96 protein-coding genes (2 of these 96 running past the window's edge) are annotated in these 115343 nt (G+C 61.5%); 50 read left to right on the top strand and 46 right to left on the bottom strand.

The features are described from left to right. A protein-coding gene (locus BLP82_RS07525) for a Dps family protein (protein WP_060740897.1) crosses the window boundary here: on the bottom strand, positions 1 to 227 show its 5' end (the start). 244 nt of this gene lie to the left of the window's left edge; 227 of the gene's 471 nt are visible here — the first part of the coding sequence; the start codon lies at positions 225 to 227; the stop codon falls past the left edge of the window. A 396-nt stretch (positions 228 to 623) separates the two neighbouring features. Here BLP82_RS07525 and BLP82_RS31845 point away from each other — a divergent pair, with 396 nt between their 5' ends. After that, positions 624 to 1229: a cold-shock protein gene (locus BLP82_RS31845; RefSeq protein WP_003205048.1), complete on the top strand. Its 606-nt coding sequence runs from the start codon at positions 624 to 626 to the stop codon at positions 1227 to 1229. A gap of 77 nt (positions 1230 to 1306) precedes the next feature. Here the strand turns inward: BLP82_RS31845 and BLP82_RS07515 are convergent, their stop codons facing one another. Next, a complete protein-coding gene (locus BLP82_RS07515; RefSeq protein ID WP_060740896.1) occupies positions 1307 to 1513 on the bottom strand; it encodes a SlyX family protein in 207 nt (68 codons plus the stop codon). A gap of 3 nt (positions 1514 to 1516) precedes the next feature. Next, positions 1517 to 1942 carry an HIT domain-containing protein gene (locus BLP82_RS07510; protein ID WP_092166407.1) on the bottom strand — a complete coding sequence of 142 codons (426 nt, stop codon included), beginning with the start codon at positions 1940 to 1942 and terminating at the stop codon, positions 1517 to 1519. 883 nt (positions 1943 to 2825) lie between these two features. Here BLP82_RS07510 and BLP82_RS07505 point away from each other — a divergent pair. Then, positions 2826 to 4118 (top strand): OprD family porin, encoded by a 1293-nt coding sequence (locus tag BLP82_RS07505; protein ID WP_092166405.1) that lies wholly within the window; start codon positions 2826 to 2828, stop codon positions 4116 to 4118. A gap of 161 nt (positions 4119 to 4279) precedes the next feature. Here BLP82_RS07505 and BLP82_RS07500 read toward each other — a convergent pair whose 3' ends face one another. Both BLP82_RS07500 and BLP82_RS07495 read right to left on the bottom strand, forming a co-directional pair. Then, positions 4280 to 5122: a mechanosensitive ion channel family protein gene (locus BLP82_RS07500; protein WP_092166400.1), complete on the bottom strand. Its 843-nt coding sequence runs from the start codon at positions 5120 to 5122 to the stop codon at positions 4280 to 4282. Positions 5123 to 5317: 195 nt separating this feature from the next. Then, complete coding sequence (locus tag BLP82_RS07495; protein ID WP_092166399.1) at positions 5318 to 5803, bottom strand: YajQ family cyclic di-GMP-binding protein; 486 nt, start codon at positions 5801 to 5803, stop codon at positions 5318 to 5320. Positions 5804 to 5945: 142 nt separating this feature from the next. Between BLP82_RS07495 and BLP82_RS07490 the strand changes: the two genes are divergently transcribed. The 3 genes from BLP82_RS07490 to BLP82_RS07480 are packed head-to-tail and all read left to right on the top strand — an operon-like array spanning position 5946 to position 9530. Beyond that, positions 5946 to 6863, top strand: coding sequence for a putative 2-dehydropantoate 2-reductase (locus BLP82_RS07490; RefSeq protein ID WP_092166398.1), 918 nt, complete (start codon positions 5946 to 5948; stop codon positions 6861 to 6863). Positions 6864 to 6909: 46 nt separating this feature from the next. Further along, on the top strand, positions 6910 to 8946 hold the full coding sequence (locus tag BLP82_RS07485) for a sensor histidine kinase (RefSeq protein ID WP_092166397.1): 2037 nt from the start codon (positions 6910 to 6912) through the stop codon (positions 8944 to 8946). Between the two features lie 2 nt (positions 8947 to 8948). Beyond that, complete coding sequence (locus BLP82_RS07480; protein ID WP_092166396.1) at positions 8949 to 9530, top strand: cob(I)yrinic acid a,c-diamide adenosyltransferase; 582 nt, start codon at positions 8949 to 8951, stop codon at positions 9528 to 9530. A gap of 149 nt (positions 9531 to 9679) precedes the next feature. Here BLP82_RS07480 and BLP82_RS07475 read toward each other — a convergent pair whose 3' ends face one another. The 4 genes from BLP82_RS07475 to secA all read right to left on the bottom strand — a co-directional run bounded on the left by BLP82_RS07475 (position 9680) and on the right by secA (position 15493). Beyond that, positions 9680 to 10624 (bottom strand): Nudix family hydrolase, encoded by a 945-nt coding sequence (locus tag BLP82_RS07475; RefSeq protein WP_092166395.1) that lies wholly within the window; start codon positions 10622 to 10624, stop codon positions 9680 to 9682. Beyond that, positions 10621 to 11253, bottom strand: a complete 633-nt coding sequence (locus BLP82_RS07470) for a glutathione S-transferase family protein (protein ID WP_092166394.1) — start codon at positions 11251 to 11253, stop codon at positions 10621 to 10623. Before BLP82_RS07470 ends, BLP82_RS07475 begins: the two co-directional genes overlap by 4 nt. Before the next feature lie 163 nt (positions 11254 to 11416). Then, positions 11417 to 12634: a bifunctional glutamate N-acetyltransferase/amino-acid acetyltransferase ArgJ gene (gene argJ / locus BLP82_RS07465; protein ID WP_092166393.1), complete on the bottom strand. Its 1218-nt coding sequence runs from the start codon at positions 12632 to 12634 to the stop codon at positions 11417 to 11419. A gap of 123 nt (positions 12635 to 12757) precedes the next feature. Further along, positions 12758 to 15493 (bottom strand): preprotein translocase subunit SecA, encoded by a 2736-nt coding sequence (gene secA / locus BLP82_RS07460; protein WP_092166392.1) that lies wholly within the window; start codon positions 15491 to 15493, stop codon positions 12758 to 12760. A gap of 307 nt (positions 15494 to 15800) precedes the next feature. Between secA and BLP82_RS07455 the strand changes: the two genes are divergently transcribed. Further along, a complete protein-coding gene (locus tag BLP82_RS07455; protein ID WP_003205074.1) occupies positions 15801 to 16256 on the top strand; it encodes a DUF721 domain-containing protein in 456 nt (151 codons plus the stop codon). Between the two features lie 137 nt (positions 16257 to 16393). Here BLP82_RS07455 and BLP82_RS07450 read toward each other — a convergent pair whose 3' ends face one another. After that, positions 16394 to 17884 (bottom strand): helicase HerA-like domain-containing protein, encoded by a 1491-nt coding sequence (locus BLP82_RS07450; protein WP_092166391.1) that lies wholly within the window; start codon positions 17882 to 17884, stop codon positions 16394 to 16396. Positions 17885 to 18214: 330 nt separating this feature from the next. Between BLP82_RS07450 and BLP82_RS07445 the strand changes: the two genes are divergently transcribed. Genes BLP82_RS07445 through BLP82_RS07435 form a run of 3 tightly spaced genes read left to right on the top strand, consistent with a single transcriptional unit; the run spans position 18215 to position 21082 of the window. After that, positions 18215 to 19306: an N-acetylglucosaminyl phosphatidylglycerol synthase gene (locus tag BLP82_RS07445; protein ID WP_092166390.1), complete on the top strand. Its 1092-nt coding sequence runs from the start codon at positions 18215 to 18217 to the stop codon at positions 19304 to 19306. A gap of 16 nt (positions 19307 to 19322) precedes the next feature. Continuing rightward, entirely contained in the window at positions 19323 to 20090 is a 768-nt protein-coding gene (locus tag BLP82_RS07440) for an N-acetylglucosaminyl phosphatidylglycerol deacetylase (RefSeq protein ID WP_092166388.1), read from the top strand. Then, entirely contained in the window at positions 20087 to 21082 is a 996-nt protein-coding gene (locus BLP82_RS07435) for a glucosaminyl phosphatidylglycerol flippase (protein WP_092166386.1), read from the top strand. The genes BLP82_RS07440 and BLP82_RS07435 overlap by 4 nt, the downstream gene beginning before the upstream one ends. A gap of 4 nt (positions 21083 to 21086) precedes the next feature. Here BLP82_RS07435 and BLP82_RS31160 read toward each other — a convergent pair whose 3' ends face one another. Together BLP82_RS31160 and purU are read right to left on the bottom strand one after the other, a co-directional pair. Further along, positions 21087 to 21260: a hypothetical protein gene (locus tag BLP82_RS31160; protein WP_170842278.1), complete on the bottom strand. Its 174-nt coding sequence runs from the start codon at positions 21258 to 21260 to the stop codon at positions 21087 to 21089. 188 nt (positions 21261 to 21448) lie between these two features. Further along, a complete protein-coding gene (purU, locus tag BLP82_RS07430) occupies positions 21449 to 22297 on the bottom strand; it encodes a formyltetrahydrofolate deformylase (protein ID WP_060740880.1) in 849 nt (282 codons plus the stop codon). 304 nt (positions 22298 to 22601) lie between these two features. Here purU and mvaT point away from each other — a divergent pair, with 304 nt between their 5' ends. Beyond that, a complete protein-coding gene (gene mvaT, locus BLP82_RS07425; RefSeq protein WP_003205091.1) occupies positions 22602 to 22979 on the top strand; it encodes a histone-like nucleoid-structuring protein MvaT in 378 nt (125 codons plus the stop codon). Positions 22980 to 23061: 82 nt separating this feature from the next. On the opposite strand, the gene sbcB is transcribed toward mvaT, so the two are convergent. Then, positions 23062 to 24498, bottom strand: a complete 1437-nt coding sequence (gene sbcB / locus BLP82_RS07420) for an exodeoxyribonuclease I (RefSeq protein ID WP_092166384.1) — start codon at positions 24496 to 24498, stop codon at positions 23062 to 23064. Positions 24499 to 24886: 388 nt separating this feature from the next. On the opposite strand from sbcB, the gene BLP82_RS07415 reads away from it, so the two are divergent. The 8 genes from BLP82_RS07415 (at position 24887) to BLP82_RS07380 (ending at position 33957) form a co-directional block, all read left to right on the top strand. Beyond that, positions 24887 to 25612 (top strand): RDD family protein, encoded by a 726-nt coding sequence (locus tag BLP82_RS07415; RefSeq protein ID WP_092166382.1) that lies wholly within the window; start codon positions 24887 to 24889, stop codon positions 25610 to 25612. After that, complete coding sequence (locus tag BLP82_RS07410; protein WP_092166380.1) at positions 25609 to 26583, top strand: stage II sporulation protein M; 975 nt, start codon at positions 25609 to 25611, stop codon at positions 26581 to 26583. Before BLP82_RS07415 ends, BLP82_RS07410 begins: the two co-directional genes overlap by 4 nt. Continuing rightward, on the top strand, positions 26570 to 28111 hold the full coding sequence (locus BLP82_RS07405; RefSeq protein WP_092166378.1) for a DUF4129 domain-containing protein: 1542 nt from the start codon (positions 26570 to 26572) through the stop codon (positions 28109 to 28111). The genes BLP82_RS07410 and BLP82_RS07405 overlap by 14 nt, the downstream gene beginning before the upstream one ends. Then, a complete protein-coding gene (locus BLP82_RS07400) occupies positions 28108 to 29271 on the top strand; it encodes a DUF4350 domain-containing protein (protein ID WP_092166376.1) in 1164 nt (387 codons plus the stop codon). Before BLP82_RS07405 ends, BLP82_RS07400 begins: the two co-directional genes overlap by 4 nt. 158 nt (positions 29272 to 29429) lie before the next feature. Then, positions 29430 to 30617, top strand: a complete 1188-nt coding sequence (locus BLP82_RS07395; protein ID WP_092166369.1) for a Fic family protein — start codon at positions 29430 to 29432, stop codon at positions 30615 to 30617. 119 nt (positions 30618 to 30736) lie between these two features. Beyond that, positions 30737 to 31744: an AAA family ATPase gene (locus BLP82_RS07390; protein WP_092166368.1), complete on the top strand. Its 1008-nt coding sequence runs from the start codon at positions 30737 to 30739 to the stop codon at positions 31742 to 31744. Between the two features lie 175 nt (positions 31745 to 31919). After that, the gene (locus tag BLP82_RS07385) at positions 31920 to 33251 is read left to right on the top strand and encodes a DUF58 domain-containing protein (protein ID WP_092166367.1); all 1332 of its coding nucleotides are present in this window, start codon (positions 31920 to 31922) and stop codon (positions 33249 to 33251) included. 337 nt (positions 33252 to 33588) lie between these two features. After that, positions 33589 to 33957, top strand: a complete 369-nt coding sequence (locus tag BLP82_RS07380; protein WP_092166366.1) for a DUF6124 family protein — start codon at positions 33589 to 33591, stop codon at positions 33955 to 33957. Between the two features lie 158 nt (positions 33958 to 34115). On the opposite strand, the gene BLP82_RS07375 is transcribed toward BLP82_RS07380, so the two are convergent. Together BLP82_RS07375 and BLP82_RS07370 are read right to left on the bottom strand one after the other, a co-directional pair. Then, entirely contained in the window at positions 34116 to 34475 is a 360-nt protein-coding gene (locus BLP82_RS07375; protein WP_092166365.1) for a PilZ domain-containing protein, read from the bottom strand. A 284-nt stretch (positions 34476 to 34759) separates the two neighbouring features. Further along, positions 34760 to 35131: a tetratricopeptide repeat protein gene (locus BLP82_RS07370; RefSeq protein ID WP_060740870.1), complete on the bottom strand. Its 372-nt coding sequence runs from the start codon at positions 35129 to 35131 to the stop codon at positions 34760 to 34762. A gap of 372 nt (positions 35132 to 35503) precedes the next feature. Between BLP82_RS07370 and pyk the strand changes: the two genes are divergently transcribed. Further along, positions 35504 to 36955 carry a pyruvate kinase gene (gene pyk, locus BLP82_RS07365; protein WP_092166364.1) on the top strand — a complete coding sequence of 484 codons (1452 nt, stop codon included), beginning with the start codon at positions 35504 to 35506 and terminating at the stop codon, positions 36953 to 36955. 115 nt (positions 36956 to 37070) lie between these two features. On the opposite strand, the gene BLP82_RS07360 is transcribed toward pyk, so the two are convergent. The 3 genes from BLP82_RS07360 to BLP82_RS07350 are packed head-to-tail and all read right to left on the bottom strand — an operon-like array spanning position 37071 to position 39883. Continuing rightward, positions 37071 to 37820, bottom strand: a complete 750-nt coding sequence (locus BLP82_RS07360; RefSeq protein WP_092166360.1) for an enoyl-CoA hydratase — start codon at positions 37818 to 37820, stop codon at positions 37071 to 37073. A 28-nt stretch (positions 37821 to 37848) separates the two neighbouring features. After that, positions 37849 to 38784 (bottom strand): iron-sulfur-binding ferredoxin reductase, encoded by a 936-nt coding sequence (locus BLP82_RS07355; protein WP_092166358.1) that lies wholly within the window; start codon positions 38782 to 38784, stop codon positions 37849 to 37851. Then, positions 38777 to 39883 (bottom strand): GGDEF domain-containing protein, encoded by a 1107-nt coding sequence (locus BLP82_RS07350; protein ID WP_092166479.1) that lies wholly within the window; start codon positions 39881 to 39883, stop codon positions 38777 to 38779. Before BLP82_RS07350 ends, BLP82_RS07355 begins: the two co-directional genes overlap by 8 nt. A gap of 540 nt (positions 39884 to 40423) precedes the next feature. Here BLP82_RS07350 and BLP82_RS07345 point away from each other — a divergent pair. The 6 genes from BLP82_RS07345 to BLP82_RS07320 all read left to right on the top strand — a co-directional run bounded on the left by BLP82_RS07345 (position 40424) and on the right by BLP82_RS07320 (position 48513). Further along, complete coding sequence (locus tag BLP82_RS07345; protein ID WP_060740866.1) at positions 40424 to 41947, top strand: fumarate hydratase; 1524 nt, start codon at positions 40424 to 40426, stop codon at positions 41945 to 41947. A 266-nt stretch (positions 41948 to 42213) separates the two neighbouring features. Then, positions 42214 to 43980, top strand: a complete 1767-nt coding sequence (locus BLP82_RS07340; RefSeq protein ID WP_092166478.1) for a sensor histidine kinase — start codon at positions 42214 to 42216, stop codon at positions 43978 to 43980. Next, positions 43973 to 45298, top strand: a complete 1326-nt coding sequence (locus tag BLP82_RS07335; protein WP_092166356.1) for a sigma-54-dependent transcriptional regulator — start codon at positions 43973 to 43975, stop codon at positions 45296 to 45298. Before BLP82_RS07340 ends, BLP82_RS07335 begins: the two co-directional genes overlap by 8 nt. 290 nt (positions 45299 to 45588) lie before the next feature. Beyond that, positions 45589 to 46908, top strand: coding sequence for an MFS transporter (locus tag BLP82_RS07330; protein ID WP_060740863.1), 1320 nt, complete (start codon positions 45589 to 45591; stop codon positions 46906 to 46908). Between the two features lie 339 nt (positions 46909 to 47247). After that, complete coding sequence (locus tag BLP82_RS07325; RefSeq protein WP_092166354.1) at positions 47248 to 47658, top strand: heme utilization protein; 411 nt, start codon at positions 47248 to 47250, stop codon at positions 47656 to 47658. A gap of 234 nt (positions 47659 to 47892) precedes the next feature. After that, entirely contained in the window at positions 47893 to 48513 is a 621-nt protein-coding gene (locus BLP82_RS07320) for a flavin reductase family protein (protein ID WP_092166352.1), read from the top strand. A 174-nt stretch (positions 48514 to 48687) separates the two neighbouring features. On the opposite strand, the gene BLP82_RS07315 is transcribed toward BLP82_RS07320, so the two are convergent. Both BLP82_RS07315 and BLP82_RS07310 read right to left on the bottom strand, forming a co-directional pair. Beyond that, positions 48688 to 48921 (bottom strand): hypothetical protein, encoded by a 234-nt coding sequence (locus tag BLP82_RS07315; protein WP_092166477.1) that lies wholly within the window; start codon positions 48919 to 48921, stop codon positions 48688 to 48690. Positions 48922 to 48964: 43 nt separating this feature from the next. Beyond that, the gene (locus tag BLP82_RS07310) at positions 48965 to 49318 is read right to left on the bottom strand and encodes a putative quinol monooxygenase (RefSeq protein ID WP_092166351.1); all 354 of its coding nucleotides are present in this window, start codon (positions 49316 to 49318) and stop codon (positions 48965 to 48967) included. Positions 49319 to 49645: 327 nt separating this feature from the next. On the opposite strand from BLP82_RS07310, the gene BLP82_RS07305 reads away from it, so the two are divergent. Further along, complete coding sequence (locus BLP82_RS07305; RefSeq protein WP_092166350.1) at positions 49646 to 50575, top strand: AraC family transcriptional regulator; 930 nt, start codon at positions 49646 to 49648, stop codon at positions 50573 to 50575. A 141-nt stretch (positions 50576 to 50716) separates the two neighbouring features. On the opposite strand, the gene BLP82_RS07300 is transcribed toward BLP82_RS07305, so the two are convergent. Next, positions 50717 to 52348 carry a 5-guanidino-2-oxopentanoate decarboxylase gene (locus tag BLP82_RS07300; RefSeq protein ID WP_092166349.1) on the bottom strand — a complete coding sequence of 544 codons (1632 nt, stop codon included), beginning with the start codon at positions 52346 to 52348 and terminating at the stop codon, positions 50717 to 50719. Between the two features lie 157 nt (positions 52349 to 52505). On the opposite strand from BLP82_RS07300, the gene BLP82_RS07295 reads away from it, so the two are divergent. Further along, on the top strand, positions 52506 to 53387 hold the full coding sequence (locus tag BLP82_RS07295; protein ID WP_092166476.1) for a LysR substrate-binding domain-containing protein: 882 nt from the start codon (positions 52506 to 52508) through the stop codon (positions 53385 to 53387). A 43-nt stretch (positions 53388 to 53430) separates the two neighbouring features. On the opposite strand, the gene BLP82_RS07290 is transcribed toward BLP82_RS07295, so the two are convergent. Both BLP82_RS07290 and metE read right to left on the bottom strand, forming a co-directional pair. Next, complete coding sequence (locus BLP82_RS07290) at positions 53431 to 54450, bottom strand: alpha/beta fold hydrolase (protein ID WP_092166348.1); 1020 nt, start codon at positions 54448 to 54450, stop codon at positions 53431 to 53433. Between the two features lie 323 nt (positions 54451 to 54773). After that, positions 54774 to 57086 carry a 5-methyltetrahydropteroyltriglutamate--homocysteine S-methyltransferase gene (metE, locus tag BLP82_RS07285; RefSeq protein WP_092166347.1) on the bottom strand — a complete coding sequence of 771 codons (2313 nt, stop codon included), beginning with the start codon at positions 57084 to 57086 and terminating at the stop codon, positions 54774 to 54776. Positions 57087 to 57195: 109 nt separating this feature from the next. Here metE and metR point away from each other — a divergent pair, with 109 nt between their 5' ends. Continuing rightward, positions 57196 to 58113, top strand: coding sequence for a transcriptional regulator MetR (metR, locus tag BLP82_RS07280; protein WP_060740854.1), 918 nt, complete (start codon positions 57196 to 57198; stop codon positions 58111 to 58113). Positions 58114 to 58286: 173 nt separating this feature from the next. Here metR and BLP82_RS07275 read toward each other — a convergent pair whose 3' ends face one another. The 4 genes from BLP82_RS07275 to BLP82_RS07255 all read right to left on the bottom strand — a co-directional run bounded on the left by BLP82_RS07275 (position 58287) and on the right by BLP82_RS07255 (position 61447). After that, entirely contained in the window at positions 58287 to 58784 is a 498-nt protein-coding gene (locus tag BLP82_RS07275; protein WP_092166346.1) for a GNAT family N-acetyltransferase, read from the bottom strand. After that, positions 58781 to 59419 (bottom strand): LysE family translocator, encoded by a 639-nt coding sequence (locus BLP82_RS07270; RefSeq protein WP_053124734.1) that lies wholly within the window; start codon positions 59417 to 59419, stop codon positions 58781 to 58783. Before BLP82_RS07270 ends, BLP82_RS07275 begins: the two co-directional genes overlap by 4 nt. Before the next feature lie 24 nt (positions 59420 to 59443). Further along, on the bottom strand, positions 59444 to 59860 hold the full coding sequence (locus BLP82_RS07265; RefSeq protein ID WP_092166345.1) for an NUDIX hydrolase: 417 nt from the start codon (positions 59858 to 59860) through the stop codon (positions 59444 to 59446). A gap of 219 nt (positions 59861 to 60079) precedes the next feature. Then, entirely contained in the window at positions 60080 to 61447 is a 1368-nt protein-coding gene (locus BLP82_RS07255) for a response regulator c-di-GMP phosphodiesterase, NosR family (protein WP_092166342.1), read from the bottom strand. Between the two features lie 224 nt (positions 61448 to 61671). Between BLP82_RS07255 and BLP82_RS07250 the strand changes: the two genes are divergently transcribed. The 6 genes from BLP82_RS07250 (at position 61672) to BLP82_RS07225 (ending at position 71883) form a co-directional block, all read left to right on the top strand. Then, the gene (locus BLP82_RS07250) at positions 61672 to 63963 is read left to right on the top strand and encodes a GGDEF/EAL domain-containing response regulator (protein ID WP_092166341.1); all 2292 of its coding nucleotides are present in this window, start codon (positions 61672 to 61674) and stop codon (positions 63961 to 63963) included. Further along, entirely contained in the window at positions 63960 to 65834 is a 1875-nt protein-coding gene (locus BLP82_RS07245; RefSeq protein WP_092166340.1) for a two-component system response regulator, read from the top strand. The genes BLP82_RS07250 and BLP82_RS07245 overlap by 4 nt, the downstream gene beginning before the upstream one ends. A 40-nt stretch (positions 65835 to 65874) precedes the next feature. Beyond that, the gene (locus BLP82_RS07240; protein ID WP_092166339.1) at positions 65875 to 66834 is read left to right on the top strand and encodes a cytochrome-c peroxidase; all 960 of its coding nucleotides are present in this window, start codon (positions 65875 to 65877) and stop codon (positions 66832 to 66834) included. Beyond that, positions 66831 to 68633 (top strand): DAHL domain-containing protein, encoded by a 1803-nt coding sequence (locus BLP82_RS07235; RefSeq protein ID WP_092166338.1) that lies wholly within the window; start codon positions 66831 to 66833, stop codon positions 68631 to 68633. The genes BLP82_RS07240 and BLP82_RS07235 overlap by 4 nt, the downstream gene beginning before the upstream one ends. Then, the gene (locus tag BLP82_RS07230; RefSeq protein ID WP_092166337.1) at positions 68630 to 70036 is read left to right on the top strand and encodes an ATP-binding protein; all 1407 of its coding nucleotides are present in this window, start codon (positions 68630 to 68632) and stop codon (positions 70034 to 70036) included. The genes BLP82_RS07235 and BLP82_RS07230 overlap by 4 nt, the downstream gene beginning before the upstream one ends. A 227-nt stretch (positions 70037 to 70263) precedes the next feature. Further along, entirely contained in the window at positions 70264 to 71883 is a 1620-nt protein-coding gene (locus BLP82_RS07225) for an FMN-binding glutamate synthase family protein (protein ID WP_092166335.1), read from the top strand. On the opposite strand, the gene BLP82_RS07220 is transcribed toward BLP82_RS07225, so the two are convergent. The 3 genes from BLP82_RS07220 to BLP82_RS07210 form a co-directional block, all read right to left on the bottom strand. After that, on the bottom strand, positions 71884 to 73401 hold the full coding sequence (locus BLP82_RS07220; RefSeq protein ID WP_092166333.1) for a glucosyltransferase domain-containing protein: 1518 nt from the start codon (positions 73399 to 73401) through the stop codon (positions 71884 to 71886). Between the two features lie 214 nt (positions 73402 to 73615). After that, positions 73616 to 75037 carry an amino acid permease gene (locus BLP82_RS07215; protein WP_092166331.1) on the bottom strand — a complete coding sequence of 474 codons (1422 nt, stop codon included), beginning with the start codon at positions 75035 to 75037 and terminating at the stop codon, positions 73616 to 73618. Positions 75038 to 75633: 596 nt separating this feature from the next. After that, the gene (locus tag BLP82_RS07210) at positions 75634 to 76092 is read right to left on the bottom strand and encodes an REP-associated tyrosine transposase (RefSeq protein ID WP_092166329.1); all 459 of its coding nucleotides are present in this window, start codon (positions 76090 to 76092) and stop codon (positions 75634 to 75636) included. A 361-nt stretch (positions 76093 to 76453) separates the two neighbouring features. On the opposite strand from BLP82_RS07210, the gene BLP82_RS07205 reads away from it, so the two are divergent. Further along, the gene (locus BLP82_RS07205; protein ID WP_092166328.1) at positions 76454 to 79561 is read left to right on the top strand and encodes a transglycosylase domain-containing protein; all 3108 of its coding nucleotides are present in this window, start codon (positions 76454 to 76456) and stop codon (positions 79559 to 79561) included. Positions 79562 to 79848: 287 nt separating this feature from the next. On the opposite strand, the gene BLP82_RS07200 is transcribed toward BLP82_RS07205, so the two are convergent. The 8 genes from BLP82_RS07200 to BLP82_RS07165 all read right to left on the bottom strand — a co-directional run bounded on the left by BLP82_RS07200 (position 79849) and on the right by BLP82_RS07165 (position 88276). Continuing rightward, on the bottom strand, positions 79849 to 80340 hold the full coding sequence (locus BLP82_RS07200; protein ID WP_092166327.1) for an adhesin: 492 nt from the start codon (positions 80338 to 80340) through the stop codon (positions 79849 to 79851). 80 nt (positions 80341 to 80420) lie between these two features. Further along, complete coding sequence (locus BLP82_RS07195) at positions 80421 to 80930, bottom strand: CS1 type fimbrial major subunit (protein ID WP_092166326.1); 510 nt, start codon at positions 80928 to 80930, stop codon at positions 80421 to 80423. A gap of 241 nt (positions 80931 to 81171) precedes the next feature. Next, on the bottom strand, positions 81172 to 81654 hold the full coding sequence (locus tag BLP82_RS07190) for a CS1 type fimbrial major subunit (RefSeq protein ID WP_092166325.1): 483 nt from the start codon (positions 81652 to 81654) through the stop codon (positions 81172 to 81174). Positions 81655 to 81699: 45 nt separating this feature from the next. Further along, the gene (locus BLP82_RS07185) at positions 81700 to 82443 is read right to left on the bottom strand and encodes a molecular chaperone (RefSeq protein ID WP_170842277.1); all 744 of its coding nucleotides are present in this window, start codon (positions 82441 to 82443) and stop codon (positions 81700 to 81702) included. Positions 82444 to 82502: 59 nt separating this feature from the next. Next, positions 82503 to 83747, bottom strand: coding sequence for a hypothetical protein (locus BLP82_RS07180; RefSeq protein ID WP_092166323.1), 1245 nt, complete (start codon positions 83745 to 83747; stop codon positions 82503 to 82505). A gap of 46 nt (positions 83748 to 83793) precedes the next feature. After that, complete coding sequence (locus tag BLP82_RS07175) at positions 83794 to 85041, bottom strand: hypothetical protein (RefSeq protein ID WP_092166322.1); 1248 nt, start codon at positions 85039 to 85041, stop codon at positions 83794 to 83796. An 89-nt stretch (positions 85042 to 85130) separates the two neighbouring features. Beyond that, positions 85131 to 87665 (bottom strand): CS1-pili formation C-terminal domain-containing protein, encoded by a 2535-nt coding sequence (locus BLP82_RS07170; RefSeq protein ID WP_092166313.1) that lies wholly within the window; start codon positions 87663 to 87665, stop codon positions 85131 to 85133. 125 nt (positions 87666 to 87790) lie between these two features. Next, the gene (locus tag BLP82_RS07165) at positions 87791 to 88276 is read right to left on the bottom strand and encodes a CS1 type fimbrial major subunit (RefSeq protein WP_092166312.1); all 486 of its coding nucleotides are present in this window, start codon (positions 88274 to 88276) and stop codon (positions 87791 to 87793) included. A 422-nt stretch (positions 88277 to 88698) separates the two neighbouring features. Between BLP82_RS07165 and BLP82_RS07160 the strand changes: the two genes are divergently transcribed. The 4 genes from BLP82_RS07160 (at position 88699) to purT (ending at position 92078) form a co-directional block, all read left to right on the top strand. After that, positions 88699 to 89280, top strand: a complete 582-nt coding sequence (locus BLP82_RS07160) for a PadR family transcriptional regulator (protein ID WP_092166311.1) — start codon at positions 88699 to 88701, stop codon at positions 89278 to 89280. After that, positions 89273 to 90055 (top strand): siderophore-interacting protein, encoded by a 783-nt coding sequence (locus tag BLP82_RS07155; protein ID WP_092166310.1) that lies wholly within the window; start codon positions 89273 to 89275, stop codon positions 90053 to 90055. The genes BLP82_RS07160 and BLP82_RS07155 overlap by 8 nt, the downstream gene beginning before the upstream one ends. Before the next feature lie 274 nt (positions 90056 to 90329). Continuing rightward, a complete protein-coding gene (locus BLP82_RS07150; RefSeq protein ID WP_092166309.1) occupies positions 90330 to 90797 on the top strand; it encodes a preQ0 transporter in 468 nt (155 codons plus the stop codon). Positions 90798 to 90896: 99 nt separating this feature from the next. Continuing rightward, positions 90897 to 92078, top strand: a complete 1182-nt coding sequence (purT, locus tag BLP82_RS07145) for a formate-dependent phosphoribosylglycinamide formyltransferase (protein WP_092166308.1) — start codon at positions 90897 to 90899, stop codon at positions 92076 to 92078. A gap of 268 nt (positions 92079 to 92346) precedes the next feature. Here purT and BLP82_RS07140 read toward each other — a convergent pair whose 3' ends face one another. Continuing rightward, positions 92347 to 94761 carry a glucose/quinate/shikimate family membrane-bound PQQ-dependent dehydrogenase gene (locus BLP82_RS07140; protein WP_092166307.1) on the bottom strand — a complete coding sequence of 805 codons (2415 nt, stop codon included), beginning with the start codon at positions 94759 to 94761 and terminating at the stop codon, positions 92347 to 92349. Between the two features lie 486 nt (positions 94762 to 95247). Here BLP82_RS07140 and BLP82_RS07135 point away from each other — a divergent pair, with 486 nt between their 5' ends. Beyond that, complete coding sequence (locus tag BLP82_RS07135) at positions 95248 to 95478, top strand: VF530 family protein (RefSeq protein ID WP_042730938.1); 231 nt, start codon at positions 95248 to 95250, stop codon at positions 95476 to 95478. A gap of 12 nt (positions 95479 to 95490) precedes the next feature. Beyond that, positions 95491 to 96144: a Pr6Pr family membrane protein gene (locus tag BLP82_RS07130; protein ID WP_092166475.1), complete on the top strand. Its 654-nt coding sequence runs from the start codon at positions 95491 to 95493 to the stop codon at positions 96142 to 96144. Between the two features lie 175 nt (positions 96145 to 96319). Here BLP82_RS07130 and BLP82_RS07125 read toward each other — a convergent pair whose 3' ends face one another. Genes BLP82_RS07125 through BLP82_RS07115 form a run of 3 tightly spaced genes read right to left on the bottom strand, consistent with a single transcriptional unit; the run spans position 96320 to position 97666 of the window. Further along, on the bottom strand, positions 96320 to 96529 hold the full coding sequence (locus tag BLP82_RS07125; protein ID WP_092166306.1) for a DUF1289 domain-containing protein: 210 nt from the start codon (positions 96527 to 96529) through the stop codon (positions 96320 to 96322). Then, positions 96526 to 97050: a gamma carbonic anhydrase family protein gene (locus BLP82_RS07120; protein WP_092166304.1), complete on the bottom strand. Its 525-nt coding sequence runs from the start codon at positions 97048 to 97050 to the stop codon at positions 96526 to 96528. The genes BLP82_RS07125 and BLP82_RS07120 overlap by 4 nt, the downstream gene beginning before the upstream one ends. 16 nt (positions 97051 to 97066) lie before the next feature. Next, positions 97067 to 97666 carry a CoA pyrophosphatase gene (locus tag BLP82_RS07115; protein WP_092166302.1) on the bottom strand — a complete coding sequence of 200 codons (600 nt, stop codon included), beginning with the start codon at positions 97664 to 97666 and terminating at the stop codon, positions 97067 to 97069. Positions 97667 to 97811: 145 nt separating this feature from the next. Here BLP82_RS07115 and BLP82_RS07110 point away from each other — a divergent pair, with 145 nt between their 5' ends. Continuing rightward, positions 97812 to 98363, top strand: a complete 552-nt coding sequence (locus BLP82_RS07110; protein WP_092166299.1) for an NUDIX hydrolase — start codon at positions 97812 to 97814, stop codon at positions 98361 to 98363. 40 nt (positions 98364 to 98403) lie between these two features. Next, positions 98404 to 98910: a L,D-transpeptidase family protein gene (locus BLP82_RS07105; RefSeq protein WP_053124801.1), complete on the top strand. Its 507-nt coding sequence runs from the start codon at positions 98404 to 98406 to the stop codon at positions 98908 to 98910. A 56-nt stretch (positions 98911 to 98966) separates the two neighbouring features. Here the strand turns inward: BLP82_RS07105 and BLP82_RS07100 are convergent, their stop codons facing one another. Together BLP82_RS07100 and BLP82_RS07095 are read right to left on the bottom strand one after the other, a co-directional pair. Next, positions 98967 to 99272, bottom strand: a complete 306-nt coding sequence (locus BLP82_RS07100; RefSeq protein WP_092166297.1) for a hypothetical protein — start codon at positions 99270 to 99272, stop codon at positions 98967 to 98969. A gap of 265 nt (positions 99273 to 99537) precedes the next feature. After that, positions 99538 to 99897: a DUF6124 family protein gene (locus BLP82_RS07095; protein WP_092166296.1), complete on the bottom strand. Its 360-nt coding sequence runs from the start codon at positions 99895 to 99897 to the stop codon at positions 99538 to 99540. Between the two features lie 740 nt (positions 99898 to 100637). Between BLP82_RS07095 and BLP82_RS07090 the strand changes: the two genes are divergently transcribed. From BLP82_RS07090 to BLP82_RS07060, 7 genes are all read left to right on the top strand, one after another. Continuing rightward, on the top strand, positions 100638 to 101369 hold the full coding sequence (locus BLP82_RS07090; protein WP_060740822.1) for a GntR family transcriptional regulator: 732 nt from the start codon (positions 100638 to 100640) through the stop codon (positions 101367 to 101369). A gap of 17 nt (positions 101370 to 101386) precedes the next feature. Continuing rightward, positions 101387 to 102493: an N-acetylglucosamine-6-phosphate deacetylase gene (gene nagA, locus BLP82_RS07085; protein ID WP_092166295.1), complete on the top strand. Its 1107-nt coding sequence runs from the start codon at positions 101387 to 101389 to the stop codon at positions 102491 to 102493. Further along, positions 102474 to 103496, top strand: a complete 1023-nt coding sequence (locus tag BLP82_RS07080) for an SIS domain-containing protein (RefSeq protein ID WP_092166294.1) — start codon at positions 102474 to 102476, stop codon at positions 103494 to 103496. Before nagA ends, BLP82_RS07080 begins: the two co-directional genes overlap by 20 nt. Before the next feature lie 41 nt (positions 103497 to 103537). Further along, on the top strand, positions 103538 to 106051 hold the full coding sequence (gene ptsP / locus BLP82_RS07075) for a phosphoenolpyruvate--protein phosphotransferase (RefSeq protein WP_092166293.1): 2514 nt from the start codon (positions 103538 to 103540) through the stop codon (positions 106049 to 106051). 33 nt (positions 106052 to 106084) lie between these two features. Next, entirely contained in the window at positions 106085 to 107800 is a 1716-nt protein-coding gene (nagE, locus tag BLP82_RS07070; RefSeq protein WP_092166292.1) for an N-acetylglucosamine-specific PTS transporter subunit IIBC, read from the top strand. 555 nt (positions 107801 to 108355) lie between these two features. Beyond that, complete coding sequence (locus BLP82_RS07065) at positions 108356 to 109438, top strand: scabin-related ADP-ribosyltransferase (protein WP_139197821.1); 1083 nt, start codon at positions 108356 to 108358, stop codon at positions 109436 to 109438. A 570-nt stretch (positions 109439 to 110008) separates the two neighbouring features. Continuing rightward, positions 110009 to 111091, top strand: coding sequence for a scabin-related ADP-ribosyltransferase (locus BLP82_RS07060; RefSeq protein ID WP_092166290.1), 1083 nt, complete (start codon positions 110009 to 110011; stop codon positions 111089 to 111091). Positions 111092 to 111371: 280 nt separating this feature from the next. Here BLP82_RS07060 and BLP82_RS07055 read toward each other — a convergent pair whose 3' ends face one another. Both BLP82_RS07055 and purL read right to left on the bottom strand, forming a co-directional pair. Then, positions 111372 to 111683 carry a YqfO family protein gene (locus tag BLP82_RS07055; protein ID WP_092166288.1) on the bottom strand — a complete coding sequence of 104 codons (312 nt, stop codon included), beginning with the start codon at positions 111681 to 111683 and terminating at the stop codon, positions 111372 to 111374. A gap of 4 nt (positions 111684 to 111687) precedes the next feature. After that, positions 111688 to 115343, bottom strand: the 3' portion of a protein-coding gene (gene purL, locus BLP82_RS07050) for a phosphoribosylformylglycinamidine synthase (RefSeq protein ID WP_092166286.1). It continues 241 nt past the right edge of the window; only the last 3656 of its 3897 coding nucleotides appear in the window; its start codon lies off the right edge, out of view — the gene reads right to left on this strand; it ends in the stop codon at positions 111688 to 111690.

The following is a 115343-nucleotide window of genomic DNA, read 5'->3' as shown; positions in this document are numbered from 1 at the left end:
GGGAAGCCAAGGGCGCGGATTCGCTCGGCAATCAGGTCCACCGCCAGGGCCAGCTCGTTGTATTGCTCCTCGAACATCAGGTGCAGGGTCCGAAACATCGGCCCTGTGACGTTCCAGTGGAAATTGTGGGTCTTGAGATACAACACGTAGGTATCCGACAGCAGGCGCGAAAGCCCGTCGACGATGGACTTGCGGTCTTCTTCACTGATACCGATATCAATTGCCATGGGGGTTGATCTCCTTAGGGTGATGAATTCGACAACGACCCTAACCACTCTAGTGGTTCTGGCCGCCTACGGCCTGCGACAGATTGCCAGCCCTGCAGAACCGACAAGCCAGGACGACCGACGGTTCCGACACCTGGAAAACTCAACGCCGCTTGCCTGGTGCATTCAAGCAGCCGCGGGGCTTTTCTGGCCGACGAACAGCGCGGTGCGCGCCCGTAACGGGTTTGAGAAGGCCCGAGCTTTGCTGTTAAATAGGCAGTGTGTCGCTACGCCTATTTTCCCGGGCGTAACGCATAGGCTGATTCGGGTACGTGTCCAACGCCTCTCATTGTTTCGAAGCGAACCGTGCCCGACCCGCTCTTCCTTGTGATCTGTCTTAACCGTGAGCCAATCAAAATGTTGAAAATCGTCCACTTGCTAATGGGCGCAGCTGCCCTGCTGCTGTCCTTCATCCCTAGCCTGGGTTCCGAAGCCACACCTTACCTGCAACACCCCGATGCACTGTACCTGGCCTTTTTCGGCCTGCTCAACCTGACCCTTGCCCCCGTCATCCCTTACTGGAACAAGGGTCCACGTCACCAACTGCAAAACCTTGTCAGCGCCCTGCTGGTGCTGGCCGTTGCCCTGCAAACCCTGGCCCTGCTGGCACCCATGCCGGAAATCGGCGGTCAACCGGCCATTCTGTTCAGCCTGGGCGCGGCACTGCTCGCCGTGGCACTGCACCTGGCCGTCAGCTTCTACAAGAAGTCGTCGCCGGCCGCCGCTGCGCAGAACTACGACATGTCCAACCGCGATACCGGCACGGTGAAGTGGTTCAACACGTCCAAAGGGTTCGGCTTCATTTCCCGCGACTCCGGCGATGACATTTTCGTGCATTTCCGGGCCATTCGTGGCGAAGGTCATCGCGTCCTGGTGGAAGGCCAGCGCGTGGAATTCTCCGTGATGAACCGCGACAAGGGCCTGCAGGCCGAAGACGTGATCGCCGCGCTGCCGCGCCGCTGATCCAAGCGTAAAAAAACCGCGATGCAGCCTGGCTGCTCGCGGTTTTTTATTGCCCGTCAAACGGCAATCGGGCCCTATCAGTAGTGAGGGGGCGGCGCCTCTTCTTCGAACGATTCGAATTGACCTGCCATTTCTTCCTGGCGCTTGAGCAACGCCGCCATCTGCAGCTGCAGGCGCTCGACCACCCGCTGCTGCGCTACCAGCACATCATTCAATGCCTGGATGGTGTCATCCTGAAACGCCAGGCGGCTTTCCAGATCGGTTACGCGCTCTTCAAGGTTCATGGTTCAGCCCTCCAGAAACTTGAAATCATCGGCCAGGGCCACTCGCAACCGTTCGCGAATGGCCAAGACCTGCTCTGCATTATAAGGCTGGGCCGGGTGCTTGCCCCAGACCGGCGCAGGCCAGGCGGCATCATCACGTTTGCGCACGATGACATGCATGTGCAATTGACTGACGACGTTACCTAAGGTTGCAACGTTCATCTTGTCGGCATCGAATGAATCCTTGAGGGTTTCGGCCAGCGCCGTAGTTTCTTTCCAAAGCTGTAATTGATCCGTGTCATCCAACTGAAATAATTCACTGATATCTTCTCGCCGCGGTACGAGGATGAACCACGGGTAATTGGCGTCGTTGGACAAGAGCAAACGGCACAACGGGAAATCGCCGATGGGCAATGTGTCTTGTTGCAGTCGTGGATCTAAGGCAAACACCGCGCGTACTCCTCGTTATCGATTCTGCCCGGCTCAGCGACCCGCAGGCCTGCATCGGGCACAGATGCGCAGCATACCCGCGAACGCCGGATCAATCACGGCGTACCGTCCCGAGGCCCGCTTCTTCGAATGACTTTTTCAACGCCGGAGCACCAACCGTGCAAGTTGACGCACCAACACAGCGCAGCGGCACGGCACAGTCCCGAGAGATCCGTGCCAGGGCCCAGGCAAAGCCTCGACGCTGTAAGATTTTCGTACAACCTGAAAATTTTTTGCACCAAAACAGCACAGTACGTCTACGCTCAGTGCACAAAGCATCCGTGATTTACTCACTGGGTAGGGTGAACCGGTAACGTTTTTGGTTGTCTCGCCGATTTTATCGACACCAAACACGGGAGCTCACACGAGTCAACCCTATTTAAAACAAGGCCTTTGGAGCCCGGTTTCATGAGGTTTCACCGCGTCAACCGGTGAAATGTGAAAAAAATGTAAACGAAATTCGGGTTTGAGCATGCTTGTTGCATTCATACCCGCACTGTCCAAAGGGCTCGCCGGAAGCGGGGACCTGCCGACATACAAATTAAAGTGGCAAGGCTGCCCACAGGAGCTTCAAGCGCGGTAATGACGGACTCTTTACACCGATGCCGGAAAGAAAAAACAACATCAAAGTTGTGAATACGGTTGCGTCGGAACAGCTGAAATGCGACATGGATCGAGCCATTGGCGACATGGTCGTAAAGAAGCTGAAAGGTTGAATGGGCAAGTATCGCCAAAGAATGTCGACGTGATATAAGTTTGCGCCGACACAAAAAGAAAGAGCCGCCCAGATAAAAAAACAGGTGGGACGGCAGTACTCTTCTAAAAACCAAAGGAGCAAATCACGATGCGCGTGATGAAGTGGAGCATGATCGCACTGGCTGTATCGGCCAGTACCTCGCAGTTCGCAATGGCCTCTTCCCAGGAAGAATCCAAGGGCTTTTTTGAAGATCAGAGCCTGACCGTTAAAAGCCGTATGCTGTACATGAACCGTGATTTCAAACATGGTGCTTCTAACAACCAGAATACCGGCGGCAAAGCACGTAGGACTGGCTACCGCGAAGAAACTGGCCTGGGCGTACAGGCTATTTACGAGTCTGGCTTCACTCAAGGCACCGTTGGTGTCGGTGTGGACGCCCTGTTCAATGGCCAGGTCAAACTGGACAGCGGCCCAGGCCGCACCGGTAACAGCATCTTCGGCACAGGCGACGACGGTACTCCAGAAGACACCCAATCCGAGGTCGGTGGTGCAGTCAAGTTCCGCTTGTCCGACACCGTGCTGAAGTATGGTAACCAATACACTACCAGCCCAGTGTTCTCCACGGACGACAGCCGTCTTAATCCAGAAGTTGCTACCGGTACGCTCATCACCAGCAAGGAAATCAAGGGTCTGGAACTGACCGCTGGTCGCTTTACCGCTATGAACGCACAGAACTACACCGGCCGTGACAGCATCAACGGTCGGCACAGCAAAGGTCTGCCATCCGCTAATATTGCTGGCGCAACCTATCAGTTCACTGACAATTTCGTAGCGGGTGTCGCAGCTTCCGACGTTGAAGATTACTTCAAGAAGAAGTACCTCAACCTGAACTACACTCTGCCGATCAACGAAGATCAGTCCCTGAACTTCGACTTCAACGGCTATGACAGCAAGAGTCAGGGTCAAGAGCTGAGCGGTGATATTGACAACCGCATCTGGTCGCTCGCAGCGGCCTACAGCCTCGGTGCGCACAAATTTACCGTGGCTCACCAGCGCTCCTCCGGTGATAGCGGCTACGCGTACGGCGTGGATGGTGGCGGTACTATCTACCTCGCCAACTCCGTACAGTATTCCGACTTCAACGGTCAAGACGAAACCTCCTGGCAGGCTCGCTACGACCTGAACATGAAAAGCTACGGCGTTCCTGGCCTGAGCTTCATGACCCGTTACATCACCAGTGACAATATCGCTACCGCTACAACCGATGCCAAAGCCCACGAGTGGGACTTCGAAACCAAATACGTCCTGCAAAGCGGTCCTGCCAAAGACCTGTCTTTCCGTTTGCGTAGCGCGGTTTATCGGACTAGCACCTCCAACCCGGATTACACTGACAACAATGACTTCCGCGTCATCGTCGAATACCCACTGAGCATCTTGTAATTCAGTGCTAATTCGATAGCTGCACCCGCAAAAAACAAAAACCGCTCACCTGACAGGTGAGCGGTTTTTTTATATCCACCGCATGTCAGCTTTAACACAGCTTGTTAAATAGCAAGCTAACTAAACATAACCTGACCCCAGACCAAGTTATAGTCGAATCATTATTGCGCTGCTCCTTCCTGAACCACCCGAATCACTCGCTGTGGAAACGGAATATCAATACCGGCATCCTTCAAACGATCCCGCGCCTGCTCATTAAGCATGAACATCACACTCCAATAATCCGCGGTCTTCACCCAGATGCGCAGCGACACCGTGATGGAACTGTCGCCCAAGGTGGAAATCACCGCTTCAGGCGCCGGATCCGCCAGCACACGCTCATCCTTGGCCAGCTCCAGCAGCACTTCCCGGGCCTTTTGCAGATCGGCTTGGTAATCCACGCCGACATCGAACACCACCTTACGGGTCGGCTGGCGGTTGGTGTTGGTGATGATGCCGTTGGAGAGGTTGCCGTTGGGCACGATGACAGTCTTGTTGTCACCAGTGCGCAACACGGTGTGAAAGATCTGGATGCTATCGACCGTACCGGCCACACCTTGGGCTTCGATCCAGTCACCGATGCGGAACGGGCGGAACAGCAGGATCAGCACGCCACCGGCGAAGTTCGCCAGGCTGCCTTGCAGGGCCAGGCCGATCGCCAGGCCGGCGGCACCAATGGCGGCGACGAACGAAGTGGTTTCCACGCCGATCATCGAAGCGACGCTGACGATCAACAATATCTTCAGAATGATGTTGGCCAGGGTACTGATGAACCCTTGCAGCGCCAGGTCGGCATTACGCAGGGCCAGCAGCGCACCCAGTTTCTGCGTCACTTTGTTGATCAACCACCAGCCGATGGCCAGGGTGATGACCGCCAGCAGCACACGGCTGCCGTACTCCATGATCATGGGGATCCAGGTCTGGGAAGCCTTGACCAGGTTGTCCACTTCAGCATTCAAGTCCATCTCTCTCTCCTTTGTTCCTGTTACCGCGAAAGACCAATCGAAACACATTGTGGCGAGGGGATTTATCCCCGCTGGGCTGCGGAGCAGCCCTAAAGCCTGCGCCGTGGTGTATCAGGTCGACATGATCAGCTTTTGGGGGCTGCTTCGCAGCCCAGCGGGGATAAATCCCCTCGCCACATGCAGACAACCAGGGGATCAGTCGCGGAAGTTAGTGAATTGCAGGGGCATGCCGAATTCTTTGCCGCGCAGTGCCGCAATGGCTTCCTGCAGGTCGTCACGCTTCTTGCCGGTGACCCGCACCTGCTCGCCCTGGATGGCGGCTTGCACCTTGAGCTTGGCGTCCTTGATATGAGCGACGATTTTCTTCGCCAGCTCCTTGTCGATGCCTTCCTTGAGCACGGCTTCCTGCTTCATCAGCTTGCCCGAGGCATAGGCGTCCTTGACCTCGAGGCACTGCACATCGATCTTGCGCTTGACCAGCGCCAGCTTGAGGATCTCGATCATCGCCTCGAGCTGGAACTCGGCCTCGGCGGTCAGGTTCACGGTCAGGTCTTTTTCCTTGAACTCGAAACTGCCCTTGCCCTTGAGGTCATAACGACGGTCGAGTTCCTTGACGGCGTTTTCAACCGCGTTGGTGACTTCGTGTTTGTCCAGTTCGGATACCACGTCGAATGACGGCATGTAGTGTTCTCCAAATAAAAAGGCGCGCCAGTATCAACGGCGCGCGCTTGGCTTGTGGTTAAAATCGGGCTCATTATAACGGCTCTTTTCCTGCCGACACTGCGAGCCCTCAGATGCCTGCGCCAATCCGAGTAAAAAACTGATGTCGACCACCTGGCATGTCCTCGGGGCCGGCAGTCTCGGCACGTTGTGGGCCACGCGCCTGGCGCGAGCCGGGTTACCGGTGCGGCTGGTGTTGCGCAACGAAGCGCGCTTGCAGGCCTACCGCAGCGTCGCAGGCCTGACACTGGTGGAACAAGGCCAGGCGCAATGCTACCCGGTGCCGGGCGAAACGGCGGACAGCCCGGAGCCGATCAGGCGCCTGCTGCTGGCTTGCAAGGCCTACGATGCGGAAGCGGCGGTGACCTCGGTGGCCCATCGCCTGGACGCCGAATCGGAACTGATCCTGTTGCAGAACGGCCTCGGCAGCCAGGACGCAGTGGCCAATTGTGTGCCCCAGGCTCGTTGCATCAGCGCCTCCAGTACCGAAGGCGCGTTCCGCGACGGTGACTGGCGCGTGATATTCGCCGGCCATGGCTACACCTGGTTGGGCGACCCGGCTCACCCGGTGGCGCCGTTCTGGCTGGACGACCTGGCCGCCGCCGGCATCCCCCACGAATGGAGCGCCGACATCCTCACCCGCCTCTGGCGCAAACTGGCACTCAACTGTGCAATCAATCCACTGACCGTGTTGCATCACTGCAAGAACGGCGGCCTGCTGGAACACCACTGCGAAGTGGCGACCTTGTGCGCGGAGCTCACGGATGTGCTCGAACGGTGCGGCCAGCCCGCGGCGGCCGAGGATTTGCAGCCGGAAGTCGAACGGGTGATCCAGGCCACGGCCGCCAATTACTCCTCGATGTACCAGGATGTGGCCAATCGGCGTCGTACCGAAATCAGCTATTTGCTCGGTTACGCCTGCAAGGTTGCCCAGCGCCATGGGCTGAGCGTGCCGCACCTGGAACAACTGCGCCAGCGACTGATTGTCCACTTGGACAACCTCGGATTGCCCAGCGACTGAGCAGCGGCTACGCTGGCCCTCGTGTTCCTTCTTAGCGACGAGTCTGATGCCCTTGCGCCAGCGCCTTGAAAACCTCCCGGTCGGCCAGAAACTGCTGGCCGCTCTGTTGGTGTTGTTGACCACTGTCCTGCTGGTGGCCAACCTGACCTTTATCAGTGCCGCCTACTACATCTCCCAGGAAAGCATGGCGCCCCAGGCCCTGCAGACCATTGGCCGACTGATCGCCAACCCGAGCCTGATCTCTGACGCCCTGCAATCGCCACAAAGTGCCCAGCGCCTGCTCGACGAGCTCAACAGCTACGCACCGCTGCGGGCGGCGGCGTTGTACGACGGCCAGGGCGATCGCCTGGCACAGCTGCAACAGGGCGAAAAGCTCAAGCTGCCGGACCATTTCCGCAACATACAGGCCTGGCAAGCGGGCGAGTTCCGCAGCAACCAGGTCATTACCCTGCCCCGCCCCGGCACGACGCCTGGCCATCTGTTGCTGGTGGCCAGCAGCGAATTGCCGACCGCGTTCTACACCGGCACCCTGACCGCCAGCCTCGGCATCCTGATTTTCAGCGTGTTGCTGTGGCTGATCATTGCCCAACAGATCAAACGCCTGATCACCCAACCGATTCATCAACTCGAAGAGCTGTCGCGCCAGGTCACCCGGGAGGAGAACTATGCCCTGCGCGCCGCACGGGGCAACCACGATGAGATCGGCAGCCTGGCCGAGGCATTCAATACCATGCTCTCGCGGATCGAAGCCCGGGAGCAACAGCTCAAACGTGCCCGCGACGACTCCCAGGCCGCCTACGACCAGGCCCAGGGCCTGGCGGAAGAAACCCGCCATACCAATCGCAAGCTGGAGCTGGAAGTCCAGGTGCGCAGCAAGATCGAGAAAAAACTCACGGGCTTCCAGAATTACCTCAATAGCATCATCGACTCCATGCCGTCGGCCCTGATCGCCCTCGACGAGCAACTCTACGTCACCCAATGGAACCAGGAAGCCAGCGCCCTCTCCGGCACACGATTGGACGAGGCCCTGAACCAACCGATCTTCCTCGCCTTCGAACCGCTCAAGCCGTACCTGCCCCAGCTCAAGCAGACCGTGGAGCAACATACGGTGGCCAAGATCGAACGCGTCACCTGGACCAAGGACGACGAGGCCCGGCATTACGCCCTGACGTTCTATCCACTGATGGGCGGCGCCGGGCGGGGCGTGGTGATCCGCATCGACGACATCACCCAGCGCCTGTCGCTGGAGGAAATGATGGTGCAATCGGAAAAAATGCTCTCGGTCGGCGGTCTTGCGGCGGGCATGGCCCATGAGATCAATAACCCCCTGGGTGCCATCCTGCACAATGTGCAGAACATCCGCCGACGCTTGTCGCCGGAATTGCCGAAGAATCTCGAACAGGCCGAGCAACTGGGCATCGAATTACCGGTGGTCAACCGTTACCTGGAAAGCCGGGAAATCCCGCAATTGCTCGACGGCATCCAGCAGGCCGGCGCGCGGGCAGCGAAAATCGTCACCCACATGCTCAGCTTCAGCCGGCGCAGCACGCGGCAGATGGCGCCCTGCGACCTGCCGGCGCTGATCGACCAGGCGGTGGAAATCGCCGGTAATGACTTCGACCTGGCGATCGGCTTCGATTTCAAGGGCCAGGCGATCATCCGTCAGTTCGACCCGAACCTGGGCCCGGTGCCCGGCACGGCCAACGAACTGGAACAAGTGCTGCTCAACCTGCTGAAAAACGCCGCCCAAGCCATCCACCAACGCCAGGACGACAGCGAACCCGGGCGCATCATCCTGCGTACGCGGTTGAATCCGCCGTGGGCGGAAATCCAGGTCGAGGACAATGGCATCGGCATGAGCGAGAACGTGCGCAAGCGCACCTTCGAACCCTTCTTCACCACCAAGGAGATCGGCCAGGGCACAGGCCTTGGGCTGTCGGTCTCGTATTTCATCATTACCAACAACCACAAGGGCCAGATGGAAGTACAGTCGGCGCCAGGCCAAGGCACCTGCTTCACCTTGCGCCTGCCCCTGACGGGCCCCTCGATGGTGGCGCAGGAAAACAAACCACTGGAGCGTTGAGCATGGGCTTTCGCCTGTCGAAGATTTACACCCGCACCGGCGACAAAGGTGAAACCGGGTTGGGCGATGGTCGCCGCGTGGCAAAGGACCACCCACGGGTCGAGGCCATCGGCGAAGTGGACACACTGAACAGCCAGTTGGGCTTGTTGCTGGCTGGGCTCGCCGCCGAAACCGCCCGGTACCCGGCGCTGAAGGAAGTCAGCGACGTGCTGGAGCCTTGTCAGCATCGATTGTTCGACCTGGGCGGTGAGCTGGCGATGCCGGCCTACCAAGCCTTGAACGTGACGGAAATCGAGCGGCTGGAAGCGGCGATCGATGTGTGGAACGAGGAATTGGGGCCACTGGAAAACTTCATCCTGCCCGGTGGCTCGACGCTGATCGCCCAGGCCCATGTCTGCCGCAGCCTGGCCCGCAGCGCCGAGCGGCGTTGCCAGCAATTGAACGCGGTGGAGCCGCTGACGGGGCCGGGGTTGGCCTATATCAATCGGTTGTCGGACTTGCTGTTCGTGGCCGCTCGAGTCATTGCCCGGCGGCAAGGAGTGGCGGAGGTGCTGTGGGAAGCGGCGGCCAAGCCTGGGGGCTGATCAGAGAAGGTAGTGCCTGTGGCGATCGTTCCCACGCTCCCCATGGGAACGCAGCCCGGGACGCTCCGCGCCCCCTCCAGAGCCGAACGCAGAGCGTCCGCTGAGGCATTCCCACGCAGAGCGTGGGAATGATCAGTAACACCCCACAATCATGCGTCAGGCCAAAACGCCCGAATCCCCGCCACACCCTGGGCCCCGGCTTCCCAGGCTTTTTGCCGCTCACCAGGCCCGACCCCGCCCAACAGATAGACCGGCCGGTTGAAGCCTTCGATCAGGCGTGCCGCTTCTCCCCAGCCCAACGGCTGTGCATCGGGATGGGTCAGGGTCGGCTGCACCGGCGAAAGCGTGACGAAGTCCACGTCCATTCGCTGCGCCAGGGACAGCTCCTCGGCGTTATGGCAGGAAGCCGCCAGCCAGCGATCCTTGCCGAACGGTCGACCGGCCGCGGCATGCTTGCGCAGTTGCGCGGCGGTAATGTGCCAGCCAGCGGAAGGAAAATCCCCCAGCCATTCGAACGGCCCCTTGAGCATCAGTTGGGCCTTGCCGGCACACAAGCCCGCCGCATCCACCGCCAGGTCGCGGTATTGCGGGTCGTAGCCGTTGGGGGCGCGTAGCTGGACCAACTTGATCCCGCCGGCAATCGCCTTCTGCATGCCGCGCAGCAAGGCCGGCGTCTCAAGGCCTTCCGGGGTGATCAGGTATTCGCCCGGCAAACGGGCCGCCGCGACGATCGGCTGATTGGCCGCCGGGAACTCATGGTTCGTCAGGTCGCGGGCCGTCACCCAGGCCAACGGCTGCCCTTCGGCGCCATGGGGCTCGCCGGTGAACGCCGAGACTTCCCAGACATCCAGCAACACCTGCTTGTCCGGGTAATCGTGACGCACCTTGATCAACGGCCGGGCGGCGTCGACGACAATGCCCAGCTCTTCGTGAAGTTCACGGGCCAGGGCGGTTTCGACGGACTCATCAGCCTCGACCTTGCCGCCAGGAAATTCCCACAGGCCGCCCTGGTGCTGGGTGTCGGCCCGTCGGGCGATCAGGATTTTGCCGGCGGCATCGCGGATGACCGCTGCCGCCACATGGACTCGTTTCACCGCGCAGTGTCCTCCAGGCCAGCCTGTTGCCACGCCTTGAACGCTGGCCATTGATATAGGGTTTCGACGTAGGCCTCATCGACCTCGGACAGTTTCACCTGATAAGTGCGCAAGCGCACGGCAACAGGGGCAAAAAACGCGTCGGCCAGGCTGACGCGGCCGAACAGGTAGGGACCGGCCTCGGTCGCCGCGGCACGGCATTCGGCCCACAGCGCCAGCATCCGCTCGATTTCCACCTGGACATCAGCCGGCATGGGCGACAGCGGTGCATCGCGCAGCAGGTCAAACGGCATGTGGCTGCGGATGGCGAAAAACCCGCTGTGCATTTGCGCACAGGCCGAGCGTGCCTGGGCCCGGGCGGCCACATCCTTGGGCCAGAGACCGGCCTGCGGGAACTGTTCGGCCAGGTATTCGGCAATCGCCAGGGAATCAGCGATCACGCCGAATTCGGTCTTGAGCAACGGGACCTTGGCCGTGGCCGAATACTTGAGCAGCTTTTCGCGGGTGTCGGGCTGGTCGAGCCTGACCAACTCTTCGGTGTACTTCGCGCCGGTGAGCGCCAGGGCCAGCGCGCCGCGCAGGGACCAGGAAGAAATGCGCTGGTCGCCGATGATCAGGTGCAGGCTCATATCCGGATTCCTTTCTTATGGTCAATTAGAGACATTTGCGATGTCTGTCAGGCTGCCTTCGCGAGGCCCGCTCCCACAGGGGATTTGCGGGGTGACATAGCAAGTGTTCACACCACAAATCCCCTGTGGGAGCGGGCTTGCTCGCGAATGGTGACGACTCGGTTTAAGTCCGATACTCAGCGTTGATCTTGACGTACTCGTGGGACAGGTCGGTGGTCCAGATGGTTTCGCTGCAATCCCCCCGTCCCAATTCGATACGGATAGTGATTTCTTCCTGCTGCATCACCGCCGCGCCCTGGGCTTCGGTGTAGGTTGCAGCACGGGCACCCTGGCTGGCGATGCAGACTTCGCCGAGGAACACGTCGATCTTGCTCACGTCCAGCTCAGGCACGCCGGCCCGGCCGACAGCGGCGAGGATGCGGCCCCAGTTCGGGTCGGAGGCGAACAGTGCGGTCTTGATCAGCGGCGAGTGCGCCACGGTGTAGCCGACATCCAGGCATTCCTGGTGATTGCCACCGCCGTTGACCTGCACGGTGACGAACTTGGTCGCGCCTTCGCCGTCCCGGACGATGGCCTGGGCCACTTCCATGCACACGTCGAACACGGCCTGCTTCAGGGCCTCGAACAGTGGGCCGCTGGCCTCGGTGATCTGCGGCAGGTCAGCCTTGCCAGTGGCGATCAGCATGCAGCAGTCGTTGGTGGAGGTGTCGCCGTCGATGGTGATGCGGTTGAACGACTTGTTGGCGCCATCGAGCATCAGGTCTTGCAGCACCTGGCGCGAAACCTTGGCGTCGGTGGCGATGTAGCCGAGCATGGTCGCCATATTCGGCCGGATCATGCCAGCGCCTTTGCTGATGCCAGTGACGGTGATGGTCACGCCGTCATGCTGGAACTGGCGGCTCGCGCCCTTGGGCAGGGTGTCGGTGGTCATGATGCCGGTGGCGGCGGCGGCCCAGTTGTTTTCCGACAGGTCGTCGAGGGCGGCTTGCAGTGCGCCTTCGATCTTCTCGACCGGCAGCGGTTCGCCGATCACGCCGGTGGAATAGGGCAGCACCTGGCTGGCGTCGACGCCAGTCAACTCCGCCAGCTTGGCGCAGGTGCGCTCGGCGGCGGCCAGGCCTGGCGCGCCGGTGCCAGCGTTGGCGTTACCGGTGTTGGTCAGCAGGTAACGCACCGCCCCTTGCACGCGCTGCTTGGCCAGGATGACCGGCGCGGCGCAAAAGGCATTGAGGGTGAACACGCCCGCCACCGTCGAGCCTTCAGCGCAGCGCATCACCACGACATCCTTGCGCCCGGGGCGCTTGATGCCCGCCGAAGCGATACCGAGTTCAAAACCGGCAACCGGGTGCAACGTTGGCAACGGACCAAGACCAACAGCCATGAATGCGCTCCTAAATTAGATGTATATCGACGCCGTCCTCATTGGGACGGCGAATCAAAATGGCAAAACGCCGCGACGGATGGAATCCGGTCGCGGCGCGGGTGGTTCAGCGTTGAGACGGGTTTATTGGATCTGCCCGTGGCAATGCTTGTATTTCTTGCCCGAACCGCAATAGCACAGTTCGTTGCGGCCCAGCTTCTGCTCGTTGCGCACCGGTGCGGTCGCCAGGGCGACATCCACATCGACGCCCTCTTCGGCGACCACTTCCAGGCCAGGGGCTTCGGCGTGTTCGAACTGCATGCGCGCAGCCAGGGCTTCGGCCTCCTGACGCAGGCGAGCCTCTTCCTCGGCTGGGTCTTCGCGGCGAACCTGTACGTGTGACAACACGCGGATCGAGTCGCGCTTGATCGAATCGAGCAACTCGGAGAACAGCGTGTAGGACTCGCGCTTGTACTCCTGCTTCGGATTCTTCTGGGCGTAACCACGCAAATGGATACCGTGGCGCAGGTGGTCCATGGTCGACAGGTGGTCTTTCCACAAATCGTCCAGTACCCGCAGCACAATCTGCTTCTCGAAGGAGCGCAGTGCCTCGGCGCCGGCCTGGTCTTCCTTCTCGTTGTAGGCAGCGATCAGTTCGGCCAGCAGTTTTTCGCGCAGGGTTTCTTCGTACAGGTGATCGTCTTCGTCGAGCCATTGCTGGATCGGCAATGCCACGCCGAAATCGCTCTGCAAGGCGGCTTCCAGGCCGGCGACGTCCCACTGCTCCGGCAGCGACTGCGGCGGGATGTGGGCGCTGACGGTGGCGTTGAGCACGTCCTGGCGGAAATCGGCGATGGTTTCGCCAATGTTGTCGGCGGCCAACAAACTGTTACGCATGTGATAGATCACTTTACGCTGTTCGTTGTTGACGTCGTCGAACTCGAGCAATTGCTTGCGGATATCGAAGTTGCGGCCTTCGACCTTGCGCTGGGCCTTCTCGATGGCGTTGGTCACCATGCGGTGCTCGATCGCCTCGCCGGGCTGCATGCCCAGGGCCTTCATGAAGTTCTTCACCCGGTCAGAGGCGAAGATGCGCATCAGGCTGTCTTCCAGGGACAGGTAGAAACGGCTGGAGCCGGCGTCGCCCTGGCGACCGGCACGGCCACGCAACTGGTTGTCGATACGACGGGATTCGTGACGCTCGGAGGCGATCACCTGCAAACCGCCGGACTCCAGCACCTGCTGGTGACGCTTCTGCCAGTCGGCCTTGATCTGCGCGATCTGCTCGGGGGTCGGGCTTTCCAGGCTGGCGACTTCCACTTCCCAGTTGCCGCCCAGCAGGATGTCGGTACCACGACCGGCCATGTTGGTGGCGATGGTCAGCGCACCCGGGCGACCGGCCTGGGCGATGATCTCGGCTTCCTTCTCGTGGAACTTGGCGTTGAGGACCTTGTGCTCGATGCCTTCCTTGTTGAGCAAGGCGGACATGTGCTCGGAGGTCTCGATGGTGGCGGTACCGACCAGGATCGGACGGCCCTGGGCCATGCCGTCCTTGATGTCGTTGATGATCGCCGCGTACTTCTCTTCGGCGGTCAGGAACACCAGGTCGTTGTAGTCCTTGCGGGCCAGTGGCTTGTTCGGCGGGATCACCACCACTTGCAGGCCATAGATCTGGTGGAATTCGAACGCCTCGGTGTCGGCGGTACCGGTCATGCCGGACAGCTTGTTGTACAGGCGGAAGTAGTTCTGGAAGGTGGTCGAGGCCAGGGTCTGGCTCTCGGCCTGGATGTTCAGGCCTTCCTTGGCTTCGATGGCCTGGTGCAAGCCCTCGGACAGGCGACGACCCGGCATGGTACGGCCGGTGTGTTCGTCCACCAGCACGACCTGGCCATCCTGGACGATGTATTCGACGTTGCGATGGAACAGCTTGTGGGCACGCAGGCCGGCATAGACGTGGGTCAGCAGGCCCAGGTTATGGGCCGAGTACAGGCTCTCGCCTTCGGCCAGCAAGCCGACGCGGGTGAGCATTTCCTCGATGAACTGGTGACCGGCTTCGTTGAGTTCGACCTGGCGGGTCTTCTCGTCGATGGTGTAGTGCCCGGGCTGGGTCACTTCGCCTTCGACTTCCTCGACGTGCAATTTGAGCTGCGGGATCAACTTGTTGATCTCGATGTACAGCTTGGAGCTGTCCTCGGCCTGACCGGAAATGATCAGCGGGGTACGGGCTTCGTCGATGAGGATGGAGTCGACTTCGTCGATCACGGCAAAGTTGAGTTCACGCTGGAATTTTTCTTCCATGCTGAACGCCATGTTGTCGCGCAGGTAGTCGAACCCGAATTCGTTGTTGGTGCCGTAGGTGATATCGGCGGCATAGGCGGCGCGCTTCTCTTCCGGCGGCTGGAACGGCGTGACGACGCCGACGGTCAGGCCGAGGAATTCGTAGAGCGGGCGCATCCAGTTGGCGTCGCGGCGGGCCAGGTAGTCGTTGACCGTCACCACGTGCACGCCCTTGCCGGACAGTGCGTTGAGGTAAACACCCAGGGTCGCCACGAGGGTCTTGCCCTCACCGGTACGCATTTCGGCGATCTTGCCTTCGTGCAAGGTCATGCCGCCGATCAACTGAACGTCGAAGTGGCGCATGCCCATGATCCGCTTGCCGGCTTCACGGGCGACCGCAAAGGCTTCGGGCAGGAGCTGGTCAAGGGTTTCCCCCTTGGCGATGCGGTCCTTGAATTCGGCAGTCTTGGCGCGTAACTGATCGTCCGAAAGGGCCACCATTTGCTCTTCGAAGGCATTGACAGTCTGTACCGTCTTGAGCATGCGCTTGACTTCACGCTCGTTCTTGCTTCCAAAAAGTTTCTTTAACAAAGGCGCAAACATATCGGCAGGATCTTCCACACTAAAGGGATGGAGGGCGGCCCCATGAGTCGCCCGTGCAGCCCTCATGGCCGCATGCGAACGAGCATTCTACCCGGAAACGATGGAGAGGAAAGTGGCGTTATTCCACGATGCTGGCACAGCGCTGTGACGGGGCCACCCTAAAATAAGGGCTTTTGCGCGAACTTCAACCCACAAAGCGCAGAAGTTACTCACTGATTGTGTGGCCAAAAGCCGCTGGGCGAGAGGGTCGAGGCGGGTCCGGCGCTTTCTGCTACCATGGCGCCTCTGTCACTTGCGGTATTCATTCATGGCCTTCCGCCCTCTTCCAGCCAAAGCGCCCGCCGTTCTGCTGCGCGAAGCCAAGCCGCTGAAAGCCATCTTCGGCCACGCCAAACGCCTGGGCCACTTGCAGCGCCTGCTGGACAGCCAGTTGCAACCGGCCGCGCGCGAGCATTGCCACGTGGCGTCCTGGCGCGAAGGCAGCCTGCTGTTGATCGTCACCGACGGCCACTGGGCCACGCGCCTGCGCTACCAGCAAAAACGCCTGCTGCGCCAACTCCAGGCGTTCGAAGAGTTCGCCAACCTGACGCGGATCCTGTTCAAGGTGCAGCCACCCACCGTCCAGGTCGGCGCCAAGGGCCATACGCTGGATCTGTCCACCGACGCCGCGGCAACCATCCAGGCCACCGCCGACGGCATCACCGATCCCAACCTGCGGGCGGCGCTGGAGCGGTTGGCGGCGCATGCGCGGCCCAAGGATTGAGATTTTCGGCGCCGGCTAGATAGCAATCGCGAGCAAGCTCGCTCCCACAGTGGAACTGCAGCGGCCACCTATTTCGCGTACGACACCAATCCCTTGTGGGAGCGAGCTTGCTCGCGAAGGGGGCGACTCGGTCTCGACTAACGGCGCCGCTTGCTGCCCCCCAGCAACGACCCCATCAACCCGCGCACCAGTTGCCGGCCCAATTGATTGGCCGCCTGGCGCATCGCCGATTTAAGCGCCTGGCCGGCTGCCGTGCCGAGGAACTCGCCGGCCTTTTCGGTGAAGCTGGGTTCTTCGGCCGCTGGTTTGCCCGGAACCGCTTCGGCCTGGGGTTCCAGCCCCTTGCGTCCCATCAGCACTTCGTAGGCCGATTCGCGATCAATGGGCTTGTCGTAGCGCCCTTGCAGCGACGAACGGGCGATCAACCCGGCGCGCTCGGCCTCGCTCAGCGGCCCGATGCGTGATTGCGGGGGCGCCACCAGCACGCGCTGGACCATTTCCGGCGTGCCTTTTTCCTGCAAGGTGCCCACCAGGGCTTCACCGATGCCCAGCTCGGTCAGCACCGCCAGGGCATCGAATTGCGGGTTGGGCCGGAAACCGTCGGCCACCGCCCGCAGGGATTTCTGTTCCTTGGCCGTGAAGGCCCGCAAGCCGTGCTGGATGCGCAACCCTAACTGGGCGAGCACATCGTCCGGCAAATCGCCCGGCGACTGGGTCACGAAATACACCCCCACGCCCTTGGAACGGATCAGGCGCACCACTTGCTCCAGGCGCTCCTGCAAAGCCTTGGGCGTACCGGCAAAGAGCAAGTGCGCCTCATCGAAGAACAGCGCCAGCAGCGGCTTGTCCGCATCGCCGCGCTCGGGCAACTGTTCGAACAGCTCGGCCAGCAGCCACAGCAGGAACGTCGCGTAGACCTTCGGCGCTTCGTGGACCAGGCGGCTGGCGTCGAGCAAGTGGATGCGACCACGGCCATCGCTGGCCGGTTGCAGGATGTCTTCGAGCTGCAACGCCGGCTCGCCGAACAACGCGTCCGCGCCCTGCTGCTCCAAAGTGGACAGACGCCGCAGCAGCGCCTGACTGGAGCCGGTGGTCATCAGCGCCGCGTCGTCCCCCAGCAGCTCGGGGTTGTCCTTGAGATGATTGAGCAGCGCCTTCAGGTCCTTGAGGTCCAGCAACAACAGGCCTTCACGGTCGGCCACCTTGAACGCGGCGTAGAGCGCCGACTGCTGGCTGTCCGTGAGTTCCAGCAGGCTGCCGATCAACAACGGCCCCATCTCACTCAGGGTAGTGCGCAGTGGATGCCCGGACTGGCCGTGGATATCCCACAAGGTCACCGGATAAGCCTGGGGCTTGTGGTCGAGCCAGGGCATGCCGGCGATGCGCTCGGCGATCTTGCCCTGGGGGTTGCCGGCAGCACCCAGGCCGCACAGGTCACCCTTGATATCCGCCGCGAACACCGCCACGCCGGCATCGCTGAACATTTCGGCCAGGCGCTGCAAAGTGACCGTCTTGCCGGTCCCGGTGGCGCCCGCCACCAGGCCATGACGGTTCGCCAGGCGCATGGCCTGGGCGATGGGCTGGCCGCTGAGGTCGGCGCCAATAACGAGTTGCGATGAGTCAGGCATGTGGTCACCCGTGGTGTTTGCGATATGACGCCATTTTGCACGCTTATATAAAAGCATGCCTGGCGCATCAAGGCCCTGGCAGCAGGAATAATAGCTGCGAACCTGGGCAGGCCCTATCGCGAGCAAGCTCGCTCCCACAGAGATTTGGGGCGGGGCACAGATCCCATGTGGGAGCGAGCTTGCTCGCGATGAGGCCCTGTCAAACCCCGCAATACTCCACTGGCAGCGCACCCGCCCCACAACCCCAACCGAACATCTATTCTTCATAAAGGTCAACACAGGAGAACACAGACCGGAGGGACGTTCATCGTGCATATAGCGGACATAACCATGTTCTACGCCCCCGCCAGCGGAGGCGTGCGCACTTATCTGGATGCCAAGCACCGGCGCCTGGGCGATCGGCCCGGTATTCGCCACAGCCTGTTGATCCCCGGCGCGCATTTGAGCGAGCACGACGGAATCTACAAGGTGCCAGCCCCTGCGCTGCCGTTCGGCAAGGGCTATCGCTTCCCCCTTCGCCTGGCGCCCTGGCGCAATGTCCTGCGCGATCTGCAACCGGATCTGATCGAGGTCGGCGATCCGTACCTCACCGCCTGGGCCGCATTGGATGCCCGCCGTCAGCTCGACGTGCCCGTCATCGGCTTCTATCACTCCGACCTGCCGCTGTTGGTGAGCAACCGCATGGGCAACTGGTTCACCCCCAATATCGAAGCCTATGTCAGCAAGTTGTACGGCAATTTCGACCGGGTCCTCGCACCGAGCCAGGTCATGGCCGACAAGCTGACCGGGCTGGGGGTCAAGAACGTCTATGTACAACCCTTGGGCGTTGACCTGCAAACCTTCACCCCCGCCGCCCGCGACCCGGGATTGCGGGCCGAGCTGGGTATCGCCGAAGACACGCGCCTGCTGATTTTCGCCGGTCGCGGCTCCAAGGAAAAAAACCTGCCGGTGCTGCTCAAGTGCATGAAACGCCTGGGCGAGCGCTATCACCTGTTGTTGGTGGGCTCGTCGATGCCCGCCGTGGTGCCGGACAACGTCACGGTGGTCGACGAATTCTGCCCGGCGCCGCAAGTCGCCCGGCTCATGGCCAGCGCCGATGCCCTGGTGCACGCCGGCGACCAGGAGACCTTCGGCCTGGTAATCCTCGAAGCCATGGCCAGCGGTATTCCCGTGGTGGCGGTGGCGGCCGGGGCTTTCACCGAAATCGTCCACGAGGACTGCGGCCTGCTGTGCACACCCAACAATCCGCAGGCCATGGCCAATGCCGTGCGGCAACTGTTCAGCGAAGGCTGCCAACGCCGTGGCCTGCTGGCGCGCCGGCATGTGGAGCGTCATTACGCCTGGGACACCGTGGTCAACAGCTTGCTGGGGCACTACTACGCCGTGCTCGGCGAACAAATGCCGTTGCTGGCCAATGGTTGAGGCGAGGACCGTGTCGATGAGTTATTCGCCCAGCGTGCTATTGGTGTTGCACGACGTGGCACCGCAAACCTGGCCCGACTACCAGCCCTTCGTCGAAGCCGTGGATGCCCTCGGCCAAGTGCCGATGACCTGGCTGGTGGTGCCGGACTTTCACCGGGCCAATGCCTTGGAGGCTCACCCCGACTTTCGCCGCCTGCTCGACCGTCGGGTCGAGCGCGGCGACGAGTTGGTGCTGCATGGCTACTACCATTGCGACGATGGCCCTGTCGCCCGCCACCCCAAGGACTGGTTCATGCGCCGGATCTATACCCATGAGGGGGAGTTCTACAACCTGTCCGAAGCCGCCGCCCTCGCCCGCCTGCGCGCCGGGATCGACACCTTCGAGCGCTACCATTGGCCCCTGGACGGTTTCGTCGCCCCGGCCTGGCTGATGAGCGAAGGCACGCGCCAAGCCTTGCGCCAGTTACCGCTGAGCTACACCAGTGACACCCAACACCTCTATCGCCTGCCCGACTTCAGCGCCATCGACGCGCCGGGCCTGGTCTGGAGTGCCCGCAGTGCCTGGCGTCGTGGCCTGTCGAAGGTCATCAGCGACCAGCGTGAACAGCGCTGGCGCCAGGCCCCGGTGATTCGCCTGGGCCTGCACCCGGTGGACATGCGCCACGGGTTTTCCCGGGACTATTGGCTGCGTACCCTCGAACGCCTGCTCAACGATGGTCGCGTGCCGATGACCAAGGTCGACTGGCTGGCAACCCAGGGGCTGCGGGCCCGCAGCGCCGCATGAAACGGCTGATCTGGCTGGGCGCCGCCCTGCTCACGGCGCTGTTGGTGCCGCTGCTGGTCGGCGGCGGGGAAATGTGGTCGCGGGTGCAGCGCTTTCCCTTGTCCCTGCTGCTGACCATGCTCGGCATGATCGTGCTGTGCTGGGGCTTGAATTCCGTGCGCCTGCGCCTGCTGCTGGGTGAATACCGTGGGCGCATCGGCGGGTGGAAAAGCATGGGCGTGGTGATGTCCACCGAGTTCGCCATGTGCGCGACGCCCGGTGGCAGTGGCGGCCCACTGACGCTGATGGCCCTGCTGGCGCGCAACGGTGTGCGCCCGGCCCATGGCAGCGCGGTGTTCGCCATGGATCAACTGAGCGACTTGCTGTTCTTCCTCTGCGCCTTGGTGGGCATTCTGCTCTACGCGCTGTTCCAGAACCTCAGCCAGCGCCTGGAATGGATGCTGGCGTTGAGCGCGATTTCGTTGTTTGGCGGGCTGTTCGGCTGCGTGCTGGTGGCCCGCTATCACCGCCGACTGATTCTGCTGGGCGCTCGTGTGCTGCGGCACTTGCGGGTAAAGACCGCCACCCGCCGACGCTGGGGCCGCAAGATCCTGAACTTCCTGGCGGCCTTCACCGATACCTTGAAATTGCCGCGACAGACGTTGTGCCAGGTCTTCGGCCTGACCTGCCTGCATTGGGCGCTTCGCTACAGCGTGTTGTACCTGGCATTGAAGGGGCTGGGCGCGGACTTGCAGTGGGCCTGGAGTTTCCTGATCCAGATGCTGTCCTTGAGCGCGGGGCAGTTCAGCCTGCTGCCTGGCGGTGCCGGGGCGGCCGAGCTGACGTCGGCGGCGCTGCTGGCCCCCATGGTGGGCAAGTCCACCGCAGCGGCGGCGATCCTGATCTGGCGGGCGGTGACCTATTACTTTTACTTGGTGGCCGGTGGGCCGGTGTTCTTCCTGATGGTCGGGCGGCCGTTGATCAAGAAGCTCATCAGGCTCAGGCAAGCCTGACCGGTCAAGGCGTCTGTTCGGGCTCGTCCTGGGGATGCAATTGCTCCCACAGTTGCGCGGCATCGGGAAACTCGGTGCCATCCTCCGGGCTCAACGCGTCGGGGTCATAGCGGCTGAGGCAGCCCTCGCCCAGGGTGGCTGGCGCCTTGGAGGTGGCTTTGTCCAATGGATCGGTCATGGCGCGTGCTCTCGTAAGAAGGTTGCCCGAATCATTGTACCCAGAGATTGCTCCCGCTCGGCTGCGCCTGTAGGAGCTGACGAGCGAAGCGAGGCTGCGATCTTTCCCCTACCGCTTGAGTCTCAAGCGAAAGAGAAAAATCAAAGGATCGCAGCCTTCGGCAGCTCCTACAAGCGCCCCAAACCCAGTCAGAAGACCACGGTCTTGTTGCCGTGCACCAGTACCCGGTCTTCCAGGTGATAACGCAGGCCCCGGGCCAGTACCATCTTCTCTACGTCACGACCGAAACGCACCATGTCTTCGATGCTGTCGCTGTGGCTGACGCGCACCACGTCCTGCTCGATGATCGGACCGGCATCCAGCTCTTCGGTCACGTAGTGACAGGTGGCGCCAATCAGCTTCACCCCACGCATCGACGCCTGGTGGTACGGCTTGGCCCCGACGAACGACGGCAGGAAACTGTGGTGGATGTTGATGACCTTGTGGGCGTACTCGCTGCACAAGGCCGGCGGCAGGATCTGCATGTAGCGAGCCAGCACCACCACCTCGGCGTCGTGCTGCTTGACCAGTCGAGAGACTTCGGCGAACGCCGGATGCTTGTCCTGCGGGTCGACCGGTACGTGGTAGTACGGGATGCCGTGCCATTCCACCATGCTGCGCAAGTCGTCATGGTTGGAAATCACACAGGCGATGTCGCAATCGAGCTCATCGCTGTGCCAGCGGTGCAACAGGTCAGCCAGGCAATGGGACTCGCGACTGGCCATGAGCACCACGCGCTTTTTCTGCGCGGTGTCGGTGATACGCCAGTCCATCGAGAACTCTTCGGCAATGGGGGCGAACGCTTCACGAAAGGCTTCAATGCCGAAAGGCAGCGAGTCGGCACGAATCTCGTGACGCATGAAAAACCAACCGCTTTGATTGTCCGAGTGATGGCTCGCTTCGGTGATCCAGCCGTTATGGGACGCCAGAAAGTTACTGACTTTAGCAACGATGCCGACGCGGTCCGGGCAAGCAATCACCAGACGAAAAGTGCGCATTAGGGGAACTCCAGAACTTCGCAAAGGCGGCCATTCTAGCCATTGCGCAGCAAAACTGCAGTATCGATGACACGCCGAATCCTGGACGACAGCCCCAGGCCATGGCCGGCACGGCTCGGGAAAGCAGATTATATGTGAACAGATGTGAAGACACTGTCGCGGTATTTAACTGCAACAGGCGTTTTTGTGGCGCGGCACTAATTAATTAAATAAAACACCGGTTAAATGTTTACTTGATGAAACTGTCTGATTACTATTGTCGCACTGTCTCCTTGTCACCCGCGTCCTACATAAGGTAGTCCACATGTCCTTGATCAATGAATACCGCGCCACAGAAGAAGCCATCAAAGAACTGCAAGCTCGCCTGAAAAACCTGTCGCAAGACGACAAACTGCAAACCGAGCTTGAATTCGAAGGCAAACTGCGCACGCTGATGGGCGAATACTCCAAGTCGCTGCGCGACATCATTGCCCTGCTGGATCCAGAAGCCAAGTCGAGCAAAGCGCCACGTGGCGCCGTGAAAACTACCGGCACCAAGCGCGCTCGCAAAGTTAAGCAATACAAGAACCCGCACAACGGCGAAGTCATCGAAACCAAAGGTGGCAACCACAAGACTCTGAAAGAGTGGAAAGCCAAGTGGGGCGGTGACGTGGTAGAAGGCTGGGCAACCCTGCTGGGCTAAGCCTCACCGCGGCGCAAGCTTCTTTGCGAACAAAAAAACGCCAGTGAATACTGGCGTTTTTTGTGCCTGTTATCTTTTCATTTCATTGCGATTCAAGGCTTAAACGTTTGCGCAATTGCTGGCTGTAGCCCTGCCATTCCACGAGTACTTCTCGCTGCATCGGCGTTGACAGGGCCAGCCACTCTCCCATCGCCTCGTCAAAACTTTGCAAGGTATTAGGCGCTCCCCATTCCGGGGCGGACAGACGTTGTTGACAGAAAATTCTCCAGCGCCCTTGCTCTTCAGGATTCAAGGTGTCTGGAAAGTTGCGTGCACGGTATCGGAACAATAGTTCCGGCAGACGCTCATCATCGAAAGGCCATTGCGCTTGCGCCAATTGCGCCGGGTCCGCCATGCGCACTTGTTCACATAAACGCCGATCGCGATCGCCCAAGAAACCCGCGTATAACTGTTGCTCGGGATCCTCGCTGGCGGTGAAGTCCTCGCGGCCATAAATAGCCTGAAGTTTATCCTGCCAAACTTTTTGTGCGTCAGTTAGCCGCAATGCGCGCTGTTGATAACCCTCCATGTCCAGCTCCAGCCGCTGCTGGTCCTCGACGCGCAGCACCGACAACGGCGCGACCACCGGGCATTTGTTGATATGGATAAGCTTGAGCGGCACCGGCAACTCACCTTCGAGCAGTTCTTCGCGGCGGGTATACAAACGCTGGCGCAGGCTTTCGGCATCGTCGTCCAGCAGGCCCTGAGGGTCCAGGTGCAGGTCGCAGACGATCAGGGCGTTGCGGTTTTTCGGGTGCCAGGCCAGCGGCAAGACCACACCGATGTAGTTGCGCGCCGCCGAGAAGCGACCGGAAATATGCACCATCGGCTGCAGCAGACGGATCTGGTCCATCACCTTCTGCTTGCTGCGCAACTGGAACAGCCAGTCGTAGAGCCGCGGCTGTCGCTGACGGACCAGGCGGGCCAGGGCGATGGTCGCGCGCACGTCCGACAACGCATCGTGGGCCTGGCCATGATCGATGCCATTGGCGGCGGTCAGGCGTTCGAGCTTGAGGCTGACGCGACCGTCCTCTTGGGGCCAGACAATGCCTTGCGGGCGCAGCGCATAGGCCGCGCGCACCAGGTCGATCAAGTCCCAGCGACTGTTGCCGCCCTGCCATTCCCGCGCGTACGGGTCGAAGAAATTCCGATAGAGGCTGTAGCGGGTCATTTCATCGTCGAAACGCAGGGTGTTGTAGCCGGCGCCACAGGTACCGGGCGCGGCCAGTTGCCCGTGGACACGGGTCATGAAATCAGCTTCGCTCAAGCCTTTCTCGGCCAGGCATGTCGGGGTGATGCCGGTAATCGCACAGGCCGCCGGATGGGGCAGGATGTCATCGCTGGGCTGGCAATACAGATTCACCGGTTCGTCGATTTCATTGAGCTCGAAATCGGTACGGATACCCGCCACCTGCAAGGGCCGGTCGCAACGCGGGTTGATGCCGGTGGTTTCGTAGTCGTACCAGAAGATGGAAGTCACGGGCTGTTCCTGAACTGAAGACTGGCGAAGTCTAGGCGCTCGAACCCGCCTGCGACCAGCAGTGCTGTAACTTTTGAATACCAATGTGCGAGCGGTGTCGGACACTGGATCTGTGAACACTCGAGAATTCTTGTGGGAGCGGGCTTGCTCGCGAAAGCGGTGGGTCAGTGACATTGATGTTGAATGTACCGCCGTCTTCGCGAGCAAGCCCGCTCCCACAGGGATCTGTGAACACTGAGGGGTCGCAGAATGATGCAGACAGCGTTCACCCTCTCAATCCTATTGCAAACCATGAAATGACCTACACAGCTCTATCGTTTGCCCGCACGAAGACTGCTAGCATCGGGGCCGAGATTGAATGTTCGGATCGGCCCATCACAGGTTGCCCATGCTCGAGACACCAGCACTGCAAAGGAACGCGACGCTGCCCGCGCCCCTGGACACGCGTTATCAGGTGGAAACGCCGGAGGGCATCGACCTGCCACTGCGCCCAGCGGGGCTGATGCCCCGTGCGATCGCCTTCACCATCGATTTGGGTATACGCGGCTTGGTCCTGGGTGTTTTTTTCCTGGTCCTGGCGTTTTTCGGCGAGCTGGGGCTCGGCCTGGGGTCCATCCTGCTGTTTGTCGTCAGTTGGTGGTACATGGTGCTGTTCGAGGTACTCAACCAGGGGCGTTCTCCCGGCAAACAGATCATGGGGCTGCGCGTGGTGCAGGACGATGGCCGGCCCATCGGCTGGTCGGCGTCGTTGATCCGTAACCTGCTGCGTTTCGTCGACATGCTGCCCTTCGGCTACACCTTCGGGGCCATCTGCTGCCTGCAGCATCCGGCGTTCAAACGCCTGGGCGATCTCGCGGCCGGTACGCTGGTGGTCTATCGCGAACAACCGGTCAAACGCCCCGCATTGCCCATGGCCTCGCCGATACGCGCGCCTTTTACCCTGAACCTGCATGAGCAACGCGCCGTGCTGGGCTTCGCCGAGCGCCAGGCAGAACTGTCCCAGGCGCGGGTCAACGAACTGGCCGCGATCCTGGCCGCGCCACTGAACGTCCAGGTGCCGAACGCCACCGCCGAACTCAATGGCATCGCCCGCGGCCTGCTGGGGCCGACATGAAGCAAAGCCTGTTCGAAAGCCGCCACCAAAGAGAATGGGAGCACCTGGCCCAGCAACTCGATCAATTGGAGCGCAGCCGCAAAGTGTCCCAGAGCGGTGACTTCCCTGCCGCCTACCGACGGCTTTGCCATCACCTGGCATTGGCCCAGGCCCGGGGCTACAGCAGCTTGCTGGTCGACGCCCTGCAACAACTGGCGCTGCGCGGTCACCAGCAACTCTACCGGGATCGCAGCCGACCATCGGCCAGCCTTTCGGCCTTTATCCTGGTCGGTTTCCCTCGGCTGGTGCGTGAGCAATGGCGCTTCGTGCTCGCCGCCAGCCTGATGTTCCTGGGCAGCCTGGTCGGCATCGGGCTGCTGGTCTATCTGTTTCCGGAACTGGTCTACAGTGTGCTGGGCGCCGACGAAATCAGCCAGATCCGCAGCATGTATGACCCGGCTTCCGGGCACCTGGGGCGCTCGGTCGAACGGGCCGCCAGCGAAGACTGGGTCATGTTCGGCTACTACATCATGCACAACATCGGCATTGCCTTTCAGACGTTCGCCAGTGGCTTGATGTTTGGGCTGGGGAGCGCGTTCGTCCTGTTTTTCAATGGCCTGACCATTGGCGCGGTGGCCGGGCACCTGACCCAGATCGGTTCCGGAGGGACGTTCTGGTCGTTCGTGATCGGCCACGGCGCTTTCGAACTCACCGCCATCGCCCTGGCCGGCGCCGCGGGCCTGCAACTGGGCTGGGCGCTGATCGCGCCGGGACGCCTGACCCGGGGCGAGGCCTTGCGGCTCGCGGCGGGTAAAAGCGTGCTGATGATCGGCGGCGTAATGCTGTTCCTGCTCATCGCCGCGTTCATCGAGGCCTACTGGTCTTCCAGCGCGGTAACGCCCGCTACCAAATACACCGTAGGCGGCTTGTTGTGGCTGTTGGTCATCAGCTATCTGTCGCTTGCCGGACGGGTCCGCCATGCGCCTGAGTGATGCCACCGTCGTCATCCGCCCACGCACCACCTGGGAAGCCATGGACCTTGGCGTGTTGATGAGCCAGCAGCATCGACGCTTGCTGATGACCAGTTGGGCGATCATCACGCTGCCGGTGTACCTGTTACTGACCCTGCTGCTGTGGGACTCACCGTCCCTGGTGGTGATGCTGTTCTGGTGGTTGAAACCGGCCTTTGACCGTCTGCCGCTGTACATCCTGTCCAAGGCGCTGTTTGGCGAAACCCCCACCTTGAGACAGGCCTTGCGCCAATGGCCAGCGCTGCTCAAGCCCCAGTTGCTGGCCAGCCTGACCTGGCGCCGACTGAGCCTGAGCCGCAGCTTCCTGCTGCCGGTGGTGCAACTCGAAGGGCTCGCCGGTGAGGCGCGGGGGCAACGCATACGGGTATTGCTGCAACGCAACCGCGGCGCGGCGCAATGGCTGACCATCATCGGCATGCACCTGGAAACCGCCCTGTGGTTCGGCCTGATGGCCCTGTTCTATCTGTTCGTGCCGCAACAAGTCGAACTGCAATGGGACTGGGAGACGCTGGTGTCAGCAGCCGAGCACGACTGGTTGTGGTTCGAACACCTGGTCAACTTCCTCTACCCACTGCTGCTGATCTTGTGGGAGCCGGTGTACGTCGCCTGCGGCTTCAGCCTTTACCTGAACCGGCGCACGATCCTCGAAGCGTGGGACATCGAACTGGTGTTCCGGCGCCTGCGCCAGCGCCTGAGCGGCGTGGCCCCGGCATTGTTGCTGCTGGCCCTGGTGATGCTGCCGCTGGCGCCCCCGGCGTGGGCCGACGAAGAGCCCAACGCCCCCGACAGCCCGCGGCTGCTCAACCAACCCCTGACCAGCGAAGCCTCCCGGGCCGGCATCAAGGCGATCCTCGAGGCCCCGCCGTTCAAGAACCCGGAGACCGTCACCCGTTATCGTTTCGGCGAAGAAACCGCCGAACCCAGCGACGAGACCGAGGCAAAACCGAGCTGGCTCAAGGCGCTGTTCAAATGGCTCGGCGGCCAACGCTTCGACATTGCCGCTGCGCTGATCCAGGTCGCGCTGTGGGCCTGCCTGGCAGGTGCGATCGTCTGGCTGGCCTGGCACTACCGGGAACGGCTCAAGGCCCTGGTCAATCGGCGACCGACGCAACGCCTGCCCGTGGAACGAGCGGCACCGGCACACATGTTCGGCCTGGATATTCGTGAAGAAAGCCTGCCGACCGACGTCGCCGCCAGCGTCGAACAGCTGTGGGCCACGCAACCCCGTGAAGCCTTGGGCCTGCTGTACCGGGCACTGCTCAGCCGGTTGCATCATGACTTCAAGATCCCCTTGAAACCGTCCGACACCGAAGGCCAGGTGCTGCAACGCATCGAACAACTCCAGCAGGACAATCTGCTGGGCTTCAGCAAAAGCCTGACCCTGCATTGGCAGAACATTGCCTATGGGCATCGCCCGCCGCCGCCCCACCTGCAACAGGAACTGTGTGACGGCTGGCGCGGGTTGTTCGGGCCGGGAGCGTCTCGATGAGCCGGCACGCGGGGTGGCTGGTCGGCGCCGTGCTGGCCGCCGCGGTGTGCGCATTCGGTTTTTACCTCTACACCCAGGCCGTGCCCTATGAAGAGGTTGTCGAGCACGGCCCCTCCCCGCAAGCACAGGCCAACCCTTACCTGGCCGCCGAACGGTTCCTGCGCCAGCGGGGGATCAACGTCGAGCACGCCAACAGCCTGGAGGTGCTGCCCACCCTGGAGCCACGCCAGCACAGCCTGCTGTTGCTGGGCGAGCGCACTCACATGACGCCACGGGAAGTCGAACAGTTGATGAACTGGACCCGGGCCGGCGGACGCCTGGTCTTTGTGGCCGAAGCCTTGTGGGACAAGAGCACCGGCAGCAGCGGCGACCTGCTGCTCGACCGCGTGCGCCTGCGCCAACTGCTGAGCGAAGACCTCAAGGAGCCCGCCCCCGAACTGATCAAGGACCGCTACCCGGAACTGACCAAGCTCTACCTGGAAGACGAAGAAGCGCCGGCGTATGCCGGTTTCGACACCGACTTCCACCTCGAAGACCCGTACAACCTGGCCCAGGCCTGGGCCAACAGCGCGGTGTCGACCCACATGATGCAATTGAACCTCGGCCTCGGCTCGATCACCGTGATCACCGACGCCGAACTGTGGAAGAACGACGCCATCGACCAGTACGACAACGCCTGGCTGCTCTGGTATTTGAGCGCCGACACGGATGTCACCCTGCTGTTCAACACCGACCACGACACCTTGCTGACCCTGTTGCTGCGCTACTTCCCCCAGGCGCTGGTGGCACTGCTGGCGTTGGTTGCCCTGTGGTTCTGGCGTTCAGCGGTGCGCCACGGCCCGCTGCAACCACCGGCCTCCCAGGCCCGGCGTCAGCTGGAAGAACACGTACAGGCCAGCGCCGGTTTCCACCTGCGCCACAATGGCCAGCAGCACCTGTTGCACGCCTTGCAACAAGACGTGCTGCGCCGGGCCCGCCATCTTCACCCAGGCTTCGAACAACTGGCCGTCGCCGAACAATGGCAGGTCCTCGCCCGCCTGACCCGCCAGCCCACGCGAGCCATCAGCCAGGCCTTGAGCCCCCGGCCGAAACAGCGCATGTCCCGCGCAGAGTTCTGCCGCCAGGTCGCCCATTTGCAAACCCTTAGGAATGCCTTATGAGTTTTCCGCAGATAAATCCGCAAGAACACTCGAATTCATCTATCGTACGGCGTTACCAAGCCTAGCAATAACCGGCGCTGTAGCCGATTTTGTTTTCCGCATAAATTTCCGCAGGAATTACCGAGTAAGTAGCCGTTTAAGGGCGCCGGAATCAAACGATGATCACCTCGAAAACGTACCTTGACCCAGTACTGCCAGAAAATCTGCCCGACTCGATCATTCAGTCCGCGGATCAGTTGCCCCGCAAGGCAGAATTTCTGGCCGGACGGCTTGCCGATGAGACATCGAAGCAACTGGCGGGCCTGTTGCGCATCACCAATACCTATTACTCGAACCTGATCGAAGGGCATCGAACCGAGATCGCCGACCTCCAGATTGCTCGCACGACACCAAAACGGGAAAGAAAAGAGCTCAAAGAGCTGGCCGTACAACACATGACGCAGCAGGAGGTGATGGAGCGGCTGCTTCGCATGCGGCCAGCGAATAATTTCTCTGCCATGTTCGATCCCAGGTTGATCGCGGCCATCCATCGTCGACTGTTCAAAGATGCTTCCACGCAGGAACTGACCCTGAGCGATGGGCGCATGATGGAACCGGGCAGGCTGCGGGTCGAAGAGGATGAACAGGTCCAGGTCGGCGCGCATATCGCTCCAGCGGCTGCAGTTGTATTGCCCATGCTTGAGCATCTGCAGTTGCACTACGGACGAATAAAGGATCCGCGACGCCAACTGATCGCGGCCCTGGCAGGCCATCACCGAGTGGCGCTTGTGCACCCCTTCCTCGATGGCAATGGTCGAGTGATTCGGATGCTCACCCACCTGCAACTGGTTCACCTCGGGCTAAAACCTTTCCTCTGGTCACTGTCCCGCGGCCTGGCTCGCAGGCAAGATGAGTACTATCGCTTCCTGGCTTTGGCTGATCGTCCTCGTGAAGGAGACTATGACGGGCGCGGCCAACTCTCACAGCGCCACTATTTCAACTTCATCGAGTTCATGCTCGATGTCTGCCACGACCAGATTGAGTACATGACGACCTCGCTAAACCCAGCCAAGCTGCGCGAGCAGGTTGTTCATGTGTTCTCAACGGATCCTGAGCTTCGCCGTGCCGGCATCAGGCATACCAGTGCAGCTGCCGTGCTGGCGCTGCTCACCCAAGGGGCGATGCCGCGTGCAGAGTTCAAGGTGTTCACAGGTTTGAAGGATCGGCTTGCCACGGAGGAACTGAGCCGCTTGATCGACGCGGGGATTGTGGTCAGCAGGACTCCCAGATCCCGCACGGTGGAGGCGGGTTTGCCCGCACGCTTCGCTGGGTTGATCTTTCCAAACCTGCACTTCCAAATGGGCTAGGTTATGTCGGCGGCTCAGATGTCACCGCCCAGTCATGGCAAAGCATGAAATGGTTAGATCATGTAACTAGATGATTTATCTAATAGGAATAGGATTTAACCGTTAGGAGAACTCCAGAATTGACGACTGAACAGAACGAACCTACCGACGGCCAGGCCCACGCCGCCCAACAGCGCCAGCGCGCCAGTCAGTTGGCCCAGGCGATCCGCACCGAGCTGCGCAAGGCGGTGGTCGGCCAGGCCAGCGTGATCGACGATGTGCTCACGGCACTGATCGCCGGCGGCCACGTGCTGCTCGAAGGCGTTCCCGGGCTGGGCAAGACGTTGCTGGTGCGCGCCTTGGCTCGCTGCTTCAACGGCGAGTTCGCGCGCATCCAGTTCACTCCCGACCTGATGCCCAGCGACGTCACCGGGCACGCGGTGTATGACTTGCAGACCGAGCAGTTCAAGCTGCGCAAGGGCCCGGTGTTCACCAACCTGTTGCTGGCCGACGAGATCAACCGCGCACCGGCCAAGACCCAGGCCGCGCTGCTCGAAGCCATGCAGGAACGCCAGGTCACCCTCGAAGGGCGCGCCCTGCCCATCAGCCAGCCGTTCATGGTGCTGGCCACCCAGAACCCCATCGAACAGGAAGGCACCTACCCGCTGCCGGAAGCCGAGCTCGACCGCTTCATGCTCAAGGTGCGCATGGACTACCCGGACGCCGACCAGGAGCTGGACATGGTGCGCCAGGTCAGCCGCTCGACCCGCGCCGACATGCTCGACGTGCAACCGCTGCGCGTGGTGTTGCAGGCCAAGGACGTGCAAGCGCTGCAACGCATTGCCAGCGACCTGCCGATGGACGACCAGGTGCTCGACTACGCCGTACGCCTGGCCCGTACCACCCGCAGTTGGCCGGGCCTGACCCTAGGCGCCGGACCGCGCGCGTCGATTGCCCTGGTGCGGTGTGCCCGGGCCCGGGCGTTGTTGCGCGGCGGCGAGTTCGTCGTGCCGGACGACATCAAGGGCTGCGCCCTGGCCGTACTGCGCCATCGGGTACGGCTGGCGCCGGAACTGGACATCGAAGGGCTGTCGGTGGACCAGGTGCTGGGGCAACTGCTCGATCAAGTGCCGGCGCCGCGGTTGTGAATACGCACTTCGTGGTGGAGAGACTCATTGTGGCGAGGGGATTTATCCCCGCTGGGCTGCGAAGCGGCCCCCTGGTTTTGTCTGACACACTGCAAGGGGCCGCTGCGCGCCCCAGCGGGGATAAATCCCCTCGCCACAAAAGCGCGCTCTGCATGTCTCCAATGGGAATGCACCCATGAAACCCTCGCGCCTGCTCTTGATCTGGCTCGCGCTGCTGCTGGCCCTCGGCATTGTGCTGGGCGCGCTGCGGGCACTCGGCGTGACGGTGCCAGCGACGCTGCTGTCGATCAACTGGGGGTTGCTGCTGGCCGTGCTGGCCCTTGCACTGTTCGACGCGGTGCGCGTCCGGCGCCTGCCCTCGCCCCGGCTGCAACGGCAAATGCCCGGGAGCCTGGCCCTGGGTCGCTGGGGTGACGTGCGGTTGGACATCAGCCATGACTTTGCCCAGCCACTGCACGTGCAGCTTTTCGATCATGTACCCGACGGCCTGGACTTCGAAAACCTGCCGCTGTCGGTCGAGCTGCAACCCGGCCAGCGCAGCCAGGTCGGCTACCGCCTGCGCCCGCTCAAACGCGGTCACTTCACCTTCGTCCAGTGCGAAACCAACCTGCCTAGCCCGCTGGGCCTGTGGACCGACAAACGCCTGCTGGAAGCCGTCGACCACACCCGTGTCTACCCGGACTTCGCCAGGCTCTACGACGGTCAACTGCTGGCGGTGGACAACTGGCTCAGCCAACTCGGCATCCGTCAGCGGCAACGGCGCGGCCAGGGTCAGGAATTTCATCAACTGCGCGAATTTCGCGAGGGCGACAGCCTGCGCCAGATCGACTGGAAGGCCACGGCCCGCCATCGCACACCGATTGCCCGGGAATACGAAGACGAGCGCGACCAACAGATCATCTTCATGCTCGACTGTGGCCGGCGCATGCGCAGCCAGGACGGCGAGCTGTCGCACTTCGACCACGCCCTCAACGCCTGCCTGCTGCTCAGCTACACCGCGCTGCGCCAGGGCGATGCCGTGGGCCTGAACACGTTCGCCAGTGATCAGCCCCGCTACCTCGCCCCGGTCAAAGGCCCGGGCCAGCTCAACGTCTTGCTCAACACCGTGTACGACCTCGACAGCAGCCAGCGCCCCGCTGATTACCAAGCCGCCGTGACCCAGTTGCTGGCTCGGCAAAAACGCCGGGCCCTGGTGGTGCTGGTGACCAACTTGCGGGATGAGGACGACGCGGATCTGCTCGCCGCCGTGAAACGGTTGGGCCAACAGCATCGGGTGCTGGTGGCCAGCCTGCGGGAAGAAGCCCTCGACCGGTTGCGCCAGGCGCCGGTGCAAACCTTGCCTGAAGCCTTGGCCTATTGCGGAACGGTGGACTACTTGAATGCCCGGGCCGAACTGCATCAGCAACTGAGCGCCCATGGCATCCCGACCCTGGATGCGCGCCCCAGTGAGTTGGGGGCGCAATTGGTGACGCAATATCTTGCATGGAAAAAGGCGGGGACCGCATAGGTCCTACAGCGAGCCAGCAAAGCTCCAGCTGACTACAGCGCCTTGCGCAACGGACTACAGATCCGCCAGAATCCGCCGGCTTGTGTGCCTTGGCCTTGCCCCGTAACTTGATTCGCGTCGCTGATATCCAGCGATCGGGTTTAGTCGCCCGGTGTTGAAGTGAGGTGCACAAGCGTCATCCAGTCGGGTTCCCCTATCCCCGCACTTGATGGTGGCTGTGCGCAGGGCGCCCTCGGGCGCGCCGGTTTCACTTCTCACCGGTCGACTAACCTGCGTCCAGCCGCCACCCCTCGTTTAGTCGCGAGCCGGATGGCAGCGCCACCAAAGAGAAGTGAATATGATCAAGCCAACCCCCAATCCACCCCATACCGACCCGCTCTCCCCCCACGAAACCCTCGATCCCGAAAAGCTCGACGAAGCCGCCCAAAGAGCCCTGGACTACTACCTCAAGCCCAACCACGGCCAGCCCGAGCAGAAAACCGCCAAACACCTGGACTACTTCATCGTCGCCCCCGACGCCGACCCCGAAGGCATGCTCGCCCACACCTACGAAACCTTCTGCTCGGTGAGCACGCTGATCCTGGATTTATCGGAAGACCTGGAAGGCGCCCCACGCAATATGGCCCTGGCGATTCACCAAATGGGCGAGATGGGGGTGTTGTTGCTGGAAAGACTGCTGGATAACGAAACGAAGGTTCAGCGCTGATAGGCACCCCGTAATCGCTGCGTAAGCGTGTAGGAGCTGTCGAGTGCAACGAGGCTGCGATCTTTCCCCAGACAATTGAGTCTCAAACGAAAGACCAGCAGATCAAGATCAAAAGATCGCAGCCTCGTTGCACTCGGCAGCTCCTACAATCGATGCCATCAAGCCGATTCCGGCAACGGATAGAAACTGAAATATTGCCGCAACGCATTGATCAGTTGCCCGTACTCCGGCGGCGCCCACGTCAGGCTGAACCCGGCATCGAAATGCATCGGCGTCACGTCTTCATGGCACCACAGGCACCTGGCTTTCAACTTGATATTTTGCTGTGGCCCTTCGTCGGAGGGGATTTTCAGGTGCAGGTCAAAATCCGCACCGACCATCAACGGCAGAGGGCTGATGAGCATCAGCCCATTTTCAGAAACATTGCCTAGAAAACCGATAGGCTTGTCGTTGATACCGTTAAACACTTTGAGGAAATACGGCAACTGATGCCGTTCGATCCGACGCTCTTTGTACATGTCTTGTATCGCTTTTTTAGCGGCCACGCACAGGGCCGACCGATCACTTCGGAACGAACCCAAGCGAGTCCGCTCTCCCCAATCCCGGTGCCAGACGCTATCAATCGTCTTGGCCTGTCTCTGCCGGTCTCAGGTGCTTCTAAAAAGTAGAGATCTAGCTCTAATTACGACTTGTACAAATATAGCCCAAGGCGGGGTGACAACCAGCCCCATGTATTAATTTTCATAAACACGACGGGCAGAGGGAGAGTGGCCAGGATTGCGCCTGGCCACGGGAGGGAGGGTCAAGAAGCTGGACGGATGGCCGAGGCGCTGCGGGTCGGGTAGTGGCCCAGGCTCTGCAGGGTTTCGAGGCGGGCGCGGGCGCGGAACGCGTATTCGCTGTTAGGGTATTGGGTGATGATGAACTGGTAGGTCTGCGCCGCATCGATAAACAGCTTCTGCCGTTCCAGGCACTGGCCGCGCAGCATCGAGACTTCCGGCTGCATGTAGCGGCGGGCACGGCTGGCGCGGTCGACCTGGGACAACTCGAGCATGACCTGCTCGCAATTGCCACGGTCATAGGCCTTGTAGGCCAGGTTCATGTGGTGGTTCATCGACCAACGGGTGCAGCCCGTGACGCTCAGGGCCAGGGCAACAAAAAGCACGAATCGCATGGGAGGATCTCCTGTCTTGAGCCCTGTATCGACCTGGCTGGGAAAATCTTCAACCTGAAATGGAACCGGGTCTGCTCTTGTGGCGAGGGGATTTATCCCCGTTGGGCTGCGAAGCGGCCCCAAAACAATAGATTCGGTCGGCCTGACACACCGAGCTGCCTGATTTCAGGGCCGCTTCGCAGCCCAACGGGGATAAATCCCCTCGCCACAGATAAATCTCCTAACCACGGAGGTTTGTGTAGCCCAAAGAGGCGCAAAAATTTTCAAGAATGTTCATTTCGAAAAACAAACGAAAAAGTAGTGCATATGAACAATGACTACACCCAAAGAGCATAGTAGCCTTCGCTGGCGCTTGAACTTGAGGAGTCTTGCATGTCCGTCCGTCGCACCAAAATCGTCGCTACCCTTGGCCCGGCCAGTAATTCGCCGGAAGTTCTCGAACAGCTGATTCTGGCTGGCCTGGACGTTGCCCGTCTGAATTTCTCTCACGGCACGCCCGAAGAACACAAGGCGCGTGCCAAGCTGGTGCGCGACCTCGCCGCCAAGCACGGCCGCTTTGTCGCCCTGCTGGGTGACCTGCAAGGCCCGAAGATCCGCATCGCCAAATTCGCCAACAAGCGCATCGAGCTGAAGATCGGTGACAAATTCACCTTCTCCACCAGCCATCCGCTGACCGAAGGCAACCAGCAGGTGGTGGGTATCGACTACCCGGACCTGGTCAAGGACTGCGGCGTGGGCGACGAGCTGCTGCTCGACGACGGCCGTGTGGTGATGCGCGTCGAGACCGCCTCCGCCACCGAACTGAACTGCGTCGTGACCATCGGCGGCCCGCTGTCGGACCACAAAGGCATCAACCGTCGCGGTGGTGGCCTGACGGCACCGGCCCTGACCGAAAAAGACAAGGCCGACATCAAGCTGGCCGCGGAAATGGAAGTCGACTACCTCGCCGTGTCCTTCCCCCGTGACGCCGCCGATATGGAATACGCCCGTCAACTGCGCGACGAAGCCGGCGGTACTGCCTGGCTGGTGGCCAAGATCGAACGCGCCGAAGCCGTGGCCGACGACGAAACCCTCGATGGCCTGATCAAGGCGTCCGACGCCGTGATGGTGGCCCGTGGTGACCTGGGTGTGGAAATCGGCGACGCCGAGCTGGTGGGCATCCAGAAGAAAATCATTCTGCACGCACGCCGCCACAACAAGGCCGTGATCGTCGCGACCCAGATGATGGAGTCGATGATCCAGAACCCGATGCCGACCCGCGCCGAAGTGTCCGACGTAGCCAACGCCGTGCTCGACTACACCGACGCCGTGATGCTCTCGGCCGAAAGCGCCGCCGGCCTCTACCCGCTCGAAGCGGTGCAAGCCATGGCGCGTATTTGCATCGGCGCTGAAAAGCACCCGACCAGCAAGACCTCCAGCCACCGCATCGGCAAAACCTTCGAGCGCTGCGACGAAAGCATCGCCCTGGCGACGATGTACACCGCCAACCACTTCCCGGGCGTGAAGGCGATCATCGCCCTGACCGAAAGTGGCTACACGCCGCTGATCATGTCGCGCATCCGCTCCTCGGTGCCGATCTACGCGTTCTCCCCGCACCGCGAAACCCAGGCCCGCGCCGCCATGTTCCGTGGCGTCTACACTGTGCCGTTCGACCCGGCCGCCCTGCAACCGGGCGAAGTCAGCCAGGCGGCGGTGGATGAGCTGGTCAAGCGCGGCGTCGTGCAGACCGGTGACTGGGTCATCCTGACCAAGGGCGACAGCTACCACACCATCGGCGGCACCAACGGGATGAAAATCCTGCATGTTGGCGACCCGATGGTCTGAGTGACCGAGCGCTGAAAAACAAAAGCCCTGCCATGTGAATGGTGGGGCTTTTTGGTTTTTGCCTTGAAGCATGTGCCATCTGCTCGCGATGGGGCCAGCCCAGGCGCTCCAGAATTCAATGCCTGTTGATAAACCCCGACAACGCCGCAACCGCCTCGGGCGAGCGCAGGCGTTGGGTGAACAGCTTGCCCTCTTCTTCAATCACCTTGCGCAACAGTTCCTGGTCCGGCGCCCTCATCAGTTGCTTGCTGATGCGCACCGCGTCAGGCGGCAACGATTCGAAGCGCAGCGCCACCTCCCGCGCCTTGGCCAATGCCGCTTCGCCGCTGTCCAGCGCCTCGGTGGCAATGCCCCACGCCACCGCCTGTTCGCCACTGAAGCCCTCACCCAACAGCAACAATTGCGCAGCCCTGGCCTGGCCCAGCAGCCGCGGCAGGATCAGGCTGGAACCGAATTCCGGGCACAGCCCCAGGTTGACGAACGGCATGCGCAGCCGCGCGTCTCGGCTGATGTAGACCAGGTCGCAATGCAGCAGCAACGTGGTGCCGATGCCGACCGCCGGTCCGGCCACGGCGGCGATCACCGGTTTGCGGCAATCGAGCAGGCTGAGCATGAACTGGAACACCGGATTATCGAGGTCGTTCGGTGGCTGTTCGAGGAAGTCGACGATGTCGTTGCCGGCTGTGAAGCAGTCACTGGAGCCGCTGAGCAGCACCGCGCGAATCTGCGGGTCGTTGTCCGCCATCGCCAGGGCTTGGGCCAATTGACCGTACATGGCCCGGGTCAGGGCATTTTTCTTGTCCGGGCGGTTCAAGCGCACGGTCAGCAGGCCGCGTTGACAGTCGAGCAACAGGGTTTCGGTCATGATCGGTCTCGCGTCTGGAAATCAGCGCTCAACCACGGGGCAGGAAGACGTCGGCCAGCAGTTGATTGCGCGGCAAGCCAGCCAGATACAAACGCTTGGCAAAGGCCTCGACCCGGTCGGGATGGCCGCAGAGTAAGGCCTGGGTTTGCCGGGAAACAAGCCGCAGTTGCGCCAAGGCGGACGACGCCTCGGCCGCGGTCAGCAGCTCCACCGAGAGGCTTTCATGCTTGGCCGCCAGCGCTGCCAGGGGTTTGGCCAGATAATGCCCGGCCGTATCATGGGCCACGTGAATAAGGCGAATCGGGCCTTGGTGATGCTGGCGCAAGGCTTCGCGCAGGAGGCCGAACAACGGCGCCAGGCCCGTGCCAGCGGCGAGCAACCACAGCGGCCTGTCGTGCCAGTCGGCGTCGTAGTGCAAGGCACCGCCACGCAGTTCGCCCAGGCGGATCGGGTCGCCGGCCTTCATCTGCCGGGCCGCCCCGGTGAACTGGCCGGGCTCGCGACAATCGAGGTGGAACTCCAGGAAGCGGTCTTCTTCGGGCAGGCTCGCCAGGGAATACGGCCGGGCCACCTCGCCGGCCCACAGCACCAGGTGCTGCCCGGCCCGATACCGCAGCGGCCGCTCGGGGGTAACGCGCAGACGCAGCACCTCGCCGCCCAGCCAATCCACCGCCATCACCTGGGCGGCCTGGCCGTCGCGTTGCGGGTCGAAGGTGTGGATCCGCACATCCTCGACCACCTGGCATTGGCAGGCCAGCCGCCAACCCTGGTCGCGCTGCGTCGGGCTCAAGGCGTCGGGGCGGCTGTCGCGCACATCGCCCCCCACGCACTGCACCAGACAGGCGTGGCAGCTCCCGGCGCGGCAACTGTAGGGCACCGCCACGCCAGCGCCGTTCAAGGCATCCAGCAGGTTACTGCCCGCCGCCACCGTCCATTGCCGGCCGGCGACTGTCAGTTCAGGCATCAACATTCTCCCAGGCGGCGGCGCAACGATTGCGGCCGTCTCGCTTGGCACGGTACAGGGCCTGGTCGGCACGCTGCAACGCGTTGTCCAGGTCATCGCCCATTTCCAGCATGGTCATGCCCGCCGACAGGCTGAGGGCGCCAACCTGCAGGCCGATCAGCTCGACTTCGGTGAACGCCAGCCGCAACCGCTCGCAACAGGCCGTCAGGCGCTGGGGGTCGCAAGCGGGCAGCAGCATGACGAATTCCTCGCCGCCGTAACGGGCCAGTACATCGCCCTCGCGCAGGCACGCCGTGGCGACCGCGGCAAAGGCCTGCAGCACCTGATCGCCCGCAGCATGGCCATGCAGGTCGTTGATGCGCTTGAAATGGTCGAGGTCGATCAGGGCCAGGCCATGGGCGACGCCAGGCCTGAGGGTGTTGAGTTCGCGGGAAGCCAGGCGCAGGAAGTGCCGGCGATTGAACAGCCCGGTCAGTTCATCGGTGGCCACCAGGTCTTCGAGCTGGCGCATCATCCCGCGCAAGGTGTCCTGGTGCGCCTGCAAGGCAAACCGCCGCTGGCGCATGCGCTGGCGTGAGGTCTGGACGTAGCGGGCGTAAAACACCAGCCACACCAGCACGAGAAACAGCACGGCCACCTGCAACCCGGCCAGGGTGGGATCGGGAAGCCTGAAGAAGTAACCGTCCCAGAGGGTAATCGCGGCGAAGCTGATGAACACCAGCGACGCGCAGCGCACAAAGGCCCGGCGCGACAGGTGGAACAGCCCGAACAGCAGGATCAGCACATAAAACACCAGGAACACGCCCCGGGCCTGGTCCAGGTGCGCCATCATCCAAGTCTGCCAGCCCAAGCCGATCAACACCTGCACTTCGGTGAGGCTGGGGTCGGCGAAACGCAGGTTGCGGTCGGTGATAAACAGCGCGAACAGCCCGGCCTGGCACAGCACGACCAACACGCTGCCGATGATGACACCGCGCAACGAGTCCAAGTAATGCCCACTGAAAAATGCCAGCCACAACAAAACCAGTGCCAGCGCGTACGTCGCGGCCGCCAAAGCGAAGCGTTTCAGCAAAAGACGTTGAATGGCGTTATGGGTCAATCGTTGACTCACCATGGGAAAGGAAACTGACAGGAGGCGTCCTACGCTACAGGCCAGACGCCACTTTAGTGGCGTGTCGGGCAAATGACCATTCAATTCTGGAGCAGAAAAATGGCGTCAAAGCAATGGCCCAATTGACGCATTGTCGAGTGCTGGCAGATGCCCCCTGTGGCGAGGGGATTTATCCCCGCTGGGCTGCGAAGCAGCCCCCAAAAGACAGATGGCATTAACCTGACACACCGCAGTGGCAGCTTTCAGGTCTGCTTCGCAGCCCAGCGGGGATAAATCCCCTCGCCACAGATAAATCCCCTCCATACAGGCCGCTCGCTCCCACAGGATGCCTGCCTGCGATATACTGCCGCGCCTTTTTAGCGTCGCGCCAGCATGCCCGGCGTGCCTTGACCTGAAGGTCAGCTGCAAGCCGCAAGCTCCAAGCGACAAGTTCAGAGCAGTACGCATACTGCTTCAGCTTGCGGCTCGAAGCTTGCGGCTTGAAGCTGCCTTATAGAATGTTCCCGTCTTTAGAGAGGAGCGCGACTCATGACCGTGATCAAGCAAGATGACCTGATACAGAGCGTTGCCGACGCCCTGCAGTTCATTTCCTACTACCACCCCGTGGATTTCATCCAGGCGATGCATGAGGCCTACCTGCGCGAAGAATCGCCGGCGGCCCGTGACTCCATGGCGCAGATCCTGATCAACTCGCGCATGTGCGCCACCGGCCATCGGCCGATCTGCCAGGACACCGGCATCGTGACCGTGTTCGTGCGCGTGGGCATGGACGTGCGTTGGGATGGCGCGACCATGAGCCTGGACGACATGATCAATGAGGGCGTGCGTCGCGCCTACAACCTGCCGGAAAACGTCCTGCGCGCTTCTATCCTGGCCGACCCGGCCGGCGCACGTAAAAACACCAAGGACAACACCCCGGCGGTCATCCACTACTCCATCGTCCCGGGCAACACCGTGGAAGTGGACGTGGCGGCCAAGGGCGGTGGCTCCGAGAACAAGTCGAAGATGGCCATGCTCAACCCGTCCGACTCCATCGTCGACTGGGTGCTGAAAACCGTTCCGACCATGGGCGCCGGCTGGTGCCCACCGGGCATGCTCGGCATCGGCATCGGCGGCACCGCCGAGAAAGCCGCGGTCATGGCCAAGGAAGTCTTGATGGAGTCCATCGACATCCATGAGCTCAAGGCCCGCGGCCCGCAGAACCGTATCGAAGAGATGCGCCTGGAGCTGTTCGAGAAGGTCAACCAACTGGGCATCGGCGCCCAGGGCCTGGGTGGCCTGACCACCGTGCTCGACGTGAAGATCATGGACTACCCGACCCACGCCGCCTCCCTGCCGGTGTGCATGATCCCCAACTGCGCCGCCACCCGCCACGCCCATTTCGTGCTGGACGGCACGGGGCCGGCGTCGCTGGAAGCGCCACCGTTGGACGCCTACCCGGAAATCGTCTGGGAAGCCGGCCCGTCGGCTCGTCGCGTCAACCTCGACACCCTGACGCCAGAAGACGTGCAAAGCTGGAAGCCGGGCGAAACCGTGCTGCTCAACGGCAAGATGCTCACCGGCCGCGACGCGGCGCACAAGCGCATGGTCGAGATGCTGAACAAGGGTGAAACCTTGCCAGTGGACCTCAAGGGCCGCTTCATCTATTACGTCGGCCCGGTCGACCCGGTCGGCGATGAAGTCGTCGGCCCAGCCGGCCCGACCACCGCCACGCGGATGGACAAGTTCACCCGCCAGATCCTCGAGCAGACAGGCTTGTTGGGCATGATCGGCAAATCCGAGCGCGGCCCGACCGCTATCGAAGCGATCAAGGACAACAAGGCTGTCTACCTGATGGCCGTCGGCGGTGCCGCTTACCTGGTGGCCCAGGCGATCCGCAAATCCAAGGTCCTGGCGTTCGCCGAACTGGGCATGGAAGCGATCTACGAGTTCGAGGTCAAGGACATGCCGGTGACCGTTGCGGTCGATAGCCAAGGCGAGTCGGTGCACATCACCGGTCCTGCCATCTGGCAGAAAAAGATCAGCGACAGCCTGGCGGTCGAAGTGCAGTAACACGTCAGTGCCATGAACAAGGCCGGTGAGCGACAAGCCCACCGGCCTTTTTTTGTGCTCACAACATTTAATATCCACCACTGATCCCTGTGGGAGCGGGCTTGCTCGCGAAAGCGGTGGGTCAGCTTGCATCAATGTTGAATGTGCCGGCGTCTTCGCGGGCAAGCCCGCTCCCACAGGATCAGGTGCAGGCCTGAAGTACATGATCGCTCGAAGCAACCGCCATGCTATCGTGCCCGCCCGACTTTCCACTGGTTTACGCCAGCATGCTGCCGACCACCCGTACCTTGCGCCTGTCGTTGTACACCTTGCTGATCCTTGCCGGCGCAGCGGTTGCCGCCACCCTGGCGGTACGCCACGCCGAACGCGAGGCCTTGAAGGAAGATGCCAACCGTGCCAGCCAGCAGTTGGCACTGTACGCCAATTCGTTGCACACCCTGATCGAACGCTACCGCGCCCTGCCCGCCGTGCTGGCGCTGGATCCGGAGTTGCGCTCGGCCCTCAAGGGACCGGTCAGCGCGGCGCAGCAGGATGCGTTGAATCGCAAGCTCGAACAGATCAATGGCGCCGCCCAGTCATCCACACTGGAACTGCTCGACCACAGCGGCCTGGCCGTCGCGGCCAGCAACTGGCGCCTGCCCAGCAGCTATGTCGGGCACAACTATGGCTTTCGCCCTTATTTCATCCAGACCCGCACCCAGGGCACCGGACGGTTTTATGCGGTGGGCGTGACCAGCGGCATCCCGGGATACTTCCTCTCCAGCGCCGTGACCGGCGACAACGGCGAGTTCCTCGGCGCGATGGTGGTGAAGCTGGAGTTTCCGGAGCTGGAGCGCGAATGGCGCCAGGGCAGCGACACCCTGCTGGTCAGCGATGCCCGGGGCATCATCTTCATCGCCAATCGCCCGGGCTGGCGTTATCGCCACTTGCAGCCGCTGACCGACAACGACCGCGCCGAACTCAAGGCCACCCGCCAATACGACAAACAACCGTTGCAAGCCCTGGCCCATGAACCGCTGCGACGCTTCGACGACAACAGCCACCTGGCCCGGGTCGAGGCCCCCGATGGCTCGGCGGATTACCTGTGGGAATCCTTGCCGTTGAGCGCCGAAGGCTGGACCCTGCACTTGCTGCGCCGTCCGCAGATCGCCTTCGAGGACCTGCGCAACGCCGGGCTCGCCGCCGCCGGGTTGTGGCTGGCGCTGGTGTTCCTGTTGCTGTTTCTCAACCAGCGCTGGCGCCTGGCAAGGTTGCGCCAGCGCAGCCGCGAAGAACTGGAGCGGCTGGTTGAAGAGCGGACCCGAGACCTGCGCACCGCCCAGGACGGGCTAGTGCAATCGGCCAAGCTGGCGGCGCTGGGGCAGATGTCGGCGGCCCTGGCCCATGAAATCAACCAGCCCTTGACCGCCCAGCGCATGCAATTGGCAACCCTGCGCTTGCTGCTGGATCACGGTCGGGTCGATGACGCCTACAAGGCCCTCAAGCCGGTGGACGACATGCTGACCCGCATGGCCGCCCTCACCGGCCACTTGAAGACGTTTGCCCGCAAAAGCCCCAGTGGACTGCGTGAACGCCTGGATCTGGCGGCGGTGGTGGACCAGGCGCTGCAACTGCTGGACACACGCCTGCGGGACGAGCAGGTCAACACCGTGTTGCACTTGACCCGTCCAGCGTGGGTGCGCGGCGACGCGATCCGCCTCGAACAAGTGTTGATCAACCTGCTGCGCAACGCGCTCGACGCCATGGCCGGCCAAGCCCTCAAGCGCTTGGAGGTACGCCTGGAAGCCGATGACCAACTGTGGCGCCTGACCGTCAGCGACAGCGGCACCGGCATCGCCGAGGAACACCTGGCCCAGGTGTTCGATCCGTTCTTCACCACCAAGGCCGTGGGCGATGGCCTGGGCCTGGGGCTGGCGGTTTCGTTTGCAATCATCCATGAGTCCGGCGGGCGCCTGAGCGCGGACAACCACGAGAACGGCGCGGTATTCTGCGTGACCTTGCCCATCGATCAGGAGGCACAACTGCATGCTTGATTCAGTCATGGTCGTGGATGACGAAGGCAGCATCCGCAGTGCCGTGGAGCAATGGTTGAGCCTGTCGGGGTTCCAGGTGCAGCTGTTCAGTCGCGCCGACGAATGCCTGGCCCGGTTGCCGGAGCATTTCCCCGGGGTGATCCTCAGCGACGTGCGCATGCCCGGCCTCAGCGGCCTGGAGCTACTGGCCGAAGTACGCCGCCGCGACCCGGACCTGCCGGTGATTCTGTTGACCGGCCACGGTGACGTGCCCATGGCCGTGGAGGCCATGCGCGACGGTGCCTACGACTTCCTGGAAAAACCCTTCAGCCCCGAAGCCCTGCTGGGCAGCCTGCGCCGGGCCCTGGACAAGCGCACCCTGGTCCTGGAAAACCGCCGCCTGCATGAACAGGCCGACGCCCGCGCTCGCCTCGATGGCACGCTGCTTGGGGTTTCCCGTGCCCTGCAAAACCTGCGGCGCCAAGTGCTGGACCTGGCGGCACTGCCGGTCAACGTATTGATCCGCGGCGAAACCGGCAGCGGCAAGGAATTGGTCGCCCGCTGCCTGCACGATTTCGGCCCGAGGGCGAGCAAGCCCTTCGTCGCGTTGAACTGCGCAGCCATTCCCGAACCGCTGTTCGAGGCGGAGCTGTTCGGCCACGAAAGCGGCGCCTTCACCGGCGCCCAGGGCAAGCGCATCGGCAAGCTCGAATACGCCGACGGCGGCACGCTGTTTCTCGATGAAATCGAAAGCATGCCCCTGGCCCAGCAGGTCAAGTTGCTGCGGGTGTTGCAGGAACAGAAGCTCGAACGCCTGGGTTCCAACCAGAGCATCCACGTGGACCTGCGCATCATCGCCGCCACCAAGCCCGACCTGTTGGACGAAGCCCGGGCCGGGCGTTTTCGCGAAGACCTGGCCTATCGCTTGAACATCGCCGAGCTGCGCCTGCCGCCGCTGCGAGAACGGCGCGAGGACATTCCCCTGCTGTTCGAACACTTCACCCACAATGCCGCCGAACGCCTGGGCCGCCCCGCCGCGCCCCTGAGCGGACCGCAGTTGAGCCATCTGCTCAGCCACGACTGGCCGGGCAATGTGCGGGAACTGGCCAACGTCGCCGAACGCCAGGTGTTGGGGCTGGATCAACTGCCCACCCTGGAGACGGAGCCGGGCCAGTCCCTCGCGGCCCAGCAGGAAGCCTTCGAAGCCCAATGCCTGCGCGCCGCCCTGGCGCGACACAAAGGTGATGTGAAAGCCGTGCTCGAAGAACTGCAACTGCCACGCCGCACCTTCAATGAAAAGATGCAGCGGCACGGGTTGAGCCGGGAGATGTTTTTGTAGGTTTCTGTGGCGCCTGCACTGGTGCCATCGCGAGCAAGCTCGCTCCCACATTTTGTCCTGTGTCCACATCACCCTGTGGGAGCGAGCTTGCTCGCGATGAGGCCGGAGCAAACACCCACGGATAAGCGGATTTCCGCTCATCCGCAAACGAAAACAAGCGGATTTCCGCTCACTCAACACCGCAAACCCCTCTAGACCGGCCCTCCAGCCGCTGGCACAGCTCCTGCTATAGCCCTGTCAGGCTGCGTTCCCGCACGCTCCACAAAAACAATTAAATGAAGGATCCTTCAATGGACAACTCCAACGCCCTGCCCATTGGGTCGGCTGCCGTGCCCGCCCGTGAAAGAACCACCGCCAGCCGGATCAAATCGATCTTCAGCGGCTCGGTCGGCAACATGGTCGAGTGGTATGACTGGTACGTCTACGCCGCGTTCTCGTTGTACTTCGCCAAAGTCTTCTTCCCCAAAGGCGACACCACCGCCCAATTGCTCAACACCGCCGCGATCTTCGCCGTGGGCTTCCTGATGCGCCCGATCGGCGGCTGGTTGATGGGCCTGTACGCTGACCGCGCCGGGCGCAAACGTGCGTTGATGGCCTCGGTGTACCTGATGTGCTTCGGCTCGCTGATCATCGCCTTGAGCCCGAGCTACGAAACCATCGGCGTCGGCGCGCCGATCCTGCTGGTGTTTGCCCGCCTGCTCCAAGGCCTGTCGGTGGGCGGCGAGTACGGCACCTCGGCAACCTACCTGAGCGAGATGGCGACCAAGGAACGTCGGGGCTTCTTCTCCAGCTTCCAGTACGTGACCCTGATTTCCGGCCAGCTCATCGCCTTGGGTGTATTGATCGTGCTGCAACAGTTCCTCACCACCGAACAGCTGTACGCCTGGGGCTGGCGCATCCCGTTCGCCATCGGCGCACTGTGTGCGGTCGTGGCGCTGTACCTGCGGCGCGGCATGGAAGAAACCGAGTCGTTCACCAAGAAAGAGAAGTCCAAGGAAAGCGCGATGCGCACCTTGCTGCGCCACCCCAAGGAACTGATGACCGTGGTCGGCCTGACCATGGGCGGTACCCTGGCGTTCTACACCTACACCACCTATATGCAGAAATACCTGGTGAACACCGTCGGCATGAGCATCTCCGACTCCACCACCATTTCCGCCGCCACGCTGTTCCTGTTCATGTGCCTGCAACCGGTGATCGGCGGGCTGTCGGACAAGATCGGTCGCCGGCCGATCCTGATCGCCTTCGGTATCCTCGGCACCCTGTTCACCGTGCCGATTCTCACCACCCTGCACACCATCCAGACCTGGTGGGGCGCGTTCTTCCTGATCATGGCAGCGCTGATCATCGTCAGCGGCTACACCTCGATCAACGCCGTGGTGAAGGCCGAGCTGTTTCCCACCGAAATCCGCGCCCTGGGCGTCGGCCTGCCCTACGCACTGACCGTGTCGATCTTCGGCGGCACCGCTGAATACATTGCCCTGTGGTTCAAGAGCATCGGCATGGAAACCGGCTACTACTGGTACGTGACGGCCTGCATCGCCGTGTCGCTGCTGGTGTACATCACCATGAAAGACACCCGCAAGCATTCGCGGATCGTGACCGACTGATCTTCAAGTCGCATGTCTGGTCCTGGCTAAGGTTTACACCTGTTTCAGGGCTGGATCAAAAAAGGGGCGAACCTGACGGGGTCGCCCCTTTTTTTGTTCCATGTCTAAAGATTTATCCGACATTAATCTCTGGTTAATGCCTGACCTCCATCCTCATCCTCAACAGAACGCCGTTCGATACGCCGGTAATGGGCCTCATTGACCGTTCTGCGGCAACCCCCAATCAATCGATTTAATCGATTGTTTTTAGCATTTATTTGCGCTTTTTAATCTAATTAGCAAGCGTAATATGAACTCCACACCCAAGGCGCCTGACGCCAAACATTCTGGAGCACGACCATGAAAACCAAACTGATCATCGCCCTGACCCTGTCCGTACTGGCCGCCAATACTTTTGCTGCCGATGGTTTCGACCGCACCAGCTCGGCCATCGCCGCTGATGGCTACGACCGCACTGGCGCTGCCACCCTTGCTGCTGACGGCTTCGACCGCACTAACGGCGCTACCGTCGCAGAAGATGGTTTCGACCGCACTAACGGCGCCACCGTCGCAGAAGATGGCTTCGACCGCACTAACGGCGCCACCGTCGCAGAAGATGGTTTCGACCGCACTAACGGCGCCACCGTCGCAGAAGACGGTTTCGACCGCACTAACGGCGCCACCGTCGCAGAAGATGGTTTTGACCGCACTAACGGCGCCACCGTCGCAGAAGATGGTTTCGACCGCACTAACGCTGCCGCCATCAGCTAATTGCGACGGAGCCCCTCTCACAGCCCGGCTTCGGCCGGGCTTAGTTGTTTTTGGGATACGCAGAAGAACAGCGGACGCAGGTTTTACGAAAGCGGTGACCAGCTTGCAGCAATATTGAATGTTCCGGCGCCATCGCGAGCAAGCCCACTCCCACAAGGTTCTCGGTGCTGACAAAAACAGCTGCCCCCTGCACTATCGTCGAACTCTTCAAAATCCCCCCAGGATCTGCACCCAATGCCCGATGACATCCATTTCTACGAACCCGCCAACGGTCACGGCCTGCCACACGATCCATTCAACGCCATCGTCGGCCCACGGCCCATCGGCTGGATTTCGTCCCAGGATGGCGAAGGCCGCCTGAACCTGGCGCCCTACAGTTTCTTCAACGCCTTCAATTACATTCCACCGATCATTGGGTTCTCCAGCGTCGGGCGCAAAGACAGCCTGAACAACATCGAACAGACCGGTGAATTCGCCTGGAACCTGGCCACCCGCCCGCTCGCCGAGCAGATGAACCAGAGCTGCGCGATGGTCGGCCCAGAGGTCAATGAGTTCGAACTGGCGGGCCTGACGGCCGCCCCGTCACGGGTGATCCAGGTGCCGCGCGTCGCCGAAAGCCCGGTGTCCTTCGAATGCAAGGTCACGCAGATCATTCAATTGCAGCGAGCAGACAAAGGGCGGGTGCCGAGCTGGCTGATCCTCGGCGAAGTGGTCGCCGTGCATATCGCCCAGTGGCTGTTGAAAGATGGGGTGTACGACACCGCCGCCGCCGAGCCGATCTTGCGCGGGGGTGGGCCGGCGGATTATTTCCAGCTGGGGCCTGAGGCGTTGTTCAAGATGCATCGCCCCAAATAGAAGTTTGCCCATCACACTCTGTGGCGAGGGGATTTATCCCCGCTGGGCTGCGCAGCAGCCCCCAATACCTTCCTGACACTGAGTTGCCTGGACTGGTTTTAGGGCCGCTTCGCGCCCCAGCGGGGATAAATCCCCTCGCCACAGGTGTAGGTCATCCCAACAGGTGACACGGGTTTACCAGACCAACCCGCCCTCGTCGTCGACACCCTGAAGATGGGTGAGCTGCACGGCAGCGGCTTCATCGGCTTCGGTCGCGGTCTTGAAGCTCTGGTCTTCAAGCACCTTGTTGAAACGCGGCGCACCTGAGCCGCCGATGGCCTTGGTGGCAATGGCGGCGAGGTAACCGCCACCCTCCTTGGGAACAACGGCGGAAACCGCTTCAAAGGTTTCAAAGGCTTTACGTGCCATCTCTTGTGCATCCTGGCGGTGGAAAATGACGGTCATTAAACCTTCAACCGGCCAGTTTGTGTACCTGCGCCCGGCACCCTTCGGTCGCCTGGGCGGCGGAGACTTCCCTGAAGGTGTGGAAATCCAGGCTGCTCACCACCAAGTCCTGCACCAGCTCGGCGAAAATCGCCATGGCCGGTGAGTTGAAGTAGGCGTCCATCGACGGCTGATTGATCCAGAGCCCGGACACCAGCCACAAATCAGCGTCGCATTGCGATTGCTGCAAGGCGAAGTGCAGGCAACCAGGCGCCTGGCGCGAGGGCGCGATCAGCGTACTCAGGCGTGCACCCAGTTGCTTGGAGCAACCACTGCGGGCCCGGACAAAAGCCATGTGGCTGACGGGGATCTGTGTAGTCATGCTCAACCCTCCCAGGTAATCCGTTGTGCAGCCGGGGACAGGCTGCGACAGGATCAAAGGTTAAGCGTCACGACGCCAGCTTCGTTAGTCGATTCCTGCCGACCCATTGCACAATCCTGCGCATCGGACGCACAAAATCCGCCGTCGAACCGGTTGCCAGCCGCCAAGTTGAAACAAAAGGTTTCAAGCAAGTTTCGCCAGCGCCGCCCTGTCATAGCCCATTGCGCCGTGCAGGATCAGGCAAGCTTTCAACAGGATGTTGCTACCGCTGCGCCTTGCACAAACATAAGCTTCGTTCATCGCTCCCTATCGCCTGAGGATCCCGGCATGTCGCCACTCGATCACGCCCACGTCCCGCTGGACACGTACCTGGAACAACAGCGCGCCGAACTGGCGTCGATCATCGACCGCAACACCAGCGAAGACGGCAGCTACGCCACAGCCATCGGCTCACTGAACCTGTCGCGCCACAGCAAGCCCCAGACATTCGCCCCGGTTCTGGCGCAACCGGCACTGTGCATCATGGCCCAGGGCAGCAAACAGGTGCGCCTGGCCGACGAATTGTTCGACTACGATCCGTTGCATTACCTGGTGGTCTCGGTGTCGATGCCGTTGAGCGGTTGCATGGCCAACGCTACGGCCGAACAGCCGATCCTGGCCCTGCGCCTGGACATCGACCCGGCGGAAATCACTGCGTTGATCGCCGATGCCGGCCCCTTGGGCGTGCCGACGCGCCCCGCCGGGCGCGGGCTGTATGTCGAACGCCTGGACACGCCGATGCTCGACGCGGTGCTGCGCCTGGCACGGCTGCTGGACACGCCGAAAGACATCGCCATGCTCGCGCCCCTGGTGCGTCGGGAAATCCTCTATCGCCTGCTGCGCAGTCCACAGGGCTATCGGCTCTATGAAATCGCCATCGCCAACAGTCAGAGCCATCGCATCAGCCAGGCGATCAAATGGCTCAACGGCCATTTCGAACAGCCGCTGCGCATCGATGACCTGGCCCGGGAAGTGAACCTCAGCGTCTCGACCCTGCATCACCGCTTCAAGGCCATGACGGCCATGAGCCCACTGCAATACCAGAAGCAACTGCGCTTGCAGGAAGCCCGCCGGCTGATGCTGGCCGAAGGGCTGGAAGCTTCGGCGGCGGGGTATCGGGTGGGGTATGAAAGCCCTTCGCAGTTCAGCCGCGAGTACAGCCGGTTGTTCGGCGCGCCGCCATTGCGAGATCTGGCGCGGTTGCGGATGACCGTTTGACCTGGGTTTTGCGTTGACTGGGGGGGGCCTCATCGCGAGCAAGCTCGCTCCCACAGGGATCTTCAGTGAACACAGGTTCTCTGTTCACTACAGACTCAGTGTGGGAGCGAGCTTGCTCGCGATGAGGCCAGTCAAAACACCTCAACACTTCGATGCCCAGACACCCTGGTCAATTTCAATCAATGTCGGTCCCTGCCGCTCACGGGCCGCCAGCAACGCCGCACGCAGCGCCGGCACATCGTCGATGGCTTGGGCAAAGCAGCCCAAGGCCTTGGCGACCCCGATGAAATCCGGGGTGTAGATGTCCACCCCCACCGGTTCGATGGCGCGGTTGAGCATGTATTTCTTGATCTCTTCGTAGCCCTGGTTATTCCACAGCAGCACGATCACCGGTGCGCGCGCTTCCACGGCGCTGGCCAGTTCCGGCAGGGTGAACTGCAACCCGCCGTCACCGATCAGGCACACCACCGCGGGGCGACCGTGGCCCAGGTCCGTGCCGCCGAGCCAGGCGCCGATGGCCGCCGGCAACGCGTAGCCAAGGGTGCCGTAGCCGGTGGAGGAATTGAACCAGCGACGCGGCTGCTCCGGGTTGAAGGTCAGGTTGCCGGTGTACACCGGTTGCGTGGAATCGCCGACGAACACGGCCTCCGGTAGTGTCTGCAAGACCGTCTCGAGAAACACGGTCTGGGCGCGGGTCGCGGCGTCCCAACTGCCTTGAAGCTCCGCCCGCAACCGGGCGGCACGGGCCGGCCCCCAATCGGCCTGACGTTCGGCCAAGGGTTGCCGGTCCAATTCGTCGAGCAACGCCCGGGTGGCGACACCGGCGTCGGCCACCAGCGCCAAGTGCGGCGGGTAGTTGCGCACGGTCTGGTCCGGGTCGATGTCGATGCGCAGCAGCGCACCGGGAATCTCGAAGCCGCCGGCAAAGGTAATGTCGTAATCGGTTTCGGCCAGTTCGGTACCGATGGCCAGCACCACGTCCGCCTCGGCCACCAACGCACGGGTGGCCACCAGGCTCTGGGTGGAGCCGATCAGCAACGGATGGCGCGCAGGCAGCAGGCCTTTGGCATTGATGGTCAACGCCACCGGCGCGCCGAGACGTTCGGCCAGCTCGGTCAATTCAGGCGCTGCGTCAATGGCCCCGCCACCGGCCAGGATCAGAGGCCGTCGAGCCGTCGCCAGCAGGTCGGCCATTTGTTTTACCGCACCCGGTGCGGCACCGGCGCGGCTGATGTTCACCGGCACGCTGGCAAGCAAGGCATCGGCGTCTTCGACCAAAACGTCCAGCGGGATTTCAATGTGCACCGGCCGCGGGCGCCCGGCCTGGAACACCGCGAACGCCCGGGCCAGCACGCCGGGCAATTCGGCGGCGGACATCAGCGTATGGGAAAACGCCGCGACACCGCCCACCAACGCAGACTGGTTCGGCAGTTCATGCAGCTTGCCACGACCGCCGCCCAACTGGCTGCGCGACTGCACGCTGGAGATCACCAGCATCGGGATCGAATCGGCGTAGGCCTGGCCCATGGCGGTGGTGATGTTGGTCATGCCGGGACCGGTGATGATGAAACACACGCCGGGCTTGCCGCTGACCCGGGCGTAACCGTCGGCCATGAAACCTGCGCCCTGTTCATGACGCGGCGTCACATGGCGGATACTGGAACGGGCCAGCCCGCGGTACAACTCGACGGTGTGCACGCCGGGGATACCGAACACCTGCTCCACGCCATAACCTTCGAGTAACTTGACCAATACTTCGCCGCACGTCGCCATTGCCATTGCCTTTTTCTGGTCGGGTAAAAGGCCGCGCAGCGCATGGAGCGGGCCCCTTTTGTCTTGGAGATGGCGTTATTGGAACGGTCGGGGCATGGCGACAACAATGGATAAAAAGTCATACTAGCCATGTCCTCACGTCATGGCTTGGATCGAAATGAAACGACTCCCCCCGTTGCCGGCGCTGCACACATTTCTGATCACGGCCCAATGCTGCAACTTCACCCGGGCCGCCGAACAACTGCACATCACCCAGGGCGCGGTGAGCCGACAGATCGCCGGACTGGAAGATCACTTGGGTTATGCGTTGTTCCAGCGCCAGGCCCGCGGCCTGAGCCTGACCGCCGAGGGCCTGGCGTGGCTGCCAAGGGTGCAGCAGGTGTTCAGCCTGATCGGCGAAACGGTCGAGCAGATCGGCGAAAAACGCCAGACCCTGCAGCTCAAGGCCCCGACCTGTGTGATGCGCTGGTTGCTGCCGCGCCTGTTGCAATGGCAAAAGGAACGACCGGACGTGCCGGTGGAACTGACCACCACGGTCAGGCACGGCGTGGATTTCCAGCGCGAAGCCTTCGACGCCGCGGTGGTCTATGGCCCACCACCGGGTGCCTCGCTGGCGTGCCTGCATCTGTTCGATGAACAGCTGACGCCTGTCTGCTCCCGCCTGATCCTGGAAGGACCGGTGCCGCTGCATGAACCCGCCGACCTGCAGCACCACTTGCTGTTGCACCCGGCCCTTGACGAGCGTGACTGGAATGCCTGGCTGGCGGCGGCCGATGTGCACTTGAACCACGTCCGCAAGGGCCAGCATTTCGAAACCCTGGACCTGGCGATGTCCATGGCCTCCCAGGGCACCGGCGTAGCGATTGGCGACTGGTCGCTGATCGGCGACGACCTGAGCGCCGGCCGGCTGGTGATGCCGTTCGAGCTGAAGGTCAAGACCGGGCTGGGCTATCACCTGGTACACCCGCGCAAGCCCCAGGCTTCGGGGCCATTGCTGGAGTTGATGGACTGGTTGGTGGCGCAGGCGCAGGTGCGGTAGAAGCCATGTGCTAAACCCTTGCCACAAAAAACCCAGGCATCCGCTAGAGCAGATTCGGCGCCTGCACCGCTTCAATCTGCGCCCAATGGGACGTGTCTTCGCGGTGCTGCTGCAGGTACGGCAACACCGCCCCCAGCAACGGCGCCTTGAACGCGTCCTGGAAGCGATGGGCCAGGCCCGGGATCAGTTTCAGTTGGCTGCCTTGGATGTGTGCCGCCAGGTGCACGCCGTGCATCACCGGCAGCAACGGGTCGGCGGTGCCGTGGACGACCAGGGTCGGTACCCGCAGTTGATTGAGCAGTGCTACCCGGCTCGGCTCGGCCATGATCGCCATGATCTGGCGCTTCACGCCTTCGGGGTTGAAGGCCCGGTCATAGGCCAGTGCAGCCTGATGCAACAAGGCCTGGCGATCATCCACCACCATCGGGCTGCCCAACGCGGCCAGCAGGTCGGCCTGTTGCTCCAGGGCCATTTCACGATTCGGAGCACCACGCCGGGACAACAGTTGCACCAGCCTTTCGCTGGGCGCGGGCAAGCCTGCGGCACTGGAACTGGTCATGATCAGGGTCAGGCTTTCAACCCGCTCAGGCGCCATGGCCGCCATGTGCTGGGCGATCATCCCGCCCATGCTCGCGCCCAGTACATGGAAGCTTCGCACCTGCAACGCGTCCATCAGCCCGAGCCCGTCGTCGGCCATGTCGGTGAGGGTATAGGGCGCGGCCACGGGCAAGCCGAGTTTGTAGCGCAGGGCTTCAAAGGTCAGGTTGGCGCTGCCGGGCGCCTGGCGCCAGGTGCTCAGGCCGACATCGCGGTTATCGTAGCGAATCACCCGGAAACCCTGTTCGCACAGGGCGACCACCACTTCGTCCGGCCAATGGATCAACTGCCCACCCAGGCCCATCACCAACAGCAATGCAGGATCCGAGGCACGGCCAATGCTCTGGTAGGCCAGGCTGACCTGATCCAGATCGACCCGTTGGGTCGCAACATTGACATCGCAACGAGACGCCGCCATCGACGGCAGGCCGAAAAACAACGCGGCCAGGAAAATAAGTACACGCATGAAGAAACACCGAAACGCAGAACCCCAGTAGAGCGCGAGTCTGATGAAGTTTGTTCAAGCGCGCTGCCACAGTTGCGTGACAGTTTGATGAAGATTGCCGAGTGGTGATGGTTGCCCGGTCAAGGGGAGCAATAAAACCGAATACTACCCCTTGTGGCGAGGGGATTTATCCCCGCTGGGCTGCGAAGCAGCCCCAGAAAAAGCTGGACGCAATCCACCTGATACAACAAGGCGCCTGGCTTCAGGGCTGCTTCGCAGCCCAACGGGGATAAATCCCCTCGCCACAGGGTGCAAGGTCACAGGGGGTGCAAACCTGTGGGGCCTCAGGCCAACTGACTGCGCAACTGCCGCGCCGCCGCCACCATGTTCACCAGAGCCGCTTCCGTCTCTGGCCAGCCCCGGGTCTTGAGCCCGCAGTCGGGGTTGATCCACAGCCGCTCGGCGGCGATGCGCTTCACCGCCTTGCTCATCAGCGCAACCATCTCGGTCGTGTCCGGCACCCGCGGCGAGTGGATGTCGTAGACGCCCGGGCCGATGTCGTTCGGGTAGTCGAACGCCTCGAATGCTTCCAGCAACTCCATGTCCGAACGGGAGGTCTCGATGGTGATGACATCGGCGTCCATGTCGGCGATGGCCTTGATCACATCATTGAACTCGCTGTAGCACATGTGGGTATGGATCTGGGTGTCATCCCCCACGCCCGACGCGCACAAGCGGAAGGCCTCCACGGCCCAGTCCAGGTAGTGCTGCCATTGCCCGCGACGCAGTGGCAGCCCTTCGCGGAACGCCGCCTCGTCGATCTGCACGATTTTGATCCCGGCCTTTTCCAGGTCCAGCACCTCGTCGCGCAGGGCCAGGGCCAGTTGTCGGGCCTGGACCTGGCGCGACACGTCTTCGCGGGGGAACGACCACATCAGCATGGTCACGGGGCCGGTGAGCATGCCTTTCATGACCTTGTCAGTCAGGCTTTGCGCGTAACGGATCCAGTCGACGGTCATGGCTTTCGGGCGGCTGATGTCGCCGTAGATGATCGCCGGCTTCACGCAACGCGAGCCGTAACTCTGTACCCAGCCGAAACGGGTGAAGGCGTAACCGTCCAGTTGCTCGGCAAAGTACTCCACCATGTCGTTGCGCTCGGCTTCACCGTGCACCAACACGTCCAGGCCCAGGCGTTCCTGGATCTGCACGGCATGGCGGATCTCGGTGTGCATGGCGTCCTGATAGTCGTTGGCCGACAACTTGCCCTGCTTGTAGGCCTGACGGGCCAGGCGTATGGCTGGGGTCTGCGGGAAGGAGCCGATGGTGGTGGTAGGAAAGGCCGGCAACGCCAAACGTGCGCGCTGGCGTTCGATGCGCTGGGCAAACGGCGAATGCCGCTGGCTGTCCTGCGGCCCGATCGCCGCCAGGCGCGCCTGGACCTCGGCTTTGTGAATGCGCCCCGAGCCGGCGCGACGGGCCTGCACCTCGCGGCTGTCGCTCAACGCCTGCAGCACGGCGGGGGCCTGTGGATCGTTCAGCGCATCGCGCAGCACCGCGACTTCACCGCACTTCTGCACGGCAAAAGCGAGCCAGTTCTTGAGTTCGGGGTCGAGCCGGTCTTCACGTTCCAGGTCCACCGGGCTGTGCAACAACGAGCACGAGGTGCTGACCCAAAGGTTGTCGCCAAAGCGCTCCTGGGCCGCTTGCAATTGCGCCAGCGCCTGTTCCAGTTCGCAGCGCCAGACGTTGCGACCGTTGACCAGGCCTACCGAGAGAATCTTGTAGGTCGGCAGGCGGTCCAGTACTTGGCCCAGTTGTTCCGGGTCACGTACCGCGTCGATGTGCAAACCGTCCACCGGCAGGCTCACCGCCAGGCCGAGGTTGTCTTGCAGGCCACTGAAATAGGTGGCCACGAGTTTTTTCAACGGCGAGTACTGGAGGATGTGGTAAGCCCGCTCGAAGGCGCTCCTCCAGGCCAGGGGCAGGTCCAGGGTGAGGATCGGCTCGTCGATCTGCACCCATTCCACGCCCTGGGCCTTGAGGCGGTTGAGAATTTCACCGTAGACCGGCAGCAGGCGCTCCAGCAGGCCGAGCTTGTCGAACGCCTCGCCCTTGGCCTTGCCCAGCCACAAGTAGGTCAACGGGCCGATGATCACGGGTTTGACCTGATGGCCCAAGGCATGGGCCTCGTCCACTTCGTCGAACAACTGTTCCCAGCTCAGGGCGAAGGTCTGGTCGGCGGAAAACTCCGGGACCAGGTAATGGTAGTTGGTGTCGAACCACTTGGTCAGTTCCTGGGCGTATTGCGCCTGGCCGTGCTCGGCACCGCAGCAACTGGCCGTGGCGCCACGGGCCATGGCGAACAGGGTGTCGAGGGTCGGCCGGCCCTGGGCATTCAAGGTGCCGTGGAAACGTTGCGGGACGGCACCCAGGGTCAAGGTGTGGCTGAGCACCTGGTCGTACCAGGCAAAGTCGCCGACGGGCAGCAGGTCGATGCCGGCATCTTTCTGCAGTTGCCAGTGCCGAGCCCGCAATTCACGCCCCACGGCTTGCAGCGCAGCCGGGGCCAGGTCGCCCTTCCAGTAGGCTTCGAGGGCTTTTTTCAGTTCGCGGTCGGCGCCGATGCGGGGAAAACCGAGGGTGTGGGCCAGGGCCATGGTGTGCGTCCTCCTGTAAAAGATGGCGCCATTGTCGACAGCTCGACCTACATGAGACAAACTCAACCTTTTCGTGTTGATCACAAGTTTTACTCATGGAGCCACTCCGGTGCTTGAACTCCGTCACCTCAAGACCCTGCATGCCCTGCGCGAAGCCGACAGCCTGGTCGAAGCCGCCGAACGCCTGCACTTGACCCAGTCCGCCCTCTCCCACCAGTTCAAGGAACTGGAAGAGCGCCTGGGCATGCAGTTGTTCGTGCGCAAGACCAAGCCCGTACGTTTCACCAGCGCCGGCCTGCGCCTGTTGCAACTGGCCGATGCCGCCCTGCCGTTACTGCGCAGTGCTGAACGGGACATCGCCCGCTTGGCGGGCGGCACCGCCGGGCGCCTGCACATGGCCATCGAGTGCCATAGCTGCTTCCAGTGGCTGATGCCGACCATCGACCAGTTCCGCGATGCCTGGCCGGAAGTCGAGCTGGACCTGGCCTCGGGTTTCGCCTTCGCCCCCTTGCCGGCCTTGGCCCGGGGCGATCTCGATTTGGTGGTGACCTCCGACCCGCTGGAACTGGCCGGCATCACGTACGTGCCGCTGTTCACCTACGAAGCGATGCTCGCCGTGGCCAACCAACATCGGTTGGCGGGCAAGCCCTACATCGTGCCCGAGGACCTGATCAGCGAAACCCTGATCACCTACCCGGTGGAGCGAGACCGGCTGGACATCTTCACCCGTTTCCTGGAACCGGCCGACATCGAACCGGCCCAGGTGCGTACGTCCGAGCTGACGGTGATGATGATGCAACTGGTGGCCAGCGGTCGTGGCGTCTGCGGCATGCCGCACTGGGCGCTGCATGAATACAGCTCGCGGGGCTACGTGAAGGCCAAGCGGCTGGGGGAGAAAGGTCTGTTCGCCACGCTGTACGCGGCGGTGCGCACCGACATGCTCGACGCGCCGTACATGCGCGATTTCTTGCTGACGGCCAAGGACACGTCGTTTTCCACGCTGGATGGAGTCAGTGCCGTGCGGTGAAGCACATTCCTTGTGGCGAGGGGATTTATCCCCGTTGGGCTGCGAAGCGGCCCTAAAGCAGCGAACTCAATCTTCCTGACACACCGAGTTGCCTGGTTTGGGGGCTGCTTCGCAGCCCAGCGGGGATAAATCCCCTCGCCACAAATAAAGCTCAACAGCCATGGCCGGTTGGTTTACAGCTCTAGCCACATGTGGATTTTGTCGAGGTACTCGTCGCCCACGCGGATCGCCATCGGTTCGAGACCGTACAGGACGAAACCGCAGCGCTGGTAGAGCTTGAGCGCCGGGTCGTTGCCCGCGGTGACGGTCAGTTGCACCAGGCGCAGGAAGGTGTGGCGCCGGGCTTCGTCGAGGGCCGCCTGTACCAGTTGGTAGCCACGGCCTCGTTGGCGATGTGCGTCGGCGACGTACATGCCGAACAGCAGCGCCTTGTGCCGGGCTTTTTCCCGGGGGTCCAGGGCCAGGCCAACGATGCCGACCAGTTCTTGCTCGACAAACGCTCCCAACAGCACATCGAGCCGGCTGCCCAGGCGTGACTCCCACCAGTTGAGGGGCAACTTCGCCCGTTCGCCGACGCTGGAGGTGAAGGCCTGGGGGTGCAAGGCGTACGCCTGGAGCATCAGCTCGCGATACACCAGGGCATCACCGGCCCGCAGGCGTCGGATGTTCACGCCGAACGCCGTTGCTCAAGCATCAGGCGCAGCGCCAGGGCACCGAGGACAAACCCCATGAAGTAGCGCTGCACCGCCAGCCAGCTCGGGTTGTGGACAAACCACGAGGCAATGCCGGCGGCGAACAGGGCGATCAGCAGGTTGACGCTGAAACTGACGCTGATCTGGGTCAGCCCGAGGATGATGCTCTGGGTGAACAGCGAACCGTGTTCCGGGCTGATGAACTGCGGGAACACCGACAGATAGAACACCGCGATCTTGGGGTTCAGCGCACTGGTGAGAAAGCCCATGGTGATCAGTTTGCGTGTCGAGTCCGCCGGCAACTGCTGGGCCTCGAAGGGCGAACGCGCGCCCGGCTTCACCGCCTGCCAGGCCAGCCACAACAGGTACAGCGCGCCGGCCCATTTCAACACTTCATAGGCCATGGGCACCGCCAGGAACACCGCCGTCAGCCCCGCGGCGGCGGCGAACATGTGCACGAAGAACCCCGCCACCACGCCCAACAGCGAGGTGACGCCGGCCTTTCGGCCCTGGCAGATCGAACGGGAAATCAGGTAGATCATGTTCGGGCCGGGCGTCAGCACCATCAGTAACGCCGCGGCGGCGAAAATCAACAGGTCCGGCAATGGAATCATGGGCGTCAGTCCTTGAGGCATGAATCAGCAAGTGGCGAGGTGTGTCGCTCGATAAAACGGCAGGATCACCTCGCCTGTCAACGGGGCGAGTACAAGATCGCTGTCGCCGGCCGGGTCGATCCAGCACACCTCTTCGATTTCGGCCGCCGGCGAAACCGGGGCGTCGATGTTCAGCAAAAACACCTCGGCCTGCACGATAAACCCCGGTTCGTTGGCCGCCGGTGCGCTGAACACACCCAGGTGGCGGGCCTGGGCCGAGTCGATCCGCAACCCGAGCTCTTCTTCCAGCTCCCGGGCCAGCGCCTGCACCGGTTGTTCATGGGCCTCGATCTTGCCCCCCGGCTGCATGAAGGCCCGGGTGCCGCGCTTGCGCACCAGCAGGGTTCGCCCGTCCGGCCCGAGCAACAGGGCGGCGGCGATGCGGATGAGGGAAGTGGTCATGATGATTCAAAGCCTTGGGCAGAAAAATGCCGGGGAGATTACAGACCAAAGCCGCAGGGAGCAAAGCCTGGCGCTGGTTTCAGAATCCAGACATACCCATGTGGGAGCGGGCTTGCTCGCGAAGGCGGCTTATCAGTCAGAGCCAATGTCGCCTGATACATCGCCTTCGCGAGCAAGCCCGCTCCCACAGGTTGAACTGCGCCGTCTGTCCGATCCGCATCACCCCAAAATCGGCCTCGGCGCCGAAGGGTCGGCCAGTTCTTCGGGGATCTTGACGAACACGCTGTACCGGGCCCCTTCCATCGACTCGAAGGCGATGAGCTTTTCCACCAGCGGACCGCTCAGGACCTTGCCGGCGTTGAGCAGCAGCATGCCGTTGTCGGCGTTGAGGTTGCGCGCCAGGATCATGCCGGCCGCCAGTTCCCGGGTGTTCATGACCTTGACCGTCGGGTCCGACAAGGTCACGTCTTCCAGGTACTCGCCGCAGGCCTTGATGAAGTCCTCGACCATGTCCGGGTCGTACAGCTTGCCGGCGTATTTGCGGATGTAGACCAGCGCTTCGTCGCTGTTCATCTGTCGTTCGAGGATCAACCCGCGCTGCAGCTCGATGAAATCCACCGCCAATTTCAAGAGTCGCGAGCCGAAGGGAATAGCTTCGCCCTTGAGGTGCTCGGGGAAACCACTGCCGTCCCAGCGCTCCTGGTGATGGCGGATGATCCGGGCCGCATCCTTCATCGGGTCCAGGGTCATCAGCAGCGATTCGCTCTGCTTCGGATAGGCCCGATAGAGATCGAGTTCATTGTGGTGCAGCAAGTCGGCGGGCGTGACCATCATATTGTCGGTCCAGCTCAGCTTGCCGATGTTGTAGAGCGCCGCGGCCATGGTCAGGTCGCGGTCGGTGGACTCATCGAGGAAATGCAGCCGGCTGTAGACCCTGATCAACTCGATGATCTGCCGGTTGGTCTGCTTGGCCTTGGGCAGGCGCAGGTTGGCGATCAGCGAAAACACCTCGGTGCTGGTCACATAACTGCGCTTGAGCTCGTCGTAGGCCAGGTCGAGCATGTCGGCGGTCTGCTGCAGCTCGGAGGTACGCGACGCCACGCGTTTTTCCAGGGTGGCGTTCAGGGTCTTGAGTTGCTGGTTCTGCTCGCGGTTCAACGCTTCGAGACGCTGGCGCTCGCTTTCGGAATGCTGGTGGGCCAGGGCCTGGCGCAAGGCCTGCACCAGCTCCTCATCGTTCCAGGGTTTGCTGAGGTAACGATAGAGCTGCCCCTCGTTGATGGCCTTGGTCATCATGTCCACATCGGCATAACCGGTGAGCAGGATGCGCAACGTCGAGGGGTACAGCTTGCGGATCTCGGCCAACAGCGTGGCGCCATCCATGTTCGGCATGCGCGCGTCGGTCATCACCAGGTCGACCGGCCGTTCCTTGAGAATCTCCAGGGCCTTGGCGCCACTGTCGGCCAGCAGGATCTCGTAGGGCTGGCTGCGCAATAGCCGACGCAAGCTGTTGAGAATCGACTCTTCGTCATCGACCAGCAGCACCGTCGGCTTCTTTACCGGAACGTCCGGCGATTGATCTTCCATTTGAACCCCCTCCTGTTCACGACAACCGTTCTACTAGCCCCGAAATACAGCCTAGTAGATTGCGAAAATTTAGACACATTTGCCATCAGTGGCCGAGCGCATCGCGATGAGGCGACTATGCTCTACCCCATGAAGGGCCATGTACAGGCCGAAGACTCATGCCAGCGAAAGGGATATCAGATGTTCCCAGGGTTCTATAGTCAGCATCAAAGTGGTGCACGGCCATGAGCCTGCCTTTGGATAAAACCAATCGGCGGATCCTCATCGTCGACGACACCCCGACCATCCATGAGGATTTTCGCAAGATCCTCAGCCCCCGGATGAACGCCGAAGACAACCTGAGCAGCGCCGAAGAGGCTCTGTTCGGCGCGCCGGTGGCCGTTGCCGCCATGAGTTTCGTCCTCGATTCGGCGTTCCAGGGCATGGAAGCCTTGAACAAAGTCGAGACGGCGCTGGCCCAAGGGCAGCCCTTCGCCATGGCGTTCATCGACATGCGCATGCCGCCGGGCTGGGACGGCCTGGAAACCATCGAACGGCTGTGGCGCGCCGACCCCAAGCTGCAAGTGGCCCTGTGCACCGCGTACTCGGATTATTCCTGGGAAGACATTTCCGAGCGCCTCGAACTGGGCGACCGCCTGCTCATCCTGAAAAAACCCTTCGACGCCATTGAGATCCGCCAGATGGCCAGCGCCTTGACCGTCAAATGGCAGATGACCGAGGACGCGGCGCTGAAAATGGACATGCTGGAACGGGCCGTCGAGGAACGCACCCGCGAGTTGGCCGACGCCAACATCATCGTGCAGAACAGCCCGACCATTCTCTATCGCCTGCGGGGCGAGCCGCCGTTCGCGTTGATGTACATCTCCCATAACATCACCAAGTTCGGTCATTCCGCGGCGCAACTGATCAACGCGCCGGACTGGGCGCAAACCCTGATCCACCCCGACGACCAGGACAAAGTCCAGGAGGCCATGGTCCGCGTCCTCGACCGTGACACTGCCGGGGCCTCCATCGAGTTTCGCATGCGCACTGGCGACGACACATTCCGCTGGGTGGAGAACCGCTACATTCCGGTGCGCAACGACCAGGGCCTGTTGCTGGAAGTGGAAGGCATCATCCTCGACATCACCGAGCGCAAGCTGGCCGAAGAGAAGATCGCCCTGCTCGCCCGCACCGACGGCCTGACCGGGCTGGCCAACCGCGCCACCATGATCGAGCGCCTGCACCAGGCCTTCGCCGCCGCTCGTCGGGGCGCGGCGCCGTTTGCCATGTTCTACCTGGACCTGGACCACTTCAAACGCATCAACGACACCTTGGGCCATCCCATCGGCGACCTGCTGCTGCAGGAAGTCGCCGCCCGCATCAAGTCCTGTACCCGGGAAAACGATGTGGTGGCGCGCCTGGGCGGCGACGAATTCGCCCTGCTGCAACTGGACGTCCATGAAGCGACCCACTGCGCCGCGCTGGCGGGCAAGATCCGCGATGCCCTCGTGGCGCCGTACTCCCTGGACGGCAACGACGTGCGGATCTCCGTGAGCATCGGCATCGCCCTGTACACCCCGCAGAGCTTGAGCGCCGACAGCCTGATGGCGCAATCCGACATGGCCCTGTACCGCTCCAAGGAAAAGGGTCGCAACCAGTATCACTTCCACAACGAGGAAATTAACCAGGAAGTCACCGACCGGGTCGCCCTGGCCAACGATCTGCGCCAAGCCATCGAAAACCAGGAACTTCAACTGCACTATCTGCCCGAAGTCGACCTCGGCACCGGCAAGATCCTCGGCATGGGCGTGCAGGTGCGCTGGAACCACCCCCAACGGGGCTGGCTGGAACCGGCGGCCTTCATGCCAGCGGCCGAAAAGACCGGAATCATCATTGCCCTCGGGCACTGGGTGCTGGACCAGGCCTGCCAACAGATGCGCCAATGGCGCGACCAGGGCATGGCGCCGCCGGTGATCGCCATCGACCTGTCCCTGACCCAACTCAAGACCGGCCCGGAACTGATCTACGACGTGCTGCGCACCACCGCCCGCTGGGAACTGGCCCCCTGGGACCTGCGTTTCGACGTCACCGAAGCCACCCTGGCCCAGACCAAGTGGACCCACAACGACGTGCTGCCGCGCCTCTGCGAATTGGGCGTGCAAATCGCCATCGATGACTTCGGCACCGAATATTCCTCGTTCGATTACCTCAAGACCTACCGGGTCAATCACCTCAAGCTCGCCCAGCGCTTTCTCGACAGCGCCAACGACGACCCGGAGAACGCCACGACGTTGCGGGCGATCATCAACTTCGCCCGGGACGTGGGCATCGGGATCATTGCCGAGGGCGTCGAGACCCAGGAGCAACGCACCACACTGATGTCCAGCGGCGGCGCGATGCAGGCCCAGGGGCATTACTTCAGCACCGTGGTCGACAGCGGCCAGGCCGCCAAACTGCTCAAGGCCGGCACCATCATTCCCGCGACAGACCACTGGACCCGACCAGCGAGCCAGCTATCGGAGAGCAATCCATGAACCCCATGTCGGTGCCAGCCAACCGGCGGATCCTGGTGGTGGACGACACGCCGGCGATCCACCAGGACTTTCGCAAGATCCTCAGCCCCAGCGGCGGCAGCGATGATTCGCTGGACGACACCGAAAGCCTGCTGTTCGGCACCCCACAGGTCAGCCGGCTGCAATTTCAGATCGACTCGGCCTACCAGGGCGAGGAGGCACTGGAACTGGTCAAGCGCGCCCAGGCCGAAGGCCAGCCCTACGCGCTGGTGTTCGCCGACATGCGCATGCCACCAGGCTGGGATGGCCTGCAAACCATCGAACAACTGTGGAAAGCCGACCCGCGCCTGCAAATCGCCCTGTGCACGGCCTTCTCGGATTACTCCTGGGAAACCATGGCCGAACGGATCGAGTTCGATGACCAATTGCTGATTCTCAAGAAACCGTTCGACACCTTGGAAATCCGCCAGATGGCCAGCGCCATGACCTGGAAATGGCAACTGGCCCAGGATGCGGCGCGGAAAATGCGCAGCCTGGAACGCACGATCGAAGAGCGCGTCCAGGAATTGCTCAAGGTGTCCCACCTGCTGCAATACGACGTGCTCACCGAGTTGCCCAACAGTATGTTGCTCGGCGATCGCCTGACCCAGGCCATGGCCCAGTGCCGTCGACACGACCGGCAACTGGCGGTGATGTTCATCGGCCTGGACCGCTTCAAGCGCATCAACAACGCGCTGGGCCATCCGGTGGGCGACGAAATGCTCAAGCGCGTGGCCCGGGCGCTGGCGAGCGTGGTGCGTGAGTCCGATTCGGTGTTCCGCTACGGTTCCGATGAATTCGTGGTGATCGTGGGGGACATCACCGAGGCGCAGCAAACCAAAGGCGTGGCCGAAAAACTGCTGGCGGCCATCAGCACCCCCCAGCCTATCGACGGCCATGACCTGAGCGTCACCGCGAGCCTGGGCATCAGCGTGTACCCGAGCGACGGTTTCGACGCCGTGGCGCTGATCAAGAAAGCCGAGACGGCGATGCGCAACGTCAAGGAAACCGGCCCCAACGACTACCGTTTCTTCACCGAGGACATGAACCGCCGGGCACGGCAGCAACAGACCATCGAATCGGGCCTGCGCCTGGGCCTGCAACGCAAGGAATTCGTGCTGCATTACCAACCCAAGCTCGACCTCAAGAGCGGCAAGGTGGTCGGGGTCGAGGCGTTGGTGCGCTGGAACAGGCCGGAACATGGCCTGGTCTACCCGGCGGACTTCATTCCGGTGGCCGAGGACAGCGGCTTGATCGTGCCGCTGAGCCAATGGGTACTCCAGGAAGCCTGCCAGCAGGCCTGCCGTTGGCAAGCCCAGGGCATGCGGCCGCTGTGCCTGTCGGTGAACATCTCGGCCATCGATTTTCGCCAGCGCGGCTTCGTCGAAGGCATCGCCCGCACCCTCAAGGAAACCGGCCTGGACCCGACACAGTTAGAACTGGAGATCACCGAAAGCGTACTGATGCAGAACATCGATACCACGGTCGCCATCCTCAAGGCCATCAAACAACAGGGGATACGCCTGGCCATCGACGATTTCGGCACCGGCTATTCGAGCCTGAGCTATTTGCAGAAATTTCCGGTGGATGTGCTGAAGATCGACCAGTCGTTCGTCGGTGACCTGAGCATCGATAGCAATGACGCCAAGCTGGTGAGCACCATCATCAGCCTGGGCAAGAGCCTGAACCTGCACATCATCGCCGAAGGGGTGGAAACCCTTGAGCAGCTTGAATTTCTCAAGAAGCACCAATGCGAGGAAGCCCAAGGTTATTACTTCAGCAAGGCCGTCGAACCGCAGGCCTTTGCCGATTGGATGACCGAGTGGGAAAAACGCCAGAACCCGTTTTCGTGAACCGCTGAGTCCTCAACCAAAGTTTCAAGGAAAACATCCCATGGCGTTACATGGACTGATTCTGGCGCTCGGCCTGCTCGTGGGAGCAAGCGTAACCGCTCACGCCGCCCCCCTGGATGAACCCCTCAAGCCCCTGCCGCCGGTGCCGGCCCTGGACCCCAAGCGCGTCCAGCTGGGGCTGCGGCTGTTCAATGACCCACGGCTGTCGGTCAACAACACCCTGTCCTGCGCCAGTTGCCATCGCCTGGACAAGGGCGGCGCCGACGACAAGCCGTTTTCCCTGGGCTTCGACGGCAAGCCGGTGGAGGTCAATACACCTACCGTGTTCAACGCCGGCCTGAACTTCCACCAGTTCTGGGATGGCCGTGTCGATACGTTGGAAGAACAGGTCCACGAGGTCGTGACCAGCCCGGTGGAAATGGGCAGCACCTGGGAGTCGGTGGTCAAGCGCATCGCCGATGACCCTGGCTACGCCAAGGACTTCAAGGACGCCTATCCCGATGGCGTGACCAAGCCCAATATCCAGAGCGCCCTGGCCGACTACGAACGCACCTTGCAAACACCCAATTCGCGTTTCGACCAGTACCTGCTGGGCGACACCGACGCCCTCACGCCCCGGGAAAAGTTCGGTTACCAGCGTTTCAAGGAGTACGGCTGCATCGCTTGCCACCAGGGCGTGAACATCGGCGGCAACATGTTCCAGAAATTCGGCGTCATGGGTGACTATGTCGGCGACCGGGGCAACCCCACCCGCGCCGACGAAGGACGCTTCAACATCACCGGCGATGAAGCGGACCGCCAGGTCTTCAAGGTGCCCAGCCTGCGCAACGTGGCCGTCACCGCGCCGTATTTCCATGACGGGTCGGCGACGACTCTGGAACACGCGGTGGAGGTGATGTTCAAGTACCAACTGGGTCGTGAGCCTCTCAAGAACGATACGACACTGATCGTCGAGTTCCTCAAGACCCTGACGGGTGAATCGGAGGGCAAGCCCCTATGACCACTCTGCGCCGCCTCGGTCTTGCCTTCATCGGCCTGTTACTGGCTTCGGTCCTGCTGTTCATGTACGTCAATTCGGGGGCCCAGCAAGCCGCCTCGTACATTGAATCCCGTGACCTGATTCGCCTGCTCAAGCAACAGGACGCTATCTGGGACAACGAAGTCCTCAAGTCGCGGATCGCCCTGACCCACAACTACGACCCGTTGGTCTCCCCCCTGCATGAAATGGCACGCTTGTGGCAGCGTCTGGACGCCATCGAATCGGAACCGGGACGCCACGGGCCGTCGCTCTGGGAGGCCCAGCGCGACGAATACCTCAAGCTGGTCAAGGAAAAAACCCGCCTGATAGAACAGTTCAAGTCCCATAACGCGGTGTTGCGTAACTCCCTGGCCTTTCTGCCCACCGGTGAGGACGACATCCAGGGCCAGTTCGCCCGGCTGCCCGACACCTACAAACTGGAGTTGCAGAACGTTGCCATCGACACTTACGACCTGTTGCTCAGCAGTATGGAGTTCGCCCAGGTCAGCTCCCCGGAGATCGCAGCCGAGGTCCTGCTGGGCTTGAACCAGTTGGATGTCAACAAGGAACGCCTGCCTGAGGGGTTGCTCAACTCCATCGAAGTCCTGCGCAGACACATCGGGGTGATCCTGCGCGAACAACCCAAGGTGAATGAGTTACTGCTGGGAATCGGAGCGATCCCCGTGGCCGATCGCCTGGACACCATCACCAACCTGCTCGAGAAAGACCAGGAAAAAGCCGCCGCCAAATACGAGCGCAACCACATTTACTTGCTGGTGTTCGCCACGTTCCTGGTGCTGATCCTGATCTGGCTGGCGATCCGGTTGATACGCAGCTTCGCCGAAATCAATCGGGTCAACAGCGCCCTGCAGACCGCCAACGACGAGCTGGAACAACGGGTCGAAGAGCGTACCCGCCAGCTCAAGGACACCCAGAGCGAGTTGATGGACACCGCCCGCCAGGCCGGCATGGCGGAAATCGCCACCAACGTGTTGCACAACGTCGGCAACGTCCTCAACAGCGTGAACATCTCCGCTGACCTGGTCAGCCGCAAACTGCGCAGCAGCAAGGCCCTGGGGCTGGGCAAGGCGATGCAATTGATCAACGAACACACCGATGACCTCGGGCACTTCCTCACCGAGGACGCCAAGGGCAAGTTGCTGCCCGGCTACCTCAACCAACTGGTCGAGGCCATCGCCTCGGAGCAGCAGAGCCTGACCGATGAACTGGCCCAGTTGAGCAAGAGCGTGGACCACATCAAGGATATCGTCTCCACCCAGCAATCCTATGCTGGCGCCAGCAGCCTGCTCGAACCCCTGGTGGTCAGCGAACTGCTCGAAGACGCCTTGCGCATGAACTCCGGCGCCCTGACCCGCCATCATGTTACGGTGATCAAGGAATACGGCGACGTGCCGCGGATCATGGGCGACAAGCATCGCTTGCTGCTGATCCTGATCAACCTGATCAGCAATGCCAAGTACGCCATGGCCGGGGTGTCCAACGATGCGCGGAACATGACCCTCAAGGCCGCCGTCGTCGATGGCCAGACCCTGCAAATCAGCGTCAAGGACGAAGGCGAAGGCATTCCGGAGGAAAACATGACGCGCATCTTCGCCCACGGTTTTACCACGCGTAAGGAAGGCCACGGCTTTGGCCTGCACAGCTGCGCATTGGCGGCCATCGAAATGAACGGCCACCTCACCGCCCACAGTGAAGGGCCAGGAAAAGGGGCGACATTCCAATTGCAAGTGCCCCTGAAACTTGCAGAAGGTGAACCATGAACAGCCTGAGTAACCGCCGCATCCTGTTGATCGACGATACACCCGCCATTCATGAAGATTTCCGCAAGATCCTCACCCCGGAGGATGAAAGCAACACGGATTTGCAGGACATGGAAAGCGCGCTGTTTGGCGAAGCGCCGAAACCTGCCGCCACCGTGTTCGAACTCGACTCGGCCTACGGTGGGCAGGAAGGCCTGAACAAATTGCTGGAGGCCATGGCCAAGGAGCGTCCCTATGCCCTGGCCTTTGTCGACATGCGCATGCCCGAAGGCTGGGACGGCGCCAAGACCATCGAAGAACTCTGGAAGCGCGACCCGCAGTTGCAAGTGGTGGTGTGCACCGCCTATTCGGATTATTCCTGGGATGAATTGCTCGACCGCCTGAACGGCCACGACCGCTTGCTGATCCTGAAGAAGCCGTTCGACAACATCGAAGTCCAGCAGATGGCCAACACCCTGACCACCAAATGGGAAATGACCTCTCGGGCGCAATTGAAGATGAACAAGCTCGAAGACCTGGTGGAACAACGCACCCAGGCCTTCCGACAGGCCAGCGAACTGCTGCAGATGGAGATCGACGAACGCAAGATGCTGGAAACCCAGTTGGTGCAATCGGAAAAGCTCGCCTCGCTGGGCCAGTTGGCGGCCGGGGTGGCCCACGAGATCAACAACCCGATCGGTTTCATTTCTTCCAACCTGGGGGCGCTGGACGGCTACTTCGGCAAACTTCAGGAAATGCTCAGCGCCTATGGCAACGCCGAGGAAGCCATCGCCTCGCCGGAGCTGGTGGTGAACTTGAGAAAACTGCGCGAAAAGGTGGAGCTGGACTTCCTGGTCGAGGATATCCCCTTGCTGATCAAGGAATCCAAGGATGGCATCGGCCGGGTCGGGCAGATCGTCAAGGATTTGAAGGATTTCTCCCGCGTTGATTCCAGCCAGGAATGGCAGATGGCCAATTTGCAGCACGGCATGGATTCGACCTTGAACATCGTCGCCAATGAAATCAAGTACAAGGCCGACGTGGTCAAGGAGTACACGCCGTTGCCGGAGGTGGAATGCCTGCCGTCGCAGATCAACCAGGTGATCATGAACCTGATCGTCAACGCCGCCCAGGCCATCGGCCCCGAACGCGGCACCATCACCCTGCGCAACGGGGTCGGTGAAGAAACCGTCTGGATCGAAGTGGCGGACAACGGCTCGGGCATTCCCCCCGAGACCCTGCAGAAAATCTTCGACCCATTCTTCACCACCAAACCTATCGGCCAGGGCACGGGGCTCGGGCTGTCGTTGTCCTACGGCATCGTGAAAAAACACAATGGCGAAATCACGGTACGCAGCGAAGTCGGCGTCGGCACCACCTTCCGCGTGGAATTACCGTTGCGGCAGATGAAACAGGCGAGCTGAGCCACCCCTGTAGGAGCTGCCGAAGGCTGCGATCTTTTGATCTTTCGCTTTCTTTCGCTTGAGATTCAAGTGTGTCTGGGGAAAGATCGCAGCCTCGTTGCACTCGACAGCTCCTACACGCTCATACGCAGTTGCTACAGGACGCAGCCCAACGGGAGCAAGCTCTCTCGCCACAAGCTGCATTCCAAGCTAATGTCTCGCCAATCGCTCTCCCCCAAGGAAACCGTATGAGCCTGTCTCTGCTGAGTCGTTACGCCTTCTTTGCTGGCAGTGTCATCTTCACCCTCGCCAGCCTGCCATTCCTGCAACACGACTGGCTCTGGCCCATTGCGCTGGTGACCGGGCTGTTGAGCCTGCTGGGGGTGTTCGACCTGCTGCAAAGCCGTCATGCCGTACGGCGCAACTACCCGATCCTGGGCAATATCCGCTACCTGGTCGAAGGCATCCGCCCGGAGATCCGCCAGTACCTGCTCGAATCCGACAGCGATGCCCTGCCCTTCTCCCGGGCCCAACGCTCGCTGGTGTACTCCCGGGCCAAGAACGAAAGCGCCGACAAACCGTTCGGCACCTTGATCGACGTGTACCAGACCGGCTTCGAATTCATCGGCCACTCCATGCGCCCGGCCCCGCTGAGCGACCCCAGCGGTTTTCGCGTGACCGTCGGCGGCCCGCAGTGCACGCAGCCTTACTCCGCGTCGGTGTTCAACATCTCGGCCATGAGCTTCGGCTCCCTGAGCGCCAACGCCATCCGGGCGCTGAACCAAGGCGCGAAGCTGGGCAACTTCGCCCATGACACGGGTGAAGGCAGTATCAGCTCCTACCACCGCGAACACGGTGGCGACCTGACCTGGGAACTGGGCAGCGGCTATTTTGGCTGTCGCACCAGCGACGGGCGCTTCGACCCCGAGCGTTTCGCCGCCCAGGCACAGAACCCGCAGGTGCGAATGATCGAAATCAAGATGAGCCAGGGCGCCAAACCCGGCCACGGCGGGATCCTGCCCAAGCACAAGGTCACCCGGGAAATCGCCGAGACCCGTGGCATCCTCATGGGCGAGGATTGTATTTCGCCGTCATGCCACAGCGCGTTTTCCACGCCGATCGAACTGATGCAGTTCGTCCAGCAGTTGCGTGAGCTGTCCGGCGGCAAACCGGTGGGCTTCAAATTCTGCCTGGGTCATCCGTGGGAATTCATGGGCATCGCCAAGGCGATGCTGGAAACCGGGATCCTGCCCGACTTCATCGTGGTGGACGGCAAGGAAGGCGGCACGGGCGCGGCGCCCGTGGAGTTCACCGATCACATCGGCGTGCCGCTGCGCGAGGGCCTGCTGTTCGTGCACAACACCCTGGTGGGCCTGAACCTGCGGGACAAAATCAAGCTCGGCGCCAGTGGCAAGATCGTCAGCGCCTTCGACATCGCCAGCGTCCTGGCCATCGGTGCCGACTGGGCCAACGCCGCGCGCGGCTTCATGTTCGCCATCGGCTGCATCCAGTCCCAGAGCTGCCACACCAACAAATGCCCCACCGGTGTCGCCACCCAGGACACCTTGCGCCAGCGCGCCCTGGTCGTCCCGGACAAGGCCCAGCGGGTCTACAACTTCCACCGCAACACCCTCAAGGCCCTGGCCGAAATGCTCGCCGCCGCCGGGCTCGAGCACCCGTCGCAATTGCAGCCCAAGCATTTGGTGCGGCGGATGTCGGCTACCGAGGTCAAGTTGTTCTCTGAATTGCACGTGTTTCTGAAGCCGGGGGAATTGCTGACCGGCGAGGTCAATGGGGCGTTTTATTCGCGGATGTGGCAGATGGCGCGGGCGGATAGTTTTGAGCCGGAGAAAATAGTGGCGGCATAACTATCGCCACCATCCCCTAATGTACCCTTCGGAACCTGTTAAATCTTTCATGACAATAAAATCACCTGACTCAGTGACATAAAATGAATAGAACTTCCTGTCTACCACCCGCCTATAAGTCTTGCCCTCAGCCGTCGCCGCATCAAAAGCGGCGCGCCCCTCTGAAACTACATTATTAATACCGTACTGAGGTAAAGTATTTGGGCGGAGCACCATACTGGAGCTGCTCAAAAGGTAGCGCAACGCCGGCATATAATTTATGGCACCCTGCGCTTTGGGCAACCACTTCCCATTAATAGGGGGCTCAATATAATAAAGCACAGGGGAATTGAGAAATTCTTTTGTTGCAATAATGTCATAAGCTATAAACATTGCCATGGCCGTCTCAAGCTCTTTTTTTGCGATAAGAACTTGCCCATAGCCGTAACTAAACGAATACATCGCCAAAACTGGTATCACCAAAAGCATTCGCAACCTATACCCAGCACGCCCCAAAACTTCACGACTCATCAGCAGCAAAAAAAACAATACTACAGAAAACCCCAGATAGTTCCGCGCTTCCAAATTAGGATCCAGCACGAATAACATCGGACCGGGGACACAAACTATCAGCACAGGCGGTACGCATAGACAGGCCCCTAAAACTAAAATTTTTTCGCCCCTACCACCGGCCAGTGCTAAAACATTCTTAATGACTAGGACATATCCCACGCCGGCTACGATCACCATTAAAATAGAAAAAAATCCATTTCCGGCGTTGATCAACTCGAACACTTTTTCCATAGAGAACTTAAACTTCCTAACGACCTCCTCAAGCCAGTGCGAATCGAACTCTGCCAGCGAACCGCGCCTATCGCTCGTCAGTTTGAAAGCGGTAAAATAATAAAAAATCCCCCCCAAAAAAAGCTGTAAACCACGCAACCCAATTTCTCTCAACACTTCCTGCGCCGGCTTTCCATTTCTAACATTCCACAAACACTCCATACAGCACAACCCAATAAAAACTGTAATCACCAATTGATAAATACTTAGCAGCACCGCTATTAAAATAGCCGACACGCACCCTCGCAGGTAACTATTGCGAACATGACAGGTTATAGAAAAAACAGCAGCCACAACTGCTAACATCATACCCGGCCCATCATATTGAAAACTAATGTTACCTAAAAAAAAAGGATTACAGAGCAGTGGGAGGACCACGAGACACGCTGTCCACTCGGGGCGAGGAAAATACCATAACGTCAGCCTAGTCATCGCACATGCAAATGCAAAAGTAGCAATTAACAATGGAAGCGGGAAAATATTAATGGTTGCATTGTTAAACGCCATAAGCTTCGTAACCACTTCAGCCAGCACTCTGCCGTGAATTCTCCACCAGTCATCGATCGCCAATATTTCCCGCCAACTATCGTCTACATAGGCGTAATCGGCATGAACAATAGGGTATACGTACACAAAAGAAGCTACTGTAAAAAACAATAGCACCTCTTTTTTGCTAAGTACCTTCGTTATTCGCATAGGTTACTCGTGCAATCGCCAACAGTGCAGATAGATCTTTCATCTTGGTGCCTTGCCATTCCCCTGTTGGCAAGCTTCCAAGCTAGACTGCGGTCCGATGCGGGTCTACTGTCAGAACTTACAGGTCAGCTACAGTCTTCGACGGACGGTCAATCACAGCTCAATGAAAAAGCCCCAGTCACTGACCGGGGCTTTCTTTTATATCGCGGTTAATTTACGACACTGACCGCACCGAGCCGTGGGTTTCGCCCGTCGGCTGCAACTTGAATACATAAAACAACACCGTCAACAACACCAGGAACGCCGGACCGACATACAACGCCACCCGTGTATCAGGGAAGTACGCCATCAGCCCCACCACCAGCACCAAAAATGCCAACGCCAGGTACGAGCTGACCGGGTACAGCCACATGCGGTACTTCAAGGCCGCACGCTCCGAAGCACTCAGGCTTTTACGGAATTTGAGCTGGGCCAGCAGGATCATTACCCAGGTCCAGATCGCGCCGAAGGTGGCGATGGAGGTCACCCAGACGAAGACCTTTTCCGGCACCAGGTAATTGAGCAACACGCCCAGCAGCAGCGCGGCGATGGACAGCAGCAATGCACGACGCGGCACGCCGTTGGCCGAGGTCTTGGCGAAACCGGCCGGGGCCTGGCCGTTCTGCGCCAGGCTGTAGAGCATCCGCCCGGTGCTGAAGATGCCGCCGTTGCAGGACGACAGTGCGGCGGTGATCACCACGAAGTTGATGATGCCGGCGGCAGTCTTGATGCCCAGGCGCTCGAAGGTCATCACGAACGGGCTGCCCTGGGTGCCGATCTCGTTCCACGGGTAGATCGACAGGATCACGAACAGCGCGCCGACGTAGAACAGCAGGATCCGCCAGAACACCGAACCGATGGCGTTGGGGATGGTTTTCTGTGGATTCTTCGCCTCACCGGCGGTCAGGCCGATCATCTCCACGCCCAGGTAGGCGAACATGACCATTTGCAGGGACATCAACACGCCGGACACGCCGTTGGGCATGAAGCCGCCGTGGGCCCAGAGGTTGGAAATACCCAGGGCCACACCGTCGTTGCCGAAGCCAAAGGCGATGATGCCGACGCCGCCGATGACCATGGCGATGATGGTGACGATCTTGATCAGGGCGAACCAGAATTCGAATTCGCCGAAGGCCTTGACCGCGATCAGGTTGATCGAGCCCATGCTGACCAGTGCCGCCAAGGCCCAGATCCAGCGGGGCACGTCGGGGAACCAGATGCCCATGTACACCGCCACGGCGGTGATCTCCGCCACACAGGTCACCAGCCACAGGAACCAGTAGTTCCAACCGGTCAGGAAACCTGCCAGTGGGCCGAGGTAATCCTGGGCATAGCGGCTGAACGAACCGGCCACAGGGTTGTGCACGGCCATTTCACCGAGGGCGCGCATGATCACCAGGATCGCCAGGCCGCCAATGATGTAGGACAGCATGATCGCCGGGCCGGCCATTTCGATGGCCTTGGCCGAACCAAGGAACAGCCCGACACCGATGCAGGCGCCAAGCGCCATCAGGCGGATATGCCGCTCGCCGAGTTCACGTTTGAGCGGACCGCCCTGAGCGGTCTCGCCATGGGGCAGATGATTGCCGACAGGCATAGGGATACAACCTCGTCTTGTTATTGGATTAACCACCGAGTGTCCAAAGCCACAGGCCGGTAAGCCTGCCGCTTTGCCGAAACCGGGTCTGTCTTGTGAGCAGACCGTCCTGTGGAACGACAACCTCAGGATCAGCGGGTCGTGCAGTATAAAAAGCCAGGGATAGAGAGATTCACTGTAAAACCAGGGAAATTCAGGGATAAGACTGCGCCAGAATCAGCTTTTGGAGAGGTGTTGTCTGGGATTCAGGTCACTCGGAAACGCCGCGGAGTATTGCACAGTGATGGTGCGGCGTCATGTTTTGGCATGGGGCGATGGCTCTAGCGCAAGGCTTTCCCGACACCACTGCCCGTTATGATGGGGATTATCTGTGGCAGTGGATTTATCTGTGGCAGTGGATTTATCTGTGGCAGGGGATTTATTTGTGGCGAGGGGATTTATCCCCGTTGGGCTGCGCAGCAGCCCCTCAACCGCGCCCGGGTATTTCTGGACAATCGAGTTGCCTGTATTGGGGCTGCTGCGCAGCCCAGCGGGGATAAATCCCCTCACTACAGGGAATCCATGTTCCCCGGTCCAGATAGGGAGCATGAGTCACTTCAAAGCCATGCAGTATTCCAGAGAGGGTAATCGCCGATACATTCCACCAGCCCAGCCCGCAGCGGATTATCAATGATGTAGTCGGCGGAGGGCCGCAGCTCTTCATTGTCACGAATCGCGCGGTCATGAAAGCCGCTTTGCCAAAGCGGACCAGAGGCTCCGGTCATGCTGTTGACGCGATGGGTGCATCGAGCTTTGGTGGCACCGATGACACGACTCAGATGGCCGTCGTGGAGTTGCAGCAACCAGTGAAAATGATCCGGCATCACCACCCAGGCTAAAGAGTTCACCAGACCAGAATCATGGGCGCATTTGAATTCTGCAACCAACAATCTTCCAACCTTCCAGTTGGCAAAAACAGGACGGCGCTGATGAGTAACGGCTGTCACCAGGTAGGCGCGCCCTTGTTCCGAATAACGTCCTCGACGCAAGCGATGTGAATGGGGGCGTGGATGCATTCCTTGCTTCCTTTGAGAGGGTTTGGATGCAGCGTAGCCATGCTGTTGTTTGATCGACGCTGAGAAGGTCGAGCGAATGCTCCGAAGCTTGTGTAGTACTTGTGATGTAGGGACTTATCTGTGGCGAGGGGATTTATCCCCGCTGGACTGCGAAGCAGTCCCCCAATTGCACCCCGGTGTATCTGGCAATTGAGTTATCTGCATTGGGGCTGCTTCGCAGCCCAGCGGGGATAAATCCCCTCGCCACAAAGGGATGCTACTGGCCAGGGCAGACCGTTGCCCACAATTTCCCCTCCCCCACGCCAACCACCGTCTAAGCTTCAAGCAAGTCCGATCAATCTGCTTAATGGATCAGTCGACTATGGGCGCTTTGTGGCAAACCGATTCGAATGAACCTGTGGTCCCGACTGAACGTATGGAAGAAGCGCCTTTACCTCAAAAAAAACGCCGCGCACGGCATGGCTGGCGGGCATTCTGGTTGTTGTTGCTGATTATCGTGGTGGTGGTCGGCCTCGCAGTGGCCAAGGAGATGCGCACGTCGCGGTTTCAGGCCCGGGAGCTCAGCAAGTATGCCGAGTCCCTGAGCTACTCGGTGCAGCCGGGGCCTAGCGATGCCATCGTCTACCCTGGCGCAGGCCCGTTCGACCGCCGCTTGGGCTACAGCGCACTGGGGGAGTTCCTGCCGCGCCTGCTCAAGCGTGACTACGTTATCCAGGCCCAGGCGCGGTTTTCGCCGGCGTTGATGGGCTACGTCGAAAAAGGCCTGTTCGTGCCCTACGCGGAAAAGATCCAGGCTGGATTGACCATCACCGACTGCCGCGCCGCGCCGGTCTATCAGTTCAAGTACCCGCAGCAGCTGTATGCGAACTTCGAAGCGATCCCGCCCGTGGTGGTGCAGAGCCTGTTGTTCATCGAGAACCGGTTTCTGCTCGACCCCAAGCAACCCTTGGCCAACCCGGCCGTGGACTGGCCGCGCTTCGGCATGGCGGCCTGGTCGCAAGTCGCCAAGCTGTTGAGCCTGCCGGGGCAATCCGCCGGGGGCAGCACCTTGGCCACACAATTGGAGAAATACCGTCACTCGCCTGAGGGCCTGACCGTGTCCGGCGCGGAGAAAATCCGCCAGATGATTTCCGCCAGCGTGCGTGCTTACCAGACCGGCCCGCAAACCCTCGAGGCACGGCAGCGGATCATCCGCGACTACCTCAACAGCGTGCCGCTTTCCGCCGTGCCGGGGCATGGTGAAGTCCACGGCATGGCCGAAGGCTTGCGGGTCTGGTACGGCGCCGACTTCAATCGGGCCAATGAACGCTTGGCCAGCACCGCGACCGATCCCCAGAGCCTGGCGGAAAAAGGCCTGGCCCTGCGGGAAATGCTGTCATTGATGATCGCCCAGCGCCGGCCGTCCCATTACCTGTCCAAGGGTCACGATGAACTGGCGCGCCTGACCGACAGCCACATCCGCCTGTTGGCACAGAACGGCGTGATCGACGCGGCGTTGTCGGAGGCGGCCCTGGCGAGCAAGGTCAGCTATCGCGACTGGGTCCAGGACCCCACCGTGCAGCCCAACGAAACCAACAAAGGCATCAGCGCCGCCCGCAGTCGCCTCGCCGCCCTGCTCAACCGTCCGCTGTACGACCTCGATCGCCTCGACCTGTCCGCCACCAGCACCTTGCAAAGCGATTTGCAGGCCCAGGCCACCGACTACCTCAAGCGCTTGGCCGACCCGGCCTTCGCGACCGAGATCGGCCTGATGGGAGAACGCCTGCTGACCCCCACCAGCACCACCCAGGTGCGCTACAGCTTCACCCTGCTGGAACTGACTCCCGATGGCTCGCGGGTGCGGGTGCAGACCGACAGCACCGACCAGCCTTTCGACATCAATGAAGGCAGCAAGCTGGAGCTGGGCTCCACCGCCAAGTTGCGGGTGCTCACCACCTACCTGCAGATCATCGCCGAACTGCACGAGCGTTATGCCCAGCAGACCCCGGCGGCGTTGAAGAAAACCGAAGTCGCCGAGCAGGATCGCCTGTCCCGCTGGGCCGTCGACTACCTCATCCAGAACACCGACCGCAGCCTGCCGAAGATGCTCGAGGCCGCGCTGGACCGGACCTACTCGGCCAGCCCCGGCGAGGCGTTCTTTACCGGCGGCGGGCTGCACACCTTCCACAACTTCCGCAGGGAAGACGACGGTCGCCTGCCCACGCTGCGCGACGCCTTGCGAGAATCCATCAACCTGCCGTTCATCCGCCTGATGCGCGACCTGGTGCGCTACGCCACCTATGCCGGGCCCAACAACAGTTCCGAACTGCTCAAGGACGACAAGGACCCGCGCCGCCAGGAATACCTGGCCCAATTCGCCGACCGCGAAGGCACCTCGTTCCTGCTCAGGTTCTGGAAGAAATACCAGAAAAAGGACACCGGCCAGCGCCTGGAAACGTTCCTCGACGGCATGCGCCCTACCGCTATCCGCCTGGCCGCCGTACACCGCTATTTCTTTCCCAACGACAGCCAGGAGAGCTTCAACCGCTTCGTGCGCGCCCATTTGAAGTCAGCCAAGAGCGCCGAAAAACTCACCGACGAACGCCTCGAACGGCTCTACCAAAACTATGGCCCCGGCGCCTATGACCTGCCGGACCAGGGCTTCATCGCCAAGGTCCACCCATTGGACCTGTGGTTGATGGGTTACCTGCTGAACAACCCCGACGCCAAGTTCAGCCAGATCGTCAAGGCCAGCCAGTTCGAGCGCCAGGAAGTCTACAGTTGGCTGTTCAAGAGCCGGCACAAGAGTGCCCGCGACAGTCGCATCCGTACCATGCTGGAGATCGAGGCCTTTTTGGATATCCACCAGCGCTGGCAGAAAGTCGGCTACCCGTTCGATCACCTGGTGCCGTCGCTGGCCACCGCCATTGGCAGTTCCGGTGACCGCCCGGCTGCGCTTGCCGAACTGGTGGGCACCATCCTCAACGATGGCATCCGCCAACCGGCGCTGCGGGTGGACAGCCTCGACTTTGCCGTCGGCACGCCTTACGAGACACGGCTGGTGAACAACCCGGACAACGGCAAGCGCGTGATGCCGGTGGAAGTGGCCCAGGCCTTGCGCGGTGCGCTGTCCCAGGTGGTGGATGCCGGCACCGCGAAACGCGTGGCCGGCAGTTTCAAGTTGGCCGACGGCACGCCGCTGGCCATGGGCGGCAAGACCGGCACCGGCGACAACCGCATCGAAGCCGTTGGCGCCGGTGGGCGGGTGATCAGTTCAAAGGCGATCAACCGCACCGCCACCTTCGTGTTCTACATCGGCGACAGCCATTTCGGCACCCTCACCGCCTATGTACCGGGCGCGTCGGCGCAGAACTTCAAGTTCACCTCGGCCTTGCCGGTACAAGTACTCAAGGGCATGGCGCCGTTTCTCTCGCCCTACCTGCAACCGGGGAGCCATACCCAGTGCAAGCCGTTGGTGGCGAGGCAATGAGTCACGGGAATGTGGTGCAAGTACCCTGTGGTGAGGAGATTTATCCCCTCTGGGCTGCGCAGCTGCCCCTAAAAAAGCACGCCATTAACCTGATCCACCGTGGTGTCGGCTTTCAGGGCTGCTGCGCAGCCCAACGGGGATAAATCCCCTCGCCACAAAGATCAGGGGTTGCCCTCAGATCTGGGGTTGCCCTCAGATCTGGGGTTGCCCTCAGATCTGGGATTGCCCTCAGATCTGGGGTTGCCCTCAGGTCAGGGGTTGACCCGAGATCAGGGATTGACCCGAGATCAGGGATTGACCCGAGGCACCGCGTCGAAGATCACGGTGATATGCCCCGTGAACAAACCGGACAACATGGGAGAAACCGGGAGAGGGACGAAGATGCGCATCTCAGCCGTCATGCCTGGCGTGGACGTAGCGTCATCCACCACTTCCTTAGGCACTTTTTCCAACCAAACGTTGTTGAACATGGTGACAGTGTGGATTCCATAAGTACCGTTGAACAACCAGGAATTCCCTTCAATGTAGGCATGGACCGAACCGTCGGTGTTTTTCACATCGAAGATCTGACGCACTGGGGACAACATTCTGTTCACAGGATTGAGATGCATGACTTCGTCCTTACCGAAGTCTGGATTTCGTGGCTGTACATGAAACTGCTTGTTCGGGATGTTCGCGCTGATATGGATCGATGAACGCGCGTCATCGCCAGCCCACGCCAGCGAAGAACCCATAGCTACAATGACCAGGGCAGCGATGGATACAAATTTTTCGAACATGGTTGAAACTCTTTTTATGGTTATGAAAATGCGGGAGTGCTGCCTGCGTCCCGCTGTTACAGGCAACACACACCACAAAATCAGGGGTTGACCCGAGGCACCGCGTCAAAAATCACGGTGAAGTCAGCGTTGTACACGCCTGGAGACAGTGGGCGAGTGGGCTGTCTCGCAACGACGACACGCATCTCAGCCTGGGTACCCGGTGTGGACGTGGCATCGTCCACGACTTCCTGGGGTCGGTTGTCCAGAGGCACGCCGTTGAATATCGCCCTCAGGGTCACATGCTCCACACCGTTGCTCAGATGGATGGCACCTGTCTGGTTGGCATTCTCGAGGTAGGCGTGGACCGAACCGTCGGTGTTCTTCACATCATAGGTATGGCGCAAAGAGGTGAGCTGGTAGGTCACCGGGTTGTAATGCATGTATTCATCCTTGCCAAACTCCGGATCCCGTGGCTGCACGTGGAATTGCTGGGTCGGAATGTTCGCCTCGATATGGATCGATGAACGTGCGTCATCGGCGCCCAGTACCAGCGACGAACTTAGCGCAGCAGCCCCCAAAGCAATAACGGACAAAACTTTCTTGAACATGCTTGATACCTTTTTGTAGTAATAAAAAGCGCAGGAGCAAACTTGCCCCCACCGTCACTGACCCAACACCCCCCCGTGGCGAGGGAGCTTGCTCCCGCTGGGTGGCGCAGCCGCCCCCGCTCTTCCCTGAAACACTGTCGGCCTCTGGACTGGTTGCGTCTGCTGCGCAGCCGAGCGGGAGCAAGCTCCCTCGCCACAGGAGTGCTGGTTCAAATGATCTTTGCCGCAGGGTTCGCGGTTGCTACGGCGCGGTGGCGTCGAACACCATGTGCACCGTGCCGTAGTAGTCCCCCGGCTTGTAATCGTCATCGGGCCTGATGGCGGCGATTTCCAGCGGCACCTGGCGTCCGGGCCGGGCTTCGGTGGCCGTGACCACCTGGGCCGAATCCAGGGTCAGTGCGACACCGTTGAAGGTCACCCGCAGATCGATGCGCTCACGTCCATTGGACAGGTACGCTTCTTCCCCCAGGCGGGCACCGATGGCACCGTTGCTATTCTTCACCTCGTAGGTGGCCCGCAACGGGCTGAGCTCGCCGGTGATGGTGCTGAAGGGCAAGCGCTGTTCGCGCTGGACCAGTTGCGGGTCGAGGGGCACCACATGAAAGTCGGCGGTGGGGATGGTCACGTAGACCTCGAAGGTTTCCCGTTCGACCGCGCCCCAGGCCTGGACCCAGGGCAATATAAGGGCGCTCAGTGCGAGGGGGCGTACCAGTGTCTTGAACATATTTGATTACCTGTGGCGTCAACGACGGTTCGGCGACGGCGACCGTCAACCTTTGATCTCGACGTTTTTCTGCTCGCTGCCTTCGATCAGCGTGAAGCGGTATTCACGCCCCGCCTCCTTGTCGAACGAAAACGTCCGACCGGCCATGATGTGGTGCTTGGTGGTGGGCCGGCACTCGTTCTCTTTCTTCGCTTCGCAGTCCTTGAACTCATCGATCACCAGCACGCTGTTGCCGTTATTGCGTATCTGGTAGCGATTGGCGCCGTCATCGATCACGGTCTCGAAGCGGGTGTCCTTGGGCCGTACGAAAAACACCGTGCCGTAGCCCGCCAGCACCTTGACCCCCGCCCCGACGCGCTCCTTCTTGTATTCCTCGCGCTCCTCCTTGGTGATGGCGAACTCGTCTTCGGCCTCCGGCACCACCGGCACGAAGCGCACGCGGAAGTACCGCTCCTTGTCGCGGTTCCCCATGAACAGCAAGCGCGTGCCCTGCACCCCGTTGGCCGGCACGATCAGCCGCGCCGGGCTGGCCATCAACCCGTCCTTGGCCTGGGCACTGGCCTGGTTCTGCAGCGGCACTTCCTGATAGGTGCCGTCCTCGTTATAGATAATCTCCAGGATGTTGACCTTGACGAACGCCGTGGACGTGCCGCCATTGAATATCCGCTTCATGTAGGTGGTCTTGTTGCCGTCCAGGTAGTCGTAGACCACCCCGACGCCGATCTGCGGACCGGCCTGGGCCACGCCGCAAAACAGATAGAGTCCAACCCATGCCAATAGATGTTTCATCGTTTTTCCAACCTCATGCATTTAACGCAACTCACTAAAAATCCTGGCCGACAGGCCGTTTAAACTTCCGAATCCCAGACCACGGTGACGTTGCCGGAGTAGGCCTTGGCGCCACTGTCGAGCATCTCTTCGACGCTGCCTTGCGCCACTTCGAAGTGCAGCATCCCGGGCCGGCGGTCGACGTAGAAGGTGGGCTGGAACAATTCGGTGCCACTGCCGTCACGCAACAACGGGCGACGGGCGACCGGTTGCCCGGCGGCATCCGTCAAACCCTCGGGCAGGGTCACGCTGACGTTCACCGGCACGGCGTGACCGGTGCCGGTTTCGGAAATCGCACAGGTGTTGCCGCTGATGGTCTGGCATTCGATGGCCATCTTGAAACGCGAAGACGCGGAGATGTGGAAACGCTGGTCGCGGAACAGTCGCGTGGGTTTGCGCCCGCTGTTCAGCCAGGCTTGCCAGCCTTCCTGGGGGACCAGTTCGACGCGGTTGCCGCCGGGGGGTACATCCACTTTGAGGGTGTGTTCGACGTCCAGCTTGAAATTGAGGGTGATCACCGAGTCGTTGGGGATCATGACGTCCCCCATGTCAAAGTCCTGCCCCGGCCCCACGCCATAGGACACTGAGCCCGTGTATTGACCGGATGACATTTTCAAGGGGTTGGGGGTGCGCAACTCGTAGGCAAAGTCCAGATGTAGGTATGACATGCTAGGAATCAAATAACTGGCCCTTTTGGCGCACACGCCTTCGACTGGAGTCTTCCAGAAGAAGTTATAGATCAAGCTGTTCAGGGTCCCGAAATTGGTGGATCGACATGGCGATGGCGCATACATCCAGCTAGAACCGCCCCATAACCTCCTGTGGGCGGTCGTGTTATCCACGCCGCCACCCACCAGTTCCACGACGCTGACGGGAAGTTGATAGCGCGAGCCAACGCCGGAAATGCGCACTTGAACTATCTCGGTTTCGCCAGTATCGGTATGGGTCACCTGGGCCAACCGCCAGGTGGCGGGCACATCGAACATGGCACCTTGCCGAGAACTCCCGTGGTTGGCCTGGATGGGGCCGGTCGAATCGAAAACGATGGGCACTTGAAGGCTGAACATCTTTTCCCGTTCGCATACCGCCGGATACAGCGCGCAATAACCCGATACCGGCGTGGTATTGAGAAAGGTGTTTTCATTGGGTTTCGAGGGGTCCGGCCTGAAGACGGCGGTGACTTCCTTGTTCACGGCACTGGCCGTGGATGCACAAGCCAACAACATCACCAAAACCATGCCTCGCACTGCTGGTAACTGCTTCATCTAAACCCCACCCTCAAATCGGCTCGGACTGGCCAAGCCATGCCTTTTAAACTTCCGAATCCCAGATCACCGTGACGTCGCCGCTATAGCGCGTGGCGCCGCCGTCCAGCATCTCTTCGACGCTGCCTCGGCCGACCTCGAAGTGCAGCATTCCCAACCGGCGGTCGACATATAAGCCCGGCTGGAACAACTCGGTGCCACTGCCATCGCGCAACAGCCGGCGCCGGTTGACCGGTTGCCCGCTGGCGTCCGTCAAGCCATCGGGCAGGGTCACGCTGACGTCCACCGGCACGGCGTGCCCGCTGCCGGTTTCGGTGATCGCGCAGGTATTGCCGCTGATGTGCTGGCACTCCAGCCCCATCTTGAAACGGGAAGAGGCGGAGATATGGAAGCGCTGGTCGCGGAACAGCCGCGTCGGTTTACGCCCGCTATTGAGCCAGGCTTGCCAGCCGTCCTGGGGCACCAGTTCCACACGGTTGCCGCCGGGGGGGACTTCGACCTTGAGGGTGTGTTCGACGGTCAGGTTGAAGTTGAGGGTGAGCACCGAATCATTAGGGATCATGACGTCGCCCAGGTCGAGGTCCTGGCCCGGCCCGATGCTATATGTCAGCGTTCCTGCGTATTGACCGGACGACATCCCCAATGGATTAGGGGTGCGCAGCTCGTAGGCAAAATCCAGGTGGGTGTAGCGCATTTCGGGGATCAGATAAAGGGCTTGTTTGGAACAAATTCCTTCTCGTGGAGTTTTCCAAAAAAACTCGTAATCCATAAAGCTGTAGATGCCAACACCAGTGATTCCACATGGGGTTGGAGCATTCACCCAGGAGGAGCCTCTCCATAACCTCTGATGGGCGACAAGGTCGCTCACGCCGCCACCTACTAGATTGGCCACACCTCCAGGAATTCGGTATCTGGAACCAATACCCGAAAAGCGCAGTTCAACGATTTCAGTTTCGCCTGTAGCAGTATGAGTAACCTGTGCTGGACGCCAGTCAACAGGTACTTTGAACATTGCCCCTTGTCGAACGCTTCCATGACTAGCCTGGATAGGGCCTGCCGAACCGAATGTAACGGGTAATCGAAGGCTGAACATCTTGGCCTGCGCGCACTGATCCGGATAAGTCGCGCAATAACCACTGACCGGAGTGGTATTGCGAAAAGTATTTTCTTGGGGTTTCGAAGCATCAGGCCTGAATATCGCAGTGATGTCCCGGCTCACGGCATTGGCAGCAGGCACGCAAGCAAGCAACAACAGCGAAACCACGCTGCGCACGGCTACCGATAAGGGTTTCATCTATACAACCTCATACATCAATGCGAATCCTTGCAGGTTTTGGTGGGGAAACTTCACTGTGGGAGCAAGCCTTGCTCCCACAGCTCAGGTCATGAGCGTTGCTTCGCCGGGTCAGTCGCAGCCAGCGAGCTGTCAGCCAAACTGTCCGGGGTGCAGCGCAGGTCGCCGATCATCAACACGTCGCCTTCCTCGGTGGCGGTTTCCGGGTCGAGGCGGAAGCGGCAGAACAACTCGTTGCCGTAGCGCACTTCCAGGGTCGGGGACGCGGCATTCATCTCCATGGAGAAGAACCCGTCCACCTCGCTGACGCCGCGGCTGGCGTGGTTGATCACGTGATGGCCCTTGAGCGGCTGGCCCTGTTCGTCCAGCAGGCGGCCGAGCACGGTCACGGTTTTCATCACGCTGACCTTGCGGTAGTCCACGCCGCCCTTGTTCAGGTGATAACGGGTGCGTGCCGGCTCGATGCTCGCCGCCGGCGGATGGACGCCCTCGAAGTCGAAGGTGACCATGCTGTTTTTATAAGCGGTGATCGGCACGAAGTTACGGCCCGGGTGCAACGTGGTGCTGCCGCCAGTCAGGTCGTCGGCACGCAGGACGATGTTGTCCAGGTCGGTCTCCACGTCAACGATCATCCCGGCGCCGCGACCTTGCGGCACCCCGGTGAAGGCGGCTTTGCGGCCGCCCACAGCCACCGTGCTGCTGAGGTTCAGGCCGCCGGTGAGGTTGTCGTTGTAGGACGAGCGCTGGATGAAGCCATCGCCGTAGAGCGAGTCGGTACTGAAGCTGGCGAGGCCGGACAGGCCCACGCCATAGGTATCGGCCAGCGCCGTGGCGGAGACGTTTTGCAACACGTGGTCCTGGAGGTCGCGGCGATAGGTCAGCGAGGCATTGTTGTCCCGGTCGCCTTCGCGGGAGGTGCGGGTGCCGATGCTGCCCGACCAGTATTCGCCCGGGCCGCCCAAGGCCACGCTGAGGCTCAGGTCCACGCCCCGATTGCGCCGGTCGTTGGTGCTCGAAGAGCCAGGACGGTCGAACACCGACAACCGCCAGTTGGCATCGCTGCCACGCAGCTTGCCGCGCTGGGTCCAGCCCAGGTCCAGGCCCGTGCCCTGGACATTGCCTTCGCTGTAGGCCAGCCGCCCGTTGAGGGAGGTCTTGTTGCTCAAGCGATGATTGACCGACAGCGACGAGTTGCTGGTTTGACCGACGTACACGTTGCGCTGGCGGATACGGGTGCCGTCCGGCAGGGTTTCGTAGGTGTTGCGGGTATCCAGCCAACTGCGGTTGTGGCTGGCCACGACGCTGCCATTGCCGTAGCTGTACATGCCCTGCAAGTCCATGCCGGTGCCGTACTGTTGGGTCTGGTAGACATTGGCGAACAGGCTGGTACTGCTGCCCAGCGTCCAGTCCACCGAAGTGCCCACTTGCAGTTTGTCCTGCACCTGACGCATCGAGCCCCCCAGGATCACCCGTGGGTGCAGCAGGTAATTGACGCCGAGGCCCGCCGTGGTGAAACCCGAGGGCTGGTCGTCCCAGTTGCTCCACAACCGGGTTTCCCGCCCGGCGAACAGGTTGTAGCGCCAGCGATCTTCCGTGCTGCTCCAATTGCTGGGTTTGTAGACCAGTTCCTGGCTGGTGGCGGTGGTTTGCCCGTCCTCGATCAGCCGGACTTCCACTTCGTAGATACCGCCAGGCAATGGTCGCGTGTCCAGGCTCTGCAGGCCGGCGCTGACGGCCTGGGTGTTGATCAGCAGGCCACTGCGATAAATCTCCACCGACGCCTGGCGGCTGGCGGTGACATAAATAGGGTAGACGCTGGGCTTGGGATTATCGACGACCAGGCTGTCGGAACTGCCGAACATCACCCCCAGCGCAGTGTCCGGGTTGGCGCCGAACGAACGGATCTGACGGTTCAGGCCATCGGAGCTGGGCGTGAAATAACCCAGGCGGAAAAAATGTCCTTCCAACTCTCGTTGGGTATAGAGCTCGTGGATGGCGTGGTAAGTCTTGTCGTCCGGCCCACCAAGACGCGAGAGCTGAAGGTCCAGGGATTGGCTCCAGTTGCCCACGCTGGAACTGGCGTTGAGGCCATAGCGTCCCCCGGTGTCCTGTTCCTGGCCACCATTGAGATTGAGTTGGTTATTGAAGATAAGGCCGAAGCTGCCCTCTTTGGGCTGGTCGTAAAAACGCCGGGGCTCGGTCGAGCGCTCGACGTCTTGGGTCAGGATCGACACCAAGGAGTTCTCGAGGCTGTAATGCACGGCCAGCAACCCCGCCGAACAATTGGTTTCACAGGCGCCGAGCGTGATGCCCTGCTTGAGGCGTTGTTCCCATTGCTCGCGTTCGACCGCCTTGATCGAACTCTCTTGGGTGTCGGTGAATTCAAGCAAGGTAATGCGATCATCGCGCGTCAGGACCACCATGGCTTCACCGAGATATTGTTGATTGAGTTCAATACGAACCGCGATGGGCACATCGAAGAAGTGGGACTCAAACTCCGCCGGCAGCCCCTTGGCCTGGGACAGCAGACTCTTCGGCGTTGTACCGGGGGCAGTCGGCGCGGCCAATGCGCTGGCGCACAGCAACAGCGCGAGCGCACCCGCGATGGGTGTCATCGGTAACATCAACGGACTCTCATAATCAGCGAGCTATGGGGGTATTTCAGATGCGGGCCGACCGGTCGGGGAGAACCGGTCGGCCTGCTGCCAGGCCCGGGGGGAAGGTGAGACTCACCGGGCAGCGAATGGCATTACGGGCGTGGCACGGCGTCGAAGATGACGGTCATGTCGGCGGTGTACACACCATTCTGGGTGTTGAGAGGCTTGGCCGGGAGGATGACCATCTCGGCCTGGGTCCCTGGGGTGGAGGTTGCATCGTCTACCACTTCCTGGGTCTGGCCGGTCAGGGTGACGCCGTTGAAAGTCGTGGTCAGGTCGATGGCATCCCTGCCGTTGTACAGCGCAGCCGGGCCGTTTTCGATGTAGGCATTGACCGAACCGACGGTGTTTTTCACGTTGTAGGTCTGGCGCAGCGAAGTCAGGGTGCCGTTGACCGTGTTGTACGTCATGGTCTCGTTCTTACCCCAATTCGCGTCCGTTGGCTGCACGTGGAACTGATCGGTCGGGATATTTGCGGTGATATGGATGGACGAACGTGCGTCGTCAGCAGCGAAAGCCAGCGAAGAACTCAGGGCCGCGGCGGTCAGGGAAGCTGCGGTTACGATTTTCATGAGCATTGTTAACACCTGTTCATAGCAATAAAGAGGGAAGGGCTGAAGTTGCAGGCCAAACACAGCTTGGCGTGCCCCTTTCAACGCCGGTGCATGATCGTCGCTCTTTAATTAAAAATAAGCAGGAAAGTTCGCATAGGCTTGTAGTAAAGCGAACATACAACACAGAGAAAAATACGCAATTTTCGATAAAACGTAACTTTTAATGTAAGAGCATTCCCACATTCCCACTAGTTACGGTTAATACTTCCTGATACCCACCCGGTTTCGTCCCGCAAACTTAAGGGATTCAGGTAAGGTCATACTTCATCTCTTGTAGGACACAACTAAGATATATCTTCATTCCAAGATGTATCTATATAAGCGAAGATATATCTGAAGTCAAAGATATATCTCGATTCTATTTATGCGCAACAGAGAGCAAACACATGACAGTCCTTTATTCCCCTTCCACTCATGAACAGGGTCGTCAGGATGGCTTCGAACGACGCCCGCCCGGTCGCGAGCGCGGCAGTCGCGGCCCACGGGTTTTCGCCCCCGGCGACTTGAAATTGCTGTTGCTGGCCCTGATTGCCGAGAAACCTTGTCACGGCTACGAGCTGATCCGGCAGATCGAGTCCATGTTCGACGGCGCCTACAGCCCCAGCCCCGGCGTGATCTACCCAACCCTGACCCACCTTGAAATGGGTAAGATGATCAGCGGCGACGCCGAGGGTGGAAAAAAGTGTTACAGCGCGACCGATGCCGGACGTCTATTCCTTCAAGACCAGGCCGAAGCGCTGGACGGCGTGCGGATGCGCATCGAAACCAGCAAGCGCACCCTGCGTGACCAGGATCGGCCTGCCGAGATCCACGAAGCGGTGGGTCACCTGCGTGATGCGCTACAGATGCATCAAGGCCGCTGGAGCCCGGAAGAAATCCTGCGGGTGCGCGGCCTGCTCAACGACACCGTCAAAGCCATCGTCGACGGCCCTGCCCGTCCCTCTGTTTCGGAGTCAAGCAATGACTGAACACGATCCAAACACCATTCACCGCGTCAGCCACGAGATCAAGCGTCGCCGCCTGCAAGTGTTGCGGGTGGTGGACCTGACCCCACGCATGCGCCGCATCACCCTCGGCGGGCCGGAACTGGCCGGGTTCGCCAGCCTGGGCACGGATGACCATGTGAAATTGCTGTTCCCTCAGAACGCCGAGGAACAGGCCGCCCTGGATAACTTCAACCCCAGCGAGGGCAAGGCCCAGGGCCCGATGCCCGAGATGCGCGACTACACGCCACGGCGCTATGACCTGGACACCTTGGAGCTGGACATCGATTTCGTGCTCCACGGCGACGGCCCGGCCTCGACCTGGGCGGCCCAGGCCGCCCCCGGGCAATACCTGAACATCGCCGGGCCCCGGGGCTCGATGATCGTGCCGGACATCTTCGACAGCTACCTGCTGGTCGGCGACGAAACCGCCCTGCCCGCCATCGCCCGCCGCCTCGAAGGCCTGGCACCGAACCGACGGGCCCTGGTGGTGGAAGTGGAAAACGGCGCCGAACAGCAGATCCTCCAGAGCCCGGCGCAGGTCCAGGTGATCTGGGTATTGCGCGAAGGCCGCCAGGACAACCTGCTGCGAACCGTGCAACAGCTGGAAATGCCCGGCGGCAAGCTGTACGCCTGGGTCGCGACCGAGAGCAAGGTGTCGCGGCAGATTCGCAAGGTGTTGCTGGAGGAGAAAGGGTTGGACCAGGACTTTGTGAAGGCGGTGGGGTATTGGAAGGCGGAGGGTAGTGAGGAGGATTGAGAGACTGGCGGCGGCTGGACTACCCTGTCCACTGGACAACACAGCCCCCTGTGGCGAGGGGATTTATCCCCGCTGGGCTGCGCAGCAGTCCCAAAACCAGACAACTCGGTGTATCAGATAAATTGAGGGGCTGCTTTGGGGGCTGCTTCGCAGCCCAGCGGGGATAAATCCCCTCGCCACAGATAAGTACCTCGCCACAGATAAATGGCTCTTACCATAAGGGCTATCGTTGTCCTTGAGCGCTTTACCAACATCCCACCAGAGACTCCGCCCCATGCTCTTCCTCCTCGCCTACATCGCCAGCGTCGTGCTGATCAACTTCGCGTTTTCCGCCGCGCCGCACCTGGACATCATCTGGTCGGCCTGGGGCGGGCTGGTGTTTGTCCTGCGGGACATGGTGCAGACGCGTTTCGGCCATGGCGCCATCGTGGCGATGCTGGTGGCGCTGGTGTTGTCCTACGTCACTTCGGACCCGACCATCGCCCTGGCCAGCGCCACGGCATTCGCCGTGTCCGAGTGCATCGACTGGCTGGTGTTCACGATCACCAAGCGCCCGCTCCATGACCGGTTGTGGATCAGCTCGGCCCTGAGCATTCCCCTCGACACCTTCATTTTCTTCGGTCTGATCGATGCCCTGACCCCGGGCGTAGTGATCACCGCCCTGGCCTCGAAATTCGCCGGCGTCACGGCCGTCTGGCTGATCATGGCCTGGCGTTTGCGCAAGCAAACCGTCGCCACCTGAAGCCAAACCCCGCGGTTCATGTAAAATGCCGCGCTTTCTCCCCATGGGAAGCTCGCCCGGCGCGCCCCCGATGATCCGCTCCTGTTTGAGGACCTTCAGATGACCCGTATCGGAACCCCATTGTCGCCCACCGCGACCCGCGTTTTGTTGTGTGGCAGCGGTGAGCTGGGCAAGGAAGTGGTAATCGAGCTGCAGCGCCTGGGCGTCGAGGTGATTGCCGTGGATCGCTACGCCAACGCGCCGGCCATGCAAGTGGCCCACCGCAGCCATGTGATCAACATGCTCGACGGCGCCGCCCTGCGTGCGGTGATCGAGGCCGAGAAACCGCACTTCATCGTGCCGGAAATCGAAGCCATCGCCACCGCCACCCTGGTGGAACTGGAAGCCGAAGGTTTCACTGTAATCCCTACGGCTCGCGCCGCGCAGCTGACCATGAACCGTGAAGGCATCCGGCGCCTGGCCGCTGAAGAACTGGGCCTGCCGACGTCGCCGTATTTCTTCGCCGACACCGTCGAAGACTACCGCAAGGCCGTGGAAACCCTGGGCTTCCCCTGCGTGGTCAAGCCGGTGATGAGTTCCTCGGGCAAGGGCCAGAGCCTACTGCGTGGTAGCGATGACGTGCAGAAAGCCTGGGACTACGCCCAGGAAGGTGGCCGCGCCGGCAAGGGCCGGGTGATCATCGAAGGCTTTATCGATTTCGACTACGAAATCACCTTGCTCACCGTACGTCACGTGGGCGGCACCACTTTCTGCGCACCGGTCGGCCACCGTCAGGAAAAAGGCGACTATCAGGAATCCTGGCAACCCCAGGCCATGAGCCCGGCAGCCCTGGCCGAATCCGAACGCGTGGCCAAGGCCGTGACCGAGGCCCTGGGTGGACGTGGCCTGTTTGGCGTCGAGTTGTTCATCAAGGGCGACCAGGTGTGGTTCAGCGAAGTCTCGCCACGTCCGCATGACACGGGTCTGGTGACACTGATTTCCCAGGACCTGTCGCAGTTCGCCTTGCACGCCCGCGCCATTCTCGGCCTGCCGATCCCACTGATCCGCCAGTTCGGCCCGTCGGCCTCGTCGGTGATCCTGGTGGAAGGCCAATCGACCCAGACCGCGTTCGCCAACCTGGGCGTGGCCCTGAGCGAACCGGACACCGCGCTGCGCCTGTTCGGCAAACCGGAAGTCAACGGCCAGCGCCGCCTGGGCGTGGCCCTGGCCCGCGACGAGTCCATCGAAGCGGCCCGCGCCAAGGCAACCCGGGCTTCGCAAGCGGTGAAGATCGAGTTGTAAAACTGGGCGGGATACAGTCCCCCTGTGGTGAGGGGATTTATCTGTGGCGAGGGGATTTATCCCCGCTGGGCTGCGAAGCAGCCCCCCAAAACAGTCCCCTCAATCTTTCTGATCCACCGAGTTGTCAGGTTTTAGGGCTGCTTCGCAGCCCAGCGGGGATAAATCCCCTCACCACAAAAACCGGGTGCTGCCTCAACCTGAGTGAAATTGGCACAAAAAAAGGCGACACCCGCCAAGGTGTCGCCTTTTTCATGGGCGCCGGTTTTGCTTAATCCGGCAGCTTGTAGGCAATCACATAATCACCCTGCTTGGTCCCCAGGGAGCCATGACCACCCGCAACGACCAGCACGTATTGCTTGCCGTCCTTGCCGGTGTAGGTCATTGGCGTGGTCTGGGCGCCGGCGGGCAGGCGGCCTTCCCACAGCTGCTTGCCGTTTTTCACGTCATAGGCACGCAGGTACTGGTCCAGCGTACCGCTGAGGAACGCCAGGCCGCTGCCAGTGGTGAACGTGCCACCCAGGCTCGGAACCCCCATGCTCAACGGGATCGGGACCGGCGAGCTGTCGCGCACAGTGCCGTTCTTGTGTTTCCACAGGGTCTTGTTGTTGGTCAGGTCCACGGCGGCGACATAACCCCACGCCGGCGCCTGGCAAGGCAGGCCCATCGGCGAGAGCAGCGCTTCGAGGATCACGCCATACGGCGCGCCTTTGTTCGGCTGCACGCCTTCGGTTTCGCTCTTGCGACCCGGACCACCGGCTACTTCCGCCGCTGGCACCAGCTTCGACTTGAACGCCATGTAGCTCGGGTTGACGAAGGCGATCTGGCGCACCGGGTCCACCGAAATGCCGCCCCAGTCGAATACGCCGAAGTTGCCCGGGTAGACGATCGAGCCTTGCAGCGACGGCGGGGTGAACATGCCGTCATAGCGCAGCGACTTGAAGTCGATCCGGCACAACATCTGGTCGAACGGAGTCACGCCCCACATGTCGCGTTCCTTGAGGACCGGCGGCACGAAGTTCAGGTCGGACATCGGTTGGGTCGGCGAGGTGTGGTCACCTTCCACCGCGCCTTGCGGCACCGGGATTTCCTTGATCGGCATGATTGGCTGGCCGTTGCTGCGGTCCAGCACGTAGATGCTGCCCTGCTTCGTCGACGCCAGGACGGCGGGTTTCACGCCATCGGCGGTCTTCATGTCCATCAGCGTCGGTTGACCGCCGACGTCCATGTCCCAGAGGTCGTGGTGGGTGAACTGGAAGTACCAGCGCACCTTGCCGGTGGCAATGTCCAGGGCGGTCAGGCCGGCGGCGTATTTTTCCGATTCCGGGGTACGCAGGCCACCGAACTGATCGGGGGTCTGGTTGCCCATCGGCAGGTAGAGCATGCCGAGTTTTTCATCGACGCTGAACATGGACCACATGTTCGGCGAGTTGCGGGTGTAGGTCTGGCCTTCGGCAATCGGCGCGGTGTCGTCCGGGTTGCCGCTGTCCCAGTTCCACACCAGCTTGCCGGTGTGCACGTCGTAGGCACGGATCACACCGCTCGGTTCGTCGGTGGAGACGTTGTCGGTGACGTGGCCGCCGATCACCACCAGGTTCTGGGTGACCGCCGGTGGCGAGGTGGAGTAGTAACCGCCGGCCGTGAAGCCGCCGATGTTGGCGGTCAGGTCGACCTGGCCTTTGTCGCCGAAGTCTTCACACATCTTGCCGGTGTCGGCGTTGAGGGCGATCAGGCGGGTGTCGGCGGTCGGCAGGAAGATCCGCCGCGGGCAGACGGTGCTGGCCGGTGCGGTGCTGGCAATGCCGGTGGGGCTCTGTTCGGCGGAGGCGTACACCGCGTCATCGTGGTAGGTCACGCCACGGCAGGTCATGTGGGCCCAACCTTTGAAGTTTTCCGCTTTTTGCGTGGAAAGCTTCGGATCGAAACGCCAGATTTCCTTGCCGGTTTCAGGCTCCAGGGCAATCACCTGGCTGTGAGGCGTGCACACGTAGAGCATGCCGTTGACCTTCAACGGGGTGTTTTCGGCGGTGGTTTCCCCCGGATCATTCGGCCCTGGCAGGTCGCCAGTGCGGTAGGTCCAGGCTTGCTTCAGCTTGCTGACGTTCTCGGGGGTGATCTGCGCCAGCGGCGAATAGCGGTCGCCATGGGCGCTGCGGCCATAGGAGTTCCAGTCGCCGTCCGGCATGGCTGGAGCGGTGTTGGTCATGCCTGGCACGCTGTCGCGGTCCAGTTGGCCCTTGATCTCACCCGGGTTGGTGAACTGGCTGGCGAGCGCGGCGATACCGGCAATGACCACGGCGGCGCCCAATGCACGGGTGCCCATGGCCGAGGCATCGGCGGCCAACAGCGGGCGACGGAACCACGGCAGCAACATGACGATGCCCAGGGCAAACAGCAGCGCCAGGCGCGGCACCAGTTGCCACCAGTCCAGGCCCACTTCCCACAGCGCCCATACGGTGCTGGCGAACAGCACCAACGCGTACAGGCCCAGGGCCGCGCGACGGGCCATGATCAGCAGCACGCCGGTCAGTGCCAGGCCGATACCGGCCAGCAGGTAATACCACGAGCCGCCCAGCGTGCTCAGCTTGACTCCCCCGGCCAGCAGGGCCAGGCCCATCAATAGAAGCAGAATGCCGAGCAAGCTCGGTAGCAGACGGCTTCGACTCAAAGCACCCTCAGTGCTCATAGTGTGATTCTCCGTGATGTTTTAAGGAGGCCCGCGCAAAGTTTCACTGTAGATGACGATCCTTTGGGGGCATGGTTCAGTTAAAAGTGTCCGGATATTGCGAAGAAACGAGGTGGGAGCGGGCTTGCTCGCGAAGGCGGTGGGTCAGTCGACCTCATCGTTGACTGGCACGACGCCTTCGCGAGCAAGCCCGCTCCCACAGAAAAGCAGTTCGCCGCAGATGCAGAGATAGCGCTGTCTTTTAAGTTGAAGGCAGAGCATCGGGGATAGCTCGACAGCTCTGGCACACGGCAAGAAGCGTTTCAGCAGGCGGCGCAAGGATAATGTCCTGTTCTCGATAGAGAAAGGGCTTTTGTTGACATGGATCATCTCGGATTTGGTAACAGTGCACCTGCCCTGGAGCCCTACGATGAAGGCTATGCTTCCACCACGAGGGCACCTCGGCTAAGGTGCGCGGCTTTACCCTTTTCTGCGCGAAGGCCTTCCATGACCGAACCCAACAACAACCCGCTGCACGGCGTGACGCTGGAGCAGATCCTCAACGTCCTCGTGCAGCACTACGAATGGTCAGGCCTGGCCGAACGCATTGATATCCGCTGCTTCAAAAGCGACCCGAGCATCAAGTCGAGCCTGACCTTCTTGCGCAAGACCCCTTGGGCGCGGGAGAAAGTCGAGCGCCTGTACATCAAGTTGATGCGCACCAAACGGCCGGTCTGAGCCGCCGTGGAGATTGATACAGGTCCTCGCCTCACCCTGCGCCAGCGCTTCGTGTCGGTCACGGCGCTGCTGGCCTGGGCGGGGTTGAGCATCCAGCTGTATCTGATCCTGCTGGGCCGCTGGGAACTGGGGGCGAGCCTGCTGGGCGGGTTGGTGAGTTTCTTCAGTTTCTTCACGGTGCTGACCAACCTGTGGGTGGCGGTGGTCCTGACCTGGGAGCTGACCCCTCGCCCAGCCCCGGCCCGCCGCTGGTTCCTGCAGCCCAGCGTACGCAGTGGCGTTGCCGTGAGCATCGCCCTGGTCAGCCTGGCCTACAACCTGCTGCTGCGCCACCTCTGGCAACCTGAAGGCTGGCAGTTCGTGGCCGACGAATTACTGCATGACGTGGTGCCCTTGCTCTACATCGCCTATTGGTGGCGGTGGGTGCCCAAAGGCCGCTTGCGCCTGGGCCACATCGGGCTGTGGATGATCTATCCCTTGGTCTACTTCGCCTATGTCCTGCTGCGGGGGGATTTACTGGCGGCCTATCCCTACCCTTTCATCGACGTGGCGAGCCTGGGTTATCCACAGGTGTTCATCAATGCCGGGGGGATACTGGCGGGATTTGTCGGGATTGCGTTGGGGGTGGTGGGGTTGGGTCGGTGGGTGGGGCGGCGGTCGCATTAGGCATCGCTGGTGAATCACTTGTGGCGAGGGGATTTATCCCCGTTGGGCTGCGCAGCAGCCCCTCTTGACAGCCTAAGTGTTTCCCCAGATAGACCTGGAAGCCTGATTTGGGGCTGCTTCGCAGCCCAACGGGGATAAATCCCCTCGCCACAGGAGCTGTGTCATAAATGGGGATTCAAGACTCGGCCGGCAACATCCACACCAACCCACTGGCCTTGGCCCGTTCATGACACAACGCCAGGACACCACGGCGTTCGTCGTTGTCCATCCGGCTCCACCGGGTGATTTCCGCCACGGTGCGCTGGCAGCCGGTGCAGATGTCGTCATCGTCCAGCGCGCAAATGTTCACGCAGGGCGAAGGCACCGGGCGTTCAGGGGCGCTCATGGTTCCTGCTCGGCCAGGTCGCGGGCGTAGCGCTGGGCATTGTGCACATAGTGCGCCGCACTGGCCACGAGCATGTTCTTCTGGGCTTCGGTCAATTCACGCACCACCTTGCCGGGCGAGCCCATCACCAGGGAGCCGTCGGGAATTTCCTTGTTTTCGCCGATCAGCGCATTGGCGCCGATGATGCAGTGCTTGCCGATCTTCGCGCCGTTGAGGATCACTGCGTTGATGCCGATGAGGCTGTAGTCGCCCACCGTACAGCCATGGAGCATGGCGTTATGGCCGATGGTCACGCCGGTGCCGATGGTCAGTGGATAACCCATGTCGGTGTGCATCACCGTGCCGTCCTGCACGTTGCTGTCCTTGCCGATCAGGATCAGCTCGTTGTCGCCGCGCAGCACGGCGTTGAACCAGACATTGGCGCCCTCTTCCAGGCGGACCTTGCCCACCAGCGTGGCGTTGGGTGCGACCCAGCTCTGTGGGTGGGTGTCGACACGGGCATCGCCCAGGCGGTATTTCATGGGAATCCTCGGGGCATCAGGTATTGATGAAGCTTTTTGGCGGGGTGTGCAGGTCGATCCCGGCGTCGTACAGCAGGTTGACCAACTCGACGATCATGATCGCCGTCAGCCCCCAGATCTTGTACTCGCCAAACCGATAGCTGGGCACATACCAACTGCGGCCCTGGTAATCGATCCGGTGCGTGTGTTCGCGCGGATCCTTGCGGAAAAACTCCAGCGGCACGCTGAACACCGCCGCGATCTCGGCATCGTTGGCCTGGTATTCGACGTAGTCCGGAATCACCCCGACATACGGCGTGACCTTGATGCCATGCAGCGAGATCAACGGGCTGAGAGGGCCGATCACTTCCACCAGGCCGGGGGGCAGACCGATTTCTTCCTCGGCTTCGCGCAGGGCGGTGAAGATCAGGTCCGGATCTTCCGGGTCGCGACGCCCTCCGGGAAACGCCACTTCGCCGCCATGGGTCGATAGCCCGCTGGCGCGCAGGGTCAGTACCAGTTCCGGTTCGTCACTGCGGGTGATCGGCACCAGTACCGCGGCTTCAGGGAAACGTCGGTCGGCCTGCAGGTCGTGTGGGGTGTGGTTGCTTACTCGATGCAGTAGCTCGTCCAGCATGAGACTTCTCGATTTATTCGCTACCTTGCATCATGCACCAATCATTCAAGCGGCCCAACCCCCGCACCGCGTCGTGTCGCGAAACGACAACTTGCCGACACCTGCCGCGCACGCCAAGATAGGCGCAGCATTCAGGAACCCAAGCATGAAATTCTGCAGCCAGTGCGGTAACCCGGTGACCCAGCGCATACCCGAAGGCGACTCGCGCCTGCGCTTCGTTTGCGACACCTGCCACACCATCCACTACCAGAACCCCAACATCGTCGCTGGTTGCGTACCGACCTGGGGCAGCAAGGTGTTGTTGTGCCGGCGCGCCATCGAACCGCGACGCGGCTACTGGACCCTGCCGGCCGGTTTCATGGAGAACGGCGAGACCATCGAACAGGCCGCCGTGCGCGAAACTGCCGAAGAGGCTTGCGCCCGGGTGCGAAACTTGAGCATCTATACGCTGATTGACGTACCGCATATCAGCCAGGTGCATGTATTCTTCCGCGCCGAACTGGTGGACGAGGATTTCGCCGCCGGGCCCGAGAGCCTGGAAGTGAAGTTGTTCGAAGAAGCGGACATTCCCTGGGACGAGCTGGCTTTCCGTACGGTGGGCCGCACCCTGGAATATTTCTATGCCGACCGCCGGGCCGAGGATTACCCGGTGCGATCCGAATCGATCCCGCCGCTGGCTCAGCCGGCCAACACCTGAAAACCCATACAGTCGAAACACCTCTAGGGATATCGTTTCAATGCGCTGGTTGCTTGTCCTGTTCTGCTTGTCGTTCACCGCTGTGTCCCAGGCCGCTGCCGTGGGAACCTACAACGGCAAGGTCATCGAAAAAGTGCTGGTGCTCAAGTCCGCCCATCAATTGCAATTGATCAACGACGGCAAGCCGCTCAAGACCTATCGCATTTCCCTGGGCAAGGGCGCCAAGAAAGGCCCCAAGCTGATCGAGGGCGACAAGCGCACCCCCGAAGGTTTTTACTGGCTGGACTGGCGCAAGACCAGCGACCGCTTCTACCTGTCGATGCACATTTCCTACCCCAACATCAGCGACGCCGCCCGCGCCCGCCGTGAAGGCGTGGAGCCGGGAGGCATGATCATGATCCACGGCACGCCTGATTCGGAAGAAAACCCTGAACAGCTGTTCCATACCCTGGACTGGACCGATGGCTGCATCGCCATGCGCAACGTGGACATGCGCGAAGTCTGGAACCTGGTGCCGGATGGCACGATGATCGAAATTCGGCCTTGAAAGAAAGCTTGTCTGGACAGATGGCTTTTGGCTGATGGTCAGCACTTCTGACAACATCAGGGTGCAAGAACCTCAAAAGACCATGGGCGCGAACTCACACCATTGGCGTGGGCTTTGAGCTTATATTCCTTGACGGTCGTCTCTACGTCCTCAAACTTCCAGATCCCATGATGGTCAGCGTAAGTTTTTAAAAACTCCTTAGGACCATCCCCATCAAACAGCAAAACCTGGCTATCGATGGGGGCATAGCCCTGCACGAATATTTTCCTAGCGGTTGTTGTTCCACCGTCTGGAATGTATGGCACGTCAGTCCGAACTCCAACCCACACAATAGCCAGAGGCGGTAGCTTTTCAGTCGCCATGATGATTCTCCTGGTTCATTAACATCGGAGACTCATTAAGCTGCATGTGTAGCGCGCTGACTACTGTAAGAGATGACAGGTGGGAGAAGCTTTCCGACCACTGGTAATCATCCAAACTTAACGGTCTGAGTTGGCCCCATCGCGAGCAAGCTCGCTCCCACAAACCTATGTGTCGTTTGCTGAATTCGTGAACAACACAGGCCCACTGTGGGAGCGAGCCAGCCCGGGCGGCGATCCGACGATGAGGCCGCCGCCCCTTACTGCATCAAGTCCGAATCTCTACCCGATCCAAAGCCTTGTCCGCCAGCAGCGCCCCCAGCTCGATGATCTGGAGCACCCCCAATAACACATGCCGCCGCGAGCCATCCATGTCAAAGGCCAGATCATTGAGCATCGCATTGGCCGAGGCCAGGGTTTCGCTGAGGTTGGCCAACAGGACTTCGGTATCGACAGCATCGCTCACGTTGAACAATTGCGACGAGGGCTTGGGTTCTGGCGGGTTGTCCTGGGGCTTGAAGTAATGGTCCAGCGCACGATCAGCGGCCTCTTGCAGCTTTTCGGGGGCGTAGTCACCGTAGGGGAAAGTCGAAGCGGGTTTTGGAGGGTTCGGAGTTTCTTTGATCATTGAGCAGCTCCTGATTCAATGGAGCCACCACCATTCCGCGGTCAAACAAAAAAGTGGCAGCTGTACGCGGGTTGACCGACCGGAAATCAGGCATTCCGGTACGTCCGAAGACGTCCCACGCACAGCCGCCGCGACACGATACCTCAGACGAAAGAAAAACGCCTGAAATAGGTCTTGGAGCGCTGGCTTGCCTGGATTCTCGAGCGGTCAAACCCGGTCGCTGAATTGGCAGCGACACCCAAAGGCTAGAGCCCCCGCTTCCGAGGGACAACCCTAAAAACTTGTCGGAAATTTCGGTGCGTCTGACAGACCGCTATCTCTGTGGCGAGGGGATTTATCCCCGCTGGGCTGCGTAGCAGCCCCAAGCAATCCCCCACGCCGAGTTGTCAGGTTAGGGCCGCTGCGCGCCCCAGTGGGGATAAATCCCCTCGCCACAACAGCGCGGTAGCCTTGGTGGGCTCGGACGACCGCCCGTCAGCATCGAAAAATAAAATCAAAAGATCCCATCTTCAGAAATTACCTACAGATGAATACCAGTTCACCCAGTAGGCGTTGTCGCAGTTGAAGATCTTTGCGTTCGAATCCCCTCCCTCTAATACCACTTCAATCCCACCCCACCATAAGCCTCCAACAACCCCTCTAAACCCCGGGAAAGTGGCATTGACATGGTATTCAAGTGGTATTAGCTTCCACTCCACCTACCGAGCGACAACAACTCAACAACCGCATCGGACACCGATATGAACGACATCCTGGCCCTGCGCCCTGACGACACCCAACCCACGCCGCTGTACCTGCAATTGGCGCGTAACCTGGAGACGGCGATTCATGCTGGCCAGTGGAAAGCCGAGCAGGCGATGCCGTCCGAGCGCAGCTTGAGCGAGCAACTGGGCATTTCCCGGGTCACCGCGCGCAAGGCCTTGGAGGTGCTGTTCGAACAAGGCTTGATCCGCCGCAACCAGGGCTCGGGCACCTTTATCACCCCGCGCCTGGAACAGCCGCTGTCACGCCTCAGCGGCTTCAGCGAGATGCTGCGGCTCAAGGGTTTTGTGCCGGGCTCCCAATGGCTGGAGCGGGAAATCACCCCGCCCACCCACGAAGAACTGATCCGCCTGGGCCTGTCGCCTACCGACAAAGTCGCGCGGCTCAAGCGCCTGCGCAAGGCCGACGACACGGTCATGGCCATCGAGATGAGCACCCTGCCCGCCTCGATCATTCCCAAGCCGCAAGCGGTGGGCGATTCCCTCTACGCATTTCTCGACGGCATCGGCAAGCCGGTGGTGCGCGCCCTGCAACACATCCAGGCCATCAACGCCTCGGACGAATTCGCCGCCCTGGTAGGCATCGCCCCCGGCACCGCGATGTTGCTGATGACCCGGGTCGGCTACCTGGAAGACAACACCCCCATCGAAGTCACCGACACCTATTGCCGCAACGACTACTACGACTTTGTCGCAGAACTGCGGCGCTAGACGACCAGAGAACGCCCATGTCCGAAGACAACATCCTCACCTGCGACGGCTGGGTTCGCGGCCGCCTGCTCCATGCGCACGGCAAAGTCGTGTCCATCGAAGGCCAGCCCTGCGATCCGGCCAGCAATGACCTGCCCTACCTGCTGCCCGGTTTCATCGACCTGCACGTCCACGGCGGTGGCGGCAAGGACATCATGCAAGGGACTTCGGCGTTCGAGACCATCGCCCGCACCCACCTGCGTTTTGGCACGACCGCACTCTTGGCCACCACCATGACCGCCCCCAGCGAAGAGATCGCCAGCGTGCTGCAGGCCCTCGGCGTGTTCTGTGAGCAGCGCCCGAACGGCAGCGCCCGGGTCTTGGGGGTGCACTTGGAAGGCCCCTACATCAACCCCGGCAAACTCGGCGCGCAACCGAATTTCGCCCACACCGCGCTGCTGGCCGAGGTGGAGAGCTACCTGGCCCTGGCGCCGATCCGGGTGATTACCATCGCCCCGGAAATCGCCGGTCATGATGACTTGATCCGTGCCCTCAGCGCCCGGGGCGTGCGCATGCAGATCGGCCATACCCTGGGCAGCTATGAAGAAGGCGTCGCCGCATTGGCGGCCGGGGCCAGCAGTTTCACCCATTTGTACAACGCCATGAGCCCGCTGCATCACCGCGAACCGGGGATCGTCGGCGCGGCCCTCGCCCATGCGCAATATGCCGAGTTGATCCCGGACTTGCTGCACGTACACCCGGGTGCGATGCGCGTGGCCTTGCGTTCAATCCCGTGCCTGTATTGCGTCACCGACTCCACCGCCGCCGCCGGCATGCCCGACGGCGAATACAAGCTGGGCAGCCACACCGTGACCAAGTGCCTGGGCGGGGTGCGCCTGGCCGATGGCACCCTGGCCGGCAGCACCCTGACCATGGACCAGGCCCTGCGCAACCTGGTGAAGATCGGCCTGCCCATCGCCGAAGCCTCCCAGCGTCTGTCCCAATTTCCCGCCGACTACCTCGGCCTGCCCGAGCGCGGTCGCCTGCAACCCGGCGCCTGGGCCGACTGCGTACGCCTTGACCGTTCCCTGACCCTGACCGACGTGATGGTCGAAGGAGAAGCCATTGACTTCCAAAATGCTTGAAGAGGCCCTGGCCTCCCATGAAGCGGTCGAGCGCCAGTTGCAGCGACTGGACCCGGCCCTCGAGGAAATCGCCGGACGCCTGCGCCGCCAGCCACCGCAAGTGGCAATGACTATCGCCCGCGGCAGCTCCGATCACGCCGCCAGCTATTTCGCTTACCTGGCCATGCAGCAACTGGGCATCCCGGTGGCCTCGCTGCCGATGTCGGTGGTGACCATGCAACAGGCGCCGCTGAAGGTCAGCGGCCAGGTGGCGTTCGGGTTTTCCCAGTCGGGACAGAGCCCGGACCTGGTGAACAGCCTGCGCTTGTTGCGCAAGCGTGGCGCCTTGAGCGTGGCCCTGGTCAACGCCACCGACTCGCCTCTGGAAGCCGCCTGTGAATTCAGCGTGCCGTTGTGTGCCGGCGTCGAGAGCAGCGTCGCCGCGACCAAGAGCTTCATTGCCACCCTCAGCGCCAGTGCGCGACTGGTGGCCCACTGGAAAGCTGACGCCGAGTTGCTCGAAGCCGGCAGCGCGCTGCCCGAGGGCCTGCGCGAGGCCGCCCGCCAGGACTGGCACAGCGCTGTCGACGCCCTGCGCGACTGTCAGCGGTTGATGGTGATCGGCCGGGGCGCCGGGTTCGCCATCGCCCAGGAAGCAGCGCTCAAGTTCAAGGAAACCTCGGCGATCCAGGCCGAAGCCTTCAGCAGTGCCGAAGTTCGCCACGGGCCCATGGCCCTGATCGATCATGACTACCCGCTGCTGGTGTTCGCCCCGCGCGGTGCCGAACAGGCCGGCGTGTTGAGCCTGGCCGCGGACATGCGCCAGCGCGGTGCCCGGGTCCTGCTGGCGGCACCTGATGACATTGTCGAACGCGACCTGACCTTGAGCCGCGCCGAACACCCGGCCCTGGACCCGATCCTGGCGATCCAGAGCTTCTACGCGATGGCCGCGAGCCTGGCCGTGGCCCGGGGCCTGGACCCGGACCAGCCGCGGCACCTGAGCAAGGTCACCCGTACCCACTGATCCGACTGCTTTTCAAACAAGAGCCTGAAGAGAGCGAGCCCATGCCCAACAACAATAAAGAGCTGATCCTCAGCGCCCCCCTCAGCGGCCCGGTGCTCACCCTCGCCAATGTCCCGGACGCGGTGTTCGCCAGCGGCGCCATGGGCGATGGGATCGCCATCGATCCGCTGAACGACACCCTCTACGCGCCGTGCGACGCTGAAGTGATCCACGTCGCCCGCACCGGCCACGCCGTGACCCTGCGGGCCGACAATGGCGCCGAACTGCTGCTGCACCTGGGCCTGGATACGGTCGAGCTGCAAGGCGACGGGTTTTCCATGCTGGTCAAGGAAGGTGCACGGGTCAGCCATGGCCAGCCGCTGCTGCGGTATGACGTGGATAAAGTGGCGCTGCGCTGCAAAAGCCTCGTCAGCCTGCTGGTCATCACCAACGGCGAGCATTTCCAGGCACGCCCCATCACGCTCAAAGGGGTGAAGGTCGGCGACCCGCTGCTGCACATCCTCGCCAAGGCCGGCGACCAGGCGGAACATCACGACCAAGACGGCGGCATCGAACTGTTCGGCCAGGTCCGCATCGCTCATCGCGGCGGTCTTCACGCCCGCCCGGCAGCCCTGGTGCGCCAGACCGCGCAAGGCTTCAAGAGCCGTTCGCAGTTGCATTTCAGCGGCAAATCGGCCTCCTGCGACAGTGTAATAGGCATGATGGGGCTGGCCATCACCGAACAGGCGCAAGTGCACGTCAGTTGCCGGGGCAGCGATGCCGAGGCGGCGTTGCAAGCCTTGCTGACGACCTTATCCACAGCCCTGGTGGAAGAAGCCCATGCCAACGCGCCGCCACCCGAACCACCACGGGCGAATGCAGAAGAAGGTGTGCTGAACGGCGTATGTGCCGCGCCCGGCCTGGTGACCGGGCCGCTGATTCGGTTGAGCGGCATTCAATTGCCGGAAGACACTGGCGGCCATGCCATCGAAGACCAGCGCCAACGCCTGAGTGACGCTCTGGCCCAGGTCCGTGGCGAGATCCACCTCACGCTGGAGCACGCCCGGGCCAGGCAGCACCGCGATGAAGAGGCGATTTTCAGTGCCCACCTGGCGCTGCTGGAAGACCCGCTACTGCTGGATGCCGCCGAGTTCTTCATCGAACAAGGCAGTGCCGCGCCCCACGCCTGGAGCCGCTCCATCGACGCGCAATGCCAGGTCCTGCAACAACTGGGCAGCACGCTGCTGGCCGAGCGCGCCAACGACTTGCGTGACTTGCGCCAACGGGTCCTGCGGGCGTTGCTCGGTGGAGCCTGGCAATTCGACGTCGCGGCGGGCGCCATCGTCGCCGCCCAGGAACTGACCCCCTCGGACCTGCTGCAACTCAGCGCCCAAGGTGTGGCCGGCGTGTGCATGGTCGAGGGTGGCGCGACGTCCCATGTGGCGATCCTGGCCCGAGGCAAAGGCCTGCCATGCCTGGTGGCGCTGGGCGAGGCACTGCTTGCGCAGGCGCCAGGACAATCGGTGGTGCTGGACGCTGACGGGGGCCGCCTCGAACTCACACCAACCGCCGAGCGCCTGGCGCAGGTGCGGCAAGCACAGACCCGACGCACGGCCCTGCGCGCCCAACAACAGAGCCTCGCCCACACACCGGCGCGGACCGTCGATGGCGTGGAGGTGGAAGTCGCCGCTAACGTGGCCTCCAGCGCCGAAGCCGGCCAAAGCCTGACCAACGGTGCCGATGGCATTGGCTTGTTGCGCACCGAATTTCTCTTCGTCGACCGCCACACCGCCCCCGACGAAGAAGAGCAGCGTCAGGCTTATCAAGCCGTACTCGATGCCATGGACGACAGGCCGGTGATCATTCGCACCATCGACGTGGGCGGTGACAAGCAACTGGACTACCTGCCACTGCCGAGCGAAGCCAACCCGGTACTGGGCCTGCGCGGCATTCGCCTGGCCCAGGTGCGACCGGACCTGCTCGACCAGCAACTGCGCGCCTTGCTGCAAACCCGTCCGCTGGACCGCTGCCGGATCCTGTTGCCCATGGTCACCGAAGTCGACGAACTGCTGCACATCCGCCAACGCCTCGAAGCCCTCGGCACCGAGCTGGGCCTGAGCGAACGCCCGCAACTGGGGGTGATGATCGAAGTGCCGGCCGCGGCGTTGCTGGCCGAACAATTGGCCGAACATGCGGACTTCCTCTCCATCGGCACCAACGACCTGTCGCAATACACCCTGGCCATGGACCGCGACCACGCCGGCCTCGCCGCCCGGGTCGATGCCTTGCACCCCGCGTTGCTGCGGCTGATCGCCCAGACCTGCGCCGGTGCCGCCAAGCATGGGCGTTGGGTCGGCGTGTGCGGAGCCCTGGCCTCGGACCCATTGGCCACGCCCGTACTGATCGGCCTGGGTGTACGCGAACTGTCGGTCAGCCCGCCGCAGATCGGCGAAATCAAGGACCGCGTGCGCCACCTCGACGCCGCGCAGTGCGCTCGCTTGAGCAACGAACTGCTGAACCTGGGCAGCGCACTCGCGGTACGCCGTGCCTGCCATCGACACTGGCCCCTGGGCTGAGCCACTTCGAAGAACAATAAAGGGAGAGACGCCATGTACCAGCATTTCATCGAAGGGCTGCAACGCCTCGGCCGGGCACTGATGCTGCCCATCGCGATCCTGCCCATCGCCGGCTTGTTGCTGCGCCTGGGCGACACCGACCTGTTGAACATCGCCATCATCCACGACGCCGGCCAGGCGATTTTCGCCAACCTGGCGATGATCTTCGCCATCGGCATCGCCGTGGGCTTCGCCCGGGACAACAACGGTACGGCGGGGTTGGCCGGGGCCATCGGCTACCTGGTGATGATCGCGACCCTGAAGGTGCTCGATGCCAGCATCAACATGGGCATGCTCGCCGGAATCATCAGCGGCCTGCTGGCGGGAGCGCTGTACAACCGCTTCAAGGACATCAAGCTGCCGGAGTACCTGGCGTTCTTTGGTGGCCGGCGCTTCGTGCCGATTGTCACCGGCTTCAGCGCCGTCGGGCTGGGCGTGGTCTTCGGCCTTATCTGGCCGCCGATCCAGCAGGGTATCAACGGTTTCGGCGCCATGCTGATGGAAAGCGGCAGTTTCGGTGCCTTCGTGTTCGGGGTGTTCAACCGATTGCTGATCGTTACCGGCCTGCACCACATCCTCAATAACATGGCCTGGTTCATCTTCGGCAGTTTCACCGACCCCGACACCGGTGCGGTGGTCACCGGTGACCTGAGCCGTTATTTCGCCGGCGACCCCAAGGGCGGCCAATTCATGACCGGCATGTTCCCGGTGATGCTCTTCGGCCTGCCCGCCGCGTGCCTGGCGATGTACCGCAATGCCTTGCCCCAGCGGCGCAAGATCATGGGTGGGATCCTGCTGTCCATGGCGCTGACCTCGTTCCTGACCGGTGTCACCGAGCCGATCGAGTTCGCCTTCATGTTCCTCGCGCCCCTGTTGTTCCTGGCCCATGCGCTGCTCACCGGCGTATCGATGGCCGTGACCAATCTGCTGGACATTCACCTGGGCTTTACCTTCTCCGGCGGCTTCATCGACATGGTCCTGGGCTGGGGCAAATCCACCAACGGCTGGTTGGTCGTCCCGGTGGGCCTGGCCTACGCGGCAATCTATTACCTGGTGTTCGACTTCTGCATCCGCCGCTTCGACCTGAAGACCCCGGGGCGTGAAGAGGTACCGGCAGGCGACAAACCGGCCATCGCCGAAAACCAGCGGGCCGCGGCCTACATCCAGGCCTTGGGCGGCGCCGACAACCTGATCACCATCGGTGCCTGCACCACGCGCTTGCGGCTGGACATGGTGGATCGCAACAAGGCGTCCGACGCCCAGCTCAAGGCCCTCGGCGCCATGGCCGTGGTGCGCCCCGGTAACGGCGGGAGCCTGCAGGTGGTGGTGGGGCCGATGGCCGACAGCATTGCCGATGAAATCCGCCTGGCGGTGCCCTCCTCCCTTCGCCTGGTCACCGCGCCGGTGCCGAATGCCCCTGCACCGACGACACCTGCCGCCCTTTCCAGCATCGAAGCGCAACAATGGCTGGACGCCCTCGGAGGCCAGGACAATGTCCTGCAACTCGAGTGCGTGGCGACGAGCCGGCTACGGGTGCGGCTGGCCGATGACAAGGGCTTGTCGGAAAGCCGGCTCAAAGGATTGGGGTGTCAGGGTATGAGCCCGTTGGAGGGTGGCGTCTGGCACTTGCTGCTGGGGGAGAAGGCACCGAAGTTATGGCAGGCGTTGGATAGCCTGACGCATGGCCGCAAGGTCGATGCCGGGGCCTAGCACCACCGTCCGCCCACTGGACTGCGTTGTAGGCGCTGTGTAGGAGCTGTGTAGGAGCTGTCGAGTGCAACGAGGCTGCGATGTTTCCCTAGACACTTGAATCCCAACGAAAGATCAAAAGATCGCAGCCTTCGGCAGCTCCTACGAACCCAGCGAGCTTGCTCGCGATGAGGGCGGTACTTATTGCATCAAGCCCGAACCTGTACCCAACCGAAAAGTTATCTAGCGCGAACCCTCGACAAAACCCTCGATTAAAGGTCATCAACCAAGAGCCATCAACTGTCAGAAATAACAGGTAACGGATAATTCCGACCAGTAACGACCAACAAACACATCCTGATGTTCGCGACCGCTTCCAACTGAGATGCTTGTTACAAAATAAGATCTTACAGCCCAGCACAGTCATCTATTCTCACTCTCACCAGTGAACCGAGGCACGCCCCAGCGTTGCCTTCGCACTGAGCAATCGATAATTAAACTGTCAATTCGAAGAATAGGTCGTAATGAAGTATGTGATTCGATTGGCATCCTCGTTTCAGGAGAGGTGTCCACATCATGAGTAGAAGCAGCGGTTTTATACGGGCGGCGACTGTCGCCATGGTATTGGCAGGCACCTGGCAAGCGAACCCCAATGCGTGGGCAACGACCCAGGACTCGGCGCAGAAAGATGAACCCTGGTATCAGGCCTGGCTTCAGGTCACTGCGGACTCGACTGTGGATATCCGCGCGACCAACCCTTCCTTGCGCTGGCGGACCGACATGGACACGCTCTATCGGGGCGACACCACCAACCAGGGGCTAGAAGCTTTCCGGGACGGCCTGTTGCCTAAATCCGTCAACTTCCCGGAGAGCGAATGGATGTACAACTGGTTCGGCCATGGGGCGGGCGCCCAACGGTCGGTCTACAGCAGTACGACCCGCAGCCAGCGTATCGCCCAGAGCTTCGCCAATGAATGGGTGTTCGAGTTCAAGGCGCCCCACGGAATCGACCAGACGCAATCAGGCGGGCCAATTCCTTCGGAGGAAGAGATCAGCTACCCCGGTGGCGTCAAGGGAAGCTTTATCAAGCAGGCCTGCAAGAAAACCGATCCGGGCGATTGCGTCGCGAACCCGGACTACCGCGAACCCACTGGCCACGAGACGATGCAGGAGATTGCCGCAACCCGCATCGATTGGAACAGGCTCGTGCCTGTCGAAGGCCTGGACTGGGTAACGAACAAGCAATCCCTATGGGCGGTAGGCTCTGCGAAGATCAATCCGGTGCAGGGTGCGGATGCGCTGGCCCACGGATTGCGGGGCTGGAATTCATTGCCACCGGATCTGCGCTTGGCGACGACCCCGGAGTCTAATCTTGCGCATTCGCTCGTCATGGCCTTCCGTGATTATAGCGATGCCAAGATCTGGGCTGTCACGGAAGCGGAAAACGGCGGCTGGGTGTACGAAGTCAAGCCCAACAGCGTTGCCGTGGATTTGTCCGGGCGCTACACCGGTAACCGTGAAGGCGCGTACGCATTCATCGGCGGTATCAAGGGCGGGCTGTTGATGAACGCACGCCGCTTCGAGAAAGGCGTCAGTGAACCGGTCGAATGCATCGGCATCGAGAAGGAAGCCTGCCGCCTCGAGAATCGTCATCAATAGACGGGCGGGCTAGGTAGAGCCTCTGTGGAAGCAAGCTCCCTCACCACGGGCCCAGTGTTCTACCGGGATTCTTGTATTCGTCTTTCGATTTATCGCGAGCAAGCTCGCTCCCACAGTGGCTGGGTGTTGTTCACAAAACCTGTGATCGACACCTGCCTCTTGTGGGAGCGAGCTTGCTCGCGATGAGGCCGGCACTTATTGCATCAAGTCCAGATCTGTACCCAACCGAAAATTTAGCGAGCGCCTCCAAGACAAAACCCTAGATTAAAAGTCATCAAGCAGAACCTCACAACTGTCAGAAATAACAGGTAACGGACAAACCAGACGGATTACAACCAACAACACAACCTGATTATTCGCCAACGCATTCAACTGAGCCGCTTGTTACAAAATCAGACGTTACAGCGCAGAACAGTCAACTATCCTTACCCCCACGCAGTAAACCAAGGCGCACCCCAGCGGTGCCATCGAACTGCGCAACAGGTAGTTAAACTGTCAATTCGAAGAATATGTCGTAACGAAGTATGTGATTCGATTGGCGTCCTCGTTTCAAGCTGAGGTGTCCAAATCATGAGTAGAAGCAACGGTTTTGTACGGGTGGCGGCTGTCGCCGTGGTAACGGCAAGCGCCTGGCAAGTGGCCCCGAATACGTGGGCCGCGACTCAGGACTCGGTGCAGAAAGATGAACCCTGGTATCAGGCCTGGCTGCAGGTCACCGCGGATTCGAGCGTGGATATCCGCAAGACCGTACCCTCGTTACGCTGGCGTACCGACATGGATACGCTCTATCGAGGAGATACAACGGGTCAAGGCCTCAATGCCTTCCGGGACGGGCTACTGCCCAAGGCCGTGGGCTTCCCCGAGAATGAATGGAAATACGACTGGTACAGTCATGGGGGCGGGATCGCAAAATCGATATACAGCAGCACAACGCGCAGTAAGTCCATCGCCGAGCACTACGCCAGCGAATGGCTGTACGAACTCCATGCCCCCCATGGCGTCGATCAGCCGCTATCGGGAGGGCATTTTCCCAGCGAGGAGGAAATCAGCTTCCCAGGCGGTGTAAAGGGGCGCTTCATCAAAAATGCCTGCCGGGCACCCGATTTTACCGAATGCGTAACTAACCCAAACTACCGTGAACCCACTGGCCGCGAGACGAGGCTGGAGATCGCTGCAATGTCCATCGAGTGGAACCGAGTGGTGCCTCCGGAGGGCCTGGCATGGATAACGAACAAGCAGTCCCTCTGGGCAGTCGGCTCTACGACAATCAATCCCACGCAGGGAGCGGATGCGCTGGCCCGAGGGCTACGGGCCTGGAACTCTCTGACACCGAATCTGCGACAATCGATCTGGCCGGAGTCCCCTCTGGCTCAATCGGTCGTTGTGGCATTCAGCGATTATAGCGAAGCCAAGTTCTGGGCAACCCAAGAAGCCGCCAACGGGGGCTGGGTCTATGAAGTCAGGCCCAACAGCGTGGCAGTAGATTTATCGGTACGTAACGTAGGTTCGCGTGAAGGCGCGTACGCATTCATCGGCGGTATCAAGGGCGGGCTATTGATGAATGCTCGCCGGTTCGAGAAAGGCGTCAGTGAACCAGTCGAGTGCATTGGCATCGAGAAGGAAGCCTGCCGCCTCGAGAACCGGCATCAATAGACGGGCGGGCTAGGTAGAGCCTCTGGGGAGCGGGCTTGCTCGCGAAGAGGCCAGTACATCCAACATCAATGCAAGCTGACCCGACGCCTTCGCGGGCAAGCCCGCTCCCACAGTTCATTAGCGTCGAGCACATATTTCCGGCCCCCTGGAGGCCCGCTCCCACAGTTTCCGGATCCACTGGAACGTGGGAAATCGGCTTGCGCTGGCGGGCATGGTTTTAGCGCTTAAACAAAAAACCCGCTGATTGAATCAGCGGGTTCCTCATTCGATGAGCGAAGGATCAAAAATCCTCCAGTCGCCATACTTCATACGCTGGCGTCTCGTAGGGATGGCTTTGTTTCAGCGCGTTCACCACCCCACGAATCAGCTCATCGGCAACGACAAGCTCTACCTTCCACTCCTCGACCTGCTCGACCTGGCCCGCCTCGCCAATGAACGGCTCGCTGCCGTCCAACGGGCGAAACTGGCCCAGGCCCAACACTTGCCAGGCACAGTGGTCATAGTCGCCGATTCGCCCGCCACCGGCAGCGAATACGGCGCTTTTGACCTCGTCCACGTGACTGGCCGGGACGAAGAAGCAGAGCTTGTACACCGTCTCAGTTCACCCAGACGCGGGCGTTGCGGAACATGCGCATCCAGGGCGCGTCTTCGTTCCAGTCGTCCGAACGCCACGAGTTCTGCACCGCACGGAATACCCGCTCCGGGTGCGGCATCATGATCGTGACGCGGCCGTCGCGGCTGGTCAGGCCGGTGATCCCGCGCGGCGAGCCGTTCGGGTTGGCCGGGTAGGTTTCGGTGACCTTGCCGTGGTTGTCGACAAAACGCAGCGACACGCAACCGGACAGGTCGGCTTCGAGCAGGGCTTCTTCGCTTTCGAACTCCGCATGGCCTTCGCCGTGGGCGATGGCGATCGGCATGCGCGAACCGGCCATGCCCTGAAGGAAGATCGAGTTCGACTCCTGGACCTGGACCATCGCCACGCGCGCTTCGAACTGCTCGGAACGGTTACGCACGAAGTGCGGCCAGAATTCGCTGCCCGGGATCAGCTCGTGCAGGTTGGACATCATCTGGCAACCGTTGCACACGCCGAGGGTGAAGCTGTCGGTGCGTTCGAAGAAGCCCTGGAACGCGTCGCGGGCGCGGCTGTTGAACAGCGCCGACTTGGCCCAGCCCTCACCGGCACCGAGCACGTCGCCGTAGGAGAAACCGCCGCAGGCGACCATGCCCTTGAAGTCGTTCAGGTCGACACGGCCGGCCAGGATGTCGCTCATGTGCACGTCGATCGCGTTGAAACCGGCGCGATCGAACGCTGCCGCCATCTCCACCTGACCATTGACGCCCTGCTCGCGCAGGACCGCCACTTGTGGGCGAATGCCCTTCTTGATGTAGGGCGCGGCCACGTCGTGGTTGACGTCGTAGCTGAGCTTGGCGCTCAGGCCCGGGTTGTCTTCTTCCAGCAGCGCGTCGAACTCCTGCTCGGCGCACTCGGCGTTGTCGCGCAGGCGCTGGATCTGGTAGCTGGTTTCAGCCCACTGACGCTGCAACAGACTGCGCTGGCCTTCGAAGACGGTGTCGCCGTTGAAGGTGATGTTGATGTGAGCGTTGTTGATCGGCTGACCGATCACCGAGACGCAATCGGCCAGGCCGGCGGCGCTGAACTGGGCGAGGATGTCCGGGGTGGCGTCCTGGCGAACCTGGATCACCGCACCCAGTTCTTCGTTGAACAGGATGGCCGGGATTTCAGCCGTGGACTCGGCCACGCTGTCGAGGGTCAGGCTCAGGCCACAGTGACCGGCGAAGGCCATTTCCACCACGGTGGTCAGCAAACCACCGTCGGAACGGTCGTGGTAGGCCAGCAGGTGACCGTCGGCGTTCAGGCCCTGGATGACGGCGAAGAACGCCTTCAGGTCTTCGGCATCGTCGACGTCCGGCGCCTGCGAACCGAGCTTGCCATGCACCTGGGCCAGGATCGAGGCGCCCATGCGGTTCTGGCCACGGCCCAGGTCGATCAGGATCAGGTCGGTGGTGCCCTTGTCCATGCGCAGTTGCGGGGTCAGGGTCTGGCGGATGTCGGTGACCGGGGCGAAACCGGTCACGATCAGCGACAGCGGCGAGGTCACGCTCTTGTCCACGCCTTCGTCGCTCCAGCGCGTGGCCATGGACATGGAGTCCTTGCCCACCGGAATGGTGATGCCCAGTTCCGGGCACAGCTCCATGCCGACGGCCTTGACGGTGTCGTACAGGCGCGCGTCTTCACCCGGGTGACCGGCGGCGGACATCCAGTTGGCCGACAGCTTGATGTCGGAAATCTTGCCGATGCGCGAAGCCGCGATGTTGGTCAGGGTCTCGCCGATCGCCATGCGGCCCGAGGCCGGGGCATCCAGCAGCGCCAGCGGCGTGCGCTCGCCCATGGCCATGGCTTCGCCGGTGTAGACGTCGAAGCTGGTGGCGGTCACGGCCACGTCGGCCACCGGCACCTGCCATGGACCGACCATCTGGTCACGGGCCACGAGGCCGGTGATGGTGCGGTCGCCGATGGTGATCAGGAAGCTCTTGCTCGCCACGGCCGGGTGATGCAGTACACGCTCGATGGAATCGGCGATGTCGAGTGTCGATGGATCGAAATCATCCCCCAGCTCCGCTTCGCGAACCGCCGAACGGTGCATCCGCGGGGCCTTGCCCAGCAGCACTTCCAGCGGCATGTCCACCGGGCTGTTGCCGAAGTGGCTGTCGGTGACGGTCAGTTGCGGCTCGGCGGTGGCTTCACCCACTACCGCGAACGGGCAGCGCTCGCGCTCGCAAATGGCCTGGAAGCGTTCGAAGTCGGCTGGGCCGACCGCCAGGACGTAACGCTCCTGGGATTCGTTGCTCCAGATTTCGTGCGGGGCCATGCCCGGCTCGTCGTTCGGAATGTTGCGCAGTTCGAAGCGACCACCGCGACCACCGTCGTTGACCAGTTCCGGGAAGGCGTTGGACAGGCCGCCGGCGCCGACGTCGTGGATGAAGCTGATGGGGTTGTGTTCACCCAACTGCCAGCAACGGTCGATGACTTCCTGGCAACGGCGTTCCATTTCCGGGTTTTCCCGCTGGACCGAGGCGAAGTCCAGGTCGGCCGAGCTGGTGCCGGTGGCCATGGAGGAAGCCGCGCCGCCACCCAGGCCGATCAGCATGGCCGGGCCGCCGAGGACGATCAGCTTGGAGCCGACCAGGATCTCGCCTTTCTGCACGTGTTCGGCGCGGATGTTGCCCATGCCACCCGCGAGCATGATCGGCTTGTGGTAACCACGGACTTCCTCACCACGGGGGGTGGTGATGGACTGTTCGAAGGTACGGAAGTAGCCGGTCAGGGCCGGACGGCCGAATTCGTTGTTGAACGCCGCGCCCCCCAGGGGACCTTCGATCATGATGTCGAGGGCGTTGACGATACGCTCAGGCTTGCCGTAGGGCTTTTCCCATGGCTGTTCGAAGCCCGGGATCTGCAGGTTCGACACGGTGAAGCCGGTCAGGCCGGCCTTGGGCTTGGCACCGCGCCCGGTGGCGCCTTCGTCGCGGATCTCGCCACCGGAACCGGTGGACGCGCCCGGGAACGGCGCAATGGCGGTCGGGTGGTTGTGGGTCTCGACCTTCATGAGGATGTGCACCGGCTCCTGGACCGCACCGTACTGGCGGGTCTCGGGGTTCGGGTAGAAGCGACCGGCAACGTTGCCGACGATCACCGCCGCGTTGTCCTTGTAGGCCGACAGCACACCTTCGTTATGCATCTGATAGGTGTTCTTGATCATGCCGAACAGGCTTTTTTCCTGGCTCTGGCCGTCAATGTCCCAACTGGCGTTGAAGATCTTGTGGCGGCAGTGCTCGGAGTTGGCCTGGGCAAACATCATCAGTTCGATGTCGTGCGGGTTGCGCTTCAAGCCCTGGAAGGCGTTGACCAGGTAATCGATCTCGTCTTCGGCCAGGGCCAGGCCCAGTTCGGCGTTGGCGTTTTCCAGTGCGGCACGGCCGCCGCCCAGTACGTCGATGGCCGTCAGCGGCTTGGGTTCGGCGTGGCTGAACAGACCGGCGGCCTGCTCCAGGTTGCCCAGCACGACCTGGGTCATGCGGTCATGCAGGCCTTCGGCGATCAACTGGGCCTCGGCCTCGCTGAACTCACCGGCGACATAAAAGGCAATGCCGCGCTCCAGGCGCTGGATCTTCGCCAGGCCGCAATTGCGGGCGATGTCGCTGGCCTTGCTCGACCACGGCGAAATGGTGC

Source organism: Pseudomonas sp. NFACC37-1 (assembly GCF_900101575.1).
GTDB lineage: Bacteria > Pseudomonadota > Gammaproteobacteria > Pseudomonadales > Pseudomonadaceae > Aquipseudomonas > Aquipseudomonas fluorescens_AA.
The sequence above is the reverse complement of the archived record's forward strand: the minus strand, read 5'-3'. Positions and strand labels throughout refer to the sequence as shown.

Coding starts and splice junctions, on each gene's coding strand:
- BLP82_RS31845 (WP_003205048.1), top strand. CDS start 624: ATGTTGAAAATCGTCCACTTGCTAATGGGCGCAGCTGCCCTGCTGCTG.
- BLP82_RS07515 (WP_060740896.1), bottom strand. CDS start 1,513: ATGAACCTTGAAGAGCGCGTAACCGATCTGGAAAGCCGCCTGGCGTTT.
- BLP82_RS07505 (WP_092166405.1), top strand. CDS start 2,826: ATGCGCGTGATGAAGTGGAGCATGATCGCACTGGCTGTATCGGCCAGT.
- BLP82_RS07500 (WP_092166400.1), bottom strand. CDS start 5,122: ATGGACTTGAATGCTGAAGTGGACAACCTGGTCAAGGCTTCCCAGACC.
- BLP82_RS07495 (WP_092166399.1), bottom strand. CDS start 5,803: ATGCCGTCATTCGACGTGGTATCCGAACTGGACAAACACGAAGTCACC.
- BLP82_RS07490 (WP_092166398.1), top strand. CDS start 5,946: ATGTCGACCACCTGGCATGTCCTCGGGGCCGGCAGTCTCGGCACGTTG.
- BLP82_RS07485 (WP_092166397.1), top strand. CDS start 6,910: ATGCCCTTGCGCCAGCGCCTTGAAAACCTCCCGGTCGGCCAGAAACTG.
- BLP82_RS07480 (WP_092166396.1), top strand. CDS start 8,949: ATGGGCTTTCGCCTGTCGAAGATTTACACCCGCACCGGCGACAAAGGT.
- BLP82_RS07470 (WP_092166394.1), bottom strand. CDS start 11,253: ATGAGCCTGCACCTGATCATCGGCGACCAGCGCATTTCTTCCTGGTCC.
- argJ (WP_092166393.1), bottom strand. CDS start 12,634: ATGGCTGTTGGTCTTGGTCCGTTGCCAACGTTGCACCCGGTTGCCGGT.
- secA (WP_092166392.1), bottom strand. CDS start 15,493: ATGTTTGCGCCTTTGTTAAAGAAACTTTTTGGAAGCAAGAACGAGCGT.
- BLP82_RS07455 (WP_003205074.1), top strand. CDS start 15,801: ATGGCCTTCCGCCCTCTTCCAGCCAAAGCGCCCGCCGTTCTGCTGCGC.
- BLP82_RS07450 (WP_092166391.1), bottom strand. CDS start 17,884: ATGCCTGACTCATCGCAACTCGTTATTGGCGCCGACCTCAGCGGCCAG.
- BLP82_RS07445 (WP_092166390.1), top strand. CDS start 18,215: ATGTTCTACGCCCCCGCCAGCGGAGGCGTGCGCACTTATCTGGATGCC.
- BLP82_RS07440 (WP_092166388.1), top strand. CDS start 19,323: ATGAGTTATTCGCCCAGCGTGCTATTGGTGTTGCACGACGTGGCACCG.
- BLP82_RS07435 (WP_092166386.1), top strand. CDS start 20,087: ATGAAACGGCTGATCTGGCTGGGCGCCGCCCTGCTCACGGCGCTGTTG.
- BLP82_RS31160 (WP_170842278.1), bottom strand. CDS start 21,260: ATGACCGATCCATTGGACAAAGCCACCTCCAAGGCGCCAGCCACCCTG.
- purU (WP_060740880.1), bottom strand. CDS start 22,297: ATGCGCACTTTTCGTCTGGTGATTGCTTGCCCGGACCGCGTCGGCATC.
- mvaT (WP_003205091.1), top strand. CDS start 22,602: ATGTCCTTGATCAATGAATACCGCGCCACAGAAGAAGCCATCAAAGAA.
- BLP82_RS07415 (WP_092166382.1), top strand. CDS start 24,887: ATGCTCGAGACACCAGCACTGCAAAGGAACGCGACGCTGCCCGCGCCC.
- BLP82_RS07410 (WP_092166380.1), top strand. CDS start 25,609: ATGAAGCAAAGCCTGTTCGAAAGCCGCCACCAAAGAGAATGGGAGCAC.
- BLP82_RS07405 (WP_092166378.1), top strand. CDS start 26,570: ATGCGCCTGAGTGATGCCACCGTCGTCATCCGCCCACGCACCACCTGG.
- BLP82_RS07400 (WP_092166376.1), top strand. CDS start 28,108: ATGAGCCGGCACGCGGGGTGGCTGGTCGGCGCCGTGCTGGCCGCCGCG.
- BLP82_RS07395 (WP_092166369.1), top strand. CDS start 29,430: ATGATCACCTCGAAAACGTACCTTGACCCAGTACTGCCAGAAAATCTG.
- BLP82_RS07385 (WP_092166367.1), top strand. CDS start 31,920: ATGAAACCCTCGCGCCTGCTCTTGATCTGGCTCGCGCTGCTGCTGGCC.
- BLP82_RS07380 (WP_092166366.1), top strand. CDS start 33,589: ATGATCAAGCCAACCCCCAATCCACCCCATACCGACCCGCTCTCCCCC.
- BLP82_RS07375 (WP_092166365.1), bottom strand. CDS start 34,475: ATGTACAAAGAGCGTCGGATCGAACGGCATCAGTTGCCGTATTTCCTC.
- BLP82_RS07370 (WP_060740870.1), bottom strand. CDS start 35,131: ATGCGATTCGTGCTTTTTGTTGCCCTGGCCCTGAGCGTCACGGGCTGC.
- pyk (WP_092166364.1), top strand. CDS start 35,504: ATGTCCGTCCGTCGCACCAAAATCGTCGCTACCCTTGGCCCGGCCAGT.
- BLP82_RS07360 (WP_092166360.1), bottom strand. CDS start 37,820: ATGACCGAAACCCTGTTGCTCGACTGTCAACGCGGCCTGCTGACCGTG.
- BLP82_RS07355 (WP_092166358.1), bottom strand. CDS start 38,784: ATGCCTGAACTGACAGTCGCCGGCCGGCAATGGACGGTGGCGGCGGGC.
- BLP82_RS07345 (WP_060740866.1), top strand. CDS start 40,424: ATGACCGTGATCAAGCAAGATGACCTGATACAGAGCGTTGCCGACGCC.
- BLP82_RS07340 (WP_092166478.1), top strand. CDS start 42,214: ATGCTGCCGACCACCCGTACCTTGCGCCTGTCGTTGTACACCTTGCTG.
- BLP82_RS07335 (WP_092166356.1), top strand. CDS start 43,973: ATGCTTGATTCAGTCATGGTCGTGGATGACGAAGGCAGCATCCGCAGT.
- BLP82_RS07330 (WP_060740863.1), top strand. CDS start 45,589: ATGGACAACTCCAACGCCCTGCCCATTGGGTCGGCTGCCGTGCCCGCC.
- BLP82_RS07325 (WP_092166354.1), top strand. CDS start 47,248: ATGAAAACCAAACTGATCATCGCCCTGACCCTGTCCGTACTGGCCGCC.
- BLP82_RS07320 (WP_092166352.1), top strand. CDS start 47,893: ATGCCCGATGACATCCATTTCTACGAACCCGCCAACGGTCACGGCCTG.
- BLP82_RS07315 (WP_092166477.1), bottom strand. CDS start 48,921: ATGGCACGTAAAGCCTTTGAAACCTTTGAAGCGGTTTCCGCCGTTGTT.
- BLP82_RS07310 (WP_092166351.1), bottom strand. CDS start 49,318: ATGACTACACAGATCCCCGTCAGCCACATGGCTTTTGTCCGGGCCCGC.
- BLP82_RS07305 (WP_092166350.1), top strand. CDS start 49,646: ATGTCGCCACTCGATCACGCCCACGTCCCGCTGGACACGTACCTGGAA.
- BLP82_RS07300 (WP_092166349.1), bottom strand. CDS start 52,348: ATGGCGACGTGCGGCGAAGTATTGGTCAAGTTACTCGAAGGTTATGGC.
- BLP82_RS07295 (WP_092166476.1), top strand. CDS start 52,506: ATGAAACGACTCCCCCCGTTGCCGGCGCTGCACACATTTCTGATCACG.
- BLP82_RS07290 (WP_092166348.1), bottom strand. CDS start 54,450: ATGCGTGTACTTATTTTCCTGGCCGCGTTGTTTTTCGGCCTGCCGTCG.
- metE (WP_092166347.1), bottom strand. CDS start 57,086: ATGGCCCTGGCCCACACCCTCGGTTTTCCCCGCATCGGCGCCGACCGC.
- BLP82_RS07270 (WP_053124734.1), bottom strand. CDS start 59,419: ATGATTCCATTGCCGGACCTGTTGATTTTCGCCGCCGCGGCGTTACTG.
- BLP82_RS07265 (WP_092166345.1), bottom strand. CDS start 59,860: ATGACCACTTCCCTCATCCGCATCGCCGCCGCCCTGTTGCTCGGGCCG.
- BLP82_RS07255 (WP_092166342.1), bottom strand. CDS start 61,447: ATGGAAGATCAATCGCCGGACGTTCCGGTAAAGAAGCCGACGGTGCTG.
- BLP82_RS07250 (WP_092166341.1), top strand. CDS start 61,672: ATGAGCCTGCCTTTGGATAAAACCAATCGGCGGATCCTCATCGTCGAC.
- BLP82_RS07245 (WP_092166340.1), top strand. CDS start 63,960: ATGAACCCCATGTCGGTGCCAGCCAACCGGCGGATCCTGGTGGTGGAC.
- BLP82_RS07240 (WP_092166339.1), top strand. CDS start 65,875: ATGGCGTTACATGGACTGATTCTGGCGCTCGGCCTGCTCGTGGGAGCA.
- BLP82_RS07235 (WP_092166338.1), top strand. CDS start 66,831: ATGACCACTCTGCGCCGCCTCGGTCTTGCCTTCATCGGCCTGTTACTG.
- BLP82_RS07230 (WP_092166337.1), top strand. CDS start 68,630: ATGAACAGCCTGAGTAACCGCCGCATCCTGTTGATCGACGATACACCC.
- BLP82_RS07225 (WP_092166335.1), top strand. CDS start 70,264: ATGAGCCTGTCTCTGCTGAGTCGTTACGCCTTCTTTGCTGGCAGTGTC.
- BLP82_RS07220 (WP_092166333.1), bottom strand. CDS start 73,401: ATGCGAATAACGAAGGTACTTAGCAAAAAAGAGGTGCTATTGTTTTTT.
- BLP82_RS07215 (WP_092166331.1), bottom strand. CDS start 75,037: ATGCCTGTCGGCAATCATCTGCCCCATGGCGAGACCGCTCAGGGCGGT.
- BLP82_RS07210 (WP_092166329.1), bottom strand. CDS start 76,092: ATGCATCCACGCCCCCATTCACATCGCTTGCGTCGAGGACGTTATTCG.
- BLP82_RS07205 (WP_092166328.1), top strand. CDS start 76,454: ATGGGCGCTTTGTGGCAAACCGATTCGAATGAACCTGTGGTCCCGACT.
- BLP82_RS07200 (WP_092166327.1), bottom strand. CDS start 80,340: ATGTTCGAAAAATTTGTATCCATCGCTGCCCTGGTCATTGTAGCTATG.
- BLP82_RS07195 (WP_092166326.1), bottom strand. CDS start 80,930: ATGTTCAAGAAAGTTTTGTCCGTTATTGCTTTGGGGGCTGCTGCGCTA.
- BLP82_RS07190 (WP_092166325.1), bottom strand. CDS start 81,654: ATGTTCAAGACACTGGTACGCCCCCTCGCACTGAGCGCCCTTATATTG.
- BLP82_RS07185 (WP_170842277.1), bottom strand. CDS start 82,443: ATGAAACATCTATTGGCATGGGTTGGACTCTATCTGTTTTGCGGCGTG.
- BLP82_RS07180 (WP_092166323.1), bottom strand. CDS start 83,747: ATGAAGCAGTTACCAGCAGTGCGAGGCATGGTTTTGGTGATGTTGTTG.
- BLP82_RS07175 (WP_092166322.1), bottom strand. CDS start 85,041: ATGAAACCCTTATCGGTAGCCGTGCGCAGCGTGGTTTCGCTGTTGTTG.
- BLP82_RS07170 (WP_092166313.1), bottom strand. CDS start 87,665: ATGTTACCGATGACACCCATCGCGGGTGCGCTCGCGCTGTTGCTGTGC.
- BLP82_RS07165 (WP_092166312.1), bottom strand. CDS start 88,276: ATGCTCATGAAAATCGTAACCGCAGCTTCCCTGACCGCCGCGGCCCTG.
- BLP82_RS07160 (WP_092166311.1), top strand. CDS start 88,699: ATGACAGTCCTTTATTCCCCTTCCACTCATGAACAGGGTCGTCAGGAT.
- BLP82_RS07155 (WP_092166310.1), top strand. CDS start 89,273: ATGACTGAACACGATCCAAACACCATTCACCGCGTCAGCCACGAGATC.
- BLP82_RS07150 (WP_092166309.1), top strand. CDS start 90,330: ATGCTCTTCCTCCTCGCCTACATCGCCAGCGTCGTGCTGATCAACTTC.
- purT (WP_092166308.1), top strand. CDS start 90,897: ATGACCCGTATCGGAACCCCATTGTCGCCCACCGCGACCCGCGTTTTG.
- BLP82_RS07140 (WP_092166307.1), bottom strand. CDS start 94,761: ATGAGCACTGAGGGTGCTTTGAGTCGAAGCCGTCTGCTACCGAGCTTG.
- BLP82_RS07135 (WP_042730938.1), top strand. CDS start 95,248: ATGACCGAACCCAACAACAACCCGCTGCACGGCGTGACGCTGGAGCAG.
- BLP82_RS07125 (WP_092166306.1), bottom strand. CDS start 96,529: ATGAGCGCCCCTGAACGCCCGGTGCCTTCGCCCTGCGTGAACATTTGC.
- BLP82_RS07120 (WP_092166304.1), bottom strand. CDS start 97,050: ATGAAATACCGCCTGGGCGATGCCCGTGTCGACACCCACCCACAGAGC.
- BLP82_RS07115 (WP_092166302.1), bottom strand. CDS start 97,666: ATGCTGGACGAGCTACTGCATCGAGTAAGCAACCACACCCCACACGAC.
- BLP82_RS07110 (WP_092166299.1), top strand. CDS start 97,812: ATGAAATTCTGCAGCCAGTGCGGTAACCCGGTGACCCAGCGCATACCC.
- BLP82_RS07105 (WP_053124801.1), top strand. CDS start 98,404: ATGCGCTGGTTGCTTGTCCTGTTCTGCTTGTCGTTCACCGCTGTGTCC.
- BLP82_RS07100 (WP_092166297.1), bottom strand. CDS start 99,272: ATGGCGACTGAAAAGCTACCGCCTCTGGCTATTGTGTGGGTTGGAGTT.
- BLP82_RS07095 (WP_092166296.1), bottom strand. CDS start 99,897: ATGATCAAAGAAACTCCGAACCCTCCAAAACCCGCTTCGACTTTCCCC.
- BLP82_RS07090 (WP_060740822.1), top strand. CDS start 100,638: ATGAACGACATCCTGGCCCTGCGCCCTGACGACACCCAACCCACGCCG.
- nagA (WP_092166295.1), top strand. CDS start 101,387: ATGTCCGAAGACAACATCCTCACCTGCGACGGCTGGGTTCGCGGCCGC.
- ptsP (WP_092166293.1), top strand. CDS start 103,538: ATGCCCAACAACAATAAAGAGCTGATCCTCAGCGCCCCCCTCAGCGGC.
- nagE (WP_092166292.1), top strand. CDS start 106,085: ATGTACCAGCATTTCATCGAAGGGCTGCAACGCCTCGGCCGGGCACTG.
- BLP82_RS07065 (WP_139197821.1), top strand. CDS start 108,356: ATGAGTAGAAGCAGCGGTTTTATACGGGCGGCGACTGTCGCCATGGTA.
- BLP82_RS07060 (WP_092166290.1), top strand. CDS start 110,009: ATGAGTAGAAGCAACGGTTTTGTACGGGTGGCGGCTGTCGCCGTGGTA.